This window comes from Streptomyces sp. NPDC052036 (genome assembly GCF_040680495.1).
Taxonomy (GTDB): Bacteria; Actinomycetota; Actinomycetes; order Streptomycetales; family Streptomycetaceae; genus Streptomyces.
Map to the genome: position 1 here is coordinate 172,289 of NZ_JBFAWW010000006.1, position 115,343 is coordinate 287,631.

Below are 115,343 nucleotides of genomic sequence, written 5' to 3' on the forward strand. Positions count from 1 at the left end.
CACGGCAGCCCACGCCCGACCGCCGCCTGACCCGGTGTCCAATGCCGGATACCAAGGGACTGGGCGCACCAAGCATCGCTGATCGCTCCCCATGCCGCTTTCAGCGCTCGCATGTGTCCCCCGCTCCGTCGCCTCGGGCAACACTCCGCTATTTCACCGCTTCACGGCGCACTCGCAATAGCGCGTCGAGGACGCTCACCGGCGAGCGAGGGCTCATTGCCAAGCGGGCATCGAGCGCTGCCTCCCACTGCTCGGTCAGCCCAAGCTTGAGGCGCTTACGCATGCCAGGGGTGACATGGGCGTAGCGTGCCGAGACCGAGCCGTCGATATGGCCCATGCGCTCGTCCATAAGGACCTTCTCTGTGCCGAGGTCCTCCATCACGGTCCGGTGGGTGTGGCGGAGGCCGTGGGGTGTGAGGCCCTTGGCGATCGGGAGCCAGCAGGCGTCGGCTCGGTCGCTGGCGCCGCGTCCTCGGGCTGGGACGCCGGGCCACGGCTCGCTGAGGAGCGGTACGGGGCGGGCTTCCTGCGGTGCCTTCTTCGGGTACCAGCCGGAGACCGCCGGGGTGAACAGCCACGTCGCGAAACCGTTGCGGCGCCAGTGGGCGGCATGCTGCGACACCGGGCCGCCGCGCACGAAGCCCAGGTCCGCGATGGCCTGCTCCACCCTCACCCGCTTGGCTTCGGTGACGCGGTCGGGGTGGTTGAGGACGTTGGACACCGTGCCCGTGGAGACTTCGGCACGGCGCGCGACGTCGACGAGTTTCGCGCCGTGGTGGCCGCCGGTGCGAGCCGCGCCCTGCCCCCGGAAGACGTAGGTCTTGCCGTGGCACGGGCAGGGTGTCAGCTTCGTGCGGGCGACGTGGTTGGCGACCAGGGCCGACAGCCAGTCCATCGCGTCGATGGTGCGGTAGCTGTCGTCCTTGGGTGGGCAGCGCACCAGCTCGCCGGTGTCGAGTTCGTACAGCTGCCACTCGACGCGGACGGCACCTGGGCGGGCGAACTCGGTCTCCAGGCCGACGATTTCGCCCCAGCGCATGCCGGTGTACCCCTTGAGGACGACGGCGACGAACTCGTCGTCGCGGCCTGAGAGCAGGGCTGCTCGTTCGGCGGTCAGCAGGATGCCGAGCGGATCGGTGACGACCTTCTCCGGGCCGCGGTCTCGGGAGCGGCCGGCGCGCTTGCCGCGTCCGCGCCGTCGGGTGGCCGGGTTGGACGTGATCAGGCCCTCATCGATCGCGTCCTCGAAGATCAGGTGGAGCGTCGAGCGCCAGGTCTTGACGCTGGAGGCCGCATAGAGGGCCTTCTCCTTCTTCTCCCACAGGTCGACGTCCGTGCGCAGGATGCCGGCGAGCGCCTTGTCCTCGAAGTCGGGGAGCAGGTGCTCCTCGATGTGGCGCTTGTAGTTCTGCATGGTCGAGGCGGCCAGGTCCTGGGCCTCGTACCAGCGGTTCGCGTACTCGCCGAAGGTCTCATGGCCGAGTGCCGGGTCGCGCCAGTCGCCGCGGCGGTACTTGTTCTCGGCCTCGCTCGCGGCGCGCTGGGCCTCACCCTTGGTGGCGAAGCGGATCGCCTTGCCATTCTCGTCGACGACCGTGAGGTGCTTGCCAGGCGCCGTCTTGTACCGGCCACGCCAGTAGTTCCCGCGCTTCTCCGCGAAGCCCAACTTGCGTCTTCCTCCTGTGCTCTCGGTTTGAGGCTGGGCGCGGTCGCGCTACGCGACGGTCTCGTACTGGGTACGACGAGGCGGTCGGGCCCGCAGACGCCCTGTCGGCGGAGCCGTAGTCGGCCCAGGGGGCTGGGCGGCACGATTCCGGGCGGTGGGAGGACTTGTGACCGTTGGACCGGCCGGCGCACTGCTCGCGGATCGCTTCGGGCGCTCTTCGTGGAGGCGGACGATCCCGGCGAGGTGTTCGGCGGTGAAGCGGTAGGCGCGGCCGACTCGGGTGTGCGGGATGAGGCCGCGTCGGGCGCGGTCCTTGACCCACCAGGCGGAGCAGCCGAGGGCTTCGGCGATCTCTTCGGGGCGGTAGAGCCGCTGCAAGGGGGCTTCGGGCTCTGTGCTGGGGCGGTGGCGCACGGTGGCGGGGGGTATCGCGGAGGGGTGCAAGAAGCGCGGGTCCTCTCTCGGTTGGGGGGAGTCTCGGTCAGCGGTTCTGGACGAGGCTCGTCACGTGGCGATGGGCCCGTGCAGCAGCGTGAGTGGCGAGACTCGGAGGGCTTCGGCGATTGCGACCAGGTCGTCGACGTCGCATCGACGCTGGGCACGTTCGATGCGGGACAGCATGGTGTTGGACGTCGGGTGACCGAGCAAGGTCATGCGGACGGCCAACTGGCGCTGCGAGAAACCGCGTTCGGTGCGGAGGATTTCGATGGTGCGGGCCGTCCGCATTCCTGCGGGTCCGATTCCCAATGAGCGTGCGGGCATGGCTCCATTTGTAGCGTCCATTCGCCGGTTTGGTTAACCGGCGATCGTGGTCTATGTTCCGCTCGCTCGGTTCCTCTGACGAAGCGGATCCCCGGGTCGAGAGGGGCCGGAAACCGGCACATCGATCGACCCTCTGACGTGGGGTGTTGTGTTGTAGCTTCCCCTCCGGCGGGAGGTCAACTGCTTCTCGATGTGATGCTTCTGGCTCGGCATCCGGGGCAACTATTTCGGCAACCGCGAATCGTGCCCTACCCTTTTCGAGCTGCCTGCTTTTTGGGCAGCCTTTCTGCCGTGAGAGATTGCGCTGGATAGGGCTGGACTTGCACGGCCTGGGTGTGGCTATGTTGACGACACCCCCAGAAAGCGAGAGCGGCCATCAGCGTGCCCCTCGCTGCCGAAACCGGACAACTCCCCTGCCCCTGAAGCCCGTATCGCCACGATCGACGGTGAGCCGTGGGTGCCAGCCCGCCCACCTGCAACCGAGTGAGGAACCGACCTCTTGGCCCGAATCCGCACCATCAAGCCCGAAGCCTTCGTCTCCGAGTCCCTGGCCGGCGTCTCCCTGACCGCCGAGCGCACCTTCTTCGGCCTGCTCACCCAGGCCGACGACCAGGGCCGCCACCGCGACCACGCCGCGATCATCGCCGGACAGCTGTGGGTCCTGCGTCCGAACCACGGGCCCGAAGACGTCGAGAAGGACCTCGCCCAGCTCTCCGATGCCGAACTGATCTGCCGCTACAAGGGCCCAGGCGACAAGAACTATCTGCACGTCGTCACCTGGCACGAGCACCAGAAGATCAACCGGCCCAGCAAGAGCCGCCTTCCCGCCTGCCCCCGACACGACACCCAGGCCGGAGCCACGCCGAGCGCTGTCGACGTCGACATCACGGAGCCCTCACTGCCGCCTCACGGAGCCCTAGGTGAGGGCGCACGGAAGACGCGCGAACCTGCAGCGAATCCGGACGCCGATGACGAAATAGCAGGTCAGGGCGGCTTCGCGGAGTCCTCCATGAGGGCTCACGGAGGACTCCCGGAGCCGTCCGTGAAGCCTCACCGTCCGGATCTAGGACCTAGGATCATGGATCTAGGAAGTACCCCTTCGGGGGGCGCAAGCGCCCCCGCGCCCGACACCGTCTCGGCCAAGCAGCTCCTTGCCGAGTACGTCGCCGCGTGCAACCACCGCCCGCCGGGCGCCTTCCTGAACCATCTGGGCGGGCAGCTGCGCAAGCTGCTCGACGAGGGCATCGCCCCCACCCACCTCCGGGCCGCCCTCGAACGCCATCGAGCCAAGGGCCTGTCCCCGAGCGTCCTGCCCAGCCTCGTCCACGAGGTCATGAACGCCGCCTCCCCTGCCACGTCCGCCGCCCACAGGGCTTGGACGAACCCCACCGACATCGTCGCCGCCTACGGAGATGACCTCTGACCGCCACCCTCACCCGCGCACCCCAGCGCGTCGGCCCGCTCGCCGACCGGCTCAACGGCATCCTGACCAACCGCGGCATCGACCCCGCCGCTGCCGCCGAGGAGCCAGAGCCTGAACCGGTCACCGCCCTGGAGCTGGCGGATGCCCGTATCCCGGCCCGCTACCGCCGTGCCCTGGCCGACCACTTCCAGATCACCGCCTGGGCCGACCAGATCGCCGGGGCAGGACGCCCTGGCCCTGGCGGACCGGGTATCGCCGAGGGCCCGTCACTGCTGATCGCCGGCCCCACGGGTACGGGCAAGACCTACCAGGCGTACGGCGCTGTCCGGGCCCTCCTGAGCCGAGGCGTCCGCCTGCGCTGGGAGGCCACCACCTCCGCCGACCTGCACGCACGGCTCCGCCCTCGCGCAGGCCACGACGGCGAACGGGATCTGCAGACGCTCACCCGCTGCCCGCTGCTGCTCCTGGACGACCTCGGCGCGGCCAAAACCAGCGAGTGGACCGAGGAGCTCACCTACCGGCTCATCAACCACCGGTACGAGCACATGCTCCCCACCCTCATCACCACCAACCTCCCCACCGCCGAACTACGCACCGCGCTCGGCGACCGCGTCGCCTCCCGCCTCGCCGAGATGACCGAACGCGTCATCCTCACCGGCCCCGACCGACGCCGCACCGCGCCAGCCGTCTGACCGGCCGGCGCTCTCTTCCGCACCGTCTCGCATCGCCCGCCCGCGCTTCCGCCTGCCCTCGAACGTGAGGGCCCCTTGGAGAGCCTCTGCATGACACCTGGCACCACCACGCTCATCAACGTCAACGGCACCGGCACATCCGTCCTGCCGCACTGGATCACCGCTCCTGCGGCCATCGCGGTGCTGCTACTCGTCGCCGCCCTGTCTGCTGCACGGCTCCTGCGTCGGCGCCGGCGAAAGCAGGACGCCGGACGGCGCCGTAACACCGCCGCGATCCCGATCGCCGCCGTCGCCGCGATCGGCTGCACTGCCTACAGCGCGGACACCAGCTGGCGGTTCGCCGCCGACTACCTCGACATGGGCAGCACCATCGAGCGCGCCGCGATGTTCGCCGCCGCCGAGCTCGCCCTGTTCGCGACCGCCCTGCTGGCCCGGCAGAACCTCAACGGCCCGAAGCAGGCGCCCGGGCTGCCCGGCACCCTCACTTGGGTGATCACCGCTGTGCAGGTCCTGCCCGCCTACGCCGAATCCGGGCCCGTGGGCGGAACGGTGCGGGCCTTCGTCGGCCCGGTCATGGCGGCCATGCTCTGGCACCTGGCCATGGGCATCGAGCTGCGTCACCGCAGCCCGCACGCCGACTCCCGCAGCCTGGCCGCCGTCCTCGCCCGCCAGGCACGCGAACGGCTCCTCGCCCGGCTCTCGATCGCAGACCGGGACGCGGACGCCGCCCGGATCATCCGCGAGCGCGCCCTTGACCAGGCCGTCACCCTGATTCTCCGCGCAGAGGCCATGACGCCCTCGAAACGCACCAAGTGGCGAGGCCGGCGCCTCACCCGCCGCCTGCACCAGGCTCTGGAGCAGGCCGACGTCGACCGCGACGAACTCCAAGACGAGCTGCTGCTGCGCAAGCTCGCCACCCGCCAGCAGGCCACTGCCCTTTCCTCCAAGCCACTGCCCGCGCGCTGGCCCGATACCACCGCGCGCACGAGGGGCGGCTCCGCGACGGGCCGCCCGCGGGCCACGGCAGAAGAACGGGCAGAGACTCCGGGCCGCCCGCCCACCAAGGTCGCGGGCGATGACACCGCCGACCGGGCAGCCCGCCCTCAGCCCGAAACCCGCCCGCAACAGCCCGCCCGCGCCACCGTCAGCCCGGAACCAGAACCGGGCGAGGGGCCACCGGACGACGATCCAGGAACGGTCTCGCGGGCGGAGTCGAATCGCCCGGGCTCCAAACCGCGCGCGACACGGGCCCTCCTCAATAAGTACGCCCAGGACCTCTACCGCGAGCACGGACGTCTCTCCCGTGACCTGCTGGAGGGCGCCGTGCGCAAGGACGGCTACAGCGTGGCCAGCGACACCGCCGGAGAGGTGGTCCGCACCGTCAAGGCCGAGCTGCCGACCGCGCCCGCCGGCCACCCGCGCTGAGACGCCACCCAACATCTGAGGAAGACCGCTCAATGCATGACTCGTACCTCGAACTACACAACACCCAAAGGGAGATCACTACGCCCACGCCGACGGCAGCAAGCAATGGCGTTGGACCGTCCATGGGCCGGTCCGACGCGAGCTCCTCCGCCCCAGGGGTGGCGGAGGAGGAGCTCCGGCGCGAGGGCGCGCCGGAGCAAGAGGCGGGGGTGGGCGGGGACGTCGCCGCTGAGCAGCAGCCAGCTGTCGCGCGCGCTACCGGTGAAGCCGCCCTCTATCGTGTCCTGCGCCGCCGCGAGCGCTGTGACGACGGCCGTCGAGAAGCCCGTGTCGATGCTCGCTACAGCGAGGACGAGAAGGCCGCGATCGTAGCCAGGGCCAAGCAAATGGGCATGGCCGGCGCCCACCTGGTCGGTGCGGTCGTCATGGCCTTCGTCAACGGTGAGACGCACCTGCCCGACCAGCGCACGGTCTACGACGACGCGATCGACGAGTTCGCCGCGCTGCGCACCCAGATCGCCCGGATCGGCACCAACGTCAACCAGATCGCCCGCCGCCTCAACTCTGACGGCGATCCACACCCTGTGGACGCCTCCGTCCTGGAGCGGGCAGAACGCCTCCTGTCCACTGCCCAGGACGCGGTGAAGGCCGTGGACGAGGCAGCTTTCCGGGCCGCCGGGCAGAAGGTAGGCCGCGCGTGATCGCCAACATCGTCAAACCAGGCAGCCACACCCGAGGCGTGCTGAGGTACCTCTTCGGGCCGGGAACCGCCACCGTGCACACCGACCAGCACATCGTCGCCTCCTGGGACGGCTTCGTGCCCGACCCCGGCCCCGAAGACAGCCCCGGCCACAACGAGCGGATGGACCAGCTCGCCAAGGCCCTCGACCTGCGCGTCAGGCAGGCCGGCGACCATGCCCCCGGGGGGCACGTGTGGCACTGCTCTCTCCGCGCAGCGCCCGAGGACCGCATCCTCACCGACGCCGAATGGGCACAGGTGGCGCGCCGCATCGTGCACGCCACCGGCATCGCCCCCATGAACGATCCGGACGGCTGCCGGTGGATCGCGGTGCGTCACGCGGACGATCACATCCACATCGTCGCCACCAAGGTGCGCGGCGACCTGCGACCACCCCGCAACTGGAACGACTACCACCGCGCCATGACCGAACTCACCCGCATCGAGGAGGAGCTCGGACTCACCCGCATCCCGCGCGGGCGCCGCGCCGCCGCCGACACCCGGGCCGCCAAGCGCCCCACCCGCGCCGAGCAGGAGAAGGCCAGGCGCACCGGCCGCACCAAGACGGTGCGCGAGGAACTTCGCCACGTCGTACGCACGGCGCTCGCCCGTGCCGAAGACCTGGACGGGTTCTTCAACCTGCTCGCCGACACCGGCCTCCAGGTCGAAACCCGAACCCTGCCTTCCGGCGATCTGCAGGGCTACAAGGTCGCGCTGCCCGGCGACACCAACGCCGACGGCGAGCCCGTCTTCTACTCCGGCTCCAGCCTCGCCACCGACCTCTCCCTCCCCAAGATCCAACAGCGTCTCGCCGCCGTCGAAGTCTCCGTAGTGGACACCTCACCGGCCGGACGTCGGCCCAACCCGTGGCACCAGGCCGCCGCCGCAACCGAACGTATCCCCCACCACATCGGCCACAGCCCCGCCGACGTCGCTCAGGCCCACCTTGCCGCCTTCGGCGAGGTCCTCTATGCCCTGCCTCTATACGCCCCCGCCCACCTGAAGGCCGAACTCCGCCGGGCCGCCGTCGCCTTCGAGCACGCAGCCCACACCCGAGCGCGCGTCGACCACCAGCACGCCCGCGCCCTGCGCGGCGCGATCAAGGGCATGCGCCACCAGCCCACCGACGGCAGCGGTCTGGCGATGCTCCTGGACGCAGCCATCCTCGTCGTCACCGCCGTCCAGCGCCGCAACGCGCTGCACCACCACGACCGCCAGGTCGCCGCCGCCCGCCAAGCCCTGGTCCACCTCCGGGCTGCCTACGACCAGACGGTTCCCGAGCCTCTGGCCGCGATGGCCAGTCTCAAGCCTCCCGTGAACACCGTCCGCCGGTACGCCCAACACGTGCGCGACGCGGTTCCCGTCTACGCCGCGCAGATCCTCGCCGAGTCCGCCTGGGAGGCTCTGGCAGCCACCCTCGCCGCTGCCGAGGCAGCCGGGCATGATCCGGCCGAGCTTCTGCACCACGCAGCAGGGCAACGTTCGTTGGACGACGCCACCTCGCCGGCCAGGACCCTCACCTGGCGCATTCAACGCCTCGGCGACCGGCACGTGCCCAGCCCTCAGGCACGTGCCGCCCGCGCCCGCAGCCCGCGCGTAGCCCACGTCCCGTCCACTGCGCGGACCATCGCCGGAACGCCTCCCGCGTCCACGGCGGCGCCGTCCCGCAGGCACCGGTCGCGGTGAGCACAGACCATGCCCCGAGTACCACCCGGTAACCTGCCCTGAACCACGGATCCCAGTGCAGCAACGTCTACGCCACCATGGCCGACGAGGACTACGCGGAATACGACCACCTGGTCAAGATGGTCGCCGCACGAAAGGGCCGCGAATACAACGCCGAGCACGAAGACAACTGACCGTACGGACACCAACGGCGGCCCACCGGGTTGGGCCGCCGTTGCGGTAGGACTGGAGCGGCTACCGATGCACCGCGGCGCGGGACGCCGCGGCTTTGCCGGTCGGTCCTGGTCACCGTGCCGGTCCCCGGTCCTGGTCAGATCGAGAAGCGTTCCTAATACAGCTCCGCCACTCCTGGGGCATGGGTTCGACAGTCGGGCCATCGACCTTGTTCAGCTCAAGCCCCGCCCCTGACCAGCGGGTTGGCGCTTTCCGCCCGAACGGTACGAAAATCATCGGCCATGTCGGACACATTGTGGGTCGCGATCGGATCCCTGGGCACCGCCGCCGGTTTCGGCGTCATCGCCTACCAGTCGGCCCTTATGCGCAAGACCGTCAAGGTCTCGCAGGACGCGCTCCAAGTAGCGCAGAATGCGCTCGTCGCCTCCGAAACGGTGGCGATCGACGCAGCCCGTACACGCCTGGACGCCCAGGCGCCCGCGGTGAGCGTACGGTTCACCGAGGTGCAGTGGCCGCCGTACGCCTGGTCTCACGTCGGGATGCCCGTCAATCCGTGGCCCAACGGCTACGACTGGCACTTCCCGGAGAAGGAGAACGAGCGCATCGTCCTCCAGGCCCGCGTCGTGGTCGAGAACCGGGGAGACCGCTACGTCAACGTCGAGTACGACGGCGACCTCGTCAAGAAGATCGAGCACCGCGCGGTGCCTGCGACCCCGCACGCCCTCTGGCCCCAGCAAGGGAACGGCGTAAACCCCAACCTGTTCCTTCAGAAGGATTTCACGATCAAGGAGCTGTCGGAGAACTACGAGGCGCAGCAGGAGGGTCGTCCGCTCCCTCACCGCGTGACCGGCGTCATCACGGTTCACGACAGCCGGGACAACGGCGTCACCGACACCTGGGAACTGGAGCTGACCGGATGCCCGGTCCGGCCCCATGAGAGCCGTACGGGCGTCTGGCTCATCGACCACGAGACCGGGTCCGAAGCTCTGGAGTTCGTGGGTCACCCGCCGTACGAGCGCACGTACTGGATTTCGCGGCAGCGCGGGAAGCGGCTCCCCGATCCCGCCTACGCGCTCGACGCGAGCGGCAACCCGAGTCTGCCGTCGTCGCCTCCTCAGCTGCCGTAGGCCCAGCCAAGGGTACGGGTGGCTGGGCTTGAGCATCGGCCACCCGTACCGGGTGCTATGCACTGCGCTTCCGGAGCAACGCCCTGATCTGCTTCAGCTCCTCCAGCACTCGGTCGACAGCTGCATCGAGGACGAGCACCGGGTCGTTCGCGGACCAGAAGCGCACCACTTCCTCAAGTTCACGTCGCCAGAACGCCTCGCCGTCCTTGACTTCGAACTGAAGGTGCCGGGCCAGCTCAGCGAAGCCAGGGCCGGCGGTACCGGTGTCCTGGTTCACGACGAGCGCCGAGAGCATGGGGCGGCCGTGCTCCACTTCGTACATGCTGACGTGGCCGAGCGCGGGGAACATGGTCCGGAACGGAGGCCGAGTCATGCCAGGGTTCCGTCCTTCAGGGTCAATCACCTGGCCGAGGCCCTTGTAGCTGATGCAGGCGGCGCCGGGCTTCCCCGGATCGCCCTCCTGCGCGAGCTTGAGAAGGGCGCGGTGGATGTCGCGTTCTGCGGGAGTGAGCGTGATCATGTGAACTCCGCGTAGGGAGGCGGCCCGTGGGCCGGATGTCCGTGGACTTCGTGCTCGTAAGCGCGGGGCGACTGTAGCGCGCACACCACTCGGAACAACAGACAGGCGGCTGGACTCGTGGGCCAAGTCCAGCCGCCTATACGGGTGGTGTCAGGGCATGGGGGCGCCGTCAGCCGAGGGTCCCCGCTCGGGTTGCCACCCGAAGTCCTGGCAAGTTTGGGCAAGTTCCTGGCCTGAGGGCTCAGTCACGGGCAAGCTCTGGCACAGAGATCGTTACCGGCATCCGAGGAGGACATCATGGCCCTGCGCAAGCTCGGCAAGGATCCGGAGAGTCCCAGTGGCGGCTCGCCCACCATCTACCTCGACGAGGAGAAGGACAGCTACCTCGTGCAGGGGTGGAAGGTGAAGGACGCCGAGCGCCTCGGGCAGATGGACATCCCCGGCCACGAGTCGGTGGTGGAGATCCCGCGGCGCATGGTGCAGTTCTTCCTGGAGGTGAAGAAGGATGACGAGGCCCCCGACGTTTGAGGAGCTCTTCCGGGACTGCCGGCGGACGGCCGTCCATCTGGAGATGCGCGACGCCTACATGAAGTCGGACCCTGCCTTCATCGATTGGAAGGCCGGGGAGGTCCTCGACCCCGCCCAGCGCTGGGCCGACTGGCACGCCATCGTCACGGAGGCGACCTCGCGAGGCGTCGAGGTCCGACGTGCCCGCGTCGTCTCGACACCGGTCAGTGAGTACATCCGCTTCGAGTACGACGTGACGGACGGACTGAACATCGCCGCTGGCGAAAGCGTGCGGTGGCTCTCGCGGCGCGACGCGACCGACATCGCTCTTCCGGGCAACGACTTCTGGCTGTTCGACTCCGGCCTCGTCCTCGTCAACCACTTCGACGGCGACGGCGAGAACATGGAGGTGGAACTCACAGAGGACCCGGAGGTGGCGAAGCTCTGCGAGTCGGCCTTCGAGGCCGTGTGGCAGCGGGGAACACCTCACGCCCAGTTCGAGCTGGCCTGACAGTTCGAACAGCAGCCTCGCACCGACATGTCATCACCATCTTCGAGCGTCCAGGAAGCCCGCAAGGCGCTCGGGCTACGCCTCGCCGAAATCCGGAAAACAGCCGGGCTCACCAAGCGAGCTCTGGCCCAGAGCCTGGGCTGGCACGAGTCGAAGGCTTCGCGCTTCGAGAGCGGCACCCGCGCGCCCTCGGAGCGCGACCTTCGCGCCTGGTGTTCCGCGTGTGGCGCCGAGGGCGAAACAGAGGACCTCATCTCGACAGCCCGCGGAATTGAGGGCATGTACGTCGAGTGGCGGAAGATGGAGCGCCACGGCCTCAAATGGGCTCAGGAGTCCGTGCTTCCTCTCTGGGAGCGCACCGAGCGCTTTCGCATTTACTCGCCTTGGCTCATCCCTGGGCCCGTGCAGACGGCCTCGTACATCACCGCACTTCTGACCTCCATTCGGGACCGCCGAGGGCTCATCGACGATGTGCCGGCGGCCGTCAAGGTGCGCGTGGAAAAGCAGCAGGTCGTCTATGGGAAGCACACGTTCGCCATCCTGCTGGAGGAGAGCGTGCTGCGGTACCGCATAGGCGGCACCGAGGTCATGGCAGGCCAGCTCGGCTATCTCCTCAGCGTTATGGCTCTGCCGTCGGTAAGCATCGGCATCATCCCCCAGGACGCCGACCGGTCGGGCCTCTGGCCCGTTGAAGGGTTCTTCCTGTACGACGACGAGTTGGTGAACGTTGAATTGATCTCGGCCCATCTCACCGTCGTCCAGAATCACGAACTTGCCATGTATGCCAAGACGTTCAGCGAACTGGCGGAACTTGCCGTCTACGGCCCCGCCGCACGTGAACTCATCACGTCAGCCATCGAATCTCTAGGGTGAACGTCGGGCAAGTTCCGGCACATTCATAGAGGCCCGGCCACCCCCCTTCCTAGCTTTGTCGTCACGGCTGAAAGCGTGCTCCGGAGGGGCCGGTGATGACAGTGGCAAGTACGGGCAAGAAGGCCGAGACGGCCGAGGACATCGAGGACGACGACGCCCCCATCAACGTAGAGGCGATCTCCTCGCAGACGAATTCCATCCTCGCCCTGCGAATGGGCACCACGACCCGCGCGGCGATGGACAGGCAGGTGCCGGCGATCGCCCGTCACCTGAACCGGTTGCTCCGCGAGGACCTGGGAGCCGACGACGACAGCGAGGTCCGGCAGCTCCGCCGCAGGGGAACCAGGTTGGTCGATCTCACGAACCGGCCGACCGCCGAGACACCTTCCTTCGGGACCTACCTGTACCTCCGCGATGCCGCCCTTCTCACGCGGCGACTGCTGTGGGTCTATTCCGAGCGGAACGGGCTGGAGGCGCCGTGAGCATCAGGGACGACCAGATCGTTCGGGAGCTCTCCCACTACATCCACGAGCACCCCGCCGACAGGATGGCGTTGCTGCCGGTCTACGACGCGGCCCGCGACCACGCGCAGCGCCGAGCCTGTACCCATGACCAGCGCTGCCCCCTTGTGATGGCAGGAGCCGTCGTAGTCGACGAATGCAGTCGCGTCCTGTGCCTGCGGCACGAAGGGGGTTACGCACTCGCGGAGGCGGAGCCGGAGGACGCGGACGACTCCCTCAGCGAGGCGGCCCTGCGCCTGCTGGCAGAGCAGGCCGGCATCCAGGACGTTTGGACGCAGCCCGGCGCCGAGGGGCCGTTCCTGGTCGATGTCACCAGGCCGGGGCAGCACCGGTACGGGCCCCGTCTCCGAGTCGGCATCCGATACCTCTTCCGGGCCCATTCGGGCACCGTGATCCCGTCGGTGATCGAGACGGGTGCGGCGGCCTGGGTGCCTCTCACGGAAATAGGCATCCCGTCGGTCCGCAGCCGTGTGGAGCGCCACCTGATCGGAATCCTATGAGTCCCCGAAGCCAACAACTCGCCTATGTCGTAAGCCTCGTCGCCATCGGAGGCTCCCTGTTGCTGGGCATCTGGAGGGGCTGATGTACGAACGCAGGGCCAAGGAACTGCCCTCTGTACCGCCTCCGCCTGTCGGAACGATGGGAACGCCCCGGCCACCGGGCGATGTCCGCGTCGGTGACTTCGTCTACCTGGACGGTGAGTACCAGCGCGTGCGGGACATGAGGTCCGCCGGCACCGCAGCCCATCGCGTACTGATCTTTGCCGGGCGGGAGCCCTGGGTCATGCGAGAGGCCCGGACGACGTACCGACCCATCGGCTTCGGCTGATCCTCAGCCCAGTTCGGGAATCGCACCGTCACTCTCACCTCACTATGCGAGGAGCTTTGTCATGCGCTTTCGCAAGATCCATGGCGCCGGGAACGACTTCGTGCTGCTCTCCGGCCTCGGGCCTGACGACGACAAGGAGTGGCCGAAGGAGGCGGAGCGTCTGTGCGCCAGGCGTACCGGCGTAGGTGCAGACGGCCTGGTCATCAGCCGATTGATCAGCCACAGGCCGCCTGTCCTCGAAGTCACCTGCTTCAACGCGGACGGCTCGCTCGCCACCATGTGCGGCAATGCCCTGCGGTGCTCCGCCTGGGCCGCCCACCGCGATCACGGCTTCCGGCAGATGTGTCTTCGCATGGACGGCGTGGAGCACGAGGGGGTCGTCTCCGACGACTCCGTGTGGGTCACGGCCGAGCTGGGCGAAGTACTCCCCCGGCGTTTACAGACGGTCATCAACGGCAGACCGACCTGGTTCGACAGCGCCCACACCGGCACGGAACACGTCGTGGCGATCGTGAACGACGTGGCCGCCATCGACGCGGAGGTCGTCGGGCACCTCGTCCGCCACCACGCCGACCTCGCCCCGCTGGGGACGAACGTCAACTTCGTCCAGCTCGCCGGCCACCAGGCGCTGAAGATCCGCACCTACGAGCGCGGGGTCGAGGCGGAAACCCTGTCGTGCGGAAGCGGGGCGGTCGCGGCCGTCGTCGTCGCCACGATGCGCGGACTGGTGGCCCGACGCGCCGTCACCGTCCACAACCGCGCCGGGGAGCCGCTCACGGTCCGGCCGCATGACGCCCGACCGGACCGGACTCATTGGGTCGGCGGCCCGGTCACCAATACCTTCGAAGGGGTACTCGCATGACTCTCTTCCTCAGCCCCAGCTCGACCCTTGCGGTGCGGAAGGCCGCCGAGGAGCTTCGCGAGTGGGGCCAGAGCCGCCAGGGCCTCGGCGTCGCGCTCGTCTACGGGCCGGTGTCCGCCGAGGACAGGCTCTACCACGCAAAGTGCCCCGTCGAGCAGCGATCGGTCACCGCCCTGGCTGGGGCACTGGAAGAGATCGGCGTCCGCTGGAAGGTGCTGGACCCGTGCGAGCCCGACTTCATCATGGAACTGGTCGAGTACGACGTGGTCCTCTCGAACCTGCACGGTCCCTACGGTGAGGACGGCCGGCTGCAGGGGCTGCTCGACTACCTTCGCGTGCCCTACTGCGGCAGCGGAGTCGGGGCATCCGCGGTGGCCGCAGACAAGATCCTCTGCAAGCGCGTGATGCTGGCCCTCGGCGTCCCTACGCCCGGCTGGCACGTCTGGACCGGCGGCCCCGCGACGTGGAACGGGCGCCCGGTGATGGTCAAGCCGCCCTTCGGCGGATCCAGCGTGGGCATGAGCCTCGTACGCGATCCGGCGGATCTGCCCAGCGCCCTGGCAGACGCCGCCGGCGACGTGGGCACGTCCGTGCTCGTCGAGGAGTACGTGACCGGCACGCCGGTGACCGTGGGGCTCCTGGAGCTGCCGGGCGGCTCGGTCGTCGTCTTCCCGCCGCTGGCCACCGAGGCAGCCGGCGCCGACTTCTACGACGCCGACACGAAGCTCGACGTGGACTCCAGCGGCACCGTGACCGTGCGCGCCGCCAACCTGGCGCCCGACGTACTGGACAAGATCACCGGGGACGCCCGAATCCTGTGGGACGGTATCGGGCTGCGCGGCTCGGCGCGCATCGACTTCATCCTCGCCGAGGACGGCGAACGGTACGTGCTGGAGGTCAACAGCACACCGGGCATGTCCCGTGACAGCAACTTCGTGGTGGGGGCGGCGATGGTCGGACTCACGCACACGGACGTCGTGTTGGCCATGTTGCACGAGGCCCTGGGCCGCCCGCCCTACGATGTCCCCCTGCCCACTCCCGCGTTCGCCGGCACCACACGGGCTCGGGAGGCTGCCGTCTCGCCGTAGGAGCCCGCCGCTGTGCCGCGCGTCCACGAGGTCCCCATGTGCCGTCAGCTCATCGCCCCAGCAGAGTGGGATCTGCACGGAGGATGGGCTCTCGGGGACAGAATCGAGTGGTCCAACCGGGCGTGCGGCCTGGCATCTCTGAGAATGATCCTCCTCGCCTACGGGCGCGAGGCCCCGACGGTCACGGAGCTCCTGAAACTCGCGGTCAAGCACGAGGTCCTGACCCCGCGCGGAGCACTCCACGCGGGGATCGCGAGCCTCGCGACCGACCTCGGCGTCCCCTCGACCGCCGAGCCGGTCCCGGCCGAAGATCTGACCAGGCGCCTCGACGACGCCCCGCTCATCGTCTCCGTGACCGAGCAGTTCCCCGACGACGGCCGCGCCGGCGGCCACCTCGTCATCCTTCGCGGCTACGAGAACGGCCCCGACCCCACGATCCACTTCCGGGACCCGTCGGCCTGGGGCCAGACGCACGACCGAGTCCCCCTCAGCCGCCTGTCCGCTTCCTACACCGGCCGCGCGATCGCCTTCGCGCCCCTCATCCATAACGGAGACTCTTGATGACCGAGGCAGACGGCGACACGACCGAGGCCGCAGGCGGCCGGAGGATCGCCGTACTCGGAGAGATGCTGGAACTGGGCGACGAGGCCGTCGAAGCCCACCGCGAGGTCGGACGCATGGCCGCCGAGAACGGCGTCGATCTGATCGTGGCGGTCGGAGACACACTCGCCAAGCAACTCGCCCTCGCGGCCGGCGCGGCGGGCGTACCGGACATCGCGATGGTCGGCGACAACCGCACCGCCGCCGCCTACCTGGCCTCTATCCTCCAGCCCGGCGACGTCGTTCTTGTGAAGGCGTCCCGCGGCGGCCAACTCTGGCAGATCGCCCAAGCACTCACCGGGCAGCCCGTCACCAGCCTCTGAGCAGCCGCGCCAGCTCGCCAGTGCGAAGGCTCCCCCAGCTATCGGCCGTTGAGTTCGGAACGGCACGCCGCGCAGTACATGGCCGCATGGCGTCCGTGCCGACGCATCAGCTGACCGCAGCCTGCACACAGCCCCAGCTCCCACGGTGGGCACCCCAGCGCGGCCGAGGCGGCAGCCCGCTCGACGGATGTGATCAGCGTCGGCTTCACGGACCGCTGCAGCGGCATCCGCGGCAGGGTCACGCCACCGGTGGGCTGTCCCAGATCACGGATGGGCCGAGCGTCGCTGACGAACCATCCCTCTTCGCCGGCGCGGCACGTCCGGTCGATCTCCTGTTCGGCGAAGGTGATCTGGTCGTCCTCCTCCTGCTCCGGCGCGAGAGGAAGCGGCACCTTCTCCCCGACCAGCTCCCGCCATAACTCGCAGTCGTCCGCCGGTACCCACATGTGCCGTCCGGCCCGACCGCTGCCCCGATTGGGCACGTAGACGGGCACACTCTCCCCCGTCGCGCTGGACAGAACGAGATCCTCGATCTGCACGGGCTTCTTCTCCGGCTGGCACAGCGCGGGCAGGAACCACTCGGCATGAATCGCGCCGCAGTGGCCGGCCCCTTGGGACAGCGGGCAGTGGCGGTCACTGCTGGGCACGCACTTCCAGACCTGGAGGTAGCGGTACCCGCCGCGAATCACCATCTCCTTGCCGTCGGTGATGTCCTTCCAAGGCATGTCGTCCACGCGGGCCCATGGCGCCCGGTCGATCAGCGAGGCCGTACGGTCCTTCGCCACCCAGAGGGGCGTGATGTCGTGCTGTACGGCGTTGACGGACCGACGGTGCACGCTGCTGGGGCTGATGTGGTGGTACTGGATCTCCCAGCCAACGCGGATACCCGCAGGCCCGGTGACGAGAGCATCGGAGACACTCCGCCGATTCGCGGTGGGGACTTCAGCATCTGCATCCAGACCGCAGCGCGAGGCCGTCTCGACGATCCGCTCCTTCGTGGCCTTGTGCTGTGCGCTCTCCGCTGGGGTCGCCTTGTGCGTGATCGGCAGATGTGATGCCACAAGCGGCCGACGACCACCGACGCGGCCCCGGCGGATGAACATCCACGGTGACTTTCCGCCGGACTCCGACAGGCATTCGCGGCCGTCGTGGTGCGCGAGACATTCGAGCAACTGCGGGTCTCGGTCAGCGACGCTCGCAGTGATCTCTCGGAGCAGATCGGGACGATCATCGTGACCGAGGTCAGGCAGGGACAGATTGATCTCTATGCCATATCCGGTGTGCCATACCCCGTTTGCCATCTCAACACCATAAGGAGCACCACTGACAGTCGAAAAGGTCGCCTGGGAACATACGGAGTGCGGGTGAGGAATGCGAGTCCTCGGAAGGACGGAAATCTCCGACTGCCGTGAGAGGACTCAGCACGAGTCCTTCTCTAGTTGACCAGCGCCATCACGTACTCCAGCAGCGCGTACATGAGCTTCGGCTTGCATCCAGCGGTACGAGCCGCCTCAGCGTACGTCGGATTCAAAGGAGGGCTTAGCACCGAGGCCCCCACGTGGACCAGCCTGGCTGCCACAGCATCGCGCTCTAGAACGCGCTCCTTGCGTGTGATGCGTGAGAGTTTCTCCCGATCAAGGAACACCATCAGCTGGGGAATAGCGTCAGCACTTCCGGGGTGGTCGACCTCTCACTCTCCTCGGATGCATCCAGCGCAAGGCGCGGCCTCGTCATGGTCGCGGTCGCGTAGACCTCGTTCGCAAGCTCGAAGGGCAGTCCCGAGCGGGAGACAAGATCATCAAATGAAACGCCCGTCTCCTCGCACAGACGGACCGCCTTCTCAAGCAAGAGGGGTGCTTCACGAGGTCCGAGGTCGCAAGGCTCCGGATCGCCGTGCTGAGAGAGCATCATCATGGCGCGCTTGTACGTGGTCTCCCGGAAGACACCGAGGGCATGGGCCCGGTAGACGAGTGCCTTGAGAGACGTGCCCCACCGTCGCTTCAGCCCGTAGAGCGCCTCCCAGTCGAGCCTCTGCGGCAACTCCGCAAGGATCTCGGCACTGGGCATCAAGAACTCGGCGGCGAAGTCATGTGCCTGGTTCTCGACAATGCGGCTGCCGGGCTCAGCGTCAAGGTGCATGACCAAGTGCCCTGCTTCGTGAGCGGCATCGAATCGCGACCGAGCCTTGTCGTTCTTGGCTGGGTTCCGGAAGACCAACGGCCTGCTCCCGTACCAATGCGAGAAGGCGTCCACCCGCTTCGACATGGGCGGTAGCTCCAGGACCACGGCGCCATGGGCTTCGAGTAGTCGGGTGACATGGGGGATCGGGCCGCTGGACACCCCCATGGCATCGCGTGCATCGCGGGCCACGGCCGCGATGTCCGCTCTGCTCGGCTCGGCGGGCAGGGCCAGTCGTGGCAGTGCCGCAGGGGGAAGTTCCACGTAGTGCTCGACGGTTGTAACCAGCCGCCAGACGATCTTGCCGAACGCAACCGCCTGATCCCGCTGCAACTGCGTGGTCGCCCTGAGGCTTCGGAAGTGGGCGGCACTGGGCACTGTTGGATGCGGGTGCCCCGTAGCAAAGAACGTCGCAGGCACCCCCAAGGCCATGGCCAGCTGCGCAACGACCGTGGCCGAAGGCCGACTCTGCCCCAGCTCGTACTGACTGACCGCTGCCGGCGTGAGATCCACCTTCCTGGCAAGCTCGTTCTTGCGCAGCCCTCGAAGCTGTCGGGCCGTAGTCAGAGCTTCGGGTTCGAAGGAGCGGGAGGCGAGTTCAGCGCCTCTCGATCCTCGTGGCGGTGTCGGCATGGATTTCTCAGTCTGTGTTCTCGCGCTCGTTGCGCGTCTCTTCGGTGCGCCAGCGAAGCGGCAGCTCGTTCTCTTCGAGGTCGGTGTGGTCGGGCGCCTTCGGTGCCTTCTCCGCAGCGGGTCGACCCTCGTCGGAATCCGTTTGAGACGGCAGTTGGCCATCTCGATCCGAAACTCCCTCCGGGGGTAGCCCACCCAGGTCCCCGAGCACGTCCTCGGTCGACCGCGGAGCCGGGAGGCTCATCTGGAGATCATTGTGGATCTCGACGGTGCCATCAAGCCAGGGCGAACCGCCTTCTCGGTTGTCTCGCGGAAGCCCCACTTCGAGGACGCAGTTTCCCGTTTCCGGGTCGCCCGTGTGCATGATCCGAACATGCCCCTGTCGAACGGCCTCAGCGAAGCTCTCGGCCCAGTCCGGGTCCTGGTCGAAGGCCAACTGATCCTTCGGAGCACTATTCAGCACGGCGCCTCGCAGTCGAGCAGCGCTGCCGTCCCAACTGAGCTGTTCGAGCTTGTCCCGCACCTTGTCAGGAGCGGTCAGCGGGAACTTGTAGATCCTCACGACCCAGGATCCGGAGGTGACTTCGATGGCCCCGCCGGCGACTCTTCGGACCGGAATCCCTGCTTGGTTGAGCCTCTGGAAGGAGAGGTTGGCAATGTTCCGCCAGACCAGCTGAGCGAAGGTGCCGTTGTCGTCCCCGTGCGACGGGTCATGACGGTCGGCGTTGGTCGCGTACACCTCGCGCGCGACGTTCCGGATGATCTCCAGCACCCGCTGGAGATCACTCACTGCCTGCTGCAGAGTGATTTCCACGCCAAGACAATACCAGGAAGCCTCCTATTGTGCGTGAAAATCAAGTAGATGGGCCCTCTGTCGAGTCATGCCTCAAGAAGCCGAGGGCACCGGCACCCCAGGATGCTGCTCGCCACGCCTACGAGAGTCGGCACACCTGGCAGAGGTAGCCCGTGTCCAGGCCGACACCTTCCAGCGGAACCCTCGTCTCCCCTTGGCGCAGGCCGAGTCCAGGACCACGACCCATCGGCCGCTGTTGCGGAGCTTGGCGGCCTCGCCTAACTGCTCCCCCTCAGGCAACGTCAGGCCGCAATCCGCGCAGGGGGCAGGACAGTTGGCGCAGAACAGTCGAGAAGCAACCGGGCTCGGCGCGGAGGAGTTCCGCCAGCAGCTACGGCGGACCCTCGCCAGCCCGCGACTACGCCTTGGGCCTCTTCGTCGCGGCCCGAGCCGAATTCGCGTTGGCGGCTGCGTTTAGACGGGCCAGATGCGCACGTTGCGATACTTCGCCCCCATAAGAGGACCAGCCGTACAGAGACGCAAGCAGTTCGGCTGCAACAGCCGCCGCTGCCGTCATGCCAGCCATGGCCCTGGACATGGACGCAGGGGGCCTGGCAACCAACCGACCTCGGCTCTGTGCCGCCGTGATGGCACATTGTTCCGACCAGAGCTCGAAGACCTGAGCGAGACGTGCGAAGAAAGCGGCCGCCGCGGCCAAGCACGCGTAGAAGGCGACAAGCCCTCCGCCGATGCGGGCAGCGATACCCGGAGTCGGGTCATGGTCGGTCCAAGGCCAGCCCATGACCGCATAGACGACGGCCAGACCAGCCGAAGCGGCAATCCATGCAGTCCCGAACAGGGACTCCAGGACGCCCTCGTAGTCATCCTCATCCTCGTCCTGCTCAGGCTCTCGCTTCGCCCTCGCCGGATTCCCAGACGTCTTCTTCCCGTAGGGCGGGACAAAGACCTGCCAGAAGCCGCCGTGGACGTCACCGCCCACAAACGTGCCAGAGCCGTGATTGTGCTGCTCCCGGTGCTCAGTGTCCGCCATCTGGCGCACCGCCGTAATTGAGGGTCAGGCCACCGTGGACGTCACCGCCGATGAACGTTCCTGTGCCGGTGTTGTGCTGGTTCCAGACCTTCGAGGCCGACGGAGTGGGCACCACGAGTTCGTCCACATCGCTCATGGCGTCGCGGTGCTCGGCGAGGTATTGAGCGATGAGCTGCGCCCAAGCGGTCGCTGCGAGTGCCTGGGCCTCCGCGGAGGGCGAGGTGAGCTGCGCAGCGGTGTCATCCACTGCCTGAGCAGCCGCTCTCTGTTGATCCGGGGTGGCCCGGCGGAAGAAGTGCGCGACCTTCAGGCGCATCTTCTCCGCGCCCGACGTGGCTATGGCCGCGACGAGCGTGCTGGCTGCGCCAGTGGCCACAGCCATTAATTCGGCGTCGTACATGATCGAGTTTCTCCCCGTTCGTGGTGACGTGCCCCAGCAGAACCTACCGGGCACCACTGACACTCCGAGGCGGCAATCCACATACACCAGCTCCGACACGGCCACGCAGCCAGCCGGGCGGCACGGGCTCCTGATCGGCACACCGTATGGGCCCGGATATAGCGCCTGACCAGGCAGGACACTGGGTACAGTGGTCTCAGTTTTGGTCTCATTCACCCCCGTCCGGCACCGTCCAAGAGCGCCACCACCACCCGCTCCGCCACTGAAGCCACGGGCGAGCCTCGGCAGTCGCCCCCCACCTACGGAAGCTCGCCGAGGGCCAGGACGCCAGCGAGGAAAGGAGGGCGCAGTACAAGGCGGAGACAGGGGCCGACCTCGCACCCGGTACTACTTGGGTCCACCCCCCCAGAGGACGATGACCCAGGCGAAGCCGCAGTCTGAGCACCGAGGCGAAGGGCGCCGCGGCCTCTCACTCCTGAGCAGCGCCGACGGGATGCTGGCAGAACGTCTCTCCCGCCTCGATGCCAGCGATCGCCAGGGCAGACGCCGCTCCCCCAAAGCGCGGAGGTGGCCGGATGCCGCTCCTCCCCTCGCCCTCGGCTGTCACCAGAGAACGTCCTCGTGCCAAAGTCGCTGAACGGACCGGACAAGCAAATAGGCGAACGCGAGGAGCAGCACATGCGTGACGGGGGACCGCAGTGGACACTCACCGTGCTCACAGGCGGGGACACACTCCGGCAGGAGCGCCTCACCCGGGATCTGCACGACAACCTGGAGAGGGCAGGCGGTCTCGTCGTCGGCTTTCATGACGCCGAAGGGTGCGCCGAACCGGGCCGTAAGGGTACGGGCGTGGGCGAGGTGGCTCTCTGGGCCACTACCACTGCCGCTGTCGTTCGCCCGGCGTCCCAGGTCCTGATCACCCTGATCAAGGAGTGGTGCGCCAAGGAACGACACCGCAAGGTCGTGGTCACCATCGCGGGCGACTCCGTCGAGATCACCGGACGTCCTGACGCCGCACAGGAACGCATGGTCCGCGAATTCCAGGACCGTATTTCCGGCGACGCCGGCCTAGGACCGGATGACAGCGCGGCGTGACCCGCCTCCATAAGCGCCGGGCTCTTCTGATCGGCAACGAGCACTACGACGACGGCCGCTTCTCGCCACTCGCCTCCGTCCGAGCGGACGTATGGGGACTCGCCCAGGTCCTGAAGCACCGCAACATCGGCAACTTCGTCTCCGTCCAGACAGAATCCGATCTCACCGCAGACGACATGCGGGCGGTCATCAGCGAGTTCCTTCAGGATCGCAACGATGACGAGCTCGCACTCGTGTACGTCTCCGGGCATGGTGTTCGCACGGTGCGTGACGGCGGCGAGTTCCACTTCGTCGCCAAAGACACTGACTACGACAGAGTGGCCGCGACCGGTGTCAGCGCCGGGTTCCTAAATGATTCGCTGGAAGAGTGCGTTGCACCGCAGAAGATCGTGATGATCGACTGCTGTCGCAGCGGCGGGTTCGCCATAGGGCTGCGTACGTCGGACCGACGGCCTGACAGCTCCGTGGCGAAATCCGGCGAGCAGCCCCCGCTGACCAGCAGGGGTGTGTACGTCCTGTCGTCCTCACGGGCCGGGGAAGACTCGTTTGCCGACGCGGGCGGCGGCGATGACGTGAAGCCGTCGGCGTTCACCGGTGAGGTCATCGAGGCGCTGCGCACGGGGAAGGTCAGCAAGGACGGCGGCCGTGAAGTACAGGTCAGCGACCTGTTCCACTATGTGAACCGGCGCATGCGTGCCCAGGACGGTGGCCGTCAGGTGCCAGTGCAGTCCGCACTAGGCGTCGACGACCGAATCGTCATCGCGGACAGTCCATTCGGCCGGGCCCCCATCCTCGATCCCCTGAGTCCGCGACCCCGCCTCGGCGCCGAGGAGCCGCCACAGTCACACACCCCGAAGTCCGCTCATACGCAGCCCACTTGGGCCGGCCTGCTGGACTACTACCGCGAGTGCGTTCTGGCCGAAGGCGCGGAGACGCCTCTGATGGAGGTGGGCCACCAGAACACATCGTACGTATGCCTGGACGGCACGGAGAGGTTCATCTCCGGCGACGTGGACGACGACGGATGCACCGCGCTCCCCGAAGAAGCGGCCTCGCTGGTGGATTCGGCAGCCGAGGAGGATGCGGAGCTCTGGGCGGGCTACCCGGCCGTGGTCCTCACCGGGCCGCGCTCCGGACGCCCCTGGCGGCACCCAAGGTTCGCGCCGCTTCTGGTACGCCGTGTCGAGATCGTCCGAGGCGAGGACGAGGGGGAAGTGAGGCTGAAGCCGTACGGTCCGGTCCAGCCGCATCCTCAGCTGGCTCTCGACTGGCTCGGCGAGGAGGAGGCCACCCAGCTCATCGACACGTTCCAGCCGTCTTGGCATCGAGGGCAGCACGACCGTATGGCGTTGGAGGTACGCAACCTCCTTACGCAGGAATTCGAGCTGCCGTGCGTGCAGGAGCTCCAGCCCGACCAACTCGCCGACCGCATCGACGTCCGTACCCCTGGCCACGGCGCCCGCAACACCGCGGTCCTCTTCTCGGCGCGCCCCCAGACAGGCTTCACCAAGCGCCTGCTCAACGACGTTGCCGACATCGCCAAGCAGACCGACCAGATCGAGAAGACCGCCCTCGGGGTCCTCGCGCCCGAAGCCTCGCAGCGTGACCGAGCTCTCAGCCACGCGGAACCCGAACCGGCGCGCCTCGTGACGCCACTGCCCTGCAACGAGGCGCAGACCGCGGTACTCCAGTCCGCCATGACCCGCCGGCTCACGGTGGCCACCGGGCCGCCCGGCACCGGCAAGAGTCAGTTGGTCGCCAATCTCGTCGCCACCGCGATCTCCGCCGGTCAGACCGTACTGGTCGCGTCCACCAACAACGAAGCCGTGGACGAGGTCTGGCGCCGCTGCGACACACTGGTGCCCGGCAGCATCGTACGGACAGGTTCGGCGCGGAAAAACGCCAAGAGCAACGCAGAGCACGAGGCCGCCGCGCTGCACGCACTGCGCACCGGCCCGGAGCCGTCGTCCACCGTGGCCACGGCGTTCATGGAGGCCACCTTGGCCGCCGACCGTCTGACAGAAGTACGGCGGGACCTGGCGCACATCGCGGAGACGGAGCTGCGGCTCCGCCGGGCAGGCGAGGCCCGCGACCACCACGCGGAGCAGCTCGGGATCGCTGTCGCCGAACTCCAGGACCTACTCGATCGTTTGCCCCGGCCGAGAGAGCTGGAGGACAAGGCGCGCCGCCTCTCCCGCGCGCGCTTCCTCGGGTCGTGGCGCCGGGCCCGGTTCCTGCGCGGGACGGGTCTGGATAGGTACGACGGCGATTCCGCCGCGGGCTGCCTCGCGCTCGCTGGCTTCGCTGCGGCCGAGACGGAATGGCGTGATGATCGCGAGCACGCAGCCTCCGTGGACGACACAGCCCTCGCGCGCTCACTGCGCGACGCCGAGACCAGCGTTCAGGACGCTTCACGCGCTCTCCTCGCCACCAAGGTGCAAGCCGCCGCTTGGGCTGGGCGCCGTCGAATCCTCGATCTACTGACCGCCCAGGACGGCAGTCGCAGCGACTGGCCGCAGATGCGGAGGGTTCTGGGCCGCTCAGACGGCTCGCCGGATACGCCCGCAGTGGCCGGATGGGCCGTCACCAGCCTCTCCGCCCGGCGTTTCCCTCTGGGCCCGGCTCTGTTCGATCTCGTCGTCATCGACGAGGCCAGCCAGTGCGCGATCCCGCATGTCCTGCCGCTGCTCTTCCGCGCGCGGCGCGCTCTCGTCATCGGCGACCCCATGCAGCTCACGCACATCACGAAGACCAGCCCACACCGCGAGGCGCTCATTCGCCGCGGGAACGGGCTGCGGTCCGAATGGCTTGAGAAACACCGCCTTGCCTACCGACGCCACTCCGCCTTCCACGCCGCCGAACGCTCCGCGGGCGGCACGTTGCTTCTCGACGAACATTTCCGCTGCCACCCGCACATCGCCGCAATCTCCAACGACCTCTTCTACGATGGCGGACTGACCGTCCTCACCGACACCCGCGGCCGCCCCGCTCTGCCACGTCCCGCCGTCATCTGGACAAACGTGCCCGGACGGGCCACCCGCCCCCCGCTGGGTGGCTCCTGGGTCAACGAAGACGAGATCCAAAAAGCGCACGCCAGCATCAACTACCTGCTGGAACAGCTGCCACCCGAAGCGACCGTCGGCGTCGTCACTCCCTTCGCGCCGCAAGCCGAAGCGCTGCGGAGGCGGTTGCAACCGTACGACGAGGAGCGTCTGCGCATCGGTACGGTACACACCTTCCAGGGCGGCGAACGCGATGTCATGGTGTTCACCCTTGTCGCCGGGGACGGCATGCACCCCGGTGCCGTCGAATGGGTCGGCGGACAGCTGAACCTTTGGAACGTCGCCGTCACCCGCGCGCGAAGTCACCTCATCGTGGTGGGAGACAAGGAGCGCTGGCGGAAACGGGGAGGCGTGGCCGCCGCGCTGCTGGAGGCCGCGGAGCGCGACGGCGTACCCCCGCGCGACAGCAGCGAAGACGTGCTGCTCAAACGCCTGTACCAGGTTCTCTCCCGCGAGGCGGGAGTCACTGTCACGCTGGGCGAGACCGTTCACGGGCATCCGACGGACGCTCTGGTGGGAGGCGTCGACGGCACCGCCCCTAGAGCTGTACTGCTCGACAGAGGAGTCGAAGAGGGTGCCGACGCGGCACGTCACCTCCGGCTCATGCTGCACCGTCGGAACCTGCTGGGCAGTGGGGACGGTGCAGTCGAGGCCGCTCGATGGCCGGCCTGGAGGCTGTACGACATGGACGAGCAGCGAGGGTGAGCTCAGGCCCCGCGCCCTGATCCGGCCGGGCTCTCACTCTCCGTACGCCTGCCTCCAGCGCGTCCGGTGCCGAGGATCCCCCTGTCCGCCACCGTTCAGCTCACCGAGCGACGGCAGCGAGGCCCCGCTGTTCCACAGCCCGAGGTGGTCACGGTGCACAGCGAGAATGCCGTGCTGTACGGCGAACGCTTCGGAAGGCCGGCTGAACCGCGTGGTCGTCACGAACACCGCCAGATCAGCACCGAAGTGCACCTTGGCCCCCAGCAGGTCACGCATCTCGCGGCTCGCGATCGTCCTGGTAGGCGCGTAGCGCTTGCACTGAATCACCATGGTCCGGCCGTCCGGAAGCCGGCCGACGACGTCAGCGCCGTTGTCGTTCGCGCCGCCCACGCGACGTACGCCGGTGCACCCGTCCCTCCGGCACAGGGCCGCGACCTGCTCCTCGAACTCCGTACCGGTCATCGCGTCCATCTCCGTGAGTGGCCGCCGCCCGCTCTCGACCCTGTCAGCCTGCCGCCACAGGCGGTCACGCCTGCGGACTCTTCGGTCCGTATACCAAAGCCACCAGGCGGTGCCACCAATGCCTCCGAGAACCAGAACCCAGACGAGGTAGGGCCAGACCGTGGACCAGAACACGACCAAGAGGACTGTCGCTGCGCCGCCGCCCAATGCCACCCGCCGCGACCGGACGGCCGTCCGCCTTCGTGCGACCGGACCTCGTCCACGCCGAGCTGCCATGCACGCTCCCTCCCCCGAGGCGTCGTCGTGTCCGACAGTCTGGCCAACGAAACTCGGCACGCGTAGAGCCCGAAGCAAGCCAGTGGCCGAAACCGGGCCTCCGCAAAGTACGATCACGCGTCTAAGCAGGAGAGAGAACGCACGCCGAGCCATCCGCCAACGGCCTCCCGGACCGAGAACGGCCCCAGCCGCCTACGGCCACAAGGAATGCGACCTGCGTCACATCTCGAACTGCTCCCCACCGCTGATCACCAAGCACTGCACCCCTCTGCATGTCTATGAGCAGCAGCTCCCCCTCCAGCTCATGCGCAGTACCACTGCGCATTGCGCGCACGCTTAGCCAACGCAGGCCCAACAGGCACTCACCCGCCGTTGCTCGCTGCTAAATTCCTCTCCATTGAACCTCTGCATCCCAGACCTGTCACACGTGGTCGAGACCAGAGGGTGTGCGCAGCGATGCTGCGCACTTTTACTCGGGATCGAAGACAGGGGGCACGGCAGAGTGAAGTCGTTCTTCGAGCTGCTTGGGAAGGCGATGCAGAGCACAGGCATGACACTGCGCCTATGTCTGCTGATGCTTGTTGCCGCAACGGCGTATGTCATCAGTCAACTGAAGTAAAGCCGACCTGGAGCGGGAGACCCACACGGTGGAGATCACGGAGACGAAAAGCCACGCTGCGGGCATCGTTGACCGGCTTTGGCGAGCGTACGCGCCCTACCAGCGGGGCCGGAACACGTTCGACGACCTTACGTCTATGCTCGCAATCCTGTTGCTTGCAGGGTTCGTTGAGTCAGTGGGCCAACCAGAAGACGAATTCGTCAAGCGATGGAATCGAGCTGTCGCGGAGGCCCACATCGGCCTCTCGCCGCTCATAGACCTCCGCTCTGCGATGGCTAGCGCTAACAGGCACAGGCACTTTCCTGTACTCGACCTCCGCGACCTTGAAGTCGGGCTCCTCAACGGTGACGAGGAGTCGGGCGATGTACCGTGGGCAGCTGCCTTCCTCACCGCACTGAACCAGCGTCCGTCTCTGGCCAAGGCCGGATTGGCGGAAGTCTGCGAACTGCTCCTAGAACGCCACGTACAGGAGAGCACCTTTTCGGCAGGGGAGTTCTACACACCGCGCGCGGTCGCGCGCCTGCTCATCGAGTCTGCATCTCCTCAGCCTGGAGACCGGATCCTTGACCCGGCCTGTGGCTCCGGCGGACTTCTCACGGCCGCAGCACAGTGGATCGCCGAGTCCGGCCACGTTGACGGAACTACTTTCGAGGCATACGCCACGGATCGCAGTAATCCGCGCCTGGCGATGATGAATATGGCCATCCATGGGGTGGATCAGCCAGTCGTAGGCGCCTCCGACCCTGTGTCGCTGATTCAGCGCCGGGGTAACGGCCTTGCCGACCTGGTACTGAGCAATCCACCGTTCAACCAGCGTATCGAGAACGTCGACATCGTCGACTGGCCCTTCGGCGAGCCTCCCCAGTCCAATGCGAACTTCGCCTGGCTTCAGCTCTCGTGGAGCCGGCTGAGCGAGAACGGCACCGCCGCGGTGATCATGCCGCAGGGAGCCGCCTGGTCCAACGGTCGCCAGGCGGAGATCCGCAAGGGGATGATCGTCGGCGGTGCACTCCTCGCCATCATCGCGTTGCCGCCAAATCTCTTCTATGACACCTCCATCCCCGTGCACATCTGGATACTTGCCCGCGACAAGTCCCGCCATTTGCCGCTCGGCGATGCGAATGACGTCCTGTTCATTGATGCCGGCCGACTCGGTACACAGGTGCCACGGCGGCCGCGCATCTTGACCGCAGAGGACAGAGAACGCATCAGCAGTCGCTTTCACACGTGGCAGCGGTCTCCTCGTGCAACACCAGATGAACCGGACTTCTCCCGTTCGGTCTCGCACGAAGAGATCCTCGAGAACAACGGCAGCCTCGACCCCCGGCTGTACATCGAAGTCGAACAGGAACGACCGACGAGGGCGCTGGATCTGAGTCTCATGCTCGATGAGTTGGATCGACATGACGAGGCGATGTCCAGTTCGAGAGTCAGCCTCCGGAAGAGCTTCAGCACGTGCGAGCGCCTGACCCGCAGCGGGATCCGACCTCTGCGCGTGCCTCTCCGAAGCGTCGTGGACGGCACAGCAGAGGGACCGTTCGAGAACTCAACGTCAGGTGAGCTGCTCGCTGGACCTTCAGGAAGTCTCATCCGCGCCGAAGACTACGTCGAGGGCACCGGCGTCCCCGTAGTCATGCCCAAGGACCTGACAGACCGCGGTTTCAGCGTGGCGAACATCAGATACATCACCGAGCAGCAGGCCGAAGGTCTGGAACGCTTCCGCCTCCACCGTGGCGACGTCGTGCTGGCACGCCGTGGAGAACTGGGGCGATGTGCTGTCGTTCGTGAGGAGCAGCAGGGCTGGATCTGCGGAACAGGCTGCTTCGTGCTTCGGCCTCCCGCCGAGCTCAACGCCGACTACCTCGCGGCATATCTCCGCAGTCCGGAGGCACGCAAATGGCTCGAATCCCACTCCACTGCGAGTACGAACATGAAGACCATCTCTCTCAACGTATTGAGCGAGTTGCCGGTTGCGCTGGCCGATTTCGGTACACAGCAGGCAATTGCTGACGCGATGGCACGACTGGATGAACATGAGCGACTCTTGCAAGAGCATCTCGCAGTAACGCAGAAGATCCGCAGTGACGCGCTGAACGGGATCCTGTCGAGCTAGCCGAACGCGCGCTGCGCACTCTCGAAGAAACCGCGAGGCTCAAAGCACAGCAGCGGGACGGCAGAAGCGCGGCGTCAGAGCAAGCATCTCGCCGACGAAGCCGCTGAGCCGTAACGCGAGTCCGAGAACGCGCGGAGGACGGGGGACCTGTACCGAGCATGCCCTTCAGGAGCGCCACCTACCGAAGTCCAAACTGGGAGAAGCGCAAAGCACCGTTGCTGTTCGGTCAATGTCACTGCTCGCCCTTACCCTCGACTGCACGCACCCGACCACACGCGAGAGGCCGCTCGGCATGACCAACGACGACGACTGGTCCCCTGAAGTGCAGCGCATGCTTCAGGAAGCGCAGGCCATGATGACCGACGAGGTCATGGAAGAGACCCTTCGTAGCAAGGCCGGCGTGGATCCCAGCCGCCTGCCCACGCTGCTGGACCTCGTGGCGATCGGCGTCACCAACGGCGCCTGGCGGAACAGTTGCATTGAAAACTGGCATGCCGAAGGCCGACTGTCGGACGGCGACATGATGCGCATCAACAGCTACACAACGGACGCCATGCGCCGACGCCTGAATGGTTGGTGCATTGAGTCCGGGATCACTTCAGCGAGCAGCACCGCGCTGGCAGGGATTGATGCGGAGGATGTGGTCGTCCTTGCCGGTCGGCTCTTCCGATGGCTGACGAATGCTGAGCGCCGGCTCCCCACCGGCATGACTCTCGGCGAACTGGTGCGCTCCGTGGAGGACCTGGAAGAGTACGAGGATCACGCAGACCGGTTCCTCGGCAGTTTTACCGGACAGATGGAGGATAAGGGCGTCCGATTCGGCCTGCTCCGCACCGCCTGCCACGGCGCCCTGGCCTGCCCCCAATGGTGGGCACATCCCACATGGCCCGACCGCGTCGATCGCTTCATTCGCATCCTTGACGATGTGACCGATCCGCACTGGGGTTCTAACGGAGAACGGAGGGGGAGGTTGGGCACCGAACCGCCCACCGCGCAGGACCACGACATCCTGCGTGCCACGTTGCTGGAGAGCCCATGGAAACTCGACCCCCCAGCCGCCGAATGGATCGTGGATGCCGGAATCGGCTACCTAACGCCCTAAAGGCGGCTATCGATCACAATCGCGTCTGATTAAAAGTCTCCAGTGCGCAACGAGACAAGACTCCGCCCGAGCCCATGTATGCCCCTTCCCGCGCACAGGTCCTGGACCGGGTGAAGGCGTCCGCCCACACACCACCAGGAACTGCGGTCGGCAGTCAGCGTGACAGTGACGGATGCCCGCCTCATGACGGTGTTCCCGGCGGCTCTTCTGGGAGCCGTCTGGGAGCCGACCCGCTCCCGAAGCCCCTTCCACACCACCCGAGGCCAACCGGGACCATGCCCCTGAGCAGCGTAGACGCAATCCCAGCTGGCAAGACAAGCAGCCGAACCTCATTCGGGACGAAGAGGTCGTGGGTTCAAATCCCGCCACCCCGACAGAGAAACACCAGGTCAGGCCCGGTGCTGAGAGATCAGCACCGGGCCTGACGCGTTCCTCAGAGACCCTCTGGAGAAATCCCGGAGAAGATCTTGGAATTCGTCTCCAGACCAGCGCCCTACCCGCGGGCTCTCAGCAACGCGTCCAGGGCAGCGACGGGCGAGCCGGGGCTCATTGTGCTTCCAACGCCTCCTCCCACATCCCGATGAGCGCGGCCATCAGCGCCTGCCGCATCCCGGATGTGATGTGGTCATAGCGGGACTGCACTGAGCCGTCCTCGTGCCCCATGCGTTCGTCCATCAGCTTTGGCGGGGTCCCCACCTCTCTCATCAGAGTCTTGTGCGTATGGCGCAGCCCGTGCGGCGTCAGCCCTGGAGCGATCGGCACCCAGCACGCCTCAGCCCGATTGGAGGCTCCTCGCCCACGTGCCGGAATTCCGGGCCATGGCTCAGCGACCACCGGCACAGGGTGCTCCTCCTGATTGCCGCGCCCCGGATACCGTCCCGTGGCGGCAGGTCGAAAAAGCCAGGTGGCGAAACCCGAGCGCCGCCAGTGTGCGGCCAACTCCCCCGATCCCGCGTTGCGGACGTACCCCAGATCGGTGATGGCCTCCACCACCTTCAGGCGAGTCGGCTCCGCCACAGCGTCCGGGCGGTTGAGGACGTTGGAAACGGTGCCTGTTGAGACGCCTGGCCGTGGTGGCGGGTACCGGGTCCTCTACGTCGCTGGATACGAGATCGACCACATGAGAGAGGCCCTGTTCGCACGCAACCCTACGGCTGACGAAGCGCAGCTCCTACAGCTCCCCGCCGGTGAACCCGTAGTCGAGCTGCACAGCACTACGTACACGGCAGACGGCACGGTGGTCGAGTTTGCGGTGGGCGTCCACTCGGCTTCTCGATTCGCGTGGGAGTACGACTTCAAGGTTCCGGACTCAACACACAACAAGAAGGGGCAGGAATGATCTCGGCACAGGCGTGGGCGGATGCCCGGCTTCTGTGGGACTACCACCGCATGCACCACGACCCACGGCCCTGTTCGGTGGCCGTCGGTCTGGGCAGTCACGATCTAGGGGTCGCTGACGTGACGGCGGAGCTGTATCACCAGGGCATGGCGCCGGTCATCGTGTTCACGGGGTCCACCTGCCCCACGACCCGGGCCCGCATGCCGCGCGGTGAGGCTGTCCACTACCGCGAGCGAGCGTTGCAGCTTGGCGTGCCCGATTCGGCCGTACTCCTGGAGCCGCGCGCGACGAACACCGGTGAGAACATCGAGTTCACGAAAACGGTGCTGACAGAAGCCGGCGTCAAGGTCTCGTCCGTTCTGCTCGTGAGTAAGCCGTACGAAGAGCGACGCTCGTACGCCATGATGCGGAAGCTCTGGCCCGAGATCGAAGTAGTGTGCGCGTCGACGGCAATGGGCTTGGAGGACTACGCCGACTCCATCGGAGACGCTCGCATGGTGATCGACATGATCGTGGGCGGCCTGCAGCGCGTGCTCGTCTTCCCCGGCTTGGGTCTGGCTATCGAACAGGAAGTGCCGGATTCCGTCGTTGCCGCTTACGAGCGGCTGTGCGTCGACGGCTTCACCAGCCGACTCCTGCCAGCCGACGTTGCTGCCCGTCCTGGTGCGTGAAACCGGCACAGGCGGTAGGACCGCACCGACCGTGGACCCCTGCGGCCATCCTCTGGCCAACATAGGCCAGTCGATGGGGCGCGAAACGCCGTAGGCGCAGGTCAAGGCCAATCTGTCCCTGCGAAACTGGATGGTCTTGAAAGCCGTTCACCCTGCCACGGTGGGTCAAGCATTCGTGCGAGTCTGAACGCGAGCCAACGCACCGGATCGTGTGCGGCACCCGCCGGGCCTTGCGGGGCGTACGGCTGTGAGGACTTGTACGTGGCTGGGGGTCGCGCCATGCGGGGATGGCGCGACCCTTCTTCTTCCGCCCGTGTTCCTGTCGTGCGTGCTGTCTGTGGCGGGTCGTTTAGTCGTGGTGTGGCTGCTGCTTGCTGGGCGCGATGTGCCTGGCGTCGCGCTTGCCGGGCTGGTGCTTCTTGTCGTGTCTGCCGTGGTGGTAGTGCTGCTTTTCACAGTGTTTGCCACGTTTGATGGTGGTGGGGTCGGTGGCGGTGTCGGGGATGCTGCCGCCTCCGGTGACCGTGACAGTGTTGGTGACCTGCTTCGGCGCACGGCAGGACGCTTTGACCGTGAGCGTGATGGTCGGGTAGCTGCCGCCGAGGGCGAGGGTGTTGCTGCGGGTGCAGGTCAGTGTGGCCAGGGTGCAGGCCCATCCGGTACCGCGGAGCGAAACGGGGGTCAGCCCCGCGGGCAGGGTGTCGGTCACGGTGACGGTGGCGCCGTCGGTCGAGCCGATGCCGTTGTTGGTGACCGTGATCCCGTAGGTGTTCTTCTTGCCCCGAGCGAACGCGCCGTCGTGGGTCTTGGTGACGGTCAGGGAGGGGGACGGGGGTGGCGGCGTGCCGATGGCCACACCGGACGGGGTGAGGCCGGCGGAGACGGTGGCGGTAACCGTGTTCGTGGCCGTGTCGATCACCGACACATCGTTCGACCCGGCGTTGGCGACGTAGGCGTGGGTGCCGTCCGGGGTGATGGCCACACCGAACGGGCCGCTGACGCCGGGGATGGTGGCGGTGACCGTGTTCGTGGCCGTGTCGATCACCGACACCGTGCCAAAAGCCTGATTGGTGACGTAGGCGTGGGTGCCGTCGGGAGTGATGGCCACACCGAACGGGCCGCTGCCGACGGGGATGGTGGCGGTGACCGTGTTCGTGGCCGTGTCGATCACCGACACCGTGGCCGACCCGAAATCGGTGACGTAGGCGCGGGTGCCGTCGGGGGTGATGGCCACACCGCGCAGGCTGCTCCCGACGGGGATGGTGGCGGTGACCGTGTTCGTGGCCGTGTCGATCACCGACACCGTGCCAAAAGCCTGATTGGTGACGTAGGCGTGGGTGCCGTCGGGAGTGATGGCCACACCTTTCGGGGAGGCGAGGCCGGTGATGGTGGCGGTGACCGTGTTGGTGGTGGTGTCGATCACCGACACTGTGCTCGAGCCGCCGTTGGTGACGTAGGCGTGGGTGCCGTCGGGGGTGACGGCCACACCGAACGGGCCGCCGCCGACGGGGACGGTGGCGGTGACCGTGTTCGTGGCCGTGTCGATCACCGACACCGTGTTCGAGGTCTGATTGGGGACGTAGGCGCGGGTGCCGTCGGGGGTGATGGCCACACTGAGCGGGCGGCTGCCGACGGGGATGGTGGCGGTGACCGTGTTCGTGGCCGTGTCGATCACCGACACCGTGTTCGAATTCTGATTGGTGGCGTAGGCGTTCGGCGTGGGGGCGGCCGCCTGTGCCGGGGCTGCAGCCAGGACCGGCAGGGACAGTCCCGCCAGCATGGCCAGGATGGCCAGGGCGCCGATGACCAGCCGCAAGATGCCCGGGCGTGGCCCGGGCCTGCTCCGGTCCGGTACCGGGCCGCCCTGCGGCCCGGGCTGTTTGCCCACATGTGGGATCACGAACGCCTCGCTTCGTCAGGAAGAGCGGCCGCGACCGGACATACCGTGAGCGCCGACAGCGCACCGCAGCCACACACGACATGTGACCGCGCGTCACTGTATGTAGCTTGTTGTGGACAGGGCGGCCAGCACTCCGCAACCAAAGTGCCAGGCCAAGCCGTTGGGCGCACACCACATACGACCCGATCAACTGACCATCAGACCGGCCGTCACGACCGCGTGCGGCCGTCGGCCAGCGGCACACACTGCGGTGCGACCGCGCCCTGCTGCGGAAGACATCCGTGGCCGCAGGACCTGGATCAAAGACGAAGTGCGCCTCCGCGCGGGAAGCCAACGACACGGCCTCACTCTCGCCACCTCTGGAGAAATCCTGGAGATGATCTTGCCCTTGAGGGCTCGAAGTACCGATACACGCCAACGCACAGCAACGCTCTGATCTGCACCTTTGACGTGAGCCGCAGGTCGACGATCTTCCAGGGCCTAATTCGGGACGAAGAGGTCGTGGGTTCAAATCCCGCCACCCCGACAGAGAAACGCCAGATCAGGCCCGGTGCTGAGAGATCAGCGCCGGGCCTGATCTGCTATACGGCCCCATTTGGGAGCCGACTTCGGGAACCGGCTCCCAGGGCCGCCTGCCGACGAGCACGCGGGAGCGTGTGCACATCAGCGGACACCACTACCGGGCATCCACCCCGCTGGGCGGCACCGCCCTGATCGCCTTGAAGTCGGCGCCGTCCAGCCGAGACGGACCTACTGGCGCCCGGACCTCCGGCCGTCATTCCCCGGGCTCGTGACGTTCCTCGCCGGTCCGAGAGCCCTCCGCAGGAACCAGGTGCGCCTGATGGGTGCCGGTGTCGATGAGGATCTGTGCGGCCTGGGCGACGTCGTCGGCCCGGACGGCCCTGGCCATCGCGGCACGGGCGGCGTCGGGTGTCGCATGCGGCGGGACCACGAGAAGGGAGAAGTGGTCCCGGTCGCCCCGAGTGATCAGGACGGTGTCATCACCGATCGGGAAGGAGTCGATATGGACGACCCGGTCGTCGATGACCAGGCGCGTGGGAAGTCCATCCCATGCGGTGGCGTCCAGGCCGACGCGCGTGATGGGGCCGAGGTGCCCGGTCAGCACGCGGATGAGGTCGGGCAACTCCACGCCGATGTCGCGGGAACGCGGCCACCACGCGCCGTCGAGGTTGCCTTCCCGGGAATGTGTCGTCTCCAGCCGCAGCAGAACCGTCCCGGGTTTCGCGGCCCGATGGATCGCATCCGGCAGGAGCCTGGAGGCGCGAGGGATGTCGGATTCGGTCATGGTGTGTCCGCCTGTCTGCGGGATACGGAGTCGCCGCCGAACGCGGGACCTCGTCCTCTCACCGTAAGTCGTGCGCCGCCGCACCGGCTGCGCTCGCCATCGGTTCCGGACCCGTTGCCTCTCGGTGAAATGCCTGCTCACGCGCACGTTCCGGAGCCTGGGAGCGGCGTAGAGTGAAAGGACCGAGAGCACTTCGCACACCGGCCGCCATGTCGGTGTCGTTCCCGGTGAGCAACAACGCCGGCCTCCAAGAGGAGGCTCGGGGACAGGTCCGCGTCATGACCGCGACCATCGAACCTACGATCATCAAAGAGCGCCTGCCCTCGGCGTCGGCCCGGCTGTCCCTGGCCCCGGCCGGCTCGGTTCCAGGTCTCCTGGACGGTGCCTGGTGGCCCCGCTCCCGTGATCTCCTCCGGGAGATCCCCACTCTGACAGACGCGCTGGACGCGTGCTGGGGCCGGATCACCCACGTCACCGTGAACCCGGTCCACTGGCCCGTCATCCCGCGCAAGGTCCCTGTCACGGGGCACACAGTGCATGTCGGCTGGTTCGCCGACGAGCAGGACCCGAACAAAGTGATCCTCCTTTCCTACACGGTGGGCCGCCTGGACCTGCTGGTGATCCCTCCGGAGACGGAGCCGGCCGCCGCCGTCCGGCTGATGGCAGCAGCAACCGTTCCGGGAGGTATCCGCACCGCCAGCGGTCTGATGGCCGATGAGGCCATCAGCCACGACGCGGCAGAGGCTCGGAGCCGGGAAGAGGAATGGGAGACCGACGGCGGAGCCGCTTCGGCGGCCGGAGCCGCGATCGGGATCTTCCTCCGTTCCGCCCCGAGGAGGTGACGACGTGGAGACCGCCGTCACCGTCGCCGTGATCATCTTCGTGATCATCGCAGGCATCTTCCTGTTCCAGCGGCTCAACGCGCAGCATGACGCAAGGATCGGGGCGTTCCGCTACAGCGACGCCCTACCGGGAATCGGCCGGCGGCCCCGTAAGAGCCGGCCTGCCACCGTGCCGAAGGGTCCTCCTGCCGACGCCACACGCCGTGAGCATCGAGTGGGGAGCCGCTGATGACGCAGACCTTCCAGCCGGGGGCGGGTGTGGGGCGACGGGCGTCACACCGACGGGCACGTCGCCCCTGATGGACGTCGTCCGGAACGAGCAAGAGGGGAAGCGCGCAGCTACCCCGCAGGCACCGACGGCGGAACACGCCTCCACCTCACCGTGGACACCACGCGCATGGCGGAGCCGGTGCGCTCCTGGCTGCTGACCAGCCAGTCCTCCCGAGACGATCACACACAGCCGGACGAAATCTGAGGAGATGGTCCTCAGCGGGGGAAGGGGAGTACCGCCCCAGACGTACGGGTTTCCGTCAGCGTCGGCGCGAGAGGCAGGCGACCATGGCGACACTGCACGAGCGGCAGCACTACCGCGAGGCGATCATGAAGACCCTGTACGAGGCCATCGAAGGCAATCGCCTCCTCGGCCTCACCGGGGCGCAGCTGCGCGAGGACCTCGCCGTGACCGAGGAGGACCTGGCCGCCGCCTGCACGTACTTGGCGGCCGAGGGACTGGTCCAGGTCGACTGGGCGCGAGGAAACACACCCGCGATGGTCACACTGACGCACAAGGGGATCCAGCTCATGGAGACCGAGGAGAGAGGCAGCGACTGACACGGCACAGGCCGCCCTCAGGGCTCCGGCCAGGCCAGCCACATGACAGCCAGGTCCTCCCCATATGACCGAAATAGCATCCCGGGCATACCCTGGTGAGTGGGTTGGTGCACTCTCACGTGCAACCGCCCGGAAGGGCGGCCCCGGTGTGTATACGCCGGGGCCGTTGCGTCACCGGCACATCCCACGGGAGAAAGTGTGATCCGCTCGGCCGATCCCCGCGAGTGACCCCGGGGAGCGAGCATCTCCGCTCTCCTGCGCGCCGTCGTGGCCGGTCGGCCACTGCGGCTGTACTCGCCGTGCCAGACTCCCGATGGAAGAACCTCCCCCGCGTACCCGACCGTCCGAAGAGGGACCTGGATGCGGTCAGCCCGGGGAAGGCCCAGCGCGCCCCCTGGTCAGAAGCTCGGGAGATGATCGCCGAAGGCAGACAAGCCCCCTCCTGGCGGCAGCACAGGCGAGGCTGGACGAGCTGACCGCCGCCCTGGAGGAACACGCGACGGAACTGAGCGACCCCGATCTCGCCCGCCGCACCGCCGCCCGTATCAGCGAAGAACTACAGAGCCCGAGCCCTGACCGGCGCCGCCTGACGGAGAACCTCGAAGACCTCGGCCCGGCCGTCGGAGCGGTGGCATCCGTGGCGAACATCCTGCAAACGCCGGCAACCGCGATAGCCGCGCTGCGTGGCTGAAGGCCCACTGGTCTTGTTCACGAGAACAGAGCCAGATGAGTGATCACCTGCTGGGCAGGGGGGGGTCAACTCTGTCGGGATGAGGTGCTTCTGTTCGAGGAACCTGTACTGGGTGTGGAGGGTGCGGTCATGTCGAGCAGGAGCAGGGCGTCGTGGTCGGGGGTGCCGGGTTCGGCGGTGTAGACGCCGATGCGTTGGCCGGGGGTTCCTTCCACGTGCAGTGACTGGGAAGTGAGGGTGACCGTGCCGATCTGGGGGTGGTGGAACGTTTTGTGCGCGGGCTTGCGCCCGGTCACCTCGTAGCGTTCCCAGAGCCCTGCGAAGTCGGGGCTTTTGAGGAGGAGTTCGCCGACGAGGTTGGTCAGGTCGGGTGCGTCGGGGGCGGTTCCGGCGATGGCGCGCAGGCGGGCGACGCAGGCAGTGATCTGGCGGTCCCAGTCGGTGAAGAGGTCGCGGGCTGCGGGGTGGAGGAAGAAATAGCGGGCGAGGTTGCGCTGTTTGACGGGCCAGTCGTCGAGGCCCGGGTAGAGGGCGAGGCCGCCAGGGTTCCAGGCGAGCAGGTCCATGCTGCGGCTGATGACGTAGGCCGGGTTCGGGCGCAGTGATTCCAGCAGCAGCTTGAGGTGGGGGCCCACGGTGCGGCTGGGGGCGGGCGGAGGTTCGGGGGCGTAGCGCGCGGCGCGGGCGGCGAGCTCGCGCAGATGCTGGTGCTCCTGGTCGTCCATGTGCAGGGCGCGGGCAAGGGCGTCGAGGACGGCCGGGCTGGGCCGGGTCTCCTTGCCGCGTTCCAGGCGCACGTAGTAGTCGATGCTGATGCCGGCGAGGGTGGCCAGCTCCTCGCGGCGCAGGCCGGGGGTACGTCGGATGCCGGCGCCGACGGTGAGGCCGACGTGTTCGGGGCTGGTCTGGGTACGGCGGGCACGCAGGAAGCAGCCCAGCTCGGCGCCCTCGCTGTTCGCACTCTCGGATGCCATGACTCCAGTCTCGCCCGCTGGGCGTCCGCTGCGCGGGTCAGTGGGGGGCCCTGTCATTACCCCTGAAGAGCGCGCCCTGCCACCCGCGCGCAATCGGGGCCAAGGTGAATGAGCAAGACGCCGGCGCCCGGCCGCCGCCCGAACCGCAGCAGGCACGACCTGCTGGGCCGGGCGAGAGTGCGGGGCCGGTCACGACACGAACCGGAGAGAGCGAGATGCGGCACATCAAGCTGCGTGACCTGGAGGTTTCCCGGATCGGCCTGGGCGCAATGGGCATGTCCCACGGCTACACCGGTTCCGGCACCGATGAGGCGGAGTCGATCAGGACCGTGCACCGGGCGCTCGATCTTGGGGTCACCCTCATCGACACCGCGGAGATCTACGGCCCCTACACCAACGAGGAACTGCTCGGCCGGGCGCTGAAAGGGCGCCGGGACCAAGTGGTGCTGGCCACGAAGTTCGGCCTGGTCTCCCACTCCGGAGCGGGTGCGTGGAATCTGGACTCCGGTCCGGCCAACATCCGCGCCGCCGTCGAGGGCTCCCTCAAGCGGCTGGGCACCGACCACATCGACCTGTACTACCAGCACCGGGTGGATCCGAACACGCCGATCGAGGAGACCGCCGGCGCGGTCGCGGAGCTGATCGCCGAGGGAAAGGTGCGCGCCTTCGGTCTCTCGGAGGCCGGCCCGGGCACGATCCGCCGCGCCCACGCCGTCCAGCCGGTTAGCGCGGTGCAGTCGGAGTACTCCCTGTGGACGCGCGGCATCGAGGAGCGCGTCCTGCCCGTCCTGCGGGAGCTGAACATCGGCCTGGTGCCGTTCTCCCCGCTGGGCCGCGGTTTCCTGACGGGCACCGTCCGCTCCACCGACCAGTTCGACGCCTCCGACTTCCGGCGCGACAACCCGCGCTTCACCGGCGAGAACTTCCAACGCAACCTCGCGATCGCCGACGAGGTGCAGGCCCTGGCCACCGAGGTCGGCGCCACGCCCGCGCAGGTAGCGCTGGCCTGGCTGCTAGCCCAGGGCGACGACATCGCCCCGATCCCCGGCACCAAGCGGGTCAGCCGCGTCGAGGAGAACACCGCCGCCGACGCCATCACGCTGACCCGCGAGCAGATCGGCAAGCTCAGCAGCCTGCCGCCCGCCGCCGGCGACACCCACACCGAGGCGCAGGCACAGATGCTCGAACGCTGACCTCACCCCCACCCCCGCCGGCGCTAGGCAGGGCAGCCCCCAGTTGGAGTAGTACCCCCATGCGTGCAGCAGTGATGTACGGAGCCGGAGACGTCCGCGTCGAGGACCGGCCCGACCCGAAGACTGTGAAGCCGACCGACGCCGTGGTGCGCACAGTGGCCGCGTGCGTGTGCGGCAGCGACCTGTGGCCCTATCAGTCGATGCCCGCCACCGACACCGGCCGCCCCATGGGGCATGAGTTCCTCGGCGTCGTTGAAGAGACCGGCGCGGACGTGAGCGGTCTGAAGACGGGCGACCTGGTCGTCGCCCCGTTCACGTACAGCGACAACACGTGCGACTACTGCGCCAGCGGCCTGCACATCTCGTGCCGCAACGGTGGCCGGTACGGCTTCGACGGCGTCGATGGCGGGCAGGGCGAGGCCGTCCGAGTTCCGCATGCGGACGGCACCCTGGTGAAACTGCCGGTGGCCGCCGACTCCGCGCTGCTGCCGTCCTTGCTGGCCCTGTCGGACGTGATGCCCACCGGCCACCACGGCGCGGTCACCGCCGGCGTCGGACGCGGGGATGCAGTGCTGGTCGTCGGGGACGGCGCGGTCGGCCTGTGCGCGGTGATAGCCGCCAAGCGGCTGGGCGCCGAGCGGATCGTGCTCGCGGGCCGCCACGAGGCGCGCACCGGCCTGGGCCGCGAGTTCGGCGCCACCGACGTCGTCGCCGAGCGCGGCGAGGAGGGCATCGCCCGCATCCGTGAGCTGACCGGCGGCGTGCACAAGGTGATCGAGGCCGTCGGCACCCGCCAGGCCCTGGACACCGCCCTGGGCGCGGTCCTGGACGGCGGCACCATCAGCCGCCTGGGCGTCCCGCAGTACGAGCAGGGGCCGATCGGCCCGGCCGAGTTCATGCGCAACGTCACCCTGACCGGCGGGGCCAGCCCGGCCCGCGCCTACATCGAGCAACTGCTGCCCGACGTCCTCGACGGCACGATCGCCCCCGGCCGAGTCTTCGACCAGACGTTCACCCTCGACCGGACCCCGGACGCCTACCAGGCCATGGCCGACCGCCAGGTCCTCAAGGCACTCATCCGCCCCTGACTTCCCTCTCCCAGCCGCACAGCGAAGGACATCCCGCTCATGCAGACCGCCACCCTCAACAACGGCATCGAGATGCCGCTCCTCGGCTTCGGCGTCTACCAGATCCCCGCCGAGGACACCGAGCGCGCCGTCTCCGACGCGCTGGCCGCCGGATACCGCCTGCTGGACACCGCCGCCGCCTACGGCAACGAAGAGGCCGTAGGCCGTGCCATCAAGTCCAGCGGCATCGCCCGCGAGGACCTGTTCGTCACCACCAAGCTGTGGGTGCAGGACGCCCCCGCCGAGGACAACACCAAGCGGGCCTTCGAGACGTCGCTGAACAAGCTGGGCCTGGACTACCTCGACCTGTACCTGATGCACCAGCCCTACGGCGACGTCTACGGTCAGTGGCGCGCCATGGAAGCTCTCAACCGCGAGGGCCAGGCCAAGGCGATCGGCGTGGCCAACTTCTACCCCGACCGGCTGATCGACCTGATCGTCAACAACGAGATCACCCCGGCGGTCAACCAGATCGAGACCCACCCGTTCTTCCAGCGCGCCGACTACCAGGCCCTGATGCGCGAACACGGGGTGCAGATCCAGTCCTGGGGCGGCTTCGCCGAAGGCAAGAACGACCTGTTCACCAACGCGCTGCTGGCCGAGATCGGCAAGGAGTACGGCAAGTCCGTCGCACAGGTCGTGCTGCGCTGGCTGACCCAGCGCGGCGTCATCGCCATCCCCAAGTCGGTACGCGCCGAGCGCATGACCGAGAACATCGACATCTTCGACTTCGAGCTCACCGACGAGCAGATGGCGCAGATCGCCACCTTGGACACTGGCAGCTCGCTGTTCTTCGACCACCACGACCCGGAGATCGTCACCTGGCTCGCCAGGCGCCGCCTCGACGCCTGAACCGCACAAACCCCGAACAGAGCCGGCCCCAAAGGGCAGCAGAACTGGGAGCCATCCGGGAGCCAACCCGCTCCCCACGCCCCTTCGATGCCACCCGAGACCACCCCACCCCGACGCTGGTCAGAGGCCAGGGAGTATCAATGCTCCCCGGCCTCTGTCGTGCTCGGGGGGGGCCGAACAGGGGCCACCGCCCGACTGGGCATGAGCGGTCGTCATCGGGTCGCCCTGACACCGGCGGACCGCTCTGGGCAGGATTCTGAACAACCTTGCAGGCAGGGGCAGGTGAGGTCCTCGGCCGGTTCCACAAACCCCTTGCTCCCGTGTCGGGGGCAGGCACTAGAGTTCGATCTGTTGCGTGATGTTCACAGCAACCGTACAAAGAGCGCGGCCGGCCTCCGGATATCCGGGGCAGCGAGGCCGCGCCATTCCCGTGGGGGGAATCCACAGCAGTGAGAACACGCTCTTTGGTGTCGGCGGCCGTGTCCGCCGCACTGGGCGCCGCACTCCTCGCCGCGCCCGCACTGGCGTACGCGGCCGACGGCGGCACGCCCGGGCAGGACCCGGCGGCCACCGCGACCACGAACCCGACGGCCGATTCGACGCCTGCGGACACGCCCACCAGCGCCCCGTCCGACACTCCTTCGGACACCCCGACCCCGTCCAACCCGCCCATCGACGAACCGTCGGACACTCCGACCCCCGCCGATCCGACCCCGTCCGACCCGCCCTCCGGCGACCCGACGCCCGACCCGAGCAGCAGCGTGCCTGCCGACGGCACCGGCGCCCCGGTGTTCGGCAGCGTCGGCTCCGACCCCTCCGACGCCGGCTTCCTGACGGTCGCCGTCTCCTCCGACTCGGCGATCACCGAGGTGTCCGCCGACCTGACCGAGCTGCACGGCGCGGACCCGGCGACCGTCGCAGTCACGGGCTTCACGCTCGTCTCCGGCACGCCGCAGGACGGCGTCTGGCGCTCGCCGCGCATGTCGCAACTGCCGTCGTACGGCAGCTACAACGTGACGGTCAGCGCCCAAGACAGCGACGGCGACAGCACATCGGCGGCGGACGCCACCACCGTGGACGTCGAGCCGAAGCCGGTCTTCGCCGACCGCAGCATCAGCCCCGCCGTGCTGGACGTGGAGCACACGCACGTCACGCTCAGCGGCCGCATCTCGCTCTTCGACCCGATCACCGGCGACACCTTGCCGCTGGCCGGCAAGACGCTGAGCGTTGTGGCCGAGAACGGCTACAGCGCCGTCACCGCCGCCGACGGCAGCTACGCGATCGATGTGGCGCCGCGGCTGAACGGCGAGAACGCCACGTCCGTGCCGGTCTCGCTCTCTTTCTGGATCGCCAACCCCGACGGCACGAACACCTATGTGCTCGTCGACAGCAAGACCCTGCCGGTCGTGGTCAGCCCGAGCCGGATCCGGCTGGACCACTCCAGCGTGCAGATCAAGTTCGGCGCCAAGGCGTCCTCATCCGGTGTCGTGGAGTACCTGTACGACGGCACCTGGCGCCCGGCCAAGGGCGTCGCGCTCGACATGGGCTACTACGCCACGGCGACCAGCGGTGCCGGCGGGCGCTTCACGCTCACCGACCCGTACATGCCGTACGACGACAGCACGTACACGGTGGAGACCAGCCGGGACAGCTACTTGGCCGACCCGTATCTGACCGCCTCGCACGCGCAGTTCAAGGTCGACGTCATCAACCGGACGAACATCTGCTTCTGTTCGAGCTGGATCGACGAGTACTCCGACCTGCACATCCAGGGCAGCATGAACAGCAGCAACGGCAAGGTGCCGCCGAACCGGAAGCTGTACCTCCAGCAGTCGGCCGACGGCAAGACCGGCTGGAAGTCGCTCGGCTGGTTCACCGCGAAGTCCGACGGCACCTTCAACCTCGCCGGGTATGTGTCGGTGCCGAAGGGCTACTGGCGGCTGTACTCGGCGGGGTCGTCGGACTACCAGTCCGGCTACTCCAACTCCGTGCACTTCAACCGCACCGCCACCAGGATCACCGGCTTCAACGCCGGTCCCGAGCCGGTGCGCAAGGGTCACACCGTGACCACCACCGGCACCTTGCAACAACTGAGCGGCACGAAGTGGGTGGCGTTCGGCAAGCAGCGCGTCTACATCCTCTTCCAGGCCAAGGGCAAGAAATCCTGGACGCAGCTAGGCTCCGTCAAGAGCGACTCGCACGGCCACTTCACCGCCCGCTTCACCGCGAAGCAGGACGGCACCTGGGTCGGGGTCTACCTCGCGTCCGGCTCCTACGTGGACGCCGAGAGCTACCACGACTACGTGGACGTGCGCTGAGCAGCCTTTTCTGACGACCACCGCGAAGGGCGCACCGGGAACCTCCGGTGCGCCCTTCGCCATTGCCGCCGCTTGGCTACGCGCCACCAGGAGCTGTGCAGGTCAGTGGGGGTTGAGTTCGTCGGGGTCCAGGCCGCGGTCGGCGCCGTGGGGGACGACGTTCTGGCCCGGTTCCGGGTGCAGTCGTTTGCCGTCGAGGCAGACCCCGGTCTTGTCCGGTTCGAAGGAGACCAGGCCGCTGATCCGGTCGACTTGCCGGTAGACGTTGGGGTACGACCAGGCGGCTCGGTGTGCGTCGCCGATGTCGTAGTAGTCGCACAGGCCCTTGTAGGGGCAGAAGGTCTGGCCTTCGACGGGGCGTAGCCGGGTCTCGTCGATGTCGGCGCGGGGGACGTACCAGCGTGGGGCGAATCCGGACTCGTAGAGCACGACGGGGTGCTCGGAGCGGGCGATCACGGTGTCGTCGAGGCGGACTTCGAGGGTGCGGGACGTGTTGCGGATGTCGATGCGGTGGTACGGGTCCGCGGCGTGTCCGAGGATGCGTTCGTCCTCTTCGTAGAACGCGTCCATCGCGCGCCAGGCGAAGGCGATACGGCCCTGGAGTTCGGTGGCGTGCCCGGGCAGTCCGGTGAACTCCCAGGCGGCGCGTTCGACAGTGCGGTCGCCCGCGCGCACCGCGTACCAGGCGGTCTCGCCGAGGTCCTGGTGGTGGGTGACCTTCTCGGACGCGACCAGGGCCTGCTCGTCGACGTCCTCGCGGGGGAAGTAGGCGACGGGGTAACGGCCCGGTTCGTGCAGCAGGACGACGTGCTCGCTGTCGGCGATCCAGGTGTCGTCGAACCTCACGCGCATGCGACGGCGCAACGGTTCGGCGAACAGGAGGCGTTCGGGCAGGGGCACAGGGGTGAGGAAGTGTCCGATCGCGCCGGTGGAGAGGGGGCCTTGCTGCCAGGACAGTCCCATGGCGGGTTCCTTCCGGGTGCGGGACGGGGGTGCCGTCGGGGTCAGGGGAGGACGCGGGCGAGGAAGTCGCGGATGAGCTCGGTGATGGTGTCGAGGTGGCTCTCCAGGGCGAAGTGCCCGGATCCCAGCAAGTGGATCTCGGCATGGGGCAGGTCCTGGGCGAACGCCGTGGCGCCGTCGGGGCCGAAGATCTCGTCGCCCGCACCCCAGACCGCCAGCAGCGGGACCTGGGAGTCGCGGAAGTACTGATGGACCTGTGGGTAGAGGTCCACGTTGGTGGGGTAGTCGCGGAAGAGCCTGAGCTGGATCTCGTCGTTGCCGGGGCGATCCAGCAATGCCTGGTCGTGGACCCAGTTGTCGGGGCTGACCAGGCTGGGGTCGGCGACACCGTTCAGGTACTGCCAGCGGGTGGTCTCGGGGGTCAGTGCGCCACGCATGGCGGCCTCGTTGTCCGGTCGCGGGTCCTCGGCGTAGGCGAAGACGCCGTCCCAGAAGGGCTTGACGAAGCCCTCCTCGTAGGCGTTGCCGTTCTGGGTGATGATCGCCGTGATGCGGTCCGGGGTCTGGAGGGCGAGCCGCCAGCCGATGGGGGCGCCGTAGTCCTGTACGTACAGCGCGAACCGGTCGATGCCCAGGTGGTGGAGCAGGCCCGCGGTGACCTCGGTGAGGGCTTCGAAGGTGTACGGGAAGTCCTGCGGGGCGGGCATCGCGGACTGGCCGAACCCGATGTGGTCCGGGGCGATCACGTGGTAGCGGTCGGCGAGCGCCGGGATCAGGTGGCGGAACATGTGCGAGCTGGTCGGGAAGCCGTGGAGGAGTACGACTGCCGGTGCCTCGGGGTCGCCGGCCTCCCGGTAGAAGACGTCGAGACCGTTGACGGTGGCGGTGCGGTGGTGGACTGCGGGGGCCATATCCCTAACCTCTCTGGATGTTTTTACTGGTTACTCATCCAGTCGAGCACGCCTCCCCTAACCCGTCAAGGTGATTTTTAGAGTTAGATCTGGGTTGCGTCCCCCCTTAAGCCTCCGTCCGCGCGTGGTCGGCAGCCAGCGCAGTCGACGCAGTTGCCTCAGTCGGCACAGTCGGCACCCCGGGTCCGTCCAGATGGCCGGGTAACCTGTCTAGTGAGCCGGTGTGGTTAGGAGGAGTCATGACGGGCGACCTGGAACAGCAGCGGGCGCAGCAGGACGTTCTGCTGGAGCTCCTCAACAGCACGCCGGTGGTCGATGGCGTGGTCCAGGACCAGCTGGCTGATCCGGAAGCGGGCAGGTCCTGGCAGCAGGCGCACGGCGGCAGCGGCACGGCCGAGGAGCACCGGCATCTCCTTCAGGCGCGTGACGCGCTGCAGGACGTGGTGCGCGGCGCCCGGCCCGCCGCGTCGCTGGCCCCGCTCCTGAAGGACGTCACCTCCCGTCCGCATCTCCTGCCCACGGGGGTGTCGTGGGAGCTGGACACCCCCGCGGAGCGCCGGTTGGCGGTGCAGACGGTCATGGCATGGAGCGCGCTCCAGGAGGCGATGCCCGGCCGGCTACGGCCGTGCGCCAACCCGGAGTGCCGGTTGTTCCTCATCGACCGCAGCAAGACCAACAAGGGCCGCTGGTGCTCGATGGCCGTCTGCGGCAACCGTATGAAGGCAAGGCGCCACTACCAGCGAGCCCGCGACGCCGCAGCCGAGTGACGCCTCCGGCAGCGGCGCCCGCCGGACACTCCGTGTGATCGATCCGGTGCGGTACGGCACGGTCCGTCGCCTTGCGCCGTGCACCGTGAGCGGGTTCCCTCAGGAAAAGTGGAGGGTTCGGCCTTGGGGCCGGTCCCCCTTCGAAGAATCCTTGCCTCTGCCGGAAACCCCGCAGGAGGTCCGCAATGGCGACGCTGTTGTCCGTCAACGTGGGAATGCCCAAGGACGTCTCCTGGCAGGGCAGGACTGTCCACACCGGCGCCTGGAAGTCGCCCGTGCAAGGCTCGCGGATGGTGCGCCGGCTCAATGTCGAGGGTGACGGGCAGGGCGATCTGGCCGGGCACGGCGGCGAGATCTGTGCCGTGCTCGTCTACCAGTTGCAGTCCTATCAGTACTGGCAGAAGCAACTCGGCCGGGACGACCTGACGTTCGGCGTCTTCGGGGAGAACTTCACCGTCGACGGCCTGCCCGACGACGAGGTGTGCATCGGCGACCGATACCGCATCGGCGAGGCCGAGTTCGAGGTCACCCAGCCGCGCGTCACCTGTTATCGCGTCGGGATGCGTCTCAGTGAACCCACCATGGCCGCCCTGCTGGTCGCCCACCACCGCCCCGGCTTCTATCTGCGCGTCCTCACCGAGGGACGCGTCCGGGCCGGTGACGAGATCACCCTGATCCGCAAGGGTCCCGAAGAACTCAGTGTCGCCGACACCGACGCGCTGCTCTACCTCCCCGACCGCGACCCCGCGAGGCTGCGCAAAGCGCTGAACATCCCTGCTCTCAGCCCCGGATGGCAGCAGTCCTTCCGTGAACTCGCCGCCACCCGGCAGCCCCGGCAGGAACCGGGATGGCCGGGCGAACGCGCCGCCGCCCGGCAGCCCCGAGAGGAACCGGGATGGCCGGGCTTCAAGACCATGCGCGTCGCCCGCATCGTCCCCGAGACCGCCGCCGTCTCGTCGGTCTATCTCGACACCACCGACGACACGCCCCTGCCCGAGGCCCGCGCCGGACAGTACCTCTCCCTCCGTCTCGCCGTGGGCGCAGCGGCCCCCGCCGTGCGCAGCTACTCCCTGTCCTCCACTCCCGCCGCGGGCACCTATCGCATCAGCGTCAAACACGAGCCCCACGGAGAGGTCAGCGGCTACATCCACTCCACGCTGCGCCCCGGGGACCTCGTGGACGTCGCCAGCCCACGCGGGACGTTCGTGCTCGAAGAGGGCACCCGGCCGGTCGTCCTCGTCTCCGCGGGGATCGGCGCCACTCCCGTACTCGCCATGCTCCACCAGCTCGCCGCCGCACGGGACACACGCCCCGTCTGGTGGATCCACACCGCCCACGACCGCGCCCATCACGCCTTCGCGGCCGAGGTCCGGGCGCTGCTGGCCCAACTCCCCCACGCCCACCAGCACATCTACTACACCGCGGAGACCGCCCTCCGTCCCGACGAGCCGCACATCAGCCAGGGCCGACCGGCCCCTTCGTCACTCGCTGCCGTGGGCATCCCCGCCGACGCCGACGCCTACCTCTGCGGGCCGACGGCCTTCATGGACGAACTCGGCGGATATCTGCGCGATCAGGGCCTGCGCCCCGAGCGGATCCACACGGAACAGTTCAGCGCGCTCCCCGCCATCAATCCCGGCGTGGCGCCCACTGCCGCGGTCCGGCCCCATCAGCCGCCCGGGCCGCCGGGCGACGGCCCCCTCGTCACCTTCGCCCGCAGCGGCGTCACCACCCCCTGGTCACCGGCTCACGAGTCGCTGCTCGATCTCGCCGAGGCCTGTGACATCCCGGCCCGTTGGTCCTGCCGTACCGGCGTCTGCCACACCTGCATCACCCACCTCGTTTCGGGCGACATCAGGTACACCACCCCGCCCCTCGAACTGCCCGAAGCCGGCACCGTCCTCGTCTGCTGCAGCAAACCGGCCACCGAAGTCGTGCTCGATCTCTAGTGCCCCGACAGGCGGGGCACCAGCCCCGATCAACCTCTGGCTCCATTTGGCGTCCATCTCAGTGGGCGACCGGCTCCAACCGGCGTCCGCCTCAGCGGGCGACCGACTCCGGTCGGCGTCCAGAACCAGCGGGCCGGTCACGACGCAGGCGGGCCTGGAGACGGAGAAGTGGGGTAGCTGCCAGGATGAGTGGTGAGTTGGGGCCGGGGCCATGTGCACCGCGGCGCTCGGTACCGGTCCCTCCCCTCGTGGGGACCGGTACCGAACGGCGCGGATCGGCGGGAGGCCGGATCCGTGACCGACGCGATGGCGGCGCCGGGACGAATCCCGGCTCCACGGATCGCTTCGACTCCCGCGGCCAGACCGTCGCCTCCGCCCCGTCACTGCGGCGGAAGCGACCGAGAACGTGCGTCGTGAGGTGTCTCTCGAACGCCGAGCCAGTGGCTTGTTCCTGACGATGCGCTTTGGTGCGCTCTGGGTCATGATCCTGCCAGTCGGTAGGTCCCCCCGAGGAGGCTCCGAAGTCAAACCGGCGGCTTCATCGCAGGTCAGCCATATAAAGTGAGTTTTCCGGTCCGGATGTCCAGCCGCGGGGGAAGTAAGGAGAGAAGGCCTTGAGCTCCGACTCAGGGGCACGCACAGCCTTCGCGGAACGTCTCGCGTTGTTGTACAAGGAGGCCGGCAACCCTCCTCTCAAGCGCGTGGCCGACGCGGTCGACCGACTGCAGCGGGTCGACGAACGGGGGCGGCCCGTACGGGTGTCGGCGCAGCGCATCAGCGACTGGCGACGGGCCAAGAACGTGCCGGCCCAGTTCGCCGCGCTCGCCGCAGTGCTGCATATCCTGGTACCCCAGGCGCGGCGCGCGCGGCCCGCTCCGGTGTCCAAGGGCCTGTACGACGTGACCCAGTGGCAGCGTCTGTGGGAGCGGGCGGTGGCCGATCCGGTGGCCGAACGGCCCGAGACGGCCCTCGAAGAGGAGGAACGGCCTCCGGTCGACGCCCCGGACGTGACCGGTGTGTGCCCGTACCGGGGTCTGGCCGCGTACCGGCGGCAGGACACCGGGTGGTTCTTCGGCCGGGAGCGATACACGGAGGCGCTCGTCGCCCAGCTCGGCGCTGCGGAGGGGTCCGGCGGGCTGGTCATGCTCGTGGGCGCCTCGGGGGCAGGAAAATCGTCCCTGCTGAACGCCGGTCTGGTGCCCGCGTTGCAGAACCCCGCACTGAGCGACGAGGGCAGCCGGGCACGGGAAGTGCTGCAGCTCGTACCGGGAAGTGATCCCCTCGGGGAACTGGTCCGGCAGGTTCCGGGACTTGCACCCGTGATCGCCGCCGCGAAGGAGGCCGTCGCGTCGGACGTCGTCACCCGGGACGCCGCCGCGCGGGAATCCGCGACACGAGAAGCGCCACGAGAGCCCCGCGAGGTGCCCCGAGAAGCGATGCGAGAGGCGCCGCGGGAGGCCGCGCGGGAAGTGGCGGCGCGAGACGCGGCCTTCAAGGAACCGGCGGCCAAGGACTCCGCGGCCCCGGGCCCCTCCCTCAAGGAAGGCTGCGCTCCGCACTTCGCGCGCGCCGTGCGGGAGGCCGTCGCGACCTGGGCAGAGCGTGCGGCGTCCCCGTCCGCCCGCCCGGTCCTCATCGTGGACCAGTTCGAGGAGACGTTCACGCTCTGCGCCGACGAGGTGGACAGGCGCATCTTCATCCAGCTCCTCCACGCCGCCTGCTCACCGGCCGGCCCCGGCGAGCGGGCCCCGGTGCAGATACTCCTCGGCATCCGCGCCGACTTCTACGAGCAGTGCCTCAGCCACCCCGAACTGGCCGACGCGCTACAGCACCGGCATATGCTGCTCGGCCCGCTGACCACCGCGGAGCTGCGCGACGCGGTGACGGGTCCGGCCAAGGCCGTAGGGCTCGAACTGGAGCCGGGGCTGGCGGAGCTGATCATCCGTGAGGTGGGCGCGGACGGCCCGCGCGGCGCCCACAACGCGGGGGTTCTGCCGCTCTTGTCCCATGCCCTGCTCGCCACCTGGCAGCGCCGCAAGGGAGGACGGCTGACACTGGCCGGCTACCGCGCGGCGGGCGGGATCCAGGGGGCGGTGGCGGCGACCGCCGAGCGGGCCTGGTCCAGCCTGGACCCGGCGGCGCGCGCGGCGGCGCGGCTGCTTCTGCTCAGGCTGGTGCGGCTCGGGGAGGACACCCAGGCCACCCGCCGCCGGGGGACACGGCGGCAGTTGTCACAGGAGTCGACGGACCCCGGCAAGACGGAGGAGTCCCTCGAAACGCTGGTGCAGGCCCGGCTGGTGACCCTCGACGCGGACACCGTGGAGATCACCCATGAGGCGCTGCTCCACGCCTGGCCCCGGCTGCGGGACTGGATCGACGAGGACCGGAACGGCAATCTGCTGCGGCAGCGGCTGGAGGAGGACGGCAGGGCCTGGGAGGGCTCGGACCGGGACAACTCGCTGCTCTACCGCGGCTCCCGTCTCGAACAGGCCCGCGGCTGGGCGAAGTCCGCCGGGGACACCTATCTGACTCGCAGCGCCGTGCAGTTCCTGGCCGCCTCGGTCAGGCTGCGCAGGCGTACGGTCCTGATCAGCCGTGCCGCCGTGGCCGCGCTGGTCGTGCTCGCGGTGTTCGCGGCCGGTACGGCGGTGGTCGCGTGGCGGCAGCGGGACGACGCCGTGTTCGAGCAGGTGCTCGCGGAGGCGGACCGGGTCCAGCACACGGATCCGTCGCTGGCCGCCCAGCTCGACCTGGTCGCACACGACCTGCGGCCGGACGACAAGGGGACGTACAGCAGGCTGATCTCGATCGTGAACGCGCCCCTGGCCACCCCCCTGCTCGGTCACCACGGCGCCGTCTACCTCACCTCGTTCAGCCCCGACGGCAAGCTCCTGGCCACGGCCAGCTACGACCGCACCGTCCGCCTGTGGAACGTGGCCGACCGCAGCCGCCCCAAGCCGCTGGGCAAACCCCTCACCGGTCACACGAGCTGGGTGAGCAGTGCCGTCTTCAGCCCGGACGGGCACACCCTCGCCAGCGCCGGGGACGACGGAACGATCCGGCTGTGGGACGTGTCCGATCCCGCCCACCCCACGTCTCTCGGCACGCCCCTGGCGGGCCATGAGGGCACGATCTATCTGATCGCCTTCAGCCCGGACGGGCACACGCTGGCCTCCGCCGGCGAGGACCGCACGGTACGTCTGTGGAACGTGGCCGACCCGCGCAAGCCGAAGCCGCTCGCCTCGCTGGGCGGGCACACGGCCGCGGTGCGCTGCGTGGCGTTCAGCCCCGACGGGCACACGCTCGCGGCGGGAGGCGACGACGACACCATCCAGTTGTGGAACACGGCCGATCCACGCCACCCCGTACGGCTGCGGACGCTCACCGGCCACACGGACCTGGTGCACTCGGTGGCGTTCAGCCCCGACGGGCGCACGCTCGCCAGCGGCAGCGCCGACGACACCATCCGGCTGTGGAACGTCTCCGACCCGAAGCGCGCGGAATCGATCGGCACGCCGCTCACCGGCCATACGGGGGCCATCTGGTCCGTGGCCTTCAGCCCCGACGGGGGGCGGCTCGCCGCCGCGAGCGCGGACAGCACGGCGAGCCTGTGGAACGTCAGTGATCCGAACTGGCCCTCGCAGGTAGGGGAGCCGCTCGCGGGCGGCAGCGGCGAGATGTACGCCCTGGGCTTCAGCCCGGACGGCCGTACGCTCGCCACCGGCAGCGGTGACAGCAAGGTCCGTCTGTGGTCGGTCCCGACCTCGGACATGGCCGGCCGCAACGGGGTGTTCCGCCCGGACGGCAAGCTGCTCGCCACGGTCGCGAGCGACGGCAGGATCCGGCTGTGGAACGTGGCGGTTCCCGGCCGTCCCCGGCTCATGAGCAAGCCGTTCATGGCGGCCGACGGCGGCCAGCGTTCGCTGGTGTTCTCCCCCGACGGCCGTACGCTCGTGGTGCTGACCGACAAGGAGTCGGTGTACCTGTGGAACGTCACCGATCCGACCCACCCGGTCTCCACCGGGCCGCGCCTGACCCTGCGCACCCGGTTCATGGGCTCGTACGCACTGGCGTACAGCCCCGACGGACGGATTCTGGCCACCGCCTACGACCAACGCACCATCCAGCTGTGGGACGTCAGCGACCTCTCCCGCACCGTGGCGCTCGGCAAGCCGCTCACCGGCCACCGGGGCTTCATCAACGCCCTCGCCTTCAGCCCGGACGGGCACACGCTCGCCAGCGGCAGCGCGGACAGCACCGTACGGCTGTGGGACCTGACCGACCCCGCCCATGTGGCGCCGCTCGGCCGGCCGCTCACGGAGCACTCCGGGCCGATCAACGCGCTCGCCTACAGCCCCGACGGCCGTACGCTGGCCAGCGGCAGCGACGACGACACCGTACGGCTCTGGAACGTCACCGACCCGCACGCGGCGAGCGAGCTGGGCCCCCCGCTCACCGGCCACACCGAGGCGGTCACGTCGCTGACGTTCAGCAAGTCCGGGCAGACCCTGGCCAGCGGCGGCAACGACAACACCGTCCGGCTCTGGGACGTGGCCCGTCCGTCGTCGGCCAGCCCCATCGGCCAGTCGATGAGTCCCTACGCCAAGACGGGCAACTTCCTGTCCTTCAGCCCCAACAGCCATGTGCTCGGGGTGTCGAGCGGCTCGGACACCGTGCGGCTGTGGCGCCTGGACTCCGACGAGGCGATCCAGCACATCTGCTCGGTCACCCGGGGCGTGCTGACCCCGCAGCGATGGCACGAGTACCTGCCCCGGCTCTCGTACAAACCGCCCTGCGGAGGGTGAGGGAGCCGGGCGGTCCACGGGCGGATTCCACGTGATCCCGCTCACAACTCCCCGCTACGGCCGAGCAGTCGACTCCCGTCGCCCGAGCGGCGTTGTTACGCTGGACCACAGCCCGGTCGCTGGTGCATCCCCCGTCGCCAGCGGTCGGGCCTTTCCATGCCTGGGTGCGGGTGCTTCCACGCCCGGGTGCGGGCGCTTTCCGGGACGAGGTTCGGGACGCGGTTCCCGGCGACCGGCGCGCTCCACCGGCGGGCTCCTTGAGCAGTCGTACGCTGACCTTCGGCCGTCGGCCGGGCCCCGCCCGCCGTCGCGCCCGGCCCCAGACCCCGGATCGGGGAGCACCCGTGCCCAAGCCGTACGAAGGGATCGCGGACGATCTCCGGCGCCGCCCGCCCGTCGCGGTCGTCCGCGACAACGGCCGCCATCAGTGGGAGAAGAACCGTGCGCGCGAGCCCCTGGCCGAGCGCGCCCGGACCGGCGCCACGGAACACGACACCGGCCTGAGGCGCCAGGACCTCGCGATCCACGCGCGATACCGCGAGATCGAGGCGCCCCGGGAGCTGGCGGAGGCGTTCGGGGTGCCCGAGGGCACCGCGCTGGTCGAACGGACCTACCGGACGCGGTGTGCGGCCGGGTCCGCCCCGTTCGGCCTGGTGACCTCGTATCTGGTCCGCGAGCTGGTCGCCGGGAACCCCGATCTCCTGGACGAGCGCAACGAGCCCTGGCCCGGCAGCACCCAGAACCAGCTGTTCACGGTGGGCATCGAGGTGGACCGCGTCGAGGAACGGATCACCGCGCGCCCGCCGACTCCGGAGGAGGCCGAGGAACTGGAGCTGGCGCCGGGCACGCCGGTGATCCTCCTCCGGAAGACGTCGTACGCCATCGACGGCCGAGTGGTGGACGTCTGTGATGTCACGCTGCCCGGCGACCGCACGGAGCTGGTCTTCACCACGCCGCTGGAAAGGTGGTGAGCCGGGCGAGCGGTGGGCGGGTGGCCGGGTAGCTGGGTGGTCGGGTCATCGGTCGAAGGGCAGGTCCAGCATCCTGATGGCGTTGCCGCGCAGCAGCTTGTACGTCACGTCGCCGGGCAGGCCGGCCACATGCTCCGCCGCCACCTGCCGGGTGTGCGGCCAGGTCGAGTCGACGTGCGGGTAGTCGGTCTCGAAGGTCGCGTTGTCCACACCGACGGTCTCGATCGCCTCGATGCCGTGCTTGTCGCGGAAGAAACAGCAGAAGATCTGCCGGTAGTAGTAGGTCGACGGCGGTTCCGGGATCAGGTCCCTGACCCCGCCCCAGGCCCGGTGCTCCTCCCACACGTCGTCGGCGCGCTCCAGGGCGTACGGGATCCAGCCCATCTGGCCCTCGCTGTAGGCGAGCTTGAGCCGGGGGAACTTCACGAGGACCCCGGAGAAGAGGAAGTCCATCATCGACGCCATCGCGTTGTTGAAGCTGAGCGAGGCCTGGACGGCGGGCGGGGCGTCGGGTGATGCCGCGGGCATCTGCGACGACGACCCGATGTGCATGTTGACCACGGTCCCGGTCTCCTCGCAGGCCGCGAAGAACGGGTCCCAGTAGCCGGAGTGGATCGACGGAAGGCCCAGATAGGTCGGAATCTCGCTGAAGGTCACGGCCCGGACGCCGCGTGCGGCGTTGCGCCGGATCTCCGCGACGGCAAGGCCGATGTCCCAGAGCGGTATCAGGCACAGCGGGACCAGCCGCCCTCCGCTGTCGCCGCACCACTCCTCGACCATCCAGTCGTTGTAGGCGCGGACACAGGCGAGTCCGACCTCCTTGTCGCCGGCCTCCGCGAAGGTCTGTCCGCAAAAACGCGGGAAGGTCGGGAAACAGAGCGATGCCTCGACATGGTTGAGGTCCATGTCCTCCAGCCGGGCCTTGGGGTCCCAGCAGCCCCGGCGCATCTGCTCACGGGTGATGCCGTCGAGGGTCATCTCGTCCCGGGAGAATCCGACGGCCGCGATGATGCGCTTGTACGGGAACAGCTCGCCCTCGTACTGCCACCAGTCGGTGATCTGGCCTTCCGGGTCGGTGGTGAACCGGTACTTGCCGCCGACGTACTGGAGGTCACCGATGCCGGCGGTGAGGGGCTTCGGTCCTCTGTCCCGGTACTTGGCCGGGAGCCAGGTCTCGAAGAGGTGCGCGGGCTCGATCACATGGTCGTCCACGCTGATGACCTTGGGCAGGTCCTGTGTGCTGCCTTTCGTTGTCACTGCTTCTCCCCCTCACAATCTGACGAGGCGTCAGATTCAAGGTAGACGGCACCTGCGGCGGCGGCAAGGGCCGCCGTCGCGCGGCCGGGCCCGGTTCACCTATCGCCCGGGTCCGTCCAGGGGCGGGTCCGTCTCGGGGCGGACCCGGCCGACCTCCGGGAGTTCGGCCAGTTGCGAGCGGGTGTGCAGGATGTCGCCGATGAACAGGTCGTAGACGAGCACCCCGGTCACTCCGCCGACGAGGGGTCCGACGATGGGGATCCAGAAGTAGTCGCTGAACGACCCCGCGAGGGTGCCGGGCAACGCGAGGTCCTGCCAGCCCGCGAGCCAGGTGAACAGGCGGGGGCCGAAATCCCGGGCGGGGTTGATGGCATAGCCGGCGTTCGCACCGTACGACATACCGATGGCGGCGACCGCGAAGCCGATCACCAGGGGGCCGAGATTGGCCCGCACCGCCGTGTTGCGATGGTCGACGACCGCCACGATGAACATGACGAGAAAGGCCGTACCGACGATCTGGTCCACGAGCGGGCCCCAGATACCGCCCTGATAGTAGGGCGCGGGAAACGTGCCGAAGATGGAGAAGGTGGCGAGGGTGTGCCCGTTGGTCTTCGGGCCCGTCACGGCGCGGTCGAAGGTGTTGATCGCCTCGTGGTAGACGCCGTACACCAGCGCGGCCCCGACGAACGCGCCGACCAGCTGCGACGCCATGTACGGAAGCACCTTGAGCCAGGAGAATCCGCGGCGCACCGCGAAGGCCAGCGTCACCGCCGGGTTGAGGTGCGCGCCGCTGACGCCGCCTGCCACGTAGACCCCGAAGGTCACGGCGAGCGCCCAGCCCCAGGAGATGAGAAGCCAGTCACCGGCGCCCAGGAAGAAGGTGGTGGGCCCGGCCGTACGGCCCGAACCCGGCAACGCGGCGACCGCCATGGCCACCACACCGCACCCGAACGAGATAACGATGCACGTCCCCAGGAATTCCGCGAGGCATTCACCGAAAAGGCCCCCTCGGCTCCTGAGCCGGGAGGGTTTTACCAGGGGCGGAATTTCCACGGCCATGACAGGCCCCCTCAGGGAACGGTCCGGCCCGTGGAGCCGATGCCATCCATCCGGGCCTGTGTATTCGGATGTGACGACCTCCGCATTCCTCGCACGGAGAACAGCACGACACAGAGCGGGAACTTACGCGGAGCAGAACGGGCACTCCGCAGGAATGTGTACACAGCAGGAACACCACGAGTATGACCCACCAGACGCACGGATCGCCGCCTCGTCCAGCACGATTACCCGTTCGGATGACATCGAATTGCGGGGGCTGTCGCTGCCTTTTCACGAAAGGCGCTGAGGTCCTTCGGTGCGGGGCGCGCCGAAGGGCTCCCCCACTGGGAGGTCTCGTGGGGAGGTCTCGCGGGGAGGCCCCGCTCGGAAGCACGCCCGCCTCGCTCGGAAGCTCTCCCGCCTCGCTCGGAAGCTCTCCCGCCCCGCTCGGAAGCTTTCCCGCCCCTGTGGAACCGGTCCGTCCATGGGGCAGTCTTTCTTCTCGTGGCAGGCGTTCCGCAACAGAACGGGTCGAGCGACGCGGTCGCGCATATGGTGGTGTGCGGGGACGACGGACTCGCGCACCGGCTGGCCGCCGAGTTGCGCGGGGTGTACGACGAGCAGGTGACCCTCGTCGTGCCACCCGCCACACGGGTCGCCCGGCAGCCGGTGGTGGGCCGTGCCCGCGCCTCCGCGCTGCTCGACCGGGTCTCCGCCGCCGTCACACGTGCGGCGGGCAACGGCAACAACGGCAACGGCACGGACGGTCGTACTGTCGGGGCCGGTGGCGCCCGTACCTCCCAGACGCCCGGCGTCGTACGGCTGCTGGAGGCCTCGGAGGCCTCCGAGGCCGTGCTCGCCGAGGCCGGAGTGGAACGGGCGACGGCCCTCGCGCTCGTCTATGACGACGACGAGACCAACATCCGCGCCGCGCTCACCGCCCGCCGCCTCAACCCGCGCCTCCGGCTCGTGCTGCGGCTCTACAACCGACGGCTCGGACAGCACATCGAGGCTCTCCTCGACCAGGCGGCGACGCTGGCCTCCGGCGGGACCGACGGGGAGGCCGAGCCGTTCGACGCGTCCACGACCGTCCTGTCCGACGCCGACACCGCCGCGCCCGCGCTGGCGGCGACGGCCGTGGCCGGCACCACCAAAGTGGTGCAGACCGACGGGCTGATGCTGCGGGCCGTGGAACGCCCCCCGCCGCGCCCCGGCGAGGTCGCCGACCCCGGACTGTGCACCCTGGCGCTGCTGTCGGCGACGGCGAGCGACCCCGCCGGCGCCGACGGCTCCGAAGGCAGCGGCGAGCAGGGGCCGCAACTCCTGCCCGACGAACGGGCGATCGCCGCGGCCACCGGACGCGGCACGGTCGTCCTGGAGAACGTCTCCTACGCGGGTCCCGCACTGCCCGCCGGACGCAGTGTCGTCCGCCTGGGCACGCTGGTCTCACGGCGGCTGCGCTGGTCGTTCGCGGGACTCGTCGGCTGTGTCGTGGCGTTGGCCATCGCATCGATGGCGGTCACCGGGGAACACCCGCTGCGCGCCACGTACTTGACGCTTCTCGATCTGTTCGCGATCAACAATCCCGCCATCGGGGAACCCGCGGGACGTCAGATCCTGCAACTGCTGTCCGGCCTCGTGGGGCTGTTGCTGCTGCCCGTGCTGGTGGCGGCCGTCCTGGAGGCGCTCGGCACCTTCCGCAGCGGGACCGCGCTGCGCAGGCCGCCGCGCGGGCTGTCCGGGCATGTGGTGCTGCTCGGCGTCGGCAAGATCGGGACGCGGGTGCTCACCCGGCTGCGGGAGCTGAAGATCCCCGTGGTGTGCGTGGAGGGCGATCCGGAGGCGCGGGGTCTCGCGACGGCCCGGCGGCTGCGGGTGCCGGTCGTGCTCGGTGACGTGACACAGGAAGGCGTCCTGGAGGCCGCCAAGATCCACCGGGCGCATGCGCTGCTCGCGCTCACCAGCGCCGACACCACGAACCTGGAGGCCGTCCTCTACGCCCGCTCCGTGCGGCCCGATCTGCGGGTCGTCCTGCGGCTGTACGACGACGACTTCGCGACCGCCGTCTACCGCACCCTGCGCGCCGCCCACCCGCACGCCCTGACCCGCAGCCGCAGCGTGTCGCACCTGGCCGCGCCCGCGTTCGCGGGGGCCATGCTGGGGCGGCAGATCCTGGGGGCGATCCCCGTCGAGCGGCGGGTGCTGCTGTTCGCCGCCGTGGGCGTGGCCGGGCATCCGCAGCTGGAGGGGCGGACGGTCGCGCAGGCCTTCCGGGCCGGGGCCTGGCGCGTGCTCGCCCTGGACACCACGGCGCCCGGCGAACGGGCCCTGGCGCCGGACCCCGAGTCGGGCGGTCCGGGCCGCCCCTCGGGGCTGGTCTGGGACCTGCCGCCCACCTATGTCCTGCGGCCGGAGGACAGAGTGGTCCTGGCCGCGACGCGCCGCGGCCTGGCGGACCTCCTGGGGCGCAGGCGCCGCGAGGGGGCGGGGGCTTAGGCCGGGAGGCTCGGTGGTGCGCTCGTGCGGTCGTGCGCTCATACGCCCAGGCGGTCGTACAGTCGCGCGGTCGTGCCTGGTCAGGGCGTTTCTCCGAAGAGTTTTCCACAGGCTGGGGACCTCACCCGCACGATGTCGCCCGAGCCAGGCACTATGGGGCCATGACTGAGAGCAACGGGTCCACCTCGCCGGAGCGCGGCGAGGACATGCCGGACTGGGAGAAGCGCTTCCGGGCACCGCGGGTGTCACTGCCTGACTGGGCGGAGGACGCGCCACACCGCGCGCTGTTCGTCTCCAACGCGACGGGGACGTACGAGCTGTACGCGTGGGACCGCACCACGGGCGAGCAGCGCCAGGTCACGGACCGGCCGAACGGCACGACGGACGGGGCGCTCTCACCGGACGGCGAGTGGATCTGGTGGTTCGACGACACCGACGGGGACGAGTTCGGCATCTGGAGACGTCAGCGGTTCACCCCCGACGCCTCCGGTGCGGACTCCGGGCCCGACGAGCCGGCGGCTCCCGGCCTGGAGCCGTCGTACCCGGCCGGGCTCGTGATCGCACGGGACGGGCGGACGGCGGTCGTGGGCCGCTCGACCGACGAGGACGGTTCGACGATCCATCTGGCACGGGCCGGCCAGGACCCGGTCGAGATCTACCGGCACCGCGAGTCGGCCGGCGTGGGCGACCTCTCGCACGACGGTGCGCTGATCGCCGTCGAGCACACCGAGCACGGCGACGCGATGCACTCGGCCCTGCGCGTGCTGCGGCCGGACGGCTCGACGGTGGGAGAACTGGACGACACCAAGGGCGGCAGGGTCGAGCTGGGCCTGGAGGTGCTGGGCTTCGCGCCGATCGACGGGGACGCCCGCCTGCTGGTCGGGCACCAGCGGCGCGGCCGGTGGGAGCCGCTGGTCTGGGACGTCGTCTCGGGCGAGGAGACGGACCTGGCGCTGGAGCTTCCGGGCGACGTGGCCGCCGAGTGGTATCCGGACGGCTCCGCGCTGCTGATCATGCACAGCTTCGAGGCCCGCAGCGAACTGCTGCGGTACGACCTGGCGACGCACGAGCTGGTGCGGGTGCCCACGCCGCCGGGCACGGTGTCCGGCGCGACGGCCCGCCCCGACGGGACCGTGGAGTACCTGTGGTCGTCGGCGGCCGAGCCGCCGGTGGTCCGGTCGACATCGGGCGAGGTCGTGCTGGATCCGCCCGGAATGAAGTCACCGGGGTCGGTATCGGTGGAGGACGTGTGGGTGGAGGGCCCGGGCGGCCGCATCCACGCGCTGGTGCAGAAGCCGGCCGGGGCGACCGGACCGCTGCCGACGGTGTTCGACATCCACGGCGGTCCCACCTGGCACGACAGCGACGCCTTCGCGGCGGGCCCGGCGGCCTGGGTGGATCACGGATACGCGGTGGTGCGGGTCAACTACCGGGGTTCCACGGGGTACGGCCGCGAGTGGACGGACGCCCTCAAACACCGGGTCGGGCTGATCGAGCTGGAGGACATCGCGGCGGTGCGGGAATGGGCGGTGTCGTCCGGACTCGCGGACCCGAAGCGGCTGGTTCTGACCGGCGGCTCCTGGGGCGGGTATCTGACCCTGCTCGGGCTCGGCACCCAGCCGGACGCGTGGACGATCGGGATCGCGGCGGTGCCGGTCGCGGACTATGTGACGGCGTACCACGACGAGATGGAGTCGCTGAAGGCGATGGACCGGACCCTGCTCGGGGGCACGCCCGAGCAGGTGCCCGAGCGGTTCGAGGCGTCGTCGCCGCTGACGTACGTCGACGCGGTGAAGGCGCCGGTCTACATCTCGGCAGGGGTGAACGACCCGCGCTGCCCGATCCGCCAGGTCGAGAACTATGTGGACCGGCTCGCCGCACGCAAGGCCCCGCACGAGGTGTACCGGTACGACGCGGGACACGGCTCCCTGGTGGTCGACGAGCGGATCAAGCAGGTGCGGCTGGAGCTGGACTTCGCGCAGCGCCATCTGGAGGGCTGACATCCGGAGAGTGCGGAGAGTCCGGAGAGCTGCTGGAGACCTGAGAGAGGAGCGACGGCCCGGACGGCGGACGGGACACGGACACGGGCGACGCGCCCGGCCGCCTGACCGCCCGACGGACGGGGCGGGCTGCGGAGGGGCGTGCCCGGTCCGGCGTACGAGGAGGGCGCGCATGCCTCGTACGCCGGGCCCCACGGGCGGGTCCGCAAACACGGCACCGTACCGTGGGGGGCGTGTACCGGTTTCTGCTGACGCCCCGCTGGTGGGGGATCAACGTCTTCGTGCTGCTGGCCATCCCCTTCTGCATCTTCATGGGGTCATGGCAGCTGAGCCGGTTCGAGTCCCGGATGCACGAGCAGCAGAGGGCGAGCGAGCAGGTCACGGCGGACCGCAAGGAGGCCGCCCGGCCGCTTCGGGAGCTGCTGCCCGTCGACCAGAAGACGTCCGGGAAGCGGGCCACGGCCGCCGGGCGGTACGGGAAGCAGCTGCTGGTGCCGGACCGGGAGCTGGACGGCAAGCAGGGCTTCTATGTGCTGACCTTGCTGCGCACCGACGGGGGCCGCGCCCTGCCGGTCGTACGGGGCTGGCTGCCGGGCGACGCGAGCTCCGCGAAGGCGCCGACCGCGCCGACCGGCGAGGTCACCGTCACGGGTGCGCTGCAGGCGTCGGAGAGCCCGGGGGAGAACGGGGCGGGAGGGGGCGGGGGGCTCCCCCCGGATGAGACCGCCGCGATCAGCGCGGCGTCGCTGGTCAACCTCGTGCCCTACAGCGTCTACGACGCCTGGATCACCCTCGACAAGGCCGACAGCGGGATGCGGGCGGTACCGGCCACGGCGCCCCAGAACACCGGGCTGGATCTGAAGGCGTTCCAGAACCTGGGCTACACGGGCGAGTGGTTCGTCTTCGCGGGCTTCACGGTCTTCATGTGGTTCCGTCTGCTGCGTCGCGAGGTGGAGTACGCCCGGGACGCGGAGCTTGGCCTGGTGACAGAGGGGCCGGGGGAAGGAAGCCCGGCGTCCCCGACGTCCCCGGCGGAGGCCGAGGCGGGCGAAGCGGCCGGGGACGAGAAGGCCGCCGTCGAGAGCGAGTCCCGGACCGCCGCGACCTGAGGCCCGAGCGGCCGGGACCAGCCGGCCCCGGAATGCCGGGCAACCGGACCAGCCGGCCCCGGGGGCCGGACCAACCGGCCACGCCGACCGGACCACCAGCCCGAACCAACCGAACCAGCCGAGCCGGCCCAGCCCGAACCGGACCAGCGAGCCGGACCAGCCCTGGGCGCCCGGAACCAGCTCAGGACGCCGGAAGTATCCCCGTGCGGTAGACCGTGCCGGCGCAGGCGTTGGGGACCGTCGTCGTGGAGGTGCCGGAGCCGGTCTCCGGGGTGTGGGAGACGACCACGCTGCCGTCGGCCACGCCGTCCTCCGTCATCAGCTGCGGTGCCACGCCGCCGCCGCTGCCCTCCGAGGACGTGCCGCCGCTCGTGCCGGTGCTGTCCGAGGGGCTCGGGTCCGGGGAGGGTCCTCCGGTGCCGCCGCCCGTCGTGGGGCAGGTCTCCGACGGGACCCAGGCGAACTTGACCTCGTAGGCCGCGCCGGGCTTGAGCACCAGCGAGGCGGCCTGCTGGGACGGCTCGGGCAGCCCGGTGGCCGCGTCGCCCGTGACATGGTCCGCCACGCTGATCTTGGAGGCGTCCGCCGCGCCCTGGGCGGTCGTGGAGACGCTGCCGCCGCCCGAGACCGTGCAGGTCGTGGTGGAGACGTTGGTGACGTGGAACGTGCCGTAGACCGTGCCGGTGGAGTCCGGTGCACCCGTGGTGGCGGTCGCACCGCCGAGCTGGGCGCCCGTGCACTCGGGAGCGCTCGCCGCGGAGGCCGTCGGGTTCGCCCCGCCGGTGGCTCCGCCGGGCGCGCCCTTGCCCTTGTCGCCCTTGTCCTTCTGGCCGCCCTGGTCCGTGCCCTTGGTGGTGCCGCCGGAGCCGACCGAGCCGCTGGAGCCGCCGTCCGGGCCCTTGCCCCGCCCGGTGCCCTGCTGGGCCTGCGAGGCCTGGCCGGCGATGGAGGGATCGGCGTCGGGGCCGGTGGCGTTGGAGACATGGACGAGGGCGGGGATCGCCGTGCCGATGAACAGGGCGGCGGCCGCCATGCCGACCAGGGCCTGCCGTTTGCGCGCCCGCCGGGCGGGCACCGCGCGCCGCAGATGCTCCAGGGTGCCGTCGCGCGGCTCGATGTCGTCCACCGCCTGGTGGAGCATCCGCTGCAGCGCCAGTTCGTCCGGGCCGAACCCGGTCTCCAGGCCGTCCGGCCCGGCGCCGGACCCGTCCGTAGGGCCCTCGAACTCGCCGGTCCCCCGTGCGAAGCGGTCCGCGGCGGGCGCGTCGGGAGCGGCGTGCTCCGGCCGGGCTTCCTGTCGGCCCTGGTCATCTGGGCGGTGGTTCACAGTTGCGTTCCCAGCGTGCTGCTCATGGTCGTCCTCGTGGGGCGTGGACCGGTCCGTCGGTTCGTGCCACACATCGGGCTCGTGTCGTTCGTGTGAGTCGCGTCCCGGGACGGCGGGGCGCCGCTCCTCGTACCCGCTCATGCCGGCGCTCCCATGGCGATACGCAGCGCGGCGATGCCACGCGATCCGTACGCCTTCACCGACCCGAGCGATATCCCCAGCGTCTCGGCGACCTGGGCCTCGGTCATGTCCGCGAAGTAGCGCAGCACCAGCACCTCGCGCTGGCGGCGTTGCAGGCCCTTCATGGCCCGGATCAGCGAGTCGCGCTCCAGCTGGTCGTACGCGCCCTCCTCCGCGCTCGCCATGTCCGGCATCGGCTTGGAGAGCAGCTTGAGGCCGAGGATGCGGCGGCGCAACGCCGAACGGGAGAGGTTGACGACCGTCTGGCGCAGATAGGCGAGCGTCTTCTCCGGGTCTCGGACGCGTTTGCGTGCCGAGTGGACGCGGATGAACGCCTCCTGGACGACGTCCTCGCAGGACGCGGTGTCGTCGAGGAGGAGTGCCGCGAGCCCGAGGAGGGAGCGGTAGTGGGCGCGGTAGGTCTCGGTCAGATGGTCCACCGTGGTACCGGCGGCCGTCGTCTCCTCGGCGTTCTCACGCTGGCTGGGTATGCGGGCGGGCCGCGCTGCGGGCATGGGGGCGATCACCGGCATGCCGCCGGGCGCGCCGGACATGCGGGGGCGGCGGGGCGGACGCAGGGTTGTGCCCCTCGCCCGTACCGCGGTGAATTCGAGTACCTCTGCCACGCCAGTTGGACACGTCTCCCCCCGTGAGGGTTGTACGCGACGGGCAACACCTTCGTGTCAGGCAGCACGTCCGTCTGCACATGCCCTCGTGCGCCCCCCAGCGCAGCGGACCGTGCGTCTAGTGCCCTCATGCCTACCAGCTCTTCCCCTATGCCCCATGTGTGATGGTGCCCACCCCCCGGAGGGCGACCGCAAAGACGCTCCCCGCTCCGCAAGCGGTTGCGGGGCGGGGAGGGAAATCTTCGAACACCCGAAGGCTTCGATTCAAGTGGTCCCGACCACATGACGGGTCGGTGGAACCGACAGGGATCCTACAAATGATCCGGCCGGCGACCAGCGGGTTTCCCGCCAGGTGGGACGGAGGCCGAAGGATCTGCGGCCTACGGAGCCTCCCGCTCCGACGCGACCAGCTCCGCGACCTGGGCCGTGTTCAGTGCCGAGCCCTTGCGCAGGTTGTCCCCGCACACGAACAGTTCCAGCGCGGTCGGGTCGTCGAGGGAGCGGCGCACCCGGCCCACCCAGGTGGGGTCCGTGCCGACCACGTCGGCGGGCGTGGGGAACTCGCCCGCGGCCGGGTCGTCGAAGAGGACGACTCCGGGCGCGGTGGCGAGGATGTCCCGGGCACGGTCGACCGTGACCTCGTCCTCGAAGCGGGCGTGGACGGTGAGGGAGTGCGCGGTGACCACGGGCACACGGACGCAGGTGACCGCCACCCGCAGCCGGGGAAGTCCCAGGACCTTGCGGGACTCGTGACGGATCTTCATCTCCTCCGAGGACCAGCCGTCCTCGTCGGGCGTCCCGGTCCAGGGGACGACGTTCAGCGCCACCGGCTCCGGGAAGGGTCCCGTGTTGTCGCCCACCGCACGGCGTACGTCACCGGGGCTCGTCCCCAGCTCCGTGCCCGCGACCAGCGACAGCTGCTGCCGGAGGGTGTCGATGCCCGCGCGCCCCGCACCGCTGACGGCCTGGTACGAGGAGACGACCAGCTCGCTGAGCCCGAACTCGGCGTGCAGCGCGCCGAGCGGCACGATCATCGAGAGCGTCGTGCAGTGGGGGTTGGCGATGATGCCGCGCGGGCGCACCCGGGCGGCGTGCGGGTTGACCTCCGGCACGACCAGCGGGACGTCCGGGTCCATCCGGAACGCACCAGAGTTGTCCACCACGACCGCACCGTGCGCGGCGGCGACCGGCGCCCACTGCCGCGCGACCTCGTCCGGTACGTCGAACATCGCCACGTCGACGCCGGAGAGTGCCTCCTCGTCGAGCGCGACGACCTCGACCTCCTCGCCGCGCACGGTCAGCTTGCGGCCGGCCGAGCGGGGGGAGGCGATCAGACGGATCTCGCCCCAGATGTCCGCGTGCTGGGACAGGATCTGGAGCATGACGGAGCCGACGGCCCCGGTCGCTCCCACGACCGCGAGCGTCGGCCGCCCGGTCCGGGCCGTCACCGGCGCTCCCCACGGGGCACGGCAGAGCCCGGCAGGCCGGCCCGCCGCACGGGGCGCGCGGCCGGCCCGGAGCCCTTACGGTACGCACGACCGGAGCCCGTACGGTCCCCGCGCCCGGAGCCTGCCCGGCCCACGCGCACGGACCTCGTACGGTCCCCGCCCCCGCAGGGGAGGCCGGTCATCGCCCGGTGCCTCCGTAGACGACGGCCTCGTCGCTCTCCGAGTCCAGGCCGAACGCGCTGTGCACCGCGCGCACCGCCTCCGGGACGTCGTCCGCGCGCGTCACCACCGAGATACGGATCTCGGAGGTCGAGATCAGCTCGATGTTCACGCCCGCGTCGCTCAGCGCCTCGAAGAAGGAGGCCGTGACGCCCGGGTTCGTCTTCATGCCGGCGCCGACGAGGGAGATCTTGCCGATCTGGTCGTCATAGCGCAGCGAGTCGTAGCCGATCGCGGTCTTGCCCTTCTCCAGGGCGTCGATCGCCTTGCGTCCCTCGGTCTTCGGGAGCGTGAAGGAGATGTCCGTGAGGCCGGTCGCCGCGGCCGACACGTTCTGCACGACCATGTCGATGTTGATCTCGGCGTCGGCGATGGCGCGGAAGATCGAGGCGGCCTCGCCCGGCTTGTCCGGCACGCCGACGACCGTGATCTTGGCCTCGGAGGTGTCGTGCGCGACACCGGAGATGATGGCCTGCTCCACCTGCTTGTCCCCTTGCTCGATCGGGTCGCTGCTGACCCATGTGCCCTGCAGTCCGCTGAAGGAGGAGCGGACGTGGATCGGGATGTTGTAGCGGCGCGCGTACTCCACACAGCGGTGGAGCAGCACCTTGGACCCGGACGCGGCCAGCTCCAGCATGTCCTCGAAGGAGATCCAGTCGATCTTCCGGGCCTTCTTCACCACCCGCGGGTCGGCGGTGAACACGCCGTCGACGTCGGTGTAGATCTCGCACACCTCGGCGTCGAGGGCGGCGGCCAGTGCCACGGCGGTGGTGTCGGAGCCGCCCCGGCCCAGGGTCGTGATGTCCTTCTTGTCCTGGCTCACACCCTGGAAACCGGCGACGATGGCGATGTTGCCCTCGTCCAGCGCGGTGCGGATGCGGCCGGGCGTGACGTCGATGATCCGGGCTTTGTTGTGGACGGAGTCGGTGATGACGCCTGCCTGGCTGCCGGTGAAGCTCTGGGCCTCGTGGCCCAGGTTCTTGATCGCCATGGCCAGCAGGGCCATGGAGATCCGCTCTCCGGCGGTCAGCAGCATGTCGAACTCACGCCCGGCAGGCATCGGGGAAACCTGCTCGGCGAGATCGATCAGCTCGTCCGTCGTGTCGCCCATCGCGGAAACGACGACAACCACCTGGTTGCCGTTCTTCTTCGCTTCCACGATCCGCTTGGCGACGCGCTTGATGCCCTCGGCATCGGCTACGGAGGAGCCTCCGTACTTCTGCACGACAAGGCCCACGTGCGCTCCTCGCTCAATCCGTCTCTTTCCGCACCCGCGCAGTGCCGGTGCGGTCGGCTCAGTCTATCGAGCGGCCGAATTTCCCTTCCGGGATACCGCATGGTGAGATGTCCCGCTCACGTCGGTTCCATCCCGGTTTTCTTCGGGTCCAGGACGGACGTACGACGGTTTTCACCGCCGCCCTCCGCGGGGAATCCGGGCCGCTCCGCACGGCACCTGCCCCCGCCGCGCACCCCGTACTCGGAAACGTGCCGCGTGTCACAAGGCCGTCCGCAGGTCACCTGACCTGTCGCAGTCCGAGCGGTCGCGCGATCTCCCGGTCCATGACCCGGCCCGCCTCCTCCGCGAGGATCTCGTCGCCGAGGTCCTGGTCGGTGTCGAGGCCGTCGAGCTCCGCCAGGGGCTGGTTCAGCCGCACATGCGCCACCACGGACTGCAGCGCCCGCAGGGTCGCGGAGGCGGTCGAGCCCCAGTTGGAGAAATACGAGAACTGCCACCACCACAGCGCCTCCGTGGTGCGGCCCGCACGGTAGTGGGCCATGCCGTGGCGCAGATCCGTGATGATGTCCGCCAGATCGTCGGAGATACGGGCCGGGACCGGGGCCCTGCGCGGCTCGTACGGGTCGAAGACCTCCGAGTAGACGTCGATCGGGTCCAGCATGACGGCGAAGCGCTCGCGCAGCTCGTCCACGTCCGTGTCCGGGCCCGTGTCCGGCTCGTAGCGCTCCTCGGGCACGATGTCCTCGTGCGCGCCCAGACGGCCGCCCGCGAGCAGCAGCTGGGAGACCTCCAGCAGGAGGAAGGGGACGGCCGAGTCCGGCTCGTCGCCCTTCGCGACCTCCGTGACGGCGACCAGGAAGCTCTCGACCTGATCCGCGATCTGGACGGCGAAGTCGTCCGGGTCCTGCGTCGTGGAGTGCAACGTGGCGTCAGACATCTAGGAGTCGTCTCCCCTCGAAGGCGCGGCCGAGGGTGACCTCGTCCGCGTATTCCAGGTCGCCGCCCACCGGGAGGCCGCTGGCCAGGCGGGTGACCTTGAGGCCCATGGGCTTGATCATGCGGGCGAGATACGTGGCCGTGGCCTCGCCCTCCAGGTTGGGGTCCGTGGCCAGGATCAGCTCGGTGACCGTGCCGTCGGCCAGCCTGGCGAGCAGCTCCCTGATGCGCAGATCGTCCGGGCCGACGCCCTCGATGGGGCTGATCGCGCCGCCCAGGACGTGGTAGCGGCCGCGGAACTCGCGGGTGCGCTCGATCGCGACGACGTCCTTCGGCTCCTCCACCACACAGATGACCGACAGGTCGCGGCGCGGGTCACGGCAGATGCCGCACAGTTCCTCCTGCGCGACGTTGCCGCAGGTCGCGCAGAAGCGGACCTTCGCCTTCACCTCGAGCAGCGCCTGGGCGAGCCGGCGGACGTCCGCCGGCTCGGCCTGCAGGATGTGGAAGGCGATCCGCTGGGCGCTCTTGGGACCGACGCCGGGCAGCCGTCCCAGCTCGTCGATCAGGTCCTGGACCACGCCTTCGTACAACGGACTGCCTTTCCTGAGGAGCTTCGGTACGTACCGTAGCCGGGCTCGGTTTCTTGGTACGTACGGTAGTTGGCCCTCGCCTTGCACAGAAGGGACGGGCCGGTGGACTCAGAACGGCAGGCCGGGGATGCCGCCGCCGCCGAGTCCCTGGGCCAGCGGGCCGAGCTTCTGCTGCTGGAGCGCCTGCGCGTTCTCGTTGGCCGCCTGGACCGCCGCGACGACCAGGTCGGCGAGCGTCTCGGTGTCCTCGGGGTCCACCGCCTTCGGGTCGATCACCAGGGCGCGCAGCTCGCCGGAGCCGGTGACGGTGGCCTTCACCAGGCCGCCGCCCGACTGCCCTTCGACCTCCGTCCGGGCCAGTTCTTCCTGGGCCCGCGCGAGATCCTGCTGCATCTTCTGGGCCTGCTGGAGCAGTTGCTGCATGTTGGGCTGGCCACCACCGGGAATCACGATCAGCTCCTGGTCTCGTTCGGGTACGGACGGCAGGTCGCGTACCGCTGTCTGGGCGGAATGTGCCGCCTGGCACGAGCCTACGTGGTCACCGGGACGACCGCTCCGGTAGTCCGTCCGGACCCCGGGCCGGACATCCGGCGGCACTCTTTCGAGTGGCATTGCGGGGCGACCTCCCCCGGTCACGGCCCACTTCCGGGCGGAAAAGCCGGGAAACCCGAATCCTCGTCGCCCGGGGAACGGTAGGAAGGATCCGGCGCTTCGACACCATGCGTCACGAGCACATCACGGAACGTGTGCCGCGTGGGCGGGCGCACACCGCGAAGTGTCATCGCGGAACGTCAGAGCCGTACGTAGGGAGTGCCGGGTGAGTCAGCCGGAGATGCAGCCCGAGGGTCCGCTCCAGGACGGGCGGGACGACGGCGCGGCAGGACTTCGGCCGGGCGACCTCGGGGGGCGGACGTTCCCGCACGGCGACTGGGGGGAGCCCGCCGAGCGGCTGGACGAGTTGTACCGGTGGGTGGAGCGCCGGGCGCTGGAGACGGCGGCCTGGTATCTCGCGAACCGGGTGTGGAAACGCCGGGTCGCGCGGGCGCTGCGCGGGGGCGCGGCGGCGGGGGTGGTGTGCGGGGCCGCGCTGCCGCTGCTCGATCTGACCGGGATCACGGACGGCGCCGTGCCGTGGGCGTATCTGTCGCTGCTGCTGGGGACGGCGTGCGTCGCCGGGGACCGGTTCTTCGGGGTGACCTCCGGGTGGATGCGGGACGTGGCGACCGCTCAGGCTCTGCAACGGCGGTTGCAGACGCTCCAGTTCGACTGGGCGACCGAGAGCGTGCGGGAGGTGCTCGGGCCGACGGAGGGGACCGCGGGCGAGGCGGCGGAGCGGTGCCTTGCGGTGCTGCGGCGGTTCAGCGAGGACGTGACGGACCTGATGCGGGCGGAGACCACGGACTGGATGGTGGAGTTCCGCCGGGGGTCCGCGCCGCTGGTGCTCCAGTCGGTGGGGGTGTCCGCGCCACGGGCCGAAGGGATGACGCCGGGCAGGTTCACCCCGCCCACGGGGGCCCGGCCCAACATGCCGAGACAACGGCCGCCGGATCCGCGCTGAGGCGGCCGTCCGCCCCGGGGCCGACGCGGGGTGCGGTGTCGGCCCCGGGTCGGCCGTCGTGCGCGCTCAGCCGTCGTCGTCCGCGCAGAGCGGCAGCACCGCTGGCGCGGAGCACGGCAGATGGCCGTGCGCCCGGATCTCGTTCTCGCCGGTGCTCTGGCTGACGTAGGCGAGGAACTCGGCGGTGAGGGAGCCGGCGGGCGCGCGCCGGTAGGTGTAGGCGTACTCGACGCCGCGATCGTGGGGTCACCGTACGGCCGTCGGCGGCCTCATGCAGGGTACGGGCACCCAAGTTCGTATGACGTTCAACTGACCGCCAGGTGACGGGAGTTCAGCCCTGCTTGGTGTAGGTGAGGGATTCGCCACCGCTTGTGTTCACACGGCGCAGACGGCCGTCCGGCAGGATCGTCAGCTCCGTGGCGCCGCCCGGGGTGCAGGCGGACGCGGGACCGCCCGCCGCGACCGTGGAGGGGCCGATGTCCAACGGACCGTCCGCGCCGGGCGGTTGGGACAGTGCGGCCCGGAAGACGCAGTGGTACGTGCCGCTGTCCAGCGGGCCGTCCGCGGTCAGCGAGAGCACCGGGTCGCCCACGGCGCCCTGCTCGATGACCAGTCGGCGGGTGCTGTGGCCGCTCGCGTTGTCGATGGCGGCGGTCCAGGTGCCGAGGAAGGCGTCGGGCACCGCGCCGGCCGCGGGCGACCGTCCGGCGGGGCTCGCGGTGGCCGAGGCGGAGCCCGTGGGGGTGCCTGGGGCGGGCGCGGCGGAGCGGTGCGCATGGCCGTGGCCGCCGCCGGCCCGGGTCCCGTCGCCGCGCATCAGCGCGTACACCGAGCCGCCCGCGCCGAGCGCGACCACCAGGGCGGCGACCAGCAGCGCGGCGGTGGAGCGGCCGCTTCTGCGTCGCGGCTCCCCCGGGTCCGGGTCGCCGAAGGAGTACGGACCGTGCGGCTGGGTCGACCCCAGGGCGGGGCCGAAGGCGCCGTGGCCGTATCCGGGCTGGGGGTGCTGCTGGGGGTAGCCGTACGCGGCGGGCGGCGGAGGCGGCCCGGCGGGTCCGGCCTGGGCGGACGGGCCGCCGGGGGAGGCGGGCGGGGCGGCGCCACAAGGAAGGTCGGAGGCGGACGCGTGCTCGGGCGGCACCTCTGGGGCCACGGGAGCCGCAGGAGCCGCCGGGGGCCGTTTGCCGAGGTCCACCGGGACGCGGGGGTCGGTCGCGCCGGGCACCGGGGGGAGCCCGGCACCCGGGCCGGCGGCGGACCGGACGGGATCCATGACCGGCCCCGTGGGGCCTGCGACGGATCCGGCACGCCCGCCTCCGTCGACGGCCGCCGGATCCGCAGAGTCCGCGCGCCCTGCATCCACGACGCCCGAAGCGCCCGTACCGTCCGCCGAATCCGCCGATTCCCCGAGACCCGCCGGTCCCGGCGCGCGCCCCGCGCCCTCCGCCGAGGCCACCCTGGTCGCGGTCTCCTCCGGGTCCTCGGTGTCCAGCAACCGCACGGCCTGTCGGCCCAGTTGGGCGACCAGGACACCGGGCAGCCAGGGGTCCCGGCTGCGGCCCCCGGAGACCGTGTCCTCGGCGTCGGCCCGCTCCAGGATCTCCGCCGGGGTCGGCCGGGCCGCCGGGTCCTTGCGCAGACAGTCACGGACGAGATCGCCGAGGGTCTCGGGCACGCCCGCCAGGTCCGGTTCCTCCTGGGCAATTCGGAACATCAGGGCGTGCACCCCGCTGCCCCCGCCGCCGAAGGGAAGGGCGCCCGTGGCGGCGTACGCGAGGACGGACCCCAGGCAGAAGACGTCGCACGCGGGTGTGACACGGTCGCCGCGCACCTGCTCGGGCGCCATGAACCCGGGCGACCCGACCAGCGCGCCGGTGCGGGTGAGCCCCGCGCCGCTGAGGGTCTCCAGGGCGCGGGCGATGCCGAAGTCGATGACCCGGGGCCCGTCGATGGTCACCAGCACGTTGGAGGGCTTGAGGTCGCGGTGGATGAGCCCGGCGGTGTGGATGTCCTGTAGGGCGTGGGCGAGCCCGGCGGCCAGGACGCGCACGGTCCGCTCCGGCAGGGCGCCGTGATCGCGGGAGACGATGCTCTGCAGGGTGGGGCCCGCGACATAGCCGGTGGCGACCCAGGGAATGTCGGCCTCGGTGTCCGCGTCGAGGACGGGCGCGGTCCAGTACCCGCCGACCCGCCGCGCGGCCTGCACCTCCTGCCGGAATCGCGCCCGGAACTCCTCCTGCTCGGCCAGCTCCCGCCGGACGAGCTTCACGGCGACGGTACGGCCCCGGTCGGACCGGGCCAGATACACGTTCCCCATGCCGCCGGCCCCGAGCCGGGCGAGCAGCCGGTACGCCCCGGCGCTCCCCTGGAGCCGCAAGCCCGGGGGGATCCCCAGCGGATCCCCGCCCCCCGGCATCTCCATCGCCGCCTCACCTACCCCCTGCGTGCGCGACAGACAGCCAGAGAATAACCGCAGAACATCGCCGCCCCGCGAGGAGTCGGCCACGGCGGTGCCCCGGTTCCGTCACGGGACGCGACGCGACGAGCGGCCCCCTGTCACCTCGCCCCGGGGCGGCCCCGTCGGCAAGACCGGCGGACCGTGGAACGCCACCGCCGGGCCGCCCTGTCGACAGACTGTCGCGTTCCGGGCCCGTCCGCAGACAGGACGCCGCTGTCGCGTCCGGGGGCCGCACTCCTAGGCTCGGGCGACATGACGCCTCAGACCGACCCCCAGGCCGGCGCCGCCGTCAAGGCCGCGGACCGTGCGCATGTCTTCCACTCCTGGTCAGCGCAGGAGCTCATCGACCCGCTCGCCGTCGCCGGTGCGGAGGGGTCGTACTTCTGGGACTTCGACGGCAACCGCTATCTCGACTTCACGAGCGGACTCGTCTTCACCAACATCGGCTACCAGCACCCGAAGGTCGTCGCCGCGATCCAGGAGCAGGCGGCCTCGATGACCACGTTCGCGCCCGCCTTCGCCGTGGAAGCACGCTCGGAGGCCGCCCGGCTGATCGCCGAGCGCACCCCCGGCGACCTCGACAAGATCTTCTTCACCAACGGCGGCGCCGACGCGGTCGAGCACGCCCTGCGCATGGCGCGCATCCACACCGGCCGCCCCAAAGTGCTGTCCGCCTACCGCTCGTACCACGGCGGCACCCAGCAGGCGATCAATCTCACCGGTGACCCGCGCCGCTGGGCCTCCGACAGCGGTGCCGCGGGCGTGGTGCACTTCTGGGCGCCGTTCCTGTACCGCTCCCGCTTCTACGCGGAGACCGAGCAGCAGGAGTGCGAGCGGGCGCTGGAGCACCTGGAGACGACCATCGCCTTCGAGGGCCCGGGGACGATCGCCGCGATCATCCTGGAGACCATCCCCGGCACCGCCGGGATCATGGTCCCGCCGCCCGGCTATCTCGCGGGCGTCCGTGAGCTGTGCGACAAGTACGGGATCGTCTTCATCCTCGACGAGGTGATGGCCGGTTTCGGGCGCACCGGCCGGTGGTTCGCGGCGGACCTGTTCGACGTCGTCCCGGATCTGATGACCTTCGCCAAGGGCGTGAACTCCGGGTATGTGCCACTGGGCGGTGTCGCCATCTCCGGACGGATCGCGGAGACCTTCGCGAAGCGGGCCTACCCGGGCGGGCTGACGTACTCGGGGCACCCGCTGGCGTGCGCAGCGGCCGTCGCGACGATCGGCGTGATGGCCGAGGAGGGCATCGTCGAGAACGCGGCGGAGCTGGGCGCGTCCGTCGTGGAGCCGGCCCTGCGCCGGCTGGCCGAGCGCCACCCGAGCGTCGGCGAGGTGCGCGGGGTCGGCATGTTCTGGGCCCTGGACCTGGTGCGGAACAAGGAGACCCGGGAGCCGCTCGTGCCCTACAACGCGGCCGGGGAGGCGGCCGCGCCGATGGCCGCCTTCGCCGCCGCCGCGAAGGCGAACGGCGTGTGGCCGTTCGTGAACATGAACCGTACGCATGTGGTGCCGCCGTGCAACGTGACGGAGGCCGAGCTCAAGGAGGGGCTCGCGGCCCTGGACGCGGCACTGTCCGTGGCGGACGAGTACACGGAGTAGAAGGGATTCCCGGGGCCCCGAACGCGTAAGGTGGCGAGCTCGTAGACCTGTACGAGCACGCCACTCGTACGTGACGAGGGAGAGACCGGACCATGCCCGGCAGCACCGGAAACGGCGCCGTGACCCGCAGCACCCTGCGGCAGCAGATCGCGGACGCGCTCCGCGACGAGGTGCTGGGCGGCCGGCTGCAGCCGGGGCAGGAGTTCACGGTCAAGGAGATCGCCGAACAGTACGGCGTCTCCGCGACCCCGGTCCGCGAGGCCCTGGTGGATCTGTCCGCCCAGGGCCTGCTGGACGCCGTGCAGCACCGCGGCTTCGAGGTGCACGCCTACTCCCTCGACGACTACCGCGGCATGATCGAGGCCCGCGGTCTCGTCACGGACGGGCTCTTCCGGCGCCTGGTCGACAACGACGGCAGGGCCGCGCTGGAGGGCCCCGGACTCACCGCCGCCCTGGCCGCGGTGCGCCGCCGCGGCGAGGAGGCCCAGCGCGCCGCCGTCGCCGGGGAGCTGAACGTCCTCATCGGCTACGACCTGCGCTTCTGGCGGGAGCTGGCCGCCCTGTACAGCAACCCCTACCTCGCCGACTTCCTGCACCGGCTGCGGGTGCAGTCCTGGGCGTGCGCGGCCCAGCATCTGCGCAGGGCCACCCGGCTCCGCGGCCACCTGTGGTCCGGCTACACCGAGGTCGTCGACGCGCTCGCCCGCCGCGACCCCGCCGCGGCGAACGCCGTGATCGCCGCGTACAACGCGCACTCCCTCGCCCTGGTCGAGCGGCTGGCCGCCGGATGAGCCGGCCGGGGGCCGAACACGTCATAGAGAACATGCCGGCCATCTCCATCGATCTGTCCGTCGTCGTCCCCGCCTACAACGAGGAGGGGCGGCTCGGCCCCACCCTCGACGCGATCGCCGGGTATCTGCGCGACAACGAGAACCGCTTCGGCGCGTGGGAGGTCCTCGTCGTCGACGACGGGTCCACCGACGGCACCCGGGACGTCGTCACCGCCGCCTCGGTCCTCGACCGCCGCGTCCGGCTCGTCACCAGCCCCCGCAACCGCGGCAAGGGCCACGCCCTGCGCCTGGGCGTGCTCGCCTCGGCGGGCCGCCGGGTGCTGGTCACGGACGCCGATCTGGCCGCCCCGATCGAGCAGCTGGAAGTGCTCGACAAGGCACTGGCCGAGGGGAACTCGGCGGCGGTCGGCTCCCGCTCGGCGCCCGGCGCCACCATCGAGCGGCACCAGAGCCACGCCCGCGAGCTGCTCGGGCGGGCCGGGAACCTGCTGATACGCCGGGTCGCCGTGCCCGGCGTCCGCGACACGCAGTGCGGTTTCAAGCTGTTCGACGGCGACCGGGCCCGTGAGGCGTTCGCCGCGTCCCGGCTCACCGGCTGGGGCATCGACGTGGAGATACTCCAGCACTTCCGGCGCTCGGGCTGGCCCGTCGCCGAGGTGCCGGTGCGCTGGGCGCACCAGCCCGGTTCCAAGGTCCGCCCGCTGGACTACCTCCGTGTCCTCGCCGAGCTGACCTCGCTCAAGCTCCGCTCGGTCCGCCCGGCCGACCTCCTCGCCGCCGCCGCGTTCCTGCTGCTGGCGGTGGCCCTGTACGCGGGCCGCTGGGCGGACCCGAACCACCGCTATCTCCCGGACTCGTTGCAGGACCAGAACCAGTGGGAGTGGTTCTTCGCGGTGACGGCCGACAACGTGGCCCATCTGCGCAACCCCCTCTTCACCACCCTCCAGGGTTTCCCCGCCGGGGTGAACCTCATGGCCAACACCGTGATGCTGGGGCTGACCGTCCCTTTCGCGCCCCTCACGCTCGCCCTCGGCCCCGCGATCTCCCTCGCCCTGGTGATGACGCTCGGGCTCGCCGCCACCGCCACCGCCTGGTACCGGCTGATCGTCCGGCGCGTCGTACGGCACCGGGGCGCGGCCTTCACCGGCGCGGCACTCGCGGCCTTCGCTCCCCCGATGGTCAGCCACGCCAACGCGCATCCGAACTTCGTCGTGCTGTTCATGATCCCGCTGATCATCGAGCGGGCGCTGCGGCTGTGCGCGGGCGCGCGGGTGGTGCGGGACGGCGTGGTCCTGGGGCTGATGGCGGTGTACCAGATCCTCCTGGGCGAGGAGCCGCTGCTGCTGGCGTCCGTCGGCATGGCGCTGTTCGCGGGCGCCTACGCGGCGTTGCACCCGCAGGTGGCGAAGGCGGCCGTGCGCCCACTGGCGAAGGGCCTGGCGATCGCCGCCGTGGTGTGCCTGCCGCTGGTGGCGCTGCCGCTGTACTGGCAGTTCTTCGGCCCGCAGAGCTACACACGGGTGCTGCACGCCGACCACATGGGCAACAGCCCCCGGGCCCTGCTGTCCTTCGCCGAGCGTTCGATGGTCGCAGGTGACAGGGCGACGGCGGACGCGCTCTCCCCGAACCCCACCGAGCAGAACGCCTTCTACGGCTGGCCGCTGGCGCTGCTGGCGTTCGCGATCGTCGTACGGCTGTGGGAGCGTGCGCTGGTCAAGGCGCTGGCCTTCACCGCGGGGGCCGCCGCGCTGCTGTCCCTGGGCTCGCGGTTCCAGATACCCCTCACGAACATGACGGTCCCGGGGCCCTGGGCGCTGCTCGCGGACAAGCCCCTGTTCGAGTCGGTCATCGAGGGCCGGGTCGCGATGGTGTGCGCGCCCGCACTCGGCATACTGCTGGCCGTGGCGGCGGAACGGCTGGTGCACACACCGCACGTCGGCCGCCAGTTCGTGGGCCTGACGGCGGTCGCCGCGGCGCTCATCCCGATCCTTCCGGCCCCGCTGAGGTCGGTCGAGCGGGCCCCGGTGCCGGCCTTCATCGCGGACGGGACATGGCGGTCGTACGTCGGCAAGGACGAGACGCTGGTGCCGATCCCGCTGCCCGACTCGGGCAACGCGGAGGCCCTGCACTGGCAGACCGCGACGGGCCTGAAGTTCCGGCTGCCCGGCGGCTACTTCAACGGCCCCTACGGCGACGAGCGCGTCGGCATCTACGGCGCCGCCCCCCGCTACACCTCCAGCATGCTGCGCGACATCAGCTTCACCGGGGTGGCGCCCGTGATCGGCAAGAACTGGCGGGCGCAGGCACGGACCGACTTCGCCTACTGGCACGCGGGGGTGCTGGTGCTGGCCCCGCAGCAGTACCAGGACCGGTTGCGCCAGGCCGTGGACCAGTTGGTGGGGCGGCCCGGGAAGTGGGTCGGCGGGGTGTGGGTATGGGACCTGCACGAGGTCGGGCGCTCGGCCTCCGCGCGCACTACGCTTCCTGCACCACACCGATGACCCGAGGAGCTTACTGTTGGCCTGTGACCTGTGGCTGGTCCCGCTCGTCGACGTGCTGTGCCATACGCCCGACAACCCGTTCGCCGAGGAACTGGCCCTCTACGACAAGGCGCTGGGCGAGGCCGGGCTGCCGCCGGTGCCGGTGTACCAGTACATGCCGGGGCTGACCGGCGAGGTGGCGCCGGTCGCGGGCTTCGACTACGACGCGCTGCACTTCCTGCGCCGCGCCTATCTGCTCCAGGTGTGCGGGCTCGCCGTGACCCCGGTCGACGAACTCGGCGGCGACTACGAACAGCTCCTGGAGATGTTCGAGTCGACGGCCCAGCAGTCGCACCTGGTGTGGCACTACGACCATGCGGGCGCCTATGTCCCGGTGGACTTCCCGCACCCGCTGTCGAACGACGACCTCCTCACGGGCGGCGGCCCGTTGGGGTCCTCCCAGGCGCTGCTGCGGGAGTTGGGGTTCGTGGCTCCGTCGATCGGCATCGACCCGGCGAACCCGCCCGTGGCCCCGCACGCGCCGCTCGCCCCCACGGCGCTGGAGGAGCCGGCGCTCCCCGCCCCGTACGACCCGAGCCCCTTCGCACGGGAACGGCATGTGTGGCTGGGGCTGCACGCGGCGGCGACCCGGAGCCTCTCCCAGGGCTCGATGATCGTCTTCAGCTGAGACCGGGGAAGGGCGCCGGGCCGGGCCCCTCCCCGTGCTCCGGTGCCCGGGGATCACCGAGCAGGTGACGGTGGTGAGAACCATGGCCCTGACCGCCCCGGAGCTGGTGCACGCCGCCGTACTGCGTCCGACGACCGTCTGGCATCGGACCGCCTGGGACCGGCTGCGCCGGCACGTGACCGGACACCTGCCCCCGGGCGCCACGCAGGACGCGGTCACGCTCGCCGTCCTCACCACCGCTCTGCCCTACGCGCTCACACCACCGCCCGAAGTCCCGGATCCCGCCGCCGAGCGCGAGGCCGTCGACCGGAGGCTGAGTCCTGCCCCGCACTCCTGCCTCGGCCTCCCGCCCCGCTGCCCGGACTGCGCGGCGGATCCGGCCTAGAAGACGGGGGTTCCTCCCTGCGTCAGCTTCCAGTTGGCGACCGCGAAGTCGGCCGGGTTCAGGGAGCCCTTCGCCGTCACGTAGTCGATCATCAGCTGACGGATCTCGTTGGTGGAGCTGTAGGCGATGTCGGCCGCGGCGATGTGCGGGTAGCCGCTGCCGCCGTTGGCGCGGTAGTTGTTGACGGCGACGACGAAGACCTGGTCGTCGGCGACCGGGGCGCCCTTGTAGCTGAGGTTCTTGATCCTCGACCCCTCGGGCTGGGCGATGTCGATGTCGTAGTCGACCCCGGCGGCGGTGTCGTACATGTAGTCCCAGAAGCTGTTGGCGTTGGTGAGGGTCGCGGTGTCGACCTTCGTGCCGGACGGGACCGGGTGGTAGTACTTCGCCGCGTACTCCAGGTAGTCCTTGAGCTGGGCACCCGTGAGCTTCTTGCCGTACAGCGTGTTGTCGTAGATGTAGAGCCCCGCGATGTCCTTGATCGTCACGCTGCCCGCGGGGATGTCCGCGGTCCGGCTGAACGGCGCGGCGACCGAGATGAGCGGGAGGGAGGCGTCGGCGGTGGACAGGCCGGTGGCGACGGTGGCCATCTGGACCTGGTGGATGAAGTCCATGATGGGGACGTCCTTCCAGCAGGACTCCGCCGCCGAGAGGTCCTGGGTGCAGGTGCCGACCGGCGTGTTGACGTACTTCACCACGAGGTCGTGGTCGGCCTTCAGGAGCCGGGTGATCTCCGGGTCCTCCTCGACGCCGTTGGGGTTGAGGGTCTGGGCCTTCTTGCTGGTGACCCGCCACTGTCCGTGGTGCAGTTCGACCTCGAAGTCGAAGACGGTCAGCCGCATGCCCCAGCAGTAGGGCTCGGACAGCAGGACGTCCTCGCCGGTCTGCTCGTTCTTGACGGTGTAGGAGGGGACCTCGACATGGGTGTGGCCGACGAGGATGGCGTCGATGCCGGGGACCTGCTCGGCGACGAGGTTGGAGGCGTTCTCGACGTAGGGCAGCTCATCGCCGTACGAGGACGAGCCGTCGAGGCCGGAGTGGTCGGTCAGGAAGACGATGTCGCAGCCGAGGGCGCGCAGCCGGGGCACGTACTTCTTCGCCTGCTCGACGAGCCCGGGGAAGACCATCTTCCCACTGACGTTGTCCTTGTCCCACAGCGCGATACCGGGGTTGGTGAGACCGAGGATGCCGACCTTGATGTCGGGGGCGCCGGGCACACGGATCCGCTTCACCGTGTACGGCTGGAAGGCGGGGCGCAGGGTCTTGGCGTCCAGCGCGTTGGCGCCGAGCAGCGGGAAACGGCACTGGCTCTCGAACTTGCGCAGGACGTCGATGCCGTAGTTGAACTCGTGGTTGCCGAGCGCCGCGGCGTCGTAGCGCATGTGGTTCATGGCGACGGCCATGGGGTGCCGGGGTCCGTGCTTGCCGCCGGTGCCGGTGATGGGGTCGACGCGCGCGTAGTAGTACGCCAGTGACGTGCCCTGGATGATGTCGCCGGCGTCGACGAGCAGGACGCGGTCCTCGCCCTTCGCCTCCCGCTGCTGCTTGACGAGGGTGGCGACGCGCGCGACACCGACGGAGTTGCCGGCCTTGTCCTGGTAGGCGGCGTCCAGGTAGTAGTCCCAGTCGAAGACGTGGCTGTGCAGGTCGGTGGTGCCCAGAATGGAGAACGACCAGGTACGGGGCGCCTTTCCGGGTCGGTGGCCAGCCTCGGCGGCCTGGGCCGTACCGGCGCCGACGGCACCCGTGGCGGCGACGGCCGCACCGGTGACGGCCGACTTCTGCATGAACTCCCGGCGGTTCATGGGACTGACGGGCATTCGGGGCTCCTGGGACTGGGGTCAGGGGGCAACTGTGCGTGTTGTGCGGGGATTTACTGGACTACACGCGTAGATGGTTGCGGTACCCCGGTTGCGCGCGAAACCCCCAAGACCCCATGTACAGGTCAAGGATGCCCCATGGAAAGACCACGCCCCCGGTGCGGCCGAAGCCTCACCGGGGGCGTGACGGAGATACGACTCCGCGCCTACAGGAACGAGTTGATCTCGATCGTCTCGTCGCGGCCCGGGCCCACACCGATCGCCGAGATCGGGGCGCCCGACATCTCCTCCAGGGCCTTGACGTACCCCTGGGCGTTCTTGGGCAGGTCGGCGAAGGTCTTGGCCTTCGTGATGTCCTCCTGCCAGCCCGGGAGGTACTCGTAGACCGGCTTCGCGTGATGGAAGTCCGTCTGGGAGTAGGGCAGTTCCTCGACCCGCTTGCCGTCGATCTCGTACGCCACGCAGACCGGGATCCGCTCCCAGCCGGTCAGCACGTCCAGCTTGGTGAGGAAGAAGTCCGTCAGGCCGTTGACCCGGGTCGCGTAGCGGGCGATCACCGCGTCGAACCAGCCGCAGCGGCGGTCACGGCCGGTGGTGACACCGCGCTCGCCGCCGATGCGGCGCAGCGCCTCGCCGTCCTCGTCGAACAACTCGGTCGGGAAGGGGCCCGAGCCGACACGGGTCGTGTACGCCTTCAGGATGCCGATGACCCGGCCGATCTTCGTCGGGCCGACGCCGGAGCCCGTGCAGGCGCCGCCCGCGGTCGGGTTCGACGAGGTGACGAAGGGGTACGTGCCGTGGTCGATGTCCAGCAGGGTGCCCTGGCCGCCCTCGAACAGGACCACCTTGTCGTCGTCGAGCGCCTGGTTGAGGATCAGGACCGTGTCGGCGACGTAGGGCTTGATCTGGTCGGCGTAGCCGAGCAGCTCCTCGACCACCTGGTCCACGGCGATCGCACGCCGGTTGTACAGCTTGGTGAGGACCTGGTTCTTGACCTCCAGGGCCGCCTCGACCTTCTGGGTGAGGATCGACTCGTCGTAGAGGTCCTGGACCCGGATGCCGATGCGGTTGATCTTGTCGGCGTAGGTCGGGCCGATGCCCCGGCCGGTGGTGCCGATCTTGCGCTTTCCGAGGAAGCGCTCCGTCACCTTGTCGACGGTGACGTTGTACGGCGTGATGACGTGCGCGTTACCGCTGATCAGGAGCTTGGACGTGTCGACGCCACGCTCGTTCAGACCGCTCAGCTCGGAGAGCAGGACCGACGGGTCGACGACGACGCCGTTGCCGATGACGGGCGTACATCCGGGCGACAGGATTCCGGAGGGGAGCAGGTGGAGTGCATACTTCTGGTCGCCCACGACAACCGTGTGGCCGGCGTTGTTGCCGCCCTGGTAGCGCACTACATAATCCACCGAGCCACCGAGCAGATCGGTGGCCTTCCCCTTGCCCTCGTCACCCCACTGAGCACCGAGCAGCACAAGTGCGGGCACGCGCGTACACCCCTTCCGGGCGGGGCATGTCCAAGGTCAGGGGCGTACGCGGAGGGTCCACCGCCGTGTGCACCGCGGCCGTCGTTGGCCGCAAACCGTCGGACCGGATGCCCCGGAATAGACGAAGCCCCTGGCGCAATAGCGCAAGGGGCTCTTGCACAAAGATGCTACCCGAGGAAGCGAGGCAGGACCGAGGTGGCGACTTCCGACCAGCTCCTCGTGGTCATCGACCCGGTCGCCCGTCACAGCGACGGTGAGTCCGTACGGATCGCGAAGGACGTGCTCAGCGCGGGTGCGACGACGAAGGTGTGCCTCCCGGACGGCCCGGAGGAATTCGCCCGGGCCCTGGATCGCCGGGGCTCGCGGCGGCCTGTGGTGGTGGGCGACGACCGGGCGCTGCTGCGCGCGGTGACCCTGCTGCACCGGCGGCGGGAACTGGGTACCACGGCCCTGTCGCTGGTCCCGGTCGGGGCCACGCTGTCGCTGGCGCGGACCCTCGGGGTGCCGACGGGAGCGGTGGCGGCGGCCCGGGCCGTCCTGGACGGGGCGGAACGGCGGCTGGATCTGCTGGCCGACGACAGCGACGGGGTGGTGCTCGGGGAGCTGCGGATACCCTCCGTGCCGTCGGTGCCGCCCCAGCGCGACGGGGTGCACGACGGCGAGGAGGCCGCGTCCGCGCGGCCGTGGCTGCGGATGCGGCAGTCGCTGGTACGGACCCTGGTCCGCCCGCCCCGGCTCGCCTCCCCGCCCCCGGACGGACCGTCCCGGCTGCGGGTCGAGGTCGACGGGGTGACGCTGGTGGATCTGGACCAGCCGGTGGCCGGGGTGTCGGTGACGCCGGACTCCTCCGGGGCGGCCGTGGTGGAGGTCCGCCCGGTGTCGGTGGGCGCGGAGGCGTCACCGCTCGCCGCGCGGGGGCGGACCGTGACGGTGTCGGGGGCGGACTTCCGCTACCGGGCGGACACGGTGGTGAGCGGCCCGGTGCGCAGTCGGACGTGGACGGTGTGGGAGGGGGCCTGGCTGCTCACGGTGCCGACTTCTTCGTAGCCGACGACGCTGTGATCGGATTCGCTCAGTCCCGGCCGAACGTCCTGTCCCGGTGGACACGCCAGCGTTCCATCATCGCCTCGACCTCTCCCTCGACGAACTCGAAGAAGGCGAGGGTCTCCGCGAGTCGCATGCCCGCCGGGGTGTCGGCGCCCAGGCTCGTGACCCCTTCGCGCAGGGCCTCCTCCCAGCGCTTGATGAGGGCCTCGCGGTTGGTGAGCGCCTCGTACCACTGGTTGCTGTGCACCCGGTAGCGCTCCCGGCGCGAACCGGGCTCCCGCTCCCGTGACACCAGATGGACCTGCGCCAGATAGCGCACCGCCCCGGACACCGCGGCCGGGCTGATCCGCAACTGCTCCCCCAGCTCCACGGAGGTGAGGGTGCCGGCGTCGGAGGCGAGCAGCGCGCCGAAGACCCGGGCCGGCATACGCGGCATGCCCGCCTCGACGAGCTGGGCGGCGAAGTGTTCCACGAACCGCGAGACCGACTCCGGGTCCCGCTCCACCGCTTGCGGTTCCGTCATCCCTGGATCATCTCCCCTGGTCAGCACCGCCACCGAGTCTACCGACGTTTACACGATTCCTTAACTTCACAATTTTCTGAAAGTAGCGTACTTTCCGAAGCATGACCAAGAGCTCCGACCTCGCCATCGAGGTGTCCGGACTGCACAAGTCGTTCGGCAGGACCCACGCGCTGGACGGCCTCGACCTGGCCGTCCGGACCGGCGAGGTCCACGGCTTCCTCGGCCCGAACGGCGCCGGGAAGTCCACCACCATCCGCGTCCTGCTGGGTCTGCTGCGCGCCGACTCGGGCGCCGCACAGGTCCTCGGCCGCGACCCATGGGCGGACACCGTCGACCTGCACCGACGGATCGCCTACGTCCCCGGGGACGTCACCCTGTGGCGCAACCTCTCCGGCGGTGAGGTCATCGACCTGTTCGGCCGGCTGCGCGGAGGCCTGGACCGGGGGCGCCGGGCGGAGCTGATCGAGCGGTTCGAACTGGACCCCACCAAGAAGGGGCGGACGTACTCCAAGGGCAACCGGCAGAAGGTCGCCCTGATCGCCGCCTTCGCCTCCGACGTCGATCTGCTGATCCTGGACGAGCCGACGTCGGGCCTCGATCCGCTGATGGAGGAGGTCTTCCAGGCCTGCGTCGAGGAGGAGCGGGAACGCGGCCGGACGGTCCTGCTGTCCTCGCACATCCTCAGCGAGGTCGAGCAGCTCTGCGACCGGGTGAGCATCATCCGCAAGGGCCGCACGGTCGAGAGCGGCTCGCTCGCCGACCTGCGTCATCTGACCCGTACCAGCGTCACCGCCGAACTCGCCGGTCCGCCGAACGGACTGGCCCGCCTGCCCGGCGTCCACGACCTGGACGTCCAGGGCCACCGGGTCAGGCTCCAGGTCGACACGGACAAGCTGGACGCGGTGCTGCGCTCGCTGAGCGAGTCGGGGGTGCGGTCCCTGACGTCGACGCCGCCGACGCTGGAGGAGCTGTTCCTGCGCCACTACCAGGACGAACCGACCGCCGGCGAGGAGACAGCGGAAGCACCCGCCCGTACGAGCGCAGCGCAGAGCCTGGGGGAGCGATGACCGCCGCGACGACGCCTTTCGCGGCACGGCCCGGGGGCTCGCGCCGACTGGCCGGTACCGGAGCGCTGTTGAGGTTCTCCCTGCGCCGGGACCGGGTGATGATCCCCCTCTGGATCGCGGTCAACGTCCTGATGGTGCTGTCGATGCCGGGCACCCTGAAGGGCCTGTACGGCACGGCGGCCGAACGCGCCGATCTGGCGGACCAGCTGGCCGCCGACAGCTCGCTGCGCGCCATGATCGGACCGGTCTTCGGCCAGTCGCTCGGTGCGCTCACCGCCTGGCGCGTCGGCGTCTACGCCGGACTGCTCGCCGCGGTGATGAGCCTGCTCGTCGTCGTACGGCACACCCGTGACGAGGAGGAGAGCGGCCGCCAGGAGCTGATCTCGTCGGCGATGGTGGGGCGGCGCGCCCCGCTGACGGCGGCGCTGCTCGCAGCGGCGGTCGCGAACGCCGTCCTAGCCCTGATGATCACCGCCGGTCTCGCCGGGCAGGGCGCCGCGGGGGCCCTGGCGCTGGGGCTGGGCGTCGCCGGAGTGGGGCTGGTGTTCGCCACCACGGCGGCGATCGTCGCGCAGCTGACGGAGAGCGCACGGCTCGCGCGCGGGCTGACGGGTGCGGTGCTCGGCGCGGCGTTCGTGCTGCGCGCCGCGGGCGACGCCGGATCGGACGGCGGCTCGTCCGTGCTCACCTGGCTCTCCCCGCTCGGCTGGCTGGAGAATCTGCGCCCCTACGCCACCGAACGCTGGTGGGTGCTGCCGCTGTTCGCCGCGGCGGTCCTCGTCCAGTGCGGGATGGCGTACGCCCTCGCCGGACGCCGGGACATCGGCATGGGTTTCCTGACCGCTCGGCCCGGACCGGCCACGGGCCGCCTGGGCTCGGCCGCGGCCCTGGCCTGGCGGCTGCAGCGCGGCGGTGTGCTGGGCTGGAGCATCGGCTTCTTCCTCGCCGGGGTCGTCTACGGCGGGATGACGGACGGCGCGACCAAGCTGGTCGGCGACAACGACAAGGCCCGCGAGATCTTCGAGCGGATGGGCGGCCAGTCGGGGCTGACGGACACGTTCCTCGCCGCGATGGTGGGCATCATGGGCCTGGTCGCGGCCCTGTACATCGTCGCCTCGGTTCTGCGGCTGAACGGCGAGGAGACCTCGGGGCGGGCGGAGGCGGTGCTGGCGAACGCGGTGGGACGGCTGCGGTGGGCCGCCGGCCATCTGGTGATCGCCTTCGGCGGCGCGGCGCTGCTGATGGTGCTGGCGGGCCTGGGCTTCGCGGCGGGCTACGGCAAGGAGACCGGCCCGATCCTGGGCGCCTGTCTGGTGCAGCTCCCGGCGGTGTGGGTGATCGGAGGGCTCGCGGTCCTGCTCTACGGGGTGCTGCCGCGGGGCGCGGTCGGGGCGTGGGGCGTGGCGGGCGCGGCACTGCTGATCGGCTGGGTGGGCCCGGCGCTGGACCTTCCGCAGACGGTGCTGGACCTCTCCCCCTTCGGCCATCTGCCGAAGCTGCCGGGCGGGGAGATGCGCTGGCCGCCGGTGCTCGTACTGACAGCGCTCGCGGGGGTGCTGGTGGCCGGGGGGCTGGCGGGGCTGCGGAGGCGGGACCTGAGCGGCTGAGGGTGCCGTCAGTCGGCGTAAGCCTTCAGCTCCTCGGTGCCGATGTCGATGCCTACAGGATCGGGGAGCGTGACCCTGTCGCCGAACTTCACGGTTTGGATGCCCCGGTACCCGATCTCCGGGTCGGGATCGCTGTACACGACGACGGAGTGGTTGTCCCGGTCGATCAGCAAGTAGACCGGGATCCCCGACTCGGCGTAGCCGCGAGGCTTCTCCACACGGTCGCGCCGATGTGTGTCCGAGTCCTACGACGTGATCTCGACCGCCATGAGCACCCCATCGGGCTCGCCCCAGTCACCCTGGCCCACCAAGTGATCGACCGGGGCAAGTACCCCGTCGGGACGGGTCCGGCCCTTGCGGCAGGCCTCCATCTTCAGGCCCTGCAACGGATTGAGGTCGAGGTCGGGGCGCGCCCGCATGCACTGGCGGATCAGCCACATGGTGATCGCGCCGTGGTTGCCGTTCGTCACGCCCTTGACCCCGATCCGTCCGTCGATGAACTCCAACCTGACGGTGTCGAGCTCCTTGGCCACGACTGCGGCAAGCTCCTCGAACTCCTCTACGGACATCTGGGCCGTGCGCTCTGCCATAACCGTCATGGTGCCCCCTTTCCAGGCGCAGACCAGCTTGCCGAGCTGCCGATGACCACGACCCCGGATCATCCACATGATCAGCCGAACGGGTGATCAGCCCATCTCCACGCTCAGCCCCTCCAGCCCCCGGATCACGAAGTTCGGCTTTCGCCGCGGCTCCGCCGCCAGCCGCAGTGTCGGGGCCTTCTCCAGCAGGGCCGTCATCGACGCCGCCAGTTCGATACGGGCGAGCGGTGCGCCGATGCAGTAGTGGATGCCCGCGCTGAAGGAGATGTGCGGGTTGTCGCGGCGGGTCAGGTCCAGCTTCTCGGGGGCGTCGAACGCCGCCGGGTCGTGGTTCGCCGAGCCGAACAGCATCGCGATCTCCGCGCCCCGGGGAACGGTCGTGCCGTCGATCTCGATCTCGTCCAGCACCCAGCGCTCGAAGAGCTGCAGCGGGGTGTCGTACCGCATCAGCTCCTCCACCGCCGACGGGACGAGCGAGTGGTCGGCGCGCAGGGCCGCCAGCTGGTCCGGGTGGCGGAACAGCGCCCACCAGCCGTTCACCGTCGCGTTCACCGTCGCCTCGTGCCCCGCGTTCAGCAGCAGCACACAGGTCGAGATCATCTCCTGCTCGGTGAGCCGGTCCCCCTCGTCGTAGGCCGCGATCAGACCCGAGATCAGGTCCTCGCCGGGTTCCTTCCGGCGCGTCGCGATCAGCTCGCGGAGGTAGTCGGAGAACTCGACCGACGCCCGTACCGCCCGGTGCGCCGTCTCCTGCGACGGATGCAGCTCGTACATCCCGCAGATGTCCGCCGACCAGGGCCGCAGCAGCGCGCGGTCCGCCTCCGGGATGCCCAGCATCTCGGCGATCACCGCGACCGGCAGCGGCTCGGCGACATCCCTCAGCAGGTCGCCGCCGCCCGCCTGCACCAGCCGGGACACCAGGTCGCCGGCCAGCTCCCGTACGTACGGTGCCAGCCGCTCCACCGTCCGCGGGGTGAACGCCTTCGAGACCAGCCGCCGGATGCGGGTGTGGTCCGGCGGTTCCAGGTCGAGCATGCCGTGATCGTTGAGCGTGTGGAACGGTTCGTGCTCGGGCGGCGGCGCCGTGCGGCCGAACTCCTCGTGGGTGAAGCGGTGCTGGTACGTGCGGCCCAGGCGCCGGTCGCGCAGCAGTGCCGACACATCCGGGTGGTGCGGGACCAGCCACTGGTCGGTGGGCTCGTAGTGGAACACCCGGCCGAGCGCACGCAGCTCGGCGTAGGCGGGGTACGGGTCGGCGAGGAACGCCGGGTCCCACGGGTCGAACGCGAGGTCGGATGGGGCTGCCATGCCCGGACGCTAGCCCGGCCGGCCCCTCCCTGACCAGAGGTGTCCCCCCGGCCGGATCAGCCCGGCGTCACCAGCCTCGCCTCGTACGCGAACACCGCCGCCTGGGTGCGGTCCCGCAGGCCCAGCTTCACCAGGATGCGGCTCACATGGGTCTTGATCGTCGACTCGGCGACCACCAGGCGCTCGGCGATCTCCGCGTTCGACAGGCCCTGCGCGATCAGCACCAGCACCTCCGTCTCCCGGTCGGTCAGGTCCCCGTACGCCCCCTGCGCGGTAGGCCCCAGACGCGGTTTCTCGGACAGCTTCGCGAACTCCGCGATCAGCCGCTTGGTCACCGAGGGCGCCAGCAGGGCCTCCCCGGAGGCCACCACGCGGACCCCGTCGGCGAGCTGGCGGGCCGACGCGTCCTTGAGCAGAAAGCCGGAGGCCCCCGCCCGCAGCGCCTGGTACACATACTCGTCCAGGTCGAACGTCGTCAGCACCAGCACCTTCGCCGTGCCGTCCGCGGCGACGATCTGCCGGGTCGCCTCGATACCGTTCAGCTCCGGCATCCGGATGTCCATCAGCACGACGTCCGGCGCCAGTTCGCGGACCCGCTCGACGGCCTCCCTGCCGTCGACCGCCTCCCCCACGACCTCGATGTCCGGCATCGCGCCGAGCAGCACCGAGAATCCCTCCCGGACCATCATCTGGTCGTCGGCGATCAGTACGCGGATGCTGCCACTGGTCACGCGGCATCCTCCGCCAGGGCCACCGGCAGGAACACCGTCACCTCGTACCCTCCGTCGTCCGTCTCCCCCGCCGTCATCTCCCCGCCCAGCATGGAGACCCGCTCACGCATGCCCGTGATGCCGTGACCCGCGCCGTGCGTCGACTTCTTCAGTGTCATGTGCGCCGCCGGACCGTTGACGATGCGCAGGCCCAGTCCGCCGAGAACATAGCCCAGCTCCACCCGGGCCGTGGCGCCCGGTGCGTGCCGCAGGGTGTTGCTGAGGGCCTCCTGGACGATGCGGTACGCCGACAGCTCGACGCCCTGCGGAAGCTCCCGCACCGCGCCCGTGACCACCTTGTCCACGGTCAGGCCTGCTTCCCGCACATTCGCCAGCAGGCCGTCCAGATCGGCCAGCGTGGGCTGCGGGGCGTCCGGGGCCTCGTAGTCCTCCGCCCGTACGACACCCAGCACCCGGCGCAGCTCGGTGAGGGCCGCGACCGCGTTCTCCCGGATGGTGGCGAAGGCCTTCTCCAGCTCCGGCGGCGGGTTCTCCACCCGGTAGGGCGCGGCCTCCGCCTGGATGGCGACCACCGACATATGGTGGGCGACCACATCGTGCAGCTCGCGGGCGATCGTGGTGCGTTCCTCCAGCAGGGTGCGCCGGGAGCGCTCGTGCGCGGTCTCGGTCTGCTGGGCGGTCACCTCCTGCTTCGCGTCCCGGCGGATGTGCCAGACGGTGACGGCCAGCAGGGCGAGGGCGGAGAGCACCAGCATGGTCGAGGTGTCGCCGCCGTAGTGGCCCCAGCCGGACACGGCCTGGGCGGCGAACCCGTAGGCCGCGGTGAGCAGCCACATCCAGCCCGCCGTACGCGGCCGGGTACGGGCGGCCACCACCGTCAGCACCGTCAGATGGGAGACGAAGCTGCCGGGCGACCAGGGCCAGGCGCTCCAGTAGGAGCTCAGGACGGACGAGGCCGTGGTCGCTGCGAAGGACAGCCAGAGCGCCCCGACCGGGCGGACCAGCGTCAGCAGCACGGGGACCAGGGCGAACAGACCGCACAGCGGCCCGGTCGCGCCCCCGTTGCCGTTCGCCATGGCGACCAGCATCGCCGCCGCTCCGGCAGCCCCGACCACGATGTGCCGGCTCCACGCCTTGTACGCGCGCACACGGCCGGACAGCCGCCCGCCCCGCGCCCCGTCGACCTTCTTCGGGGGCAGCGGGCGGTAGGCGAACGCGTCGTGGAACAGATCCTGCCGCAGCCCGCGCAGGGCCTCCCTGGCCGCCCGGTACTCCGGGCTGCGCGGTATGTACGGGCGGAACGCGTCGTCCGCCGTCGTCTGCGTCTGGGTCGTCTCGGTCACGTGACGACGGTAGGCCCGCGCACGGGGCGCAGTCGTCACCAGTGAGGGGGGTCCTCTGGGATCCGTCTCAAGTACTACGCGGCCGGGCCCGCTTCCGCCCAGGGGGCCGGAGTCAGTATCCCGAGGGGCGGACCAGCCCCGACTCGTAGGCGAACACCGCCGCCTGGGTGCGGTCCCGCAGTCCCAACTTCACCAGGATGCGGCCCACATGGGTCTTCACGGTCTGCTCGGCCACCACGAGGTGCCCGGCGATCTCCGCGTTCGACAGGCCCTGGGCGATGAGGGTGAGGACCTCCGTCTCCCGCTCGGTGAGGTCGCCGACGCGGTCCTTCAGCGGGGTCCGGGGCGCGTGGCCGAGGCGGGAGAACTCCGCGATCAGACGCCGGGTGATCCCGGGCGCGAGAAGCGCGTCCCCCGCGGCCACCACCCGGACCGCGTCGGCGAGTTGGTCGGCGGAGGCGTCCTTCAGCAGAAAGCCCGCGGCGCCGGCGCGCAGCGCGTCGTACACGTACTCGTCGAGGTCGAAGGTGGTGAGCACCAGCACCTTGGGATGAGGGTTCTCCTCGGTGATGCTTCGGGTCGCCTCGATGCCGCTCATCTCCGGCATGCGGATGTCCATCAGTACGACGTCCGGGGCGAGTTCGGCGGCCTTCGCGATCGCGTCCCTGCCGTGCACGGCCTGTCCGACGACCTCGATGTCGGGCTGGGCGTCGAGCAGCACGGTGAAGCCCTGCCGCACCACCGTCTGGTCGTCGGCGATCAGTACCCGGATGCTGCCGCTCATGGGGTCTCTTCTCCTGTCGGGGGCGGTGAACCTGGCGCGGGGTCGGTGAGCGGGGTGCTGCCGTCGCGGGGCAGGAAGGCGGAGACCGAGAAGCCGCCGTGCGACGTCCTGGCCGCGGTGACATAGCCGCCCAGCATCACCGCCCGTTCCCGCATCCCGAGCAGGCCGTGCCCGGCGCCCGGGGACGGCGGGGCGGGGCGCTTCGGGCGGGAGTTGACGACGTTCAGATGCAGCCCGTCGGGGACATGGGTCGCTTCCACGCGGACCGTCGAGCCCGGAGCGTGCCGCAGGGCGTTGCTCAGCGCCTCCTGGACGATCCGGTACGCCGACAGCTCCACCCCGGGCGGATACGGCTGCACTGTGTGCCGTGCGTCGCTGATGTCCATGGTGACCGCGAGTCCGGCAGCCCGGGTGTTCTCCACCAGGGCGTCGAGTCGGTCGAGGGTGGGCTGCGGGGCCTGCGGGGCGGCTCGGGTGCCCGACTCCCCGAGGCCGTAGGGGGCCTCGGGGTCGGCCGAGCGCAGCACGCCGAGCACCCGGCGCAGTTCGGCGAGGGCCTCCAGGGCGTTCTGCCGGATGCCCGCGAGGTTCTCCGTCAGCTCGTCGGAGGGGTTCTCCGTCAGATGCGCGGCCACCTGCGCCTGGATGGAGATGACCGACATGTGGTGGGCCACCACGTCGTGCAGTTCACGGGCGATGCGGCTGCGCTCCTCCAGCAGGGTGCGGCGGGCCCGCTCCTCCGCGGTGAGCGTCGTCTGCTGCACCAGCTCCGCGCGGGCCTCACGGCGGCCCCGCAGTGCGCTGCCCAGCACCACCACGACCGCGGACAGCACCACCGTGAGCACACCGGTGGACTGGTAGTTCGCCGCGCCCCACAGGCCCTGGAGGACATAGGTGACCAGTACGGTCAGGGCCAGCGCCTCCGCGGTGACGCGGGTGCGGACCCTCAGGGCGAGCAGCAGCAGCACGAACAGATGGGCGATGATCCCGGCCGCGGTCCACGGCCAGGTGAAGTCCTTCGCCTGGCCGGCGAGCAACGGGCCGTGCACCGCGACCGCCCCGAGCAGCGTCGCCGTCATCGACAGCCACCACGCCGGGATCGGCCGCCACAGGGCCAGCACCATCGCCCCGCTCTGGCCGACCCCGAGCAGGAAGGCGAATCCGGAGGCCACATGGCCGTTCTCCCGGAACTGGGCCACGGCGCCGATCAGGACCCCGAACGCGGCCAGCCACACGATTCCGTGCGGCACCCAGCGCAGCCAGACGGACGGGGGCAGCGGATCCGCCCGCACGGTCCACAGGTCGTCGCGCAGCACCCGCAGCCCTCGCCGGACGCGGTTCCCCCCTCGTCTCACGCGCCCACCCTAGGACCTGGGGTGCGGGCCGTCCCGGGCCGGTGGGACCGGATCACGCGGGAAGCGCGCCGGCCGGCGCGCTGTTCGCAGGCGTGGAAGGCCGCCCAGCACGCCGTGAGGACGAGCGCGAACACCGGGAGCCAGGCCAGGCGGGCCGCCGCCCAGGCCAGGTCGTCCGGGACGGTGTGCAGCCCCGGCAGGCGGCCGACGAGAAGCCCGGTCGCGGTGGTCGCCATCAGGGCCGTCTGGTGCCACAGGAATATCGTCAGCGCGGAGAGGTTCACCAGGGCCACCGCCGCCCAGGCGACCGGCCGGCGCATCGCCCGGCGCAGCCGCGTCCGCAGCAGCAGCGCCAGCCCGCACTGGGCCATGCCGAAGGTGACCGCGGCCAGGGTCGGCGGGTCGAGGTTGGAGACCGGGGCGCCGGGCACGCCGACCATCGACGCCGGGTACCCGGCCCACGCCACCAGCCCCGCCGTCGCCGCCGCACCCCCCGTCAGCAGCACCCAGCCCGCGCGGCGGCCGTCCAGTTCACCGCGCGTCCAGGCCGCGCCCAGCGTGTACGGCACGAGCCAGCCCGCCGGCAGGTTCACCCAGCCCAGCCAGCCGGGGCCGCCGAGTCCGAACCGAAGAAGGTCCACATGGAGAACGACGGCCAGCGGCCACAGCGGGTTGAGGCGCCCGACCCACGGGGTCGCCACGGTCAGGGCCGCGAGGACCAGCAGGAACCACAGCGGGGACAGGGCCAGCTTCACCAGGGTGTGCACGGTCCCGGCGTCGGCACCGCCCGCGAGCAGGGCGCAGGCCGCCACCGTCCACAGGGCCACCAGGGCCAGGGCGGGCCGGAACAGCCGGGCCAGCCGGGCGCGCAGCCACTGCCCGTAGGAGACACCCCGGGCGCGTGCCGACGCCAGGCCCTTCGTCGCCACATGGCCGCCCACCAGGAAGAACACGGCGAGTGTCTGGAAGACCCAGGAGATGGGGGCCAGCCAGGGCATGAAGTGCAGCGGGCTCGCGGTGCGCAGCGCACCGCCGTCCGCGACCAGGGCCGTCACCAGCCAGTGGCCGAGGACGACACCGAGGATCGCGAGGGCCCGCAGGGCGTCGACCGCGCGGTCCCGCTCGGGGGGAGTGGCGGCGGCCGACCGGTGTGCGAGGGCACGCACACGGCCCGGCACCGTCATCTTCCGTGCCGTCATCTTCCGTGCCGTCATCTTCTGTGGCGTCGGCTTCTGTGCCGTCGGCTTCTGTGGCGTCCGCTCACGCATGGGTCACCTCCGACGCCCTGCCGAGCACGATCCGGGCCAGGTTGGCCAGGGAGACCGAACCGGGGGCGAAGTAGTCGCTGTGGCCGCCGCCGCCCGCGGCGAAGACACGGGCGCCGTAGGCCGGGGACACCGGATCGGTGCCGAAGCCGACGGCCGTGCCGAACAGGCCGGTGCGCACATGGGGCACGTCAGCGATCCAGTCGCAGTCGCCGCGGGCCGCCCAGATGCGGGCCCGGGTGTGCAGAGCGGCGGCGGAGTCCGCCCCCGTGCCGGGACTGCCCACCAGGGCGATGTCCTGGACATCCGCGGTGGCCGCCGCCCGGGCGCAGACCACGGTGCCGTAGGAGTGGCACAGCAGCGAGAGGTCCGGCGACGGGCCCACCGCCGACCGGAGTTCGCCCAGGAACCGGTCCAGCCCGTGCGCCCCTCGCTCGGCGCGGCCCGTGGTGAGCGCGGCGGTGCTGAGCATGCGGGGCGTGTCGTAGCCGAGCCAGGCGATGACCGCGGTGCGCGGCCCCGTCGCGCGATGCAGGGCGAGCGCGCCCGCGCGGAACCGGGCGTAGGTGTCCAGTGTGGTGTCGGAGCCCGGGACCAGGACCGCGATGTGCTCCGCCGCGGTCAGGTCGCCGAGGACCTCGATCAGCCGACCGCCGCCCCGGCCGTCGAAGGCCAGGAGGTCACGGGAGGGGGAGGCGAGGGCGCGGTCCACCTCGGCGCGTCCGCGGTCGCCGTGCGCCGCGGCCATCCGGGACGCCTCGGCGGCGTCGGCGCGGTTGGCCTCGTACGTCCCGGCGAGCGTGACCGTCGAGAGGGGGGCCAGCCCGGCCGGCCGCGGGGCCGGGATCCGGGGGCGCGCGGCGGCCGACAGAGGCACCACGACGGCCCCGGCGATCAGCACGGCGAGCAGGGCCCGGCGCAGACGCCCGAGCGGTGGCCGGCCGGGGCTTTCCGGACGAGCGGTCCCGCCCGTATGGCCGTTCCCGCCCTGGTCCCGGTCGCTGGCGCCGTGAGCCGCCCCGTCGGCGTACGCGACCGCGGACGCCCCTCTCCCCCGCACACCCATGACGCTCTTCCCCTCCCGGCGGCTCGCTCATCGGGCCGTCACAAGAGGGAAGTTACGGAGCGTGATACGTCGTCGGCGTCACGCCGGAGAGCCCATCCGGGAACTGGCTCTCAGGTATGACGGGTACGACCCGGGCGGGGTCCGGGGGCTACCACGCCAGTTGTGCGATCTCCTCCGCCACCACCGCGCACGCGTCCGCCGCCGGGTCGATCAGCGGGAAGTGGCCGACGTCCTCCAGCAGCGTGAGGCCCACGACCTCGCCCGCCCGCGCCGCGGCCTCCGCGTACGCCTCGGCGACCGCCAGCGGGACCACGATGTCCCGGCGGCCCTGGACGAGGGTCGTGGCGATGCCGGTGGGCAGCAGGAGGGCCGGGTCCGCGTACGGCCGCCGCTCGGCGAACAGGCTTGACCCGCCGAGGAGTTGCACCGCCGCCCCGCCGCACACATCCAGCTTCTCGGCGGCGTGGAAGTCCGCGATCGGGGCGAGCGCCACGACACCGCGCAGCCGAGCCGGGCCGCCCGTGCGCCAGGGGGCGTCCGCCGGCAGCACATGGCGGGCCGCCGCCCACAGCGCGAGATGGCCGCCCGCGGAGTGCCCGGTGATCACCGTGCGGCGCTGGTCGGCCTGCGGCAGCACCTCGCGTACGAGCGCCGGAAGCGCGTCGAACGCCGCCGCGACGTCGTCGAAGGTGTCCGGCCAGCGGCCCGCCACCGGTCCCGGACCGCCGCCCGGGCCGTCGAAGCCCTCGGCCTGGGCCGGGATGAGCGCGCCCCTGCGGTACTCGACGTTGGCCACGGCGAAGCCCCGGCGGGCCAGGAAGTCCGCGAAGGGCGTGATGTGCCGGCGGTCGTACGGCGCCCGCCACGCGCCGCCGTGCAGGACGACCACCAGGGGGGCGAGGCCCGCCGGGTCCGGCTCCCGGGGCGCGTAGAAGTCGATCATTTGGTCGGGATGGGTGCCGTAGGCGGCGGTCGCATCGGGTTCCACCGGCGGGTGCGAGAAGGCGGACGCCTCCTCCGCAGCGGACGCGTCCTCCGGCTCTGCGGGATCGCGGGGGGCGGCGTCGTCCGGCATGCTCCAACCTCTCTGCGGCGAAACGTGATGCGTACGCGGTGGCCGCGGGGAAATCTCGGCCGTTCGCGGGGACGGTATCAGGCGGGTGACGTGCGGACGCACGGGGTTGTCACGCTCGGTGAGGACGCGGGGATGCCCGTCCGGGGCCGCCGCACGGCCCCGGACACGCCGCCGTGATCACCCGGAGCTCAGGACACCACCTCCGCCAGCACCCGAGCCGCCCGCTCCACGTCCGCGAAGCCCACGTACAGCGGGGTGAACCCGAAGCGCAGCACGTCCGGCGGGCGGAAGTCGCCGACCACACCGCTCTCGATCAGCCGCTTCATGACGTCGCCGGCCTCATCGCACCGCAGCGCGATCTGGCTGCCGCGCTCCGCATGGGCCCGCGGAGTCAGCGACTCCACTCGGCCCTCGGGGACGTACGACGCCACGCACTCCAGGAAGAAGTCCGTGAGCGCGAGGGACTTGGCGCGCACCGCCTCGACCGACACCCCGTCCCACACCTCGAGGGCCGCCTCCAGGGCCAGCATGGACAGGATGTCCGGGGTGCCGACGCGGCCGCGCGGGGAGCCCGCCGCCGGTTCGTACGCGCTGTGCATGCCGAACGGCTCCACATGCGAGTTCCAGCCCGGCAGCGGGGAGTCGAAGCGGTCCTGCAGCTCCCGCCGCACATACAGATAGGCGGGTGCGCCCGGGCCGCCGTTCAGATACTTGTAGGTGCAGCCGACCGCCAGGTCGACGCCGTGCGCGTCCAGGCCGACGGGCAGGGCACCCGCGCTGTGGCACAGGTCCCAGACCGACAGCGCGCCCGCCGCGTGCACCGCGGCCGTCAGACCGGGCAGGTCGTGCAGCCGGCCCGTGCGGTAGTCGACGTGGTTCAGCAGCACCGCCGCGGTGCGCTCGGTCAGCGCGCCCGGTACCTCGGCCGGGGCCACCGGGCGCAGGGTGCAGCCGGTCATCCTCGCCGCCGACCCGGCGATGTAACCGTCCGTCGGGAACGTCGTCGCGTCGACCAGGATCTCGTCCCTGCCGTCGCCGTCCCGCACGGCCATGCGCACGGCCGCCACCAGCGCCTTGAAGACGTTGACGCTGGTCGAGTCGCCCACCACGATCTGCCCGGGCGCCGCTCCGACCAGCGGGGCGATCCGGTCGCCGATCCGCTCCGGCGCGGTCCACCAGCCGCTCTCGTCCCAGGAGCGGATCCGCAACCGACCCCACTGCCTGCGGACGACGTCCTCCAGCCGGCCGGGCACGGCCGCGGGCAGTGCGCCCAGTGAGTTCCCGTCCAGATAGACGACCTCGTCGAGGACGAACTCGGCCCGCAGTGCGGCCAGGCCGTCCGTCGCGTCCAGGTCCTTCGCCTTCTCGCTCAGGTCAGACATGGGACCGTGCCGTCCACAGCTCGGGGAACACGTTCTTCTGCGCCCGCTTCTCCAGCCAGGCCACCCCGGCGGAACCGCCGGTGCCCTGCTTGGCGCCCATCGCGCGCCGGGTCGCCAGCAGATGGTCGTTGCGCCAGCGCCACACCAGCTCCGCCACATCGGTCAGCACCTCGCCCAGGCGGGCGAGTTCATCCGTCGGGTCCCCGGAGTACAGAGCGGTCCACACCGCTTCCACCTGCTCGGAGGGCTCGTAGCGCAGCGACACCTCCCGGTCCAGCACCGCGGCCGGGACCGGGTGTCCGCGCCGGGCGAGGAGCCGCAGCACCTCGTCGTACAGGCTCGGCTCGTGGAGCGCCTTCTCCAGTTCGGCGTGCACGCGCGGCGCGCCCCGGTGCGGGACCAGCATGGACGCGGACTTCTCGCCGAGCAGGAACTCCATACGGCGGTACATCGCCGACTGGAAGCCGGAGCCCTCGCCGAGAGCGGAGCGGTAGGAGTTGAACTGCGCGGGCGTCAGATGCGCGAGCGGCCGCCATGACTCGTTCAGGGCGTGCAGTTCCCGTACGGACCTCTTCAGCGCGTCGATCGCCGTCGGTACCCGGTCCTCGCGCAGGGCGCGCGCCGCGGTCTCCCACTCGTGGACGATCACCGTGAACCACAGTTCCATCACCTGGGTGGTGACCAGGAAGACCATCTCTCCGGGGTCGTCGGAGAGGGGCTGCTGAAGATGGGTGAGCACGTCCGCCTTGACGTAGTCCTCGTACGGCGTCGTGCCCTGGAAGTCGAGATGCGGGGTCTCGGGCTCCTGAGTCACTTCGGACCGATGAGCCTGGTGGGACATCGCTGTCTCCTGATGTGTGCTCCGGGTAGCGGTCCGCCCCTGCCGATGCCGGCACGGGGGCCCCGGTCCCCACCCGCATCCTGCGTGAGGCACCCGGGCCCCGCAAGGCCCACCTGGTCACAGGCGGACCGCTACCACTCTTTCGCCACCGGCCGGGTCGTCTACGCCACCGGCCGGGGTGGTCTTCGCCGCCGGCCGAGAGCCCGGACCGCCGGCCGAGAGCCCGAGCCGCCGTCCGAACGCCCGAGCCGCTAGCCGAGCGTCTGGGCCGCGGTCGGCGAGGAGTCCTTCAGGAACTGCGAGCAACGCTCGTACTCCTCCTGCTCGCCGATGGTGTGCGCGGCGCGCGCGAGGGCATGCAGGGCGCGCAGGAAGCCACGGTTCGGCTCGTGCTCCCAGGGGACGGGTCCATGGCCCTTCCAGCCGCTGCGGCGCAGGGCGTCCAGGCCGCGGTGGTAGCCCGTTCGGGCGTAGGCGTACGACTCGACGACCGAGTCCCGCTGGAACGCGTCGTCGGCCAGCTGGGCCCAGGCGAGCGAGGAGGCCGGGTAGCGGGCCGCGACCTCGGCGGGCGCCACGCCGTTCGCGAGAAGTTCGCGCGGCTCCGGGTCGTCGGGCAGATGGGTCGGGGGCGGGCCCCCGAGCAGGTTCTCATGAAGGGTCATGGGACCCAGTGTGCGCCATCGCCCCTGACCGGCAGCGGCTGCCCGCACCCCGCCGAAGAGCCGCGGTGGGCCGTCGACGGGCACACCGTCAGGTCGCCGCGCCGGTACCGGGGACGCCGGTCTCGCGCGGGGGTTCCAGGGGCGGGGTCGTCAGACAGCCGTGAGTACGGCATTCGGGGTGCCGGCAGCCCGCCCCCGGGCGGCGCACGGTCGCAAGGGCGAGCACCGCGCCGGCCACCAAGACGGCCGCGCACAGCGGCATCGCGCGGCGGAAGGCGGCGTCGAAGGCGTCCGCCGAGCGGTACGCCTCCGGGCCCATCCCGGTCAGCAGCGGCAGCGCGGCCACCGCGAACAGTCCGGCGGCGCGGGCGGCCGCGTTGTTGATGCCGCTGGCCAGGCCCGCCCGGGCGGTGTCGACCGAGGCGAGCACGGTCGCGGTCAGCGGGGCGACCAGCGTGACCATGCCCGCGCCCATCACCAGCAGGGCGGGCAGGACGTCCACCGCGTACGAGGCGTTCTTGCCGACGCGCAGCATCAGCAGCATGCCCGCCGCGCACAGCAACGGGCCGACGGTGAGCGGGATGCGCGGTCCGATGCGCTCGGCCAGCGCCCCGGAGCGGGCCGAGAACAGCAGCATGAGGACGGTGGTGGGCAGCAGTGCCGTGCCGGCCCTGAGCGGTGAGTAGCCCGCCACCACCTGGAGCTGGAGGGCGGTGAGGAAGAAGTAGCCGCCGAAGGCCGCGTAGACGCAGAAGGTCACCAGGTTGACCGCCGTGAACTGGCGGGAGGCGAAGATGTCGGGCGGCATCATCGGGTCGGCGCGGTGCTTCTCGACGTAGACGAAGGCGATGCCGGCGGCCACGCCCACGGCCCCCAGGACAGGCACGGCCGGGGAACCGGAGCGGGCCTCGATGAGGGCGTACGTCGTCAGGGCGAGGGCCAGGGCACCGAGCGCGGCACCGAGTGCGTCGAAGCGGCCGTGGCCGCCTCCGTCGGCGGACTCGGGGACGTGCCTCAGGGCGATGGGCGCACAGAGCAGTGCCAGCGGGACATTGAGGAGGAAGACCCAGCGCCAGCCCGGGCCGTCCACCAGCCAGCCGCCGACGAACGGGCCGATGGCGGCGCCGATTCCGCCGCAGCCGGACCACAGGCCGACCGCCCGCGCCCGGTCGTCCGGGTGGAACGATGCCTGGATCAGCGCGAGCGAGCCGGGGGTGAGCAGGGCGCCGCCGATGCCCTGGAGCGCGCGGGCGCCGATGAGGACACCCGGGCTGGGGGCGAGACCGCACAGCAGGGAGGCGGTCGCGAACCACACCACCCCGAGGACGAAGACCTTGCGGCGGCCGAAGCGGTCGCCGAGGGCGCCGCCGAGGAGGATCAGACCGGCCAGCGTGACCATGTACGCGTTGACGGTCCATTGCAGGGTGGCGAGGCTCGCGCCGAAGTCGCGGCCGATCCGGGGGAGGGCGACATTGACGACGGTGGAGTCCAGCAGCGCCATGCTGGACCCGAGCACGGTCGTCACGAGGATCCACGTGCCCTGCGGGGATCCCACCCGAATGGCCGGGGCCTGCCGTGCGGTGACAGCCATGGAGCGATCATCCCGCGTCGGCGGCGCCGGGGCCAGATGGGCGACGGGCCCGGTGACCGGGCCCGTCGTAAATCCGGGTGAACCTGCGGAGAGCGCCGGTTACTTGATCTTGTTACCGGTCGAGCGGAGGTTGCCGCAGGCCTCCACGACACGCTTGGCCATCCCCGCCTCGGCCACCTTGCCCCAGGTGCGCGGGTCGTAGGTCTTCTTGGAGCCGACCTCGCCGTCGACCTTCAGGACGCCGTCGTAGTTCTTGAACATGTGGTCGGCGACCGGACGCGTGAAGGCGTACTGCGTGTCGGTGTCGATGTTCATCTTGACCACGCCGTTCTCCAGCGCCGTCAGGATCTCCTGCTCGGAGGAGCCGGAGCCGCCGTGGAAGACGAAGTCGAACGGCTGGCTGCCGCCGGGGCGGCCGTACTTGGCGGCGACGCCCTCGTTCAGCTCCTTCAGCAGCTCGGGGCGCAGGACGACGTTGCCCGGCTTGTACACACCGTGCACGTTGCCGAAGGACGCGGCCAGCAGGTAGCGGCCCTTGTCGCCGAGCCCCAGCGCCTCGGCCGTGCGGATCGCGTCGTCGACCGTCGTGTAGAGGGAGTCGTTGATCTCGTGGGTAACGCCGTCTTCCTCGCCGCCGGTCGGGGTGATCTCCACCTCAAGGATGATCTTCGCGGCGCGGGTGCGCTCCAGCAGCTCCTGGGCGATCTTCAGGTTGTCGGCGAGGGTCTCCGCCGAGCCGTCCCACATGTGGGACTGGAACAGCGGGTTCCGGCCGGCCTTGACCCGCTCCTCGGAGATCGCCAGCAGCGGGCGGACATACCCGTCGAGCTTGTCCTTCGGGCAGTGGTCGGTGTGCAGCGCGATGTTGACCGGGTACTTCTCGGCGACGATGTGCGCGAACTCGGCCAGGGCCACGGCACCGGTGACCATGTCCTTGCTGTACTGGCCGCCCAGGAACTCGGCGCCCCCCGTCGAGATCTGGACGATGCCGTCGCTCTCCGCCTCCGCGAAACCGCGCAGGGCCGCGTGCAGGGTCTGGGAGGACGTCACGTTGATGGCCGGGTAGGCGAACTTGCCTGCCTTCGCCCGGTCGAGCATCTCGTTGTAGACCTCGGGGGTTGCGATGGGCATCTGTCCGCTCCTTGTTGTGCGGGTTGCGTTCTGCGTGCTGAGGACCCTGACCTAGGGGGTGACGTCATCGTCGGCCCCATCTTTGCAGACGGAGCCGGATGCATCGGACACCCTGTCCAGCCTGTGGAAAACCCCTGCCTCAGTCCAGCCCCAGATCGTCCTTGGAGTACGCGAACAGGTACGGCACCCCCGCCTTCTCGGCGATCGCCTCGGCCGCGCCCGTCGCCCGGTCCACGATCGTGGCGACCGCGACGACCTCGGCACCGGCCTCCCGCAGCGCCTCGACGGCGGTGAGCACCGAGCCGCCGGTGGTGGAGGTGTCCTCGACGGCCAGCACACGCCGGCCCGCGACCTCGGTGCCCTCGATACGCCGCTGCAGGCCGTGCGCCTTGCCCGCCTTGCGGACGACGAACGCGTCGAGCGTCTTCCCGCGCGCGGCGGAGGCGTGCAGCATCGCGGTGGCCACCGGGTCGGCGCCCAGGGTCAGGCCGCCGACCGCCTCGTAGTCCAGGTCGGCGGCCAGGTCGAGCATGACCTGACCGACGAGCGGGGCGGCCACCCCGTCGAGGGTGATGCGGCGCAGGTCGACGTAGTAGTCGGCTTCCTTGCCCGACGACAGGGTCACCTTGCCGTGCACCACGGCCTTGTCCTTGATCTCCTGCAACAGCTCACCGCGTACGTCAGTCATGCCGCCAGCTTAAGGGCGGCGCCACGTCCAGGTCGTCGTGGCCTCCAGCGGCTCGATGGGGGTGACCAGGCGCGGAAGGGTGTTGAGGCCGTTCGGCGGGCCGGTCTGCGGTTCCACGCACACCGCCTCCGGCTGCTCGTCGTACACGACGACCCACTCCTCGCGGCTGGTGACCCGCAGTTCCAGCTGCCCCGGCCAGGTGAGGGTGACGTCGACGCCGCCGGGCATGCCGAAGCAGTCGTCCCAGGGGCCGGGCTTCGGGTCGATGCGGTTGCCGGTGGGCAGGTGGTCCTCGCCGCGCTCCTCCTGCCAGGCGGGCGCGAAGTCGAGGCGCGCGTCCTCGCCGCCGAGACTGCGGTTGAACCACGGGTGCCAGCCGACCTGGGCCGGGAACGAGGAGTCGTACGTCTCCACCGACATGGTCAGCGTGAGCGCGTCGGCGGTGAGCGAGGCGAGCTGGGTGACCCGGCCGGGGTAGGGCCAGGGGGCGACCAGGTCGTAGGTGAGGACGGCCTCGGACTGCTCGGCGCGCGCCACGCGCCAGGCGCCGTTCCGCGCGGTGCCGTGGATGGCGTTCGGCGGGGCGTTGAGGGGCATCTGGTGGACCGTGCCGCCGTCGCGGAACATGCCGTCCCGGATGCGTCCGCACCAGGGGACCATCGGGAAGCACCCGTACCGCTCGCCCTGCCGCAGCAGCTCCGCACCGCCGACGCGCAGGCTCTGCACCCGCCCGCCGTTCTCCGGCGCCAGTACGACTTCCGCGTCTCCCGCGGCCAACGTGATCTCGTCGTTACTCACGAGGCCGACCCTACTTCCCCGATCAAGAGGACATGCCGTCGCCGGTCAGCGGCGGCGGCGCAGCAGGCGGCCCGCCACGACGGCCGAGGCCACGAGCAGGGCCGCTGCCGGGGCCGCCCAACGGAGGGTGGTGGCCGTCGCGGTCTCCGGGGCCGGAACGGGCGCGTAACGCCCGCGCGGGGGCGCGTGGTCGACCTCCTCGGCGCTGCGGCCGATCATCGTGCGCCGGGCGTGCGCCGCCTCGGCCGGAGGCTCGTCGTCGCCCTCGAAACCGGGCTCGTCGTCGGCGAAGCCGGCGTCGTCGTCCGCGAAGGGGTCGAGGGACGACGGGGGGATGTCGGCGTCGTGGACCGAGGGGGAGGAAGGGGAGGAAGGAGTGGAGGGAGACGCTGGGGGCGCTGGGGACGCGGGAGGCACAGGGGCCGAGGGCGACGCGGGAGGCGTCGGATCCGTGGGGCCGGTGGAATCCTTGGGACCCGTGGGATCCGTGGAATCCATCGAATCCGTGGAATCCGCCGCCTTCGGGGACACACCCTTGCCCGGCTCCTCGAACTCCTCCACGCCGAATCCCGAGGAGACCGCCTCGGCCAGGTTCTCCGCGCTCCTGCCCAGCAGCCGGGTCCCCGCCGACGTCACCGCGTCCGCGGGCAGTTCCGCGATCCGGCCGTCCCCCGTGGCTCCTCCCGTGAACACGACCGTGGTCCCGCCCTCGGCCGGGCGCAGCCGCAGGGACAGGGACAGCTTCATCGCGCCGGTGCCGCGGGCCTCCGTGGCCTCGCCCTCCACCAGGTACGAGCCGTCGTCCCGCGCCGCGATCCGCAGCGTGCCGCGGTAGGTGATCGTGTGGCCGCCGATCCTTACCTTCAGACGGCCGGCCACGGGGTCCGTGCCGGCGTCCTGTTGCAGGCCGGGGATCGCGCGAGCCACCCGCGCGGGGTCCGCCAACGCCTGGCGGAGCCGATCGGCAGGAACCGGAACGAACACCTCATGCTCCATGTCCCCCGAGCCTACCCAGCAGGACCCGAACCGCACCCGTACATCCCGGGATTCACACCGCAAGGAGGGACCGGGGGGCTCAGCGCGTGTACCGAGGGTGCAGCAGGGTCGAGGGCGGCAGGTCCGGCGGCCGGGTGCGCGCCGCGTCCCGGGCGTCCGCCCGCAGGGAGGCCTGGTTCAGCGCCGGCAGCAGCGGCACGCGCGGGTCCAGGGTCAGCACCGGGCGGGCGGGAGCCGCGAGCACGAAACCCCAGTCGCGCGGGGCCTGGGACAGGCCCGTGGGGCGCCCGGTACCGTCCGCGCCGCCCGCGGACGCCCCGGCGGCGACGCGGTACGGGACCGTGCGCAGACCCGCCGCCCGGACCGTCGCCTCGACCGTCCAGAAGGCGCGCGGGCGGGAGCTCACCGGGCCCGCGTGCACCACCAGCCGGCCGTCCGGCGCGAGGACGCGGCGGGCCAGCCCGTAGAACTCCTGTGAGTACACCTTCGTGCTCGCCGCGATGCCGGGGTCCGGGAGGTCCGCGATCACCACGTCGTACGTCCCCCGGGTGCGCCTGAGCCAGCAGAACGGGTCCGCCGTGCGCACCCGGACCCGGGGGTCCGCGAAGGCGTGGCCGTTCAGCGCGGACAGGGCGCGGTCCCGGCGGGCCAGCCGGACCACCGCCGGATCCGGTTCGACCACGTCGACCCGGAGCACCCCCGGCCGGCGCAGCACCTCGCGCACCGCGAGGCCGTCGCCGCCGCCGAGGACCAGCACGCGCGCGTGCGGTCCGCCGTCCATCGCGGGGTGCACGAGCGCCTGGTGGTAGAGGCGCTCGTCGCTGCCGTCCACCCGCAGCCGGCCGTCGAGGAAGAGGTCCAGGGGGCGGCCCCGGGTGCCGCCGGTGAGCACCGTCTCCTGGACGCCGCTGCGCACCGCGACCCGGACGTGGTCCCCGTAGACCGCGTGGCGGGCGGCCCGTTCGAAGTCGCCCACCAGGGCGGCGGCCGTACCGAGCAGCGCCAGCACGGCGACGTTGGCGGCCAGCAGCAGCCAGCGGCCGCGGCGGCTCAGGTCCCGCCGGAACAGCCCGAGGACCAGGGCACCGCCCGCGACCGCGTTGACCGCCCCGGTGAGCAGGGCGCCCGTGAGCTGCCCGAGCTGCGGGAGCAGCAGGAAGGGGAAGGCGAGGCCGCCGACCAGCGCGCCCACGTAGTCCGCGGCGAAGAGGTCCGCGACCGCGCCGCCCGGGTCCTGGCGGTGGATGCGCTGGATCAGCTCCATCAGCAGGGGCACCTCGGCACCGATCAGCAGGCCGATCGCGAGCGAGAAGCCGACCAGCAGACAGCGCGGGCCGCCGGACCAGACGCCGCCCCAGTCACCGGTCCAGGCGAAGACCGCGTAGAGGGCCATGGCGCTCGAACCGCCGACCAGCGCGAGCACCGCCTCCACCGCGCCGAAACCGGCGGCGGCACGGAAGCGGAGCCGCTTCGCGGCGAGCGAGCCGATGCCCATCGCGAAGACCATCACGGAGAGCACGACGGAGGCCTGGGTGACGGAGTCACCGATCAAGTACGAGGCGAGGGCGACGAGTTCGAGTTCGTACACGAGTCCGCAGGCCGCGCAGACGAACACGCCGACGAGGACGAGGAACCGTCCGGTGCCGGGGCGTACGGGCAGCCGCGCCTGGGCCGTGCCGCCCTCGCTCCAGGAGCGCGGTAGGCCGGGTGGTGCGGGCGCGTGCGGTTCGATCACGTGGGAACGCTACGTCAGGGTCGTGGCGGGCTTTGTCACCCACACGTGTGGAACTGCCGCCTCCTCACACCCCGGAGGGGCTGAGCCGGGAGCGGTCTTCGGTCCGCGCCGCCGGTGTCCGCACCCCGACCCGGGTCCGGGTCGCCACCAACTGGCCGTCCTGCGGGTACGCGTGCCAGGTGCGCCAGTGGACCTGGCCCTCGTGGTGCTGGGCCAGCATCGCCGTGAACGCGTGCGGGCTGCCGGGAAAGACTCCGGCCAGGCCATGGGGATGGTCGGAGACCAGGGCCAGCAGCTCCTGGGCGCGGGCCGTGAAGGAACGGGGGGAGAGGACCTCGATGCGGGCCGCGAACTCGTACTCCCAGTCGTCGACCCGTTTGGCCACGCCCAGCGGCAGCGGGGCGCTGGAACCCGCGATGCACGCCACCGTCTCCGAACAGATGCCCCGCTCCTCCTCGAGAAGTACCTGGTGGGACGCGCCGAGCAATCTCAACTGCAGGCTCGTACCGGACAGTTCGAGGTCGAGTGTGGCGAGCGCGGGCAGCGGCTCGCGGCCCAGGGTCCAGGCGAGGTCAGCCGCACGCGTGTCGGTGTAGGAGGTGTTCAGGGTCGTGAGCATGGATCGGCTCCGCTAGCACGCAAAGTGAGAAGTGGGGTCCGGCGCACCCCGGTCATGGCGTCGGCGGACGAGGCCGGCCCGGCCAGTCGGGTGGTACGCCCGGTCGGCCCGGTGGGGAGGACGCTTGCGGCACAGGTGTCCGAAGGGCGTCCGCGGGCTGCTTCGGTGGTTGAGAGGGAATCATGAACTGTGGCGTCGCCACAGCGTTTTTACCCAAGACCGCCCGGTTTCCATCCCCCCGAGGGCTCCACAGCGCATCTGTTCAACTACGGCGTACGCCAGGGGCATTGGCGCGGCTGACATATGCGCCTCCGCGGCCCCCGTCCGGGCGCGCGGCGGAACGCGATACGGACGTCAAGCATCCGCGCGCTCCCTCGGTCGAGTGATTCCCTCTCGGGCCACTCACGCCACTTCCATCGACGCTCCCCATGCCGTGCGCCCGCCGGAAGAAGATCCCGACGGGCGCACGCGATCCAGAAGTGCGCCCCCCGGATGACCGGCCTCCCCCGTGCCGCCCGGTCCCTCCGGCCGGCCGCGCCCCCGCGGACCGCGCCCTCCCCTGAGCGGCGCCCGACAACCGCACCCCCGTGAGCCGTGCCCCCCGGCAGCCGCCCCCGACAACCGCCCCCTCGTCAGTTCCCTCCCCCGCACCCGCCCCCGCCGCACGACGACCCGCACGATGAGTGGCCGCCGCAGGAGTGGCCGCCGCAGGAGTGGTGCCCCCCGGAATGGTGACCGCCCGACGAGGAGTCGCCGCCTGATCCGGCGGCCCACCAGCTGCTGTCGCTGCCACTGCTGCTCCGCGAGAAGCCACGCGACCCCGTGCCCCGGGCCGCCGGCCGCCGCGCCGCCTTCCGGCCACGCCTGCTGCCGTTCACCACGAGGCTCACCACGAGTCCGATGCAGACGACCACCACAGCGATTCCGAAGATCATGACCTCGTCCCCCTTTCCTTTCTCATCCCCCGGGCGGCCCCGGCGGGCCCCTCCGTGTACCCGGGTGCACGAGGGATGCCCTCACCTCCGAACGGCCAAAGCAGAGTTGAGGAACTTCTGAGGGTCTCCCCGAGAAAATGGCCCCTGACCTGCACAGAAGGGCCAGACGCCGAGCCGGGGTGCCCATGCTCCGCGGTGTCCGCGACGCAGCGGTCACCCTCAGTCCACAACGACGTGACCGAGGGCGGCGTACGCCGCCGCGCGCGTCAGCCAGATGAGTTGAGGAACTCCGGAGCTTCGGCGGAGGATGGCGGCCATGACCTCCAGCGCGCGCCCCTTCCTCAACCGCCGGCTCGCCGAGTTCGGGACGACGATCTTCGCCGAGATGTCGGCCCTCGCCCTGAGCACCGGAGCCATCAACCTGGGCCAGGGCTTCCCCGACACCGACGGCCCGGAGCAGGTCCGCGAGGCCGCCGTGCGGGCGCTGCGGGACGGGCGCGGCAACCAGTACCCGCCGGGCCCCGGCGTCCCCGAGCTGCGCACGGCCGTCGCCGAGCACCAGCGCCGGCGCTACGGCCTCGGATTCGACCCGGACACCGAGGTGCTGGTCACCGCGGGCGCGACCGAGGCGATCGCCGCGACCCTGCTGGCACTGCTGGAGCCCGGCGACGAGGTGATCGCGCTGGAGCCGTACTACGACTCGTACGCCGCCTGCATCGCCATGGCGGGCGGTCGGCGCGTACCGGTGACGCTGCGGCCGCACGACGAGGGGGACGCGAGCTTCCGTCTCGACCTGGACGAGCTGCGCGACGCCGTCACCGACCGCACCCGACTGCTGCTGATCAACACCCCGCACAACCCGACCGGCACCGTGCTCACCCGTGAGGAGCTGTCCGCGATCGCCGAGCTGGCCGTCGAGCGGGATCTGCTCGTCGTCACGGACGAGGTGTACGAGCACCTGGTGTTCGACGACGCCGAACATGTGCCGCTCGCGACCTTCCCGGGCATGCGCGAGCGGACCGTCACCATCTCGTCGGCGGGGAAGACGTACTCCTTCACGGGGTGGAAGGTCGGCTGGGTGACGGCACCCCCCGGCCTCGTCGCCGCGGTGCGCTCGGCCAAGCAGTTCCTGACCTATGTGTCGTCCGGGCCGTTCCAGTACGCCGTCGCCGAGGCGCTCGCGCTTCCGGAGACGTACTTCGAGGAGTTCCGGGCGGATCTGCGCGCCAAGCGGGACCTGCTCACGGCCGGGCTCGCGGAGGCGGGCTTCGCGGTGTTCCGGCCGGCGGGCACATACTTCGTCACCACCGACATCCGCCCCCTCGGCGAGAGCGACGGTTTCGCCTTCTGCCGCGCCCTGCCCGAGCGCGCGGGGGTCGTGGCCATTCCGAACGCGGTCTTCTACGACCACCGGGAGGCCGGTGCCCCGTTCGTCCGTTTCGCCTTCTGCAAGCGCACCGAGGTCCTGGAGGAGGCCGTTCAGCGGCTGAAGGCCCTGGCGGACTGACACCGCCGGCCGACGTGGCGCGCCCCGGCCCATCGGCTGGGGGCGGGCGCCCCGTACGCGGGAATTCGCCTCCGCACGGCCGCGCAAGCTTCGTAAATCGGGCGTGTTCGGCGCATGGTTCCGGTGTGACCGACACCAGGACCATCCCGGCCCCCGCCCCGCCGGGCCCGAGGAACAGCGACCGTGTCCGTCCGGCCGGGGGCGGCCGGCAGCTGCCCACGACGGCCGCCGCCGCCCTCGGGCTGTTCCTCGTCGCCCGGCTGTGCGGCGGCCTCGTGCTCGCCCTCGTCGCCCGGTCCGCGGGCAAGCACCCCCTGCTGCTGCTCGGTCACTCCTGGGACTCCGTCTGGTATCTGGGGATCGCCTCGCACGGCTATGGACTCACCCTGCGCAACAGCACGGGCGTCCACTGCGACCTGGCGTTCTTCCCGCTCTACCCGGGTCTGGTCCGCGCGGTCACCACGCTCACCCCGCTCGGCGGCGTCGAGGCGGGACTGCTGGTGTCCTGGACGGCCGCCGTGGTCGCCGCGAGCGGGGTCTACCGGATCGGCGTACGGCTGCACGGCCCCGCCGTGGCCACCGCCCTCGTCGCGCTCTGGGGGCTGCTGCCGCACTCCGTCGTGCTGTCGATGGCCTACACGGAGCCCGTGCTCACGGCATGCGCCGCCTGGTCGCTGTACGCGGTCCTGACCCGGCGCTGGGTGTGGGCGGGGGCGCTGGCGGCGTTCGCCGGCCTGTCCCGGCCCAACGGCTGCTCGGTGGCCGTGGCGGTGCTCGCGTCGGCGGCCCACGAGGTGTGGCGGGCGCGCGGTCGCGGAGTTTCCCACAGGCTGTGGACAGGAGCGGCGCTCGCCCCCCTCGGCTGGAGCAGCTATGTCCTGTGGGTGGGCCGGCGCAGGGGCGATCCGCTCGGCGGCTACTTCACCGTGCAGCGGCTGTGGGGCTCGCAGTTCGACTTCGGGCACGGCGCGCTGCGCTTCACCGAGCACATGGCGCTGCACGGCACCCGGCTGCTGTTCCCGATGGCCCTGGTGATCCTCGGGGTGAGCAGCGTGCTCTTCGGGCTGCTGATCGCGGACCGCGCTCCGCTGCCCCTCGTCGTCTACAGCGGCGTACTGCTGGTGATCGCGCTCGGCGGCTCCGGGTTCTTCGAGTCCAAGCCGCGCTTTCTGCTGCCGGCGTTCCCGCTGCTGACGGTGGTGGCGCGGGCGCTGGTACGGACGGCGAGAGCCCGGCCGTGGCACGCCACCATCGTGGCGAGCGCCCTGGCCGGGCTCTCCTTTGTCTACGGGGCGTATCTGGTCGTACTCGCCCGGTCGCCCCTCTAGTGCTGCGCCCGGAAAGGGTTCACCAAACTCGGGAAACCTTTCCGGCCACAGCACTGGTGCCGGATCTACTCTTCGTCGTCCTCGGGCTTCTCCGAGTCGTCGACGTCCTCCGCGAGGCCGAGCTGCTCGACGAGCCACCGGTCGAACTCGATGGCGGCGCGCACCCAGCTCACGGTCGACGAGACGAAGTGCTCCAGGCTGACGCCGGTGCCGATCAGCATCTGCGCCTCACCGATGAGGCGGACGGTGCCGTCGTCGTGCGTGTGGGTGTAGACCTTGGGCCACAGGGTGCGCCGGTTCCAGTCGTCGATGGACTCCAGCAGCTGCGGCTTCTCGTCGATCTGGTGGGGACGGTCGTAGAACGTCCGCACGGAGAAGACGGCCTGGTCGCCCTCGCCGCGGAACATGAAGTACGTACGGAACTGCTCCCACGGCGCGACGAGGTCTCCCTCTTCGTCAACGAGGTGCTTGAGCTCCATCTGGTCCAGGAGCTGCTTCACGAGGTCCTGATCCGGAACCACGGGGCCCGCCGGCGGCTGCGGCTCGGGCTGGCCCCCGAAGTTCGGAATCGAGGACGGGTCGATGCTCACCGTGTTCTTCCCTTCGTACGGATTCCGCCATCCTCCCTCATCCGGGGAGGGGGCTGGCAACCCTGAACGGGTCGTGTCCGCCGGGGGCTGACACGATCTGGCCGGTCTCCGCCGCCGGGCGGGGCCGGGCATCCGCAGGATCATGTCGAGTCTGCGGTGGTTCTCGCCGGTTCTCGCAGCCGTGCCCCTGGTGTGGTCGGGCGGGGCGTGACCGTGGTGCACGAGGACGGGGACACCGTCCTCGTCCTCGTCCTCGTCCTCGTCCTCGTCCTCGTCCTCGTGCACCACTACACCCACGCGGGCTGACCGAGCCCCGACGGCACGGTGCCGGTCAGAGCGTCTTGCCGGACGCCGGGCCCACCAGCAGCCCGTCCCCGAAGGTGTCCACCCGGACGGTGTCGCCGTCCTTGACCTCGCCGGCCAGGATCTCCTTGGCGAGCCGGTCGCCGATGGCGGTCTGGACGAGGCGGCGCAGCGGGCGGGCGCCGTACGCCGGGTCGTTGCCCTCGTCGGCGAGCCAGGCCAGGGCCTGAGGCGTGACCTCAAGGGTCAGCCGCCGCTCGGCCAGCCGCTTGGCGAGGCGGTCGATCTGGAGCCGGGCGATACGGCTCAGCTCGTCCTTCGACAGCGCCGAGAAGACCACCAGGTCGTCGAGCCGGTTCAGGAACTCCGGCTTGAAGGAGGTACGGACCACCTCCAGGACCTGCTCCTTCTTCTCCGCCTCGGTCAGCACCGGGTCGACCAGGAACTGGCTGCCCAGGTTCGAGGTCAGCACGAGGATCACATTGCGGAAGTCGACCGTGCGGCCCTGGCCGTCCGTGAGCCGGCCGTCGTCCAGCACCTGGAGGAGGATGTCGAAGACCTCCGGGTGCGCCTTCTCCACCTCGTCGAGGAGCACCACGCTGTACGGGCGGCGGCGCACCGCCTCCGTCAGCTGGCCGCCCTCCTCGTAGCCGACGTATCCGGGCGGGGCGCCGACCAGCCGGGCGACGCTGTGCTTCTCGCCGTACTCCGACATGTCGATGCGGACCATCGCCCGCTCGTCGTCGAAGAGGAAGTCGGCGAGCGCCTTGGCCAGTTCGGTCTTGCCGACACCCGTCGGGCCGAGGAAGAGGAACGAGCCGGTCGGGCGGTCCGGGTCGGCGATACCGGCCCGGCTGCGGCGCACGGCGTCGGAGACGGCCTCTACGGCCTCGGACTGGCCGATGAGCCGCCGTCCGAGCTCCTCCTCCATGCGCAGCAGCTTCTGCGTCTCGCCCTCCAGGAGGCGTCCGGCGGGGATGCCCGTCCAGGAGGCGACGACGTCCGCGATGTCGTCGGGGCCGACCTCGTCCTTGACCATCGTGCCCTTGGACACCTCCTCCTCGGCCTCGGAGGCGGCCTCCAGCTCCTTCTCCACGCCCGGGATCTCGCCGTACAGCAGCTTGGAGGCGGTGTCGAAGTCGCCGTCGCGCTGGGCGCGTTCGGCCTGGCCGCGCAGGTCGTCGAGCTTCTCCTTCAGCTCACCGACCCGGTTGAGGGACTGCTTCTCCTTCTCCCAGCGGGCGGTCAGGCCCCGCAGCTCCTCCTCCTTGTCGGCGAGGTCGCGGCGCAGCTTCTCCAGCCGCTCCTTGGAGGCCTGGTCGGTCTCCTTGCTGAGCGCCAGCTCCTCCATGCGCAACCGGTCCACGACGCGCTGGAGCTCGTCGATCTCGACCGGGGAGGAGTCGATCTCCATGCGCAGCCGCGAGGCGGACTCGTCGACCAGGTCGATGGCCTTGTCGGGCAGGAAGCGGGAGGTGATGTACCGGTCGGAGAGGGTGGCCGCGGCCACCAGCGCGCTGTCCGCGATCTGCACCTTGTGGTGGGCCTCGTAGCGGCCCTTGAGGCCGCGCAGGATCGCGATGGTGTCCTCGACGCTCGGCTCGGCGACCAGCACCTGCTGGAAGCGGCGCTCCAGGGCCGGGTCCTTCTCGATCCGCTCGCGGTACTCGTCGAGGGTCGTCGCACCGACCATGCGCAGCTCGCCGCGCGCCAGCATCGGCTTGAGCATGTTGCCGGCGTCCATGGCGGAGTCCCCGCCGGCACCGGCGCCCACCACGGTGTGCAGCTCGTCGATGAAGGTGATGATCTGGCCGTCGGAGTCCTTGATCTCGGCGAGGACGGTCTTCAGGCGCTCCTCGAACTCACCGCGGTACTTGGCACCCGCGACCATGGCGCCGAGGTCCAGCGCGACCAGCCGCTTGTCCTTGAGGGACTCGGGCACGTCGCCTTTCACGATCCGCTGGGCGAGGCCTTCCACGACGGCGGTCTTGCCGACGCCGGGCTCACCGATGAGCACCGGGTTGTTCTTCGTACGGCGGGACAGCACCTGCACCACGCGGCGGATCTCCTGGTCCCGGCCGATGACCGGGTCCAGCTTGCCGTCGCGCGCGGCGGCGGTGAAGTCGGTGCCGAACTTCTCGAGGGCCTTGTACTGGCCCTCCGGGTCCGGGGTCGTCACCCGGCGTCCTCCCCTTGTCTTCTGGAACGCGTCCAGGAGTTTCCTGGCGTTCGCGCCCTGGCCGGTCAGGACCTCCCCCGCGGCGCCGCCCTTGGCGGCGATGCCGATGAGCAGATGCTCGGTGGAGAGGTACTCGTCACCGAGGTCCTTGGCGCGCTTGCCCGCGTCGGCGATCACAGCCAGCATCTCGCGGTTGGGCTGGGGCGGTGCCACGGTCGACCCGGTCACGCTGGGCAGACCGCCGAGCACGCGCTCGGCACCGGCCCGCACGGAGGCCTGGTCGGCGTCCGCAGCGGCCAGCAGGTCGATGATGTTCTCGTTGTCCTGCCCCTCCAGCAGCGCGAGGAGCAGATGGGCGGGGGTCAGGTCCGGGTGCCCCTCCGCAACGGCCCGGCTGCTGGCCGCGTTGATCGCGTCCCGGCTCCTGTTGGTCAGCTCGGCGTCCACGTTCCCGTTCTCCTCCTTGCGTCGGCCGCGCTCAGCTGTCGTCAGTCCTTCACTGTGACGAGAGCAACGTGCATAAAGTTGAGTCTATTCCACTCAAGGCGCGGAGCGGGAGAGAGGACGGCGAGGTTCCGGGACCGAGACCCATGCGCTCACCCGCCCGGGCGCGTCCGACGTCCAGTACCCCGGATCCGGGCGGGAGCAGCACCGGGCCGCCCGGAGGGCAGCACGAAGGCCCGCTGCGGCCGTAGGGGAATACGGGCCGGACGCGGGCATGGCTCGGTGATCGCCGGCAGACATCGGTGATCGTCGGCGGACCGGGGGGGCGCGGGCGGACCGGCGGGCGCACGGAGGGGGCGCGGGCGGGACGCCGAAGGGCAGCAGCAAGTGACACGAGGGGGCGCGGGCGGCACTCGGCAGGCGCGCGCAGCGACGCCGTCACGGAAAGTGATGAGGAAATCCGCGGGCGGACCCCGGGTAAGCGCCTAATCCAGCCACCGTGGCAACGGGACATACCTGGAGATTCCGTAAAAACTGCAGCGGCGTCACCGTGTTCAGGTCACGGTGACGCCGCTGCGGGGGGAAGCACCTGAGCGATCTGTTACGACGGGGGAATCGCGTCAGGCACTGCGGGGGGTGGCTGAGATGGTCCGCATGACCGGAGCATCCGGTTCGACCAGCCGGTGGTCGCGCTGGTCCAGATTCACAAAGATCATTCCGTACCGTATGGCGCACCGGACAGGCTGCGGCGCCCCCCGAGGCCGCCGCAGAAGCCGGTAGGCCCGCACATCATCCTCCTCGTCACGGGTGACGACGACGGGCTCCCCGAACACGGTCACCATCAACGAGTCACCGCTGTGGGGGATGGCGG

At 70.3% G+C, this 115,343-nt stretch carries 95 protein-coding genes and 3 pseudogenes (2 of these 98 running past the window's edge); 47 read left to right on the forward strand and 51 right to left on the reverse strand.

All coding sequences use genetic code 11. From position 1 onward, the window contains the following. Positions 1 to 30, forward strand: partial view of a phosphorothioated DNA-binding restriction endonuclease gene (locus tag AB0L95_RS12010; RefSeq protein ID WP_365160799.1) — the 3' end only. Its footprint begins 864 nt before the window's first position; 30 of the gene's 894 nt are visible here — the last part of the coding sequence; the start codon falls outside the window, past its left edge; it ends in the stop codon at positions 28 to 30. A gap of 118 nt (positions 31 to 148) precedes the next feature. On the opposite strand, the gene AB0L95_RS12015 is transcribed toward AB0L95_RS12010, so the two are convergent. From AB0L95_RS12015 to AB0L95_RS12025, 3 genes are all read right to left on the reverse strand, one after another. Beyond that, the gene (locus AB0L95_RS12015) at positions 149 to 1,666 is read right to left on the reverse strand and encodes a LacI family DNA-binding transcriptional regulator (protein ID WP_365160801.1); all 1,518 of its coding nucleotides are present in this window, start codon (positions 1,664 to 1,666) and stop codon (positions 149 to 151) included. 48 nt (positions 1,667 to 1,714) lie between these two features. Continuing rightward, positions 1,715 to 2,080 (reverse strand): helix-turn-helix domain-containing protein, encoded by a 366-nt coding sequence (locus AB0L95_RS12020; RefSeq protein WP_365161017.1) that lies wholly within the window; start codon positions 2,078 to 2,080, stop codon positions 1,715 to 1,717. A 90-nt stretch (positions 2,081 to 2,170) separates the two neighbouring features. Further along, positions 2,171 to 2,428 carry a helix-turn-helix transcriptional regulator gene (locus AB0L95_RS12025; RefSeq protein WP_360512632.1) on the reverse strand — a complete coding sequence of 86 codons (258 nt, stop codon included), beginning with the start codon at positions 2,426 to 2,428 and terminating at the stop codon, positions 2,171 to 2,173. Between the two features lie 499 nt (positions 2,429 to 2,927). Here AB0L95_RS12025 and AB0L95_RS12030 point away from each other — a divergent pair, with 499 nt between their 5' ends. From AB0L95_RS12030 to AB0L95_RS12055, 6 genes are all read left to right on the forward strand, one after another. Next, positions 2,928 to 3,851, forward strand: a complete 924-nt coding sequence (locus AB0L95_RS12030) for a hypothetical protein (protein WP_365160804.1) — start codon at positions 2,928 to 2,930, stop codon at positions 3,849 to 3,851. Further along, entirely contained in the window at positions 3,848 to 4,543 is a 696-nt protein-coding gene (locus AB0L95_RS12035; protein WP_365161019.1) for an ATP-binding protein, read from the forward strand. Before AB0L95_RS12030 ends, AB0L95_RS12035 begins: the two co-directional genes overlap by 4 nt. Before the next feature lie 90 nt (positions 4,544 to 4,633). Then, positions 4,634 to 5,968, forward strand: a complete 1,335-nt coding sequence (locus AB0L95_RS12040; protein ID WP_365160807.1) for a hypothetical protein — start codon at positions 4,634 to 4,636, stop codon at positions 5,966 to 5,968. A 122-nt stretch (positions 5,969 to 6,090) separates the two neighbouring features. Next, complete coding sequence (mobC, locus tag AB0L95_RS12045) at positions 6,091 to 6,669, forward strand: plasmid mobilization relaxosome protein MobC (protein WP_365160810.1); 579 nt, start codon at positions 6,091 to 6,093, stop codon at positions 6,667 to 6,669. Continuing rightward, positions 6,666 to 8,393, forward strand: coding sequence for a relaxase/mobilization nuclease domain-containing protein (locus AB0L95_RS12050; RefSeq protein WP_365160813.1), 1,728 nt, complete (start codon positions 6,666 to 6,668; stop codon positions 8,391 to 8,393). The genes mobC and AB0L95_RS12050 overlap by 4 nt, the downstream gene beginning before the upstream one ends. A gap of 455 nt (positions 8,394 to 8,848) precedes the next feature. After that, positions 8,849 to 9,694, forward strand: coding sequence for a hypothetical protein (locus tag AB0L95_RS12055; protein ID WP_365160816.1), 846 nt, complete (start codon positions 8,849 to 8,851; stop codon positions 9,692 to 9,694). Between the two features lie 55 nt (positions 9,695 to 9,749). On the opposite strand, the gene AB0L95_RS12060 is transcribed toward AB0L95_RS12055, so the two are convergent. Further along, positions 9,750 to 10,214, reverse strand: a complete 465-nt coding sequence (locus AB0L95_RS12060) for a hypothetical protein (protein WP_365160819.1) — start codon at positions 10,212 to 10,214, stop codon at positions 9,750 to 9,752. A 297-nt stretch (positions 10,215 to 10,511) separates the two neighbouring features. Between AB0L95_RS12060 and AB0L95_RS12065 the strand changes: the two genes are divergently transcribed. From AB0L95_RS12065 to AB0L95_RS12105, 9 genes are all read left to right on the forward strand, one after another. Further along, the gene (locus tag AB0L95_RS12065) at positions 10,512 to 10,742 is read left to right on the forward strand and encodes a hypothetical protein (protein ID WP_365160822.1); all 231 of its coding nucleotides are present in this window, start codon (positions 10,512 to 10,514) and stop codon (positions 10,740 to 10,742) included. Beyond that, positions 10,720 to 11,232 (forward strand): DUF6879 family protein, encoded by a 513-nt coding sequence (locus tag AB0L95_RS12070; RefSeq protein ID WP_365160825.1) that lies wholly within the window; start codon positions 10,720 to 10,722, stop codon positions 11,230 to 11,232. The genes AB0L95_RS12065 and AB0L95_RS12070 overlap by 23 nt, the downstream gene beginning before the upstream one ends. Before the next feature lie 27 nt (positions 11,233 to 11,259). Next, positions 11,260 to 12,105, forward strand: a complete 846-nt coding sequence (locus AB0L95_RS12075; RefSeq protein WP_365160828.1) for a helix-turn-helix transcriptional regulator — start codon at positions 11,260 to 11,262, stop codon at positions 12,103 to 12,105. A 95-nt stretch (positions 12,106 to 12,200) separates the two neighbouring features. Further along, a complete protein-coding gene (locus AB0L95_RS12080; RefSeq protein ID WP_365160831.1) occupies positions 12,201 to 12,587 on the forward strand; it encodes a hypothetical protein in 387 nt (128 codons plus the stop codon). Further along, positions 12,584 to 13,126, forward strand: a complete 543-nt coding sequence (locus AB0L95_RS12085) for an NUDIX hydrolase (RefSeq protein WP_365160834.1) — start codon at positions 12,584 to 12,586, stop codon at positions 13,124 to 13,126. Before AB0L95_RS12080 ends, AB0L95_RS12085 begins: the two co-directional genes overlap by 4 nt. Positions 13,127 to 13,515: 389 nt before the next feature. Further along, positions 13,516 to 14,316, forward strand: a complete 801-nt coding sequence (gene dapF / locus AB0L95_RS12090; RefSeq protein WP_365160836.1) for a diaminopimelate epimerase — start codon at positions 13,516 to 13,518, stop codon at positions 14,314 to 14,316. Then, positions 14,313 to 15,404 carry an ATP-grasp domain-containing protein gene (locus AB0L95_RS12095; RefSeq protein WP_365160839.1) on the forward strand — a complete coding sequence of 364 codons (1,092 nt, stop codon included), beginning with the start codon at positions 14,313 to 14,315 and terminating at the stop codon, positions 15,402 to 15,404. The genes dapF and AB0L95_RS12095 overlap by 4 nt, the downstream gene beginning before the upstream one ends. Positions 15,405 to 15,440: 36 nt before the next feature. Then, the gene (locus AB0L95_RS12100) at positions 15,441 to 15,965 is read left to right on the forward strand and encodes a C39 family peptidase (protein ID WP_365161021.1); all 525 of its coding nucleotides are present in this window, start codon (positions 15,441 to 15,443) and stop codon (positions 15,963 to 15,965) included. After that, positions 15,965 to 16,327, forward strand: a complete 363-nt coding sequence (locus AB0L95_RS12105) for a UDP-N-acetylmuramoylalanyl-D-glutamate--2,6-diaminopimelate ligase (protein WP_365160842.1) — start codon at positions 15,965 to 15,967, stop codon at positions 16,325 to 16,327. Before AB0L95_RS12100 ends, AB0L95_RS12105 begins: the two co-directional genes overlap by 1 nt. 38 nt (positions 16,328 to 16,365) lie before the next feature. Here AB0L95_RS12105 and AB0L95_RS12110 read toward each other — a convergent pair whose 3' ends face one another. From AB0L95_RS12110 to AB0L95_RS12130, 5 genes are all read right to left on the reverse strand, one after another. Continuing rightward, the gene (locus tag AB0L95_RS12110) at positions 16,366 to 17,628 is read right to left on the reverse strand and encodes a hypothetical protein (RefSeq protein WP_365160845.1); all 1,263 of its coding nucleotides are present in this window, start codon (positions 17,626 to 17,628) and stop codon (positions 16,366 to 16,368) included. 346 nt (positions 17,629 to 17,974) lie between these two features. Next, the gene (locus AB0L95_RS12115; protein WP_365160848.1) at positions 17,975 to 19,138 is read right to left on the reverse strand and encodes an XRE family transcriptional regulator; all 1,164 of its coding nucleotides are present in this window, start codon (positions 19,136 to 19,138) and stop codon (positions 17,975 to 17,977) included. A gap of 7 nt (positions 19,139 to 19,145) precedes the next feature. Further along, positions 19,146 to 19,952 (reverse strand): hypothetical protein, encoded by an 807-nt coding sequence (locus AB0L95_RS12120; protein ID WP_365160851.1) that lies wholly within the window; start codon positions 19,950 to 19,952, stop codon positions 19,146 to 19,148. A gap of 397 nt (positions 19,953 to 20,349) precedes the next feature. Next, entirely contained in the window at positions 20,350 to 20,982 is a 633-nt protein-coding gene (locus AB0L95_RS12125) for a hypothetical protein (protein WP_365160854.1), read from the reverse strand. Continuing rightward, positions 20,969 to 21,382: a hypothetical protein gene (locus AB0L95_RS12130; RefSeq protein WP_365160857.1), complete on the reverse strand. Its 414-nt coding sequence runs from the start codon at positions 21,380 to 21,382 to the stop codon at positions 20,969 to 20,971. The genes AB0L95_RS12125 and AB0L95_RS12130 overlap by 14 nt, the downstream gene beginning before the upstream one ends. A 678-nt stretch (positions 21,383 to 22,060) precedes the next feature. Between AB0L95_RS12130 and AB0L95_RS12135 the strand changes: the two genes are divergently transcribed. Further along, positions 22,061 to 22,477, forward strand: a complete 417-nt coding sequence (locus AB0L95_RS12135) for a hypothetical protein (protein ID WP_365160860.1) — start codon at positions 22,061 to 22,063, stop codon at positions 22,475 to 22,477. Beyond that, positions 22,474 to 26,244 carry an AAA domain-containing protein gene (locus AB0L95_RS12140; RefSeq protein WP_365160862.1) on the forward strand — a complete coding sequence of 1,257 codons (3,771 nt, stop codon included), beginning with the start codon at positions 22,474 to 22,476 and terminating at the stop codon, positions 26,242 to 26,244. The genes AB0L95_RS12135 and AB0L95_RS12140 overlap by 4 nt, the downstream gene beginning before the upstream one ends. 33 nt (positions 26,245 to 26,277) lie before the next feature. Here the strand turns inward: AB0L95_RS12140 and AB0L95_RS12145 are convergent, their stop codons facing one another. Further along, a complete protein-coding gene (locus AB0L95_RS12145; RefSeq protein WP_365160865.1) occupies positions 26,278 to 26,706 on the reverse strand; it encodes a restriction endonuclease in 429 nt (142 codons plus the stop codon). A 923-nt stretch (positions 26,707 to 27,629) separates the two neighbouring features. On the opposite strand from AB0L95_RS12145, the gene AB0L95_RS12150 reads away from it, so the two are divergent. Both AB0L95_RS12150 and AB0L95_RS12155 read left to right on the forward strand, forming a co-directional pair. Further along, positions 27,630 to 29,714 carry an N-6 DNA methylase gene (locus AB0L95_RS12150; RefSeq protein ID WP_365160868.1) on the forward strand — a complete coding sequence of 695 codons (2,085 nt, stop codon included), beginning with the start codon at positions 27,630 to 27,632 and terminating at the stop codon, positions 29,712 to 29,714. A gap of 292 nt (positions 29,715 to 30,006) precedes the next feature. After that, the gene (locus AB0L95_RS12155; RefSeq protein WP_365160871.1) at positions 30,007 to 30,816 is read left to right on the forward strand and encodes a hypothetical protein; all 810 of its coding nucleotides are present in this window, start codon (positions 30,007 to 30,009) and stop codon (positions 30,814 to 30,816) included. Between the two features lie 493 nt (positions 30,817 to 31,309). On the opposite strand, the pseudogene AB0L95_RS12160 reads toward AB0L95_RS12155, so the two are convergent. Next, positions 31,310 to 31,881 (reverse strand): annotated as a pseudogene (locus AB0L95_RS12160) (LacI family DNA-binding transcriptional regulator); the annotation flags it as partial. A 1-nt stretch (position 31,882) separates the two neighbouring features. Between AB0L95_RS12160 and AB0L95_RS12165 the strand changes: the two are divergent. Both AB0L95_RS12165 and AB0L95_RS12170 read left to right on the forward strand, forming a co-directional pair. Beyond that, positions 31,883 to 32,155, forward strand: a pseudogene (locus AB0L95_RS12165) (UTRA domain-containing protein); the annotation flags it as partial. Then, the gene (locus AB0L95_RS12170) at positions 32,152 to 32,826 is read left to right on the forward strand and encodes a YdcF family protein (RefSeq protein ID WP_365160874.1); all 675 of its coding nucleotides are present in this window, start codon (positions 32,152 to 32,154) and stop codon (positions 32,824 to 32,826) included. The pseudogene AB0L95_RS12165 and the gene AB0L95_RS12170, both read left to right, overlap by 4 nt. A 349-nt stretch (positions 32,827 to 33,175) precedes the next feature. Here AB0L95_RS12170 and AB0L95_RS12175 read toward each other — a convergent pair whose 3' ends face one another. Next, a complete protein-coding gene (locus AB0L95_RS12175) occupies positions 33,176 to 34,726 on the reverse strand; it encodes a beta-propeller fold lactonase family protein (protein ID WP_365160876.1) in 1,551 nt (516 codons plus the stop codon). A gap of 775 nt (positions 34,727 to 35,501) precedes the next feature. After that, a complete protein-coding gene (locus tag AB0L95_RS12180; RefSeq protein ID WP_365160879.1) occupies positions 35,502 to 36,032 on the reverse strand; it encodes a DUF5994 family protein in 531 nt (176 codons plus the stop codon). 278 nt (positions 36,033 to 36,310) lie between these two features. On the opposite strand from AB0L95_RS12180, the gene AB0L95_RS12185 reads away from it, so the two are divergent. The 3 genes from AB0L95_RS12185 to AB0L95_RS12195 all read left to right on the forward strand — a co-directional run bounded on the left by AB0L95_RS12185 (position 36,311) and on the right by AB0L95_RS12195 (position 37,705). Then, positions 36,311 to 36,874 carry a DUF5994 family protein gene (locus AB0L95_RS12185; protein WP_365160882.1) on the forward strand — a complete coding sequence of 188 codons (564 nt, stop codon included), beginning with the start codon at positions 36,311 to 36,313 and terminating at the stop codon, positions 36,872 to 36,874. Between the two features lie 4 nt (positions 36,875 to 36,878). Next, complete coding sequence (locus AB0L95_RS12190) at positions 36,879 to 37,103, forward strand: hypothetical protein (protein ID WP_365160884.1); 225 nt, start codon at positions 36,879 to 36,881, stop codon at positions 37,101 to 37,103. A 329-nt stretch (positions 37,104 to 37,432) separates the two neighbouring features. Then, a complete protein-coding gene (locus tag AB0L95_RS12195; protein ID WP_365160886.1) occupies positions 37,433 to 37,705 on the forward strand; it encodes a hypothetical protein in 273 nt (90 codons plus the stop codon). Positions 37,706 to 38,461: 756 nt separating this feature from the next. Here AB0L95_RS12195 and AB0L95_RS12200 read toward each other — a convergent pair. Beyond that, entirely contained in the window at positions 38,462 to 39,370 is a 909-nt protein-coding gene (locus tag AB0L95_RS12200) for a helix-turn-helix transcriptional regulator (protein WP_365160888.1), read from the reverse strand. Positions 39,371 to 39,585: 215 nt separating this feature from the next. On the opposite strand from AB0L95_RS12200, the gene AB0L95_RS12205 reads away from it, so the two are divergent. From AB0L95_RS12205 to AB0L95_RS12220, 4 genes are all read left to right on the forward strand, one after another. Next, positions 39,586 to 40,563, forward strand: a complete 978-nt coding sequence (locus tag AB0L95_RS12205; protein ID WP_365160890.1) for an aldo/keto reductase — start codon at positions 39,586 to 39,588, stop codon at positions 40,561 to 40,563. Positions 40,564 to 40,622: 59 nt separating this feature from the next. Next, entirely contained in the window at positions 40,623 to 41,651 is a 1,029-nt protein-coding gene (locus AB0L95_RS12210) for an alcohol dehydrogenase catalytic domain-containing protein (RefSeq protein ID WP_365160891.1), read from the forward strand. A gap of 39 nt (positions 41,652 to 41,690) precedes the next feature. Then, a complete protein-coding gene (locus tag AB0L95_RS12215; protein WP_365160893.1) occupies positions 41,691 to 42,542 on the forward strand; it encodes an aldo/keto reductase in 852 nt (283 codons plus the stop codon). Between the two features lie 479 nt (positions 42,543 to 43,021). Continuing rightward, positions 43,022 to 44,860: a hypothetical protein gene (locus AB0L95_RS12220; RefSeq protein ID WP_365160895.1), complete on the forward strand. Its 1,839-nt coding sequence runs from the start codon at positions 43,022 to 43,024 to the stop codon at positions 44,858 to 44,860. A gap of 102 nt (positions 44,861 to 44,962) precedes the next feature. Here AB0L95_RS12220 and AB0L95_RS12225 read toward each other — a convergent pair whose 3' ends face one another. Both AB0L95_RS12225 and AB0L95_RS12230 read right to left on the reverse strand, forming a co-directional pair. After that, positions 44,963 to 45,823, reverse strand: a complete 861-nt coding sequence (locus tag AB0L95_RS12225; RefSeq protein WP_365160897.1) for a DUF427 domain-containing protein — start codon at positions 45,821 to 45,823, stop codon at positions 44,963 to 44,965. Positions 45,824 to 45,864: 41 nt separating this feature from the next. Beyond that, a complete protein-coding gene (locus AB0L95_RS12230) occupies positions 45,865 to 46,734 on the reverse strand; it encodes an alpha/beta hydrolase (RefSeq protein ID WP_365160899.1) in 870 nt (289 codons plus the stop codon). 239 nt (positions 46,735 to 46,973) lie between these two features. Between AB0L95_RS12230 and AB0L95_RS12235 the strand changes: the two genes are divergently transcribed. The 4 genes from AB0L95_RS12235 to AB0L95_RS12250 all read left to right on the forward strand — a co-directional run bounded on the left by AB0L95_RS12235 (position 46,974) and on the right by AB0L95_RS12250 (position 55,226). After that, the gene (locus AB0L95_RS12235) at positions 46,974 to 47,501 is read left to right on the forward strand and encodes a CGNR zinc finger domain-containing protein (RefSeq protein ID WP_365160901.1); all 528 of its coding nucleotides are present in this window, start codon (positions 46,974 to 46,976) and stop codon (positions 47,499 to 47,501) included. A 185-nt stretch (positions 47,502 to 47,686) separates the two neighbouring features. Further along, entirely contained in the window at positions 47,687 to 49,450 is a 1,764-nt protein-coding gene (locus AB0L95_RS12240; protein ID WP_365160902.1) for an MOSC and FAD-binding oxidoreductase domain-containing protein, read from the forward strand. Between the two features lie 614 nt (positions 49,451 to 50,064). Beyond that, positions 50,065 to 54,255 (forward strand): hypothetical protein, encoded by a 4,191-nt coding sequence (locus tag AB0L95_RS12245; RefSeq protein ID WP_365160904.1) that lies wholly within the window; start codon positions 50,065 to 50,067, stop codon positions 54,253 to 54,255. Between the two features lie 344 nt (positions 54,256 to 54,599). Next, the gene (locus tag AB0L95_RS12250; RefSeq protein WP_365160906.1) at positions 54,600 to 55,226 is read left to right on the forward strand and encodes a UTRA domain-containing protein; all 627 of its coding nucleotides are present in this window, start codon (positions 54,600 to 54,602) and stop codon (positions 55,224 to 55,226) included. Between the two features lie 45 nt (positions 55,227 to 55,271). On the opposite strand, the gene AB0L95_RS12255 is transcribed toward AB0L95_RS12250, so the two are convergent. Both AB0L95_RS12255 and AB0L95_RS12260 read right to left on the reverse strand, forming a co-directional pair. Beyond that, positions 55,272 to 56,483: an amidohydrolase family protein gene (locus tag AB0L95_RS12255; RefSeq protein WP_365160908.1), complete on the reverse strand. Its 1,212-nt coding sequence runs from the start codon at positions 56,481 to 56,483 to the stop codon at positions 55,272 to 55,274. Between the two features lie 99 nt (positions 56,484 to 56,582). Continuing rightward, positions 56,583 to 57,542 (reverse strand): MIP/aquaporin family protein, encoded by a 960-nt coding sequence (locus tag AB0L95_RS12260; RefSeq protein WP_365160910.1) that lies wholly within the window; start codon positions 57,540 to 57,542, stop codon positions 56,583 to 56,585. A 531-nt stretch (positions 57,543 to 58,073) separates the two neighbouring features. Between AB0L95_RS12260 and AB0L95_RS12265 the strand changes: the two genes are divergently transcribed. The 3 genes from AB0L95_RS12265 (at position 58,074) to AB0L95_RS12275 (ending at position 63,126) form a co-directional block, all read left to right on the forward strand. Next, positions 58,074 to 60,017, forward strand: coding sequence for an NAD-binding protein (locus tag AB0L95_RS12265; protein WP_365161023.1), 1,944 nt, complete (start codon positions 58,074 to 58,076; stop codon positions 60,015 to 60,017). A gap of 161 nt (positions 60,018 to 60,178) precedes the next feature. After that, the gene (locus tag AB0L95_RS12270) at positions 60,179 to 62,017 is read left to right on the forward strand and encodes a prolyl oligopeptidase family serine peptidase (RefSeq protein ID WP_365160911.1); all 1,839 of its coding nucleotides are present in this window, start codon (positions 60,179 to 60,181) and stop codon (positions 62,015 to 62,017) included. Positions 62,018 to 62,250: 233 nt separating this feature from the next. After that, on the forward strand, positions 62,251 to 63,126 hold the full coding sequence (locus AB0L95_RS12275) for an SURF1 family protein (protein WP_365160913.1): 876 nt from the start codon (positions 62,251 to 62,253) through the stop codon (positions 63,124 to 63,126). Positions 63,127 to 63,307: 181 nt separating this feature from the next. Here the strand turns inward: AB0L95_RS12275 and AB0L95_RS12280 are convergent, their stop codons facing one another. The 7 genes from AB0L95_RS12280 to AB0L95_RS12310 form a co-directional block, all read right to left on the reverse strand. Continuing rightward, positions 63,308 to 64,594, reverse strand: coding sequence for a hypothetical protein (locus tag AB0L95_RS12280; protein WP_365160915.1), 1,287 nt, complete (start codon positions 64,592 to 64,594; stop codon positions 63,308 to 63,310). Continuing rightward, entirely contained in the window at positions 64,591 to 65,259 is a 669-nt protein-coding gene (locus AB0L95_RS12285) for a SigE family RNA polymerase sigma factor (protein ID WP_365160916.1), read from the reverse strand. Before AB0L95_RS12285 ends, AB0L95_RS12280 begins: the two co-directional genes overlap by 4 nt. Before the next feature lie 380 nt (positions 65,260 to 65,639). Continuing rightward, the gene (locus tag AB0L95_RS12290) at positions 65,640 to 66,707 is read right to left on the reverse strand and encodes an aspartate-semialdehyde dehydrogenase (protein WP_365160918.1); all 1,068 of its coding nucleotides are present in this window, start codon (positions 66,705 to 66,707) and stop codon (positions 65,640 to 65,642) included. A gap of 178 nt (positions 66,708 to 66,885) precedes the next feature. Beyond that, positions 66,886 to 68,163 (reverse strand): aspartate kinase, encoded by a 1,278-nt coding sequence (locus tag AB0L95_RS12295; protein ID WP_365160920.1) that lies wholly within the window; start codon positions 68,161 to 68,163, stop codon positions 66,886 to 66,888. A 277-nt stretch (positions 68,164 to 68,440) separates the two neighbouring features. Then, entirely contained in the window at positions 68,441 to 69,100 is a 660-nt protein-coding gene (locus tag AB0L95_RS12300; protein WP_365160922.1) for a DUF5063 domain-containing protein, read from the reverse strand. Continuing rightward, the gene (recR, locus tag AB0L95_RS12305; protein WP_361654716.1) at positions 69,093 to 69,692 is read right to left on the reverse strand and encodes a recombination mediator RecR; all 600 of its coding nucleotides are present in this window, start codon (positions 69,690 to 69,692) and stop codon (positions 69,093 to 69,095) included. The genes AB0L95_RS12300 and recR overlap by 8 nt, the downstream gene beginning before the upstream one ends. Before the next feature lie 108 nt (positions 69,693 to 69,800). Next, positions 69,801 to 70,142, reverse strand: a complete 342-nt coding sequence (locus AB0L95_RS12310) for a YbaB/EbfC family nucleoid-associated protein (RefSeq protein ID WP_365160925.1) — start codon at positions 70,140 to 70,142, stop codon at positions 69,801 to 69,803. 367 nt (positions 70,143 to 70,509) lie between these two features. Here AB0L95_RS12310 and AB0L95_RS12315 point away from each other — a divergent pair, with 367 nt between their 5' ends. Beyond that, positions 70,510 to 71,250 carry an SLATT domain-containing protein gene (locus AB0L95_RS12315; protein WP_365160927.1) on the forward strand — a complete coding sequence of 247 codons (741 nt, stop codon included), beginning with the start codon at positions 70,510 to 70,512 and terminating at the stop codon, positions 71,248 to 71,250. A gap of 331 nt (positions 71,251 to 71,581) precedes the next feature. Here the strand turns inward: AB0L95_RS12315 and AB0L95_RS12320 are convergent, their stop codons facing one another. Next, positions 71,582 to 73,666: a protein kinase gene (locus AB0L95_RS12320; RefSeq protein ID WP_365161025.1), complete on the reverse strand. Its 2,085-nt coding sequence runs from the start codon at positions 73,664 to 73,666 to the stop codon at positions 71,582 to 71,584. Positions 73,667 to 73,960: 294 nt separating this feature from the next. Between AB0L95_RS12320 and AB0L95_RS12325 the strand changes: the two genes are divergently transcribed. The 5 genes from AB0L95_RS12325 (at position 73,961) to AB0L95_RS12345 (ending at position 79,660) form a co-directional block, all read left to right on the forward strand. After that, a complete protein-coding gene (locus tag AB0L95_RS12325; protein WP_365160928.1) occupies positions 73,961 to 75,316 on the forward strand; it encodes an aspartate aminotransferase family protein in 1,356 nt (451 codons plus the stop codon). Positions 75,317 to 75,408: 92 nt separating this feature from the next. Beyond that, positions 75,409 to 76,107, forward strand: a complete 699-nt coding sequence (locus tag AB0L95_RS12330; protein WP_365160930.1) for a GntR family transcriptional regulator — start codon at positions 75,409 to 75,411, stop codon at positions 76,105 to 76,107. Positions 76,108 to 76,139: 32 nt separating this feature from the next. Next, the gene (locus tag AB0L95_RS12335) at positions 76,140 to 78,608 is read left to right on the forward strand and encodes a dolichyl-phosphate beta-glucosyltransferase (protein WP_365160932.1); all 2,469 of its coding nucleotides are present in this window, start codon (positions 76,140 to 76,142) and stop codon (positions 78,606 to 78,608) included. 16 nt (positions 78,609 to 78,624) lie between these two features. Further along, positions 78,625 to 79,275 carry a hypothetical protein gene (locus AB0L95_RS12340; RefSeq protein WP_365160934.1) on the forward strand — a complete coding sequence of 217 codons (651 nt, stop codon included), beginning with the start codon at positions 78,625 to 78,627 and terminating at the stop codon, positions 79,273 to 79,275. A gap of 82 nt (positions 79,276 to 79,357) precedes the next feature. Further along, positions 79,358 to 79,660: a hypothetical protein gene (locus tag AB0L95_RS12345; protein ID WP_365160936.1), complete on the forward strand. Its 303-nt coding sequence runs from the start codon at positions 79,358 to 79,360 to the stop codon at positions 79,658 to 79,660. Here the strand turns inward: AB0L95_RS12345 and AB0L95_RS12350 are convergent. Together AB0L95_RS12350 and AB0L95_RS12355 are read right to left on the reverse strand one after the other, a co-directional pair. Continuing rightward, a complete protein-coding gene (locus tag AB0L95_RS12350) occupies positions 79,657 to 81,480 on the reverse strand; it encodes a 5'-nucleotidase C-terminal domain-containing protein (protein ID WP_365160938.1) in 1,824 nt (607 codons plus the stop codon). The two genes, AB0L95_RS12345 and AB0L95_RS12350, sit on opposite strands and share 4 nt — an antisense overlap. A gap of 206 nt (positions 81,481 to 81,686) precedes the next feature. Further along, positions 81,687 to 82,970, reverse strand: a complete 1,284-nt coding sequence (locus AB0L95_RS12355; RefSeq protein WP_365160940.1) for an adenylosuccinate synthase — start codon at positions 82,968 to 82,970, stop codon at positions 81,687 to 81,689. Between the two features lie 195 nt (positions 82,971 to 83,165). On the opposite strand from AB0L95_RS12355, the gene AB0L95_RS12360 reads away from it, so the two are divergent. After that, entirely contained in the window at positions 83,166 to 84,017 is an 852-nt protein-coding gene (locus AB0L95_RS12360) for a diacylglycerol kinase family protein (RefSeq protein ID WP_365160942.1), read from the forward strand. A gap of 25 nt (positions 84,018 to 84,042) precedes the next feature. Here AB0L95_RS12360 and AB0L95_RS12365 read toward each other — a convergent pair whose 3' ends face one another. Then, the gene (locus AB0L95_RS12365) at positions 84,043 to 84,540 is read right to left on the reverse strand and encodes a MarR family transcriptional regulator (protein WP_365160944.1); all 498 of its coding nucleotides are present in this window, start codon (positions 84,538 to 84,540) and stop codon (positions 84,043 to 84,045) included. Positions 84,541 to 84,641: 101 nt separating this feature from the next. On the opposite strand from AB0L95_RS12365, the gene AB0L95_RS12370 reads away from it, so the two are divergent. Next, positions 84,642 to 85,607, forward strand: a complete 966-nt coding sequence (locus AB0L95_RS12370) for an ABC transporter ATP-binding protein (protein ID WP_365160945.1) — start codon at positions 84,642 to 84,644, stop codon at positions 85,605 to 85,607. Then, positions 85,604 to 87,214, forward strand: coding sequence for an ABC transporter permease (locus AB0L95_RS12375; protein WP_365160947.1), 1,611 nt, complete (start codon positions 85,604 to 85,606; stop codon positions 87,212 to 87,214). The genes AB0L95_RS12370 and AB0L95_RS12375 overlap by 4 nt, the downstream gene beginning before the upstream one ends. Before the next feature lie 8 nt (positions 87,215 to 87,222). Here the strand turns inward: AB0L95_RS12375 and AB0L95_RS12380 are convergent. The 19 genes and pseudogenes from AB0L95_RS12380 to AB0L95_RS12470 all read right to left on the reverse strand — a co-directional run bounded on the left by AB0L95_RS12380 (position 87,223) and on the right by AB0L95_RS12470 (position 107,186). Further along, positions 87,223 to 87,813, reverse strand: a pseudogene (locus tag AB0L95_RS12380) (Uma2 family endonuclease). An 87-nt stretch (positions 87,814 to 87,900) separates the two neighbouring features. Continuing rightward, positions 87,901 to 89,121 (reverse strand): cytochrome P450, encoded by a 1,221-nt coding sequence (locus AB0L95_RS12385; protein ID WP_365160949.1) that lies wholly within the window; start codon positions 89,119 to 89,121, stop codon positions 87,901 to 87,903. Between the two features lie 56 nt (positions 89,122 to 89,177). Next, positions 89,178 to 89,852: a response regulator transcription factor gene (locus AB0L95_RS12390; protein ID WP_365160951.1), complete on the reverse strand. Its 675-nt coding sequence runs from the start codon at positions 89,850 to 89,852 to the stop codon at positions 89,178 to 89,180. Beyond that, on the reverse strand, positions 89,849 to 91,195 hold the full coding sequence (locus AB0L95_RS12395; RefSeq protein ID WP_365160953.1) for a histidine kinase: 1,347 nt from the start codon (positions 91,193 to 91,195) through the stop codon (positions 89,849 to 89,851). Before AB0L95_RS12395 ends, AB0L95_RS12390 begins: the two co-directional genes overlap by 4 nt. A 112-nt stretch (positions 91,196 to 91,307) precedes the next feature. Continuing rightward, positions 91,308 to 91,979 (reverse strand): response regulator transcription factor, encoded by a 672-nt coding sequence (locus tag AB0L95_RS12400; protein WP_365160955.1) that lies wholly within the window; start codon positions 91,977 to 91,979, stop codon positions 91,308 to 91,310. Then, entirely contained in the window at positions 91,976 to 93,334 is a 1,359-nt protein-coding gene (locus tag AB0L95_RS12405) for a sensor histidine kinase (RefSeq protein WP_365160957.1), read from the reverse strand. Before AB0L95_RS12405 ends, AB0L95_RS12400 begins: the two co-directional genes overlap by 4 nt. After that, positions 93,331 to 94,533 carry an acyltransferase gene (locus tag AB0L95_RS12410; RefSeq protein WP_365160959.1) on the reverse strand — a complete coding sequence of 401 codons (1,203 nt, stop codon included), beginning with the start codon at positions 94,531 to 94,533 and terminating at the stop codon, positions 93,331 to 93,333. Before AB0L95_RS12410 ends, AB0L95_RS12405 begins: the two co-directional genes overlap by 4 nt. A gap of 61 nt (positions 94,534 to 94,594) precedes the next feature. Next, positions 94,595 to 95,665, reverse strand: a complete 1,071-nt coding sequence (locus tag AB0L95_RS12415) for an alpha/beta hydrolase (RefSeq protein ID WP_365160961.1) — start codon at positions 95,663 to 95,665, stop codon at positions 94,595 to 94,597. A gap of 148 nt (positions 95,666 to 95,813) precedes the next feature. Further along, positions 95,814 to 96,740 carry an alpha/beta hydrolase gene (locus tag AB0L95_RS12420; protein ID WP_365160962.1) on the reverse strand — a complete coding sequence of 309 codons (927 nt, stop codon included), beginning with the start codon at positions 96,738 to 96,740 and terminating at the stop codon, positions 95,814 to 95,816. Between the two features lie 188 nt (positions 96,741 to 96,928). After that, positions 96,929 to 98,122 carry a kynureninase gene (kynU, locus tag AB0L95_RS12425; protein ID WP_365160964.1) on the reverse strand — a complete coding sequence of 398 codons (1,194 nt, stop codon included), beginning with the start codon at positions 98,120 to 98,122 and terminating at the stop codon, positions 96,929 to 96,931. Further along, positions 98,115 to 98,963 (reverse strand): tryptophan 2,3-dioxygenase family protein, encoded by an 849-nt coding sequence (locus tag AB0L95_RS12430; RefSeq protein ID WP_365160965.1) that lies wholly within the window; start codon positions 98,961 to 98,963, stop codon positions 98,115 to 98,117. Before AB0L95_RS12430 ends, kynU begins: the two co-directional genes overlap by 8 nt. A 251-nt stretch (positions 98,964 to 99,214) precedes the next feature. Next, on the reverse strand, positions 99,215 to 99,628 hold the full coding sequence (locus AB0L95_RS12435; protein WP_365160967.1) for a DUF3151 domain-containing protein: 414 nt from the start codon (positions 99,626 to 99,628) through the stop codon (positions 99,215 to 99,217). An 88-nt stretch (positions 99,629 to 99,716) separates the two neighbouring features. Further along, the gene (locus AB0L95_RS12440; RefSeq protein WP_365160969.1) at positions 99,717 to 101,219 is read right to left on the reverse strand and encodes an MFS transporter; all 1,503 of its coding nucleotides are present in this window, start codon (positions 101,217 to 101,219) and stop codon (positions 99,717 to 99,719) included. Between the two features lie 99 nt (positions 101,220 to 101,318). Then, positions 101,319 to 102,350, reverse strand: a complete 1,032-nt coding sequence (gene fbaA, locus AB0L95_RS12445) for a class II fructose-bisphosphate aldolase (protein ID WP_365160971.1) — start codon at positions 102,348 to 102,350, stop codon at positions 101,319 to 101,321. 139 nt (positions 102,351 to 102,489) lie between these two features. Next, positions 102,490 to 103,038 carry an orotate phosphoribosyltransferase gene (gene pyrE / locus AB0L95_RS12450; RefSeq protein WP_365160973.1) on the reverse strand — a complete coding sequence of 183 codons (549 nt, stop codon included), beginning with the start codon at positions 103,036 to 103,038 and terminating at the stop codon, positions 102,490 to 102,492. A gap of 9 nt (positions 103,039 to 103,047) precedes the next feature. Further along, positions 103,048 to 103,836, reverse strand: coding sequence for an aldose 1-epimerase (locus tag AB0L95_RS12455; protein WP_365160974.1), 789 nt, complete (start codon positions 103,834 to 103,836; stop codon positions 103,048 to 103,050). Between the two features lie 45 nt (positions 103,837 to 103,881). Next, positions 103,882 to 104,832, reverse strand: coding sequence for an SRPBCC family protein (locus AB0L95_RS12460; protein WP_365160976.1), 951 nt, complete (start codon positions 104,830 to 104,832; stop codon positions 103,882 to 103,884). A 79-nt stretch (positions 104,833 to 104,911) separates the two neighbouring features. Then, positions 104,912 to 106,567 carry a polyamine aminopropyltransferase gene (locus AB0L95_RS12465; RefSeq protein ID WP_365160978.1) on the reverse strand — a complete coding sequence of 552 codons (1,656 nt, stop codon included), beginning with the start codon at positions 106,565 to 106,567 and terminating at the stop codon, positions 104,912 to 104,914. A 64-nt stretch (positions 106,568 to 106,631) separates the two neighbouring features. Next, positions 106,632 to 107,186, reverse strand: coding sequence for a DUF2617 family protein (locus tag AB0L95_RS12470; protein WP_365160979.1), 555 nt, complete (start codon positions 107,184 to 107,186; stop codon positions 106,632 to 106,634). 1,242 nt (positions 107,187 to 108,428) lie between these two features. Between AB0L95_RS12470 and AB0L95_RS12475 the strand changes: the two genes are divergently transcribed. Together AB0L95_RS12475 and AB0L95_RS12480 are read left to right on the forward strand one after the other, a co-directional pair. Next, on the forward strand, positions 108,429 to 109,628 hold the full coding sequence (locus AB0L95_RS12475; RefSeq protein WP_365160981.1) for a pyridoxal phosphate-dependent aminotransferase: 1,200 nt from the start codon (positions 108,429 to 108,431) through the stop codon (positions 109,626 to 109,628). A gap of 212 nt (positions 109,629 to 109,840) precedes the next feature. Then, positions 109,841 to 110,956: a hypothetical protein gene (locus AB0L95_RS12480; protein ID WP_365161027.1), complete on the forward strand. Its 1,116-nt coding sequence runs from the start codon at positions 109,841 to 109,843 to the stop codon at positions 110,954 to 110,956. Positions 110,957 to 111,021: 65 nt separating this feature from the next. Here the strand turns inward: AB0L95_RS12480 and AB0L95_RS12485 are convergent, their stop codons facing one another. The 3 genes from AB0L95_RS12485 to AB0L95_RS12495 all read right to left on the reverse strand — a co-directional run. Further along, a complete protein-coding gene (locus AB0L95_RS12485; protein WP_365160983.1) occupies positions 111,022 to 111,546 on the reverse strand; it encodes a YbjN domain-containing protein in 525 nt (174 codons plus the stop codon). Positions 111,547 to 111,877: 331 nt separating this feature from the next. After that, positions 111,878 to 114,475: an ATP-dependent chaperone ClpB gene (gene clpB, locus AB0L95_RS12490; protein ID WP_365160985.1), complete on the reverse strand. Its 2,598-nt coding sequence runs from the start codon at positions 114,473 to 114,475 to the stop codon at positions 111,878 to 111,880. Positions 114,476 to 115,092: 617 nt separating this feature from the next. Then, on the reverse strand, positions 115,093 to 115,343 hold the 3' portion of the coding sequence (locus tag AB0L95_RS12495) for a (2Fe-2S)-binding protein (RefSeq protein WP_365161029.1). Its footprint extends 46 nt past the window's final position; the window shows 251 of its 297 coding nt (coding positions 47-297); its start codon lies off the right edge, out of view — the gene reads right to left on this strand; its stop codon occupies positions 115,093 to 115,095.

Coding starts and splice junctions, on each gene's coding strand:
- AB0L95_RS12025 (WP_360512632.1), bottom strand. CDS start 2,428: ATGCCCGCACGCTCATTGGGAATCGGACCCGCAGGAATGCGGACGGCC.
- AB0L95_RS12040 (WP_365160807.1), top strand. CDS start 4,634: ATGACACCTGGCACCACCACGCTCATCAACGTCAACGGCACCGGCACA.
- mobC (WP_365160810.1), top strand. CDS start 6,091: ATGGGCCGGTCCGACGCGAGCTCCTCCGCCCCAGGGGTGGCGGAGGAG.
- AB0L95_RS12055 (WP_365160816.1), top strand. CDS start 8,849: ATGTCGGACACATTGTGGGTCGCGATCGGATCCCTGGGCACCGCCGCC.
- AB0L95_RS12060 (WP_365160819.1), bottom strand. CDS start 10,214: ATGATCACGCTCACTCCCGCAGAACGCGACATCCACCGCGCCCTTCTC.
- AB0L95_RS12065 (WP_365160822.1), top strand. CDS start 10,512: ATGGCCCTGCGCAAGCTCGGCAAGGATCCGGAGAGTCCCAGTGGCGGC.
- AB0L95_RS12070 (WP_365160825.1), top strand. CDS start 10,720: ATGACGAGGCCCCCGACGTTTGAGGAGCTCTTCCGGGACTGCCGGCGG.
- AB0L95_RS12075 (WP_365160828.1), top strand. CDS start 11,260: ATGTCATCACCATCTTCGAGCGTCCAGGAAGCCCGCAAGGCGCTCGGG.
- AB0L95_RS12080 (WP_365160831.1), top strand. CDS start 12,201: ATGACAGTGGCAAGTACGGGCAAGAAGGCCGAGACGGCCGAGGACATC.
- dapF (WP_365160836.1), top strand. CDS start 13,516: ATGCGCTTTCGCAAGATCCATGGCGCCGGGAACGACTTCGTGCTGCTC.
- AB0L95_RS12095 (WP_365160839.1), top strand. CDS start 14,313: ATGACTCTCTTCCTCAGCCCCAGCTCGACCCTTGCGGTGCGGAAGGCC.
- AB0L95_RS12100 (WP_365161021.1), top strand. CDS start 15,441: ATGTGCCGTCAGCTCATCGCCCCAGCAGAGTGGGATCTGCACGGAGGA.
- AB0L95_RS12105 (WP_365160842.1), top strand. CDS start 15,965: ATGACCGAGGCAGACGGCGACACGACCGAGGCCGCAGGCGGCCGGAGG.
- AB0L95_RS12110 (WP_365160845.1), bottom strand. CDS start 17,628: ATGGCAAACGGGGTATGGCACACCGGATATGGCATAGAGATCAATCTG.
- AB0L95_RS12115 (WP_365160848.1), bottom strand. CDS start 19,138: ATGCCGACACCGCCACGAGGATCGAGAGGCGCTGAACTCGCCTCCCGC.
- AB0L95_RS12125 (WP_365160854.1), bottom strand. CDS start 20,982: ATGGCGGACACTGAGCACCGGGAGCAGCACAATCACGGCTCTGGCACG.
- AB0L95_RS12130 (WP_365160857.1), bottom strand. CDS start 21,382: ATGTACGACGCCGAATTAATGGCTGTGGCCACTGGCGCAGCCAGCACG.
- AB0L95_RS12135 (WP_365160860.1), top strand. CDS start 22,061: ATGCGTGACGGGGGACCGCAGTGGACACTCACCGTGCTCACAGGCGGG.
- AB0L95_RS12145 (WP_365160865.1), bottom strand. CDS start 26,706: ATGACCGGTACGGAGTTCGAGGAGCAGGTCGCGGCCCTGTGCCGGAGG.
- AB0L95_RS12155 (WP_365160871.1), top strand. CDS start 30,007: ATGACCAACGACGACGACTGGTCCCCTGAAGTGCAGCGCATGCTTCAG.
- AB0L95_RS12170 (WP_365160874.1), top strand. CDS start 32,152: ATGATCTCGGCACAGGCGTGGGCGGATGCCCGGCTTCTGTGGGACTAC.
- AB0L95_RS12180 (WP_365160879.1), bottom strand. CDS start 36,032: ATGACCGAATCCGACATCCCTCGCGCCTCCAGGCTCCTGCCGGATGCG.
- AB0L95_RS12185 (WP_365160882.1), top strand. CDS start 36,311: ATGACCGCGACCATCGAACCTACGATCATCAAAGAGCGCCTGCCCTCG.
- AB0L95_RS12195 (WP_365160886.1), top strand. CDS start 37,433: ATGGCGACACTGCACGAGCGGCAGCACTACCGCGAGGCGATCATGAAG.
- AB0L95_RS12200 (WP_365160888.1), bottom strand. CDS start 39,370: ATGGCATCCGAGAGTGCGAACAGCGAGGGCGCCGAGCTGGGCTGCTTC.
- AB0L95_RS12205 (WP_365160890.1), top strand. CDS start 39,586: ATGCGGCACATCAAGCTGCGTGACCTGGAGGTTTCCCGGATCGGCCTG.
- AB0L95_RS12210 (WP_365160891.1), top strand. CDS start 40,623: ATGCGTGCAGCAGTGATGTACGGAGCCGGAGACGTCCGCGTCGAGGAC.
- AB0L95_RS12215 (WP_365160893.1), top strand. CDS start 41,691: ATGCAGACCGCCACCCTCAACAACGGCATCGAGATGCCGCTCCTCGGC.
- AB0L95_RS12225 (WP_365160897.1), bottom strand. CDS start 45,823: ATGGGACTGTCCTGGCAGCAAGGCCCCCTCTCCACCGGCGCGATCGGA.
- AB0L95_RS12230 (WP_365160899.1), bottom strand. CDS start 46,734: ATGGCCCCCGCAGTCCACCACCGCACCGCCACCGTCAACGGTCTCGAC.
- AB0L95_RS12235 (WP_365160901.1), top strand. CDS start 46,974: ATGACGGGCGACCTGGAACAGCAGCGGGCGCAGCAGGACGTTCTGCTG.
- AB0L95_RS12240 (WP_365160902.1), top strand. CDS start 47,687: ATGGCGACGCTGTTGTCCGTCAACGTGGGAATGCCCAAGGACGTCTCC.
- AB0L95_RS12260 (WP_365160910.1), bottom strand. CDS start 57,542: ATGGCCGTGGAAATTCCGCCCCTGGTAAAACCCTCCCGGCTCAGGAGC.
- AB0L95_RS12265 (WP_365161023.1), top strand. CDS start 58,074: ATGGTGGTGTGCGGGGACGACGGACTCGCGCACCGGCTGGCCGCCGAG.
- AB0L95_RS12270 (WP_365160911.1), top strand. CDS start 60,179: ATGACTGAGAGCAACGGGTCCACCTCGCCGGAGCGCGGCGAGGACATG.
- AB0L95_RS12280 (WP_365160915.1), bottom strand. CDS start 64,594: ATGAGCGGGTACGAGGAGCGGCGCCCCGCCGTCCCGGGACGCGACTCA.
- AB0L95_RS12300 (WP_365160922.1), bottom strand. CDS start 69,100: ATGTCTGACGCCACGTTGCACTCCACGACGCAGGACCCGGACGACTTC.
- AB0L95_RS12320 (WP_365161025.1), bottom strand. CDS start 73,666: ATGCCGGGGGGCGGGGATCCGCTGGGGATCCCCCCGGGCTTGCGGCTC.
- AB0L95_RS12325 (WP_365160928.1), top strand. CDS start 73,961: ATGACGCCTCAGACCGACCCCCAGGCCGGCGCCGCCGTCAAGGCCGCG.
- AB0L95_RS12330 (WP_365160930.1), top strand. CDS start 75,409: ATGCCCGGCAGCACCGGAAACGGCGCCGTGACCCGCAGCACCCTGCGG.
- AB0L95_RS12335 (WP_365160932.1), top strand. CDS start 76,140: ATGCCGGCCATCTCCATCGATCTGTCCGTCGTCGTCCCCGCCTACAAC.
- AB0L95_RS12345 (WP_365160936.1), top strand. CDS start 79,358: ATGGCCCTGACCGCCCCGGAGCTGGTGCACGCCGCCGTACTGCGTCCG.
- AB0L95_RS12350 (WP_365160938.1), bottom strand. CDS start 81,480: ATGCCCGTCAGTCCCATGAACCGCCGGGAGTTCATGCAGAAGTCGGCC.
- AB0L95_RS12365 (WP_365160944.1), bottom strand. CDS start 84,540: ATGACGGAACCGCAAGCGGTGGAGCGGGACCCGGAGTCGGTCTCGCGG.
- AB0L95_RS12370 (WP_365160945.1), top strand. CDS start 84,642: ATGACCAAGAGCTCCGACCTCGCCATCGAGGTGTCCGGACTGCACAAG.
- AB0L95_RS12375 (WP_365160947.1), top strand. CDS start 85,604: ATGACCGCCGCGACGACGCCTTTCGCGGCACGGCCCGGGGGCTCGCGC.
- AB0L95_RS12385 (WP_365160949.1), bottom strand. CDS start 89,121: ATGGCAGCCCCATCCGACCTCGCGTTCGACCCGTGGGACCCGGCGTTC.
- AB0L95_RS12400 (WP_365160955.1), bottom strand. CDS start 91,979: ATGAGCGGCAGCATCCGGGTACTGATCGCCGACGACCAGACGGTGGTG.
- AB0L95_RS12410 (WP_365160959.1), bottom strand. CDS start 94,533: ATGACGGCACGGAAGATGACGGTGCCGGGCCGTGTGCGTGCCCTCGCA.
- AB0L95_RS12415 (WP_365160961.1), bottom strand. CDS start 95,665: ATGGGTGTGCGGGGGAGAGGGGCGTCCGCGGTCGCGTACGCCGACGGG.
- AB0L95_RS12420 (WP_365160962.1), bottom strand. CDS start 96,740: ATGCCGGACGACGCCGCCCCCCGCGATCCCGCAGAGCCGGAGGACGCG.
- kynU (WP_365160964.1), bottom strand. CDS start 98,122: ATGTCTGACCTGAGCGAGAAGGCGAAGGACCTGGACGCGACGGACGGC.
- AB0L95_RS12430 (WP_365160965.1), bottom strand. CDS start 98,963: ATGTCCCACCAGGCTCATCGGTCCGAAGTGACTCAGGAGCCCGAGACC.
- AB0L95_RS12435 (WP_365160967.1), bottom strand. CDS start 99,628: ATGACCCTTCATGAGAACCTGCTCGGGGGCCCGCCCCCGACCCATCTG.
- AB0L95_RS12440 (WP_365160969.1), bottom strand. CDS start 101,219: ATGGCTGTCACCGCACGGCAGGCCCCGGCCATTCGGGTGGGATCCCCG.
- fbaA (WP_365160971.1), bottom strand. CDS start 102,350: ATGCCCATCGCAACCCCCGAGGTCTACAACGAGATGCTCGACCGGGCG.
- pyrE (WP_365160973.1), bottom strand. CDS start 103,038: ATGACTGACGTACGCGGTGAGCTGTTGCAGGAGATCAAGGACAAGGCC.
- AB0L95_RS12460 (WP_365160976.1), bottom strand. CDS start 104,832: ATGGAGCATGAGGTGTTCGTTCCGGTTCCTGCCGATCGGCTCCGCCAG.
- AB0L95_RS12470 (WP_365160979.1), bottom strand. CDS start 107,186: ATGCTCACGACCCTGAACACCTCCTACACCGACACGCGTGCGGCTGAC.
- AB0L95_RS12475 (WP_365160981.1), top strand. CDS start 108,429: ATGGCGGCCATGACCTCCAGCGCGCGCCCCTTCCTCAACCGCCGGCTC.